At 41.9% G+C, this 115,343-nt stretch carries 111 protein-coding genes, 1 tRNA gene, 1 other RNA gene, 3 pseudogenes and 1 riboswitch (1 of these 117 running past the window's edge); of the genes and pseudogenes, 9 read left to right on the top strand and 107 right to left on the bottom strand.

The features are described 5' to 3' along the window. Positions 1 to 23: 23 nt before the first annotated feature. The 44 genes and pseudogenes from ACYQ5K_RS09110 to ACYQ5K_RS08895 all read right to left on the bottom strand — a co-directional run. Positions 24 to 248: pseudogene (locus ACYQ5K_RS09110) on the bottom strand (flavodoxin); the annotation flags it as partial. Positions 249 to 329: 81 nt separating this feature from the next. Next, a complete protein-coding gene (locus ACYQ5K_RS09105) occupies positions 330 to 1,073 on the bottom strand; it encodes a hypothetical protein (protein ID WP_215721249.1) in 744 nt (247 codons plus the stop codon). A gap of 140 nt (positions 1,074 to 1,213) precedes the next feature. Beyond that, positions 1,214 to 1,597 carry a DUF6262 family protein gene (locus ACYQ5K_RS09100; protein WP_015513361.1) on the bottom strand — a complete coding sequence of 128 codons (384 nt, stop codon included), beginning with the start codon at positions 1,595 to 1,597 and terminating at the stop codon, positions 1,214 to 1,216. Next, positions 1,572 to 2,939 (bottom strand): tyrosine-type recombinase/integrase, encoded by a 1,368-nt coding sequence (locus tag ACYQ5K_RS09095; protein WP_226853055.1) that lies wholly within the window; start codon positions 2,937 to 2,939, stop codon positions 1,572 to 1,574. The genes ACYQ5K_RS09100 and ACYQ5K_RS09095 overlap by 26 nt, the downstream gene beginning before the upstream one ends. Positions 2,940 to 3,060: 121 nt before the next feature. Continuing rightward, a complete protein-coding gene (locus tag ACYQ5K_RS09090; protein ID WP_007886448.1) occupies positions 3,061 to 4,791 on the bottom strand; it encodes a tyrosine-type recombinase/integrase in 1,731 nt (576 codons plus the stop codon). A gap of 28 nt (positions 4,792 to 4,819) precedes the next feature. Then, entirely contained in the window at positions 4,820 to 5,944 is a 1,125-nt protein-coding gene (locus ACYQ5K_RS09085; protein WP_459777471.1) for a tyrosine-type recombinase/integrase, read from the bottom strand. A gap of 155 nt (positions 5,945 to 6,099) precedes the next feature. After that, on the bottom strand, positions 6,100 to 8,067 hold the full coding sequence (locus tag ACYQ5K_RS09080) for an ATP-dependent DNA helicase (RefSeq protein WP_215721250.1): 1,968 nt from the start codon (positions 8,065 to 8,067) through the stop codon (positions 6,100 to 6,102). Positions 8,068 to 8,601: 534 nt separating this feature from the next. Next, positions 8,602 to 9,036 carry a helix-turn-helix transcriptional regulator gene (locus ACYQ5K_RS09075; protein ID WP_007886453.1) on the bottom strand — a complete coding sequence of 145 codons (435 nt, stop codon included), beginning with the start codon at positions 9,034 to 9,036 and terminating at the stop codon, positions 8,602 to 8,604. A gap of 327 nt (positions 9,037 to 9,363) precedes the next feature. After that, the gene (locus ACYQ5K_RS09070) at positions 9,364 to 9,990 is read right to left on the bottom strand and encodes a hypothetical protein (RefSeq protein WP_007884654.1); all 627 of its coding nucleotides are present in this window, start codon (positions 9,988 to 9,990) and stop codon (positions 9,364 to 9,366) included. A 17-nt stretch (positions 9,991 to 10,007) separates the two neighbouring features. Beyond that, a complete protein-coding gene (locus ACYQ5K_RS09065) occupies positions 10,008 to 10,868 on the bottom strand; it encodes a contact-dependent growth inhibition system immunity protein (protein WP_007884653.1) in 861 nt (286 codons plus the stop codon). Between the two features lie 66 nt (positions 10,869 to 10,934). Beyond that, on the bottom strand, positions 10,935 to 20,291 hold the full coding sequence (locus ACYQ5K_RS09060) for a DUF6531 domain-containing protein (RefSeq protein ID WP_459777470.1): 9,357 nt from the start codon (positions 20,289 to 20,291) through the stop codon (positions 10,935 to 10,937). A gap of 191 nt (positions 20,292 to 20,482) precedes the next feature. Beyond that, entirely contained in the window at positions 20,483 to 20,671 is a 189-nt protein-coding gene (locus ACYQ5K_RS09055) for a GHKL domain-containing protein (RefSeq protein ID WP_446821487.1), read from the bottom strand. A 12-nt stretch (positions 20,672 to 20,683) separates the two neighbouring features. Next, complete coding sequence (locus ACYQ5K_RS09050) at positions 20,684 to 21,226, bottom strand: hypothetical protein (protein WP_459777469.1); 543 nt, start codon at positions 21,224 to 21,226, stop codon at positions 20,684 to 20,686. 461 nt (positions 21,227 to 21,687) lie between these two features. Then, on the bottom strand, positions 21,688 to 22,248 hold the full coding sequence (locus ACYQ5K_RS09045) for a hypothetical protein (protein WP_006426967.1): 561 nt from the start codon (positions 22,246 to 22,248) through the stop codon (positions 21,688 to 21,690). An 80-nt stretch (positions 22,249 to 22,328) separates the two neighbouring features. Continuing rightward, a complete protein-coding gene (locus ACYQ5K_RS09040; RefSeq protein WP_007884642.1) occupies positions 22,329 to 24,590 on the bottom strand; it encodes a glycoside hydrolase domain-containing protein in 2,262 nt (753 codons plus the stop codon). A gap of 170 nt (positions 24,591 to 24,760) precedes the next feature. After that, entirely contained in the window at positions 24,761 to 26,452 is a 1,692-nt protein-coding gene (locus ACYQ5K_RS09035) for a lysozyme family protein (RefSeq protein WP_006426969.1), read from the bottom strand. A gap of 29 nt (positions 26,453 to 26,481) precedes the next feature. Beyond that, positions 26,482 to 26,832, bottom strand: a complete 351-nt coding sequence (locus ACYQ5K_RS09030; RefSeq protein WP_006426970.1) for a hypothetical protein — start codon at positions 26,830 to 26,832, stop codon at positions 26,482 to 26,484. Then, on the bottom strand, positions 26,832 to 29,162 hold the full coding sequence (locus ACYQ5K_RS09025) for a VirB4-like conjugal transfer ATPase, CD1110 family (protein ID WP_199669452.1): 2,331 nt from the start codon (positions 29,160 to 29,162) through the stop codon (positions 26,832 to 26,834). Before ACYQ5K_RS09025 ends, ACYQ5K_RS09030 begins: the two co-directional genes overlap by 1 nt. Then, positions 29,155 to 29,595, bottom strand: coding sequence for a PrgI family protein (locus ACYQ5K_RS09020; RefSeq protein ID WP_023923453.1), 441 nt, complete (start codon positions 29,593 to 29,595; stop codon positions 29,155 to 29,157). Before ACYQ5K_RS09020 ends, ACYQ5K_RS09025 begins: the two co-directional genes overlap by 8 nt. A 3-nt stretch (positions 29,596 to 29,598) precedes the next feature. Further along, on the bottom strand, positions 29,599 to 30,030 hold the full coding sequence (locus tag ACYQ5K_RS09015; RefSeq protein ID WP_459777468.1) for a DUF4313 domain-containing protein: 432 nt from the start codon (positions 30,028 to 30,030) through the stop codon (positions 29,599 to 29,601). Positions 30,031 to 30,035: 5 nt separating this feature from the next. Beyond that, positions 30,036 to 30,878 carry a hotdog family protein gene (locus ACYQ5K_RS09010; RefSeq protein WP_459777467.1) on the bottom strand — a complete coding sequence of 281 codons (843 nt, stop codon included), beginning with the start codon at positions 30,876 to 30,878 and terminating at the stop codon, positions 30,036 to 30,038. An 87-nt stretch (positions 30,879 to 30,965) separates the two neighbouring features. Beyond that, a complete protein-coding gene (locus ACYQ5K_RS09005; RefSeq protein ID WP_006426976.1) occupies positions 30,966 to 31,283 on the bottom strand; it encodes a hypothetical protein in 318 nt (105 codons plus the stop codon). A gap of 87 nt (positions 31,284 to 31,370) precedes the next feature. Then, positions 31,371 to 33,095 (bottom strand): VirD4-like conjugal transfer protein, CD1115 family, encoded by a 1,725-nt coding sequence (locus ACYQ5K_RS09000; RefSeq protein ID WP_154301185.1) that lies wholly within the window; start codon positions 33,093 to 33,095, stop codon positions 31,371 to 31,373. Positions 33,096 to 33,118: 23 nt separating this feature from the next. Next, positions 33,119 to 33,373, bottom strand: coding sequence for a DUF4314 domain-containing protein (locus ACYQ5K_RS08995; protein ID WP_080543130.1), 255 nt, complete (start codon positions 33,371 to 33,373; stop codon positions 33,119 to 33,121). 40 nt (positions 33,374 to 33,413) lie between these two features. Next, entirely contained in the window at positions 33,414 to 33,725 is a 312-nt protein-coding gene (locus ACYQ5K_RS08990; RefSeq protein WP_227408324.1) for a hypothetical protein, read from the bottom strand. 83 nt (positions 33,726 to 33,808) lie between these two features. Further along, positions 33,809 to 34,795, bottom strand: coding sequence for an ArdC family protein (locus ACYQ5K_RS08985; protein WP_227408323.1), 987 nt, complete (start codon positions 34,793 to 34,795; stop codon positions 33,809 to 33,811). Positions 34,796 to 34,800: 5 nt separating this feature from the next. Further along, entirely contained in the window at positions 34,801 to 35,607 is an 807-nt protein-coding gene (locus tag ACYQ5K_RS08980) for a PcfB family protein (protein ID WP_004614511.1), read from the bottom strand. 2 nt (positions 35,608 to 35,609) lie between these two features. Continuing rightward, the gene (locus ACYQ5K_RS08975) at positions 35,610 to 36,899 is read right to left on the bottom strand and encodes a relaxase/mobilization nuclease domain-containing protein (RefSeq protein WP_459777466.1); all 1,290 of its coding nucleotides are present in this window, start codon (positions 36,897 to 36,899) and stop codon (positions 35,610 to 35,612) included. A 6-nt stretch (positions 36,900 to 36,905) separates the two neighbouring features. Next, a complete protein-coding gene (locus tag ACYQ5K_RS08970) occupies positions 36,906 to 37,214 on the bottom strand; it encodes a plasmid mobilization protein (RefSeq protein ID WP_015513332.1) in 309 nt (102 codons plus the stop codon). After that, positions 37,193 to 37,369: a DUF3789 domain-containing protein gene (locus ACYQ5K_RS08965; protein ID WP_118463598.1), complete on the bottom strand. Its 177-nt coding sequence runs from the start codon at positions 37,367 to 37,369 to the stop codon at positions 37,193 to 37,195. The genes ACYQ5K_RS08970 and ACYQ5K_RS08965 overlap by 22 nt, the downstream gene beginning before the upstream one ends. 138 nt (positions 37,370 to 37,507) lie before the next feature. Continuing rightward, positions 37,508 to 37,831 carry a DUF7768 domain-containing protein gene (locus tag ACYQ5K_RS08960; RefSeq protein WP_015513330.1) on the bottom strand — a complete coding sequence of 108 codons (324 nt, stop codon included), beginning with the start codon at positions 37,829 to 37,831 and terminating at the stop codon, positions 37,508 to 37,510. Between the two features lie 81 nt (positions 37,832 to 37,912). After that, positions 37,913 to 38,716, bottom strand: coding sequence for a DNA-methyltransferase (locus ACYQ5K_RS08955; RefSeq protein WP_446821219.1), 804 nt, complete (start codon positions 38,714 to 38,716; stop codon positions 37,913 to 37,915). 20 nt (positions 38,717 to 38,736) lie between these two features. Beyond that, positions 38,737 to 39,483 carry a hypothetical protein gene (locus ACYQ5K_RS08950; RefSeq protein WP_128125101.1) on the bottom strand — a complete coding sequence of 249 codons (747 nt, stop codon included), beginning with the start codon at positions 39,481 to 39,483 and terminating at the stop codon, positions 38,737 to 38,739. A gap of 6 nt (positions 39,484 to 39,489) precedes the next feature. Beyond that, a complete protein-coding gene (locus ACYQ5K_RS08945) occupies positions 39,490 to 40,467 on the bottom strand; it encodes a DUF3991 domain-containing protein (protein WP_227408319.1) in 978 nt (325 codons plus the stop codon). Continuing rightward, positions 40,467 to 41,627 (bottom strand): methionine adenosyltransferase, encoded by a 1,161-nt coding sequence (metK, locus tag ACYQ5K_RS08940; protein WP_164979694.1) that lies wholly within the window; start codon positions 41,625 to 41,627, stop codon positions 40,467 to 40,469. Before metK (ACYQ5K_RS08940) ends, ACYQ5K_RS08945 begins: the two co-directional genes overlap by 1 nt. Positions 41,628 to 41,715: 88 nt before the next feature. Further along, positions 41,716 to 46,080, bottom strand: coding sequence for a SpaA isopeptide-forming pilin-related protein (locus ACYQ5K_RS08935; RefSeq protein WP_459777465.1), 4,365 nt, complete (start codon positions 46,078 to 46,080; stop codon positions 41,716 to 41,718). Positions 46,081 to 46,154: 74 nt separating this feature from the next. Next, positions 46,155 to 46,637: a gamma-glutamylcyclotransferase family protein gene (locus tag ACYQ5K_RS08930; protein WP_015513326.1), complete on the bottom strand. Its 483-nt coding sequence runs from the start codon at positions 46,635 to 46,637 to the stop codon at positions 46,155 to 46,157. 12 nt (positions 46,638 to 46,649) lie between these two features. Next, positions 46,650 to 47,606: an amidoligase family protein gene (locus tag ACYQ5K_RS08925; RefSeq protein WP_006426990.1), complete on the bottom strand. Its 957-nt coding sequence runs from the start codon at positions 47,604 to 47,606 to the stop codon at positions 46,650 to 46,652. Positions 47,607 to 47,608: 2 nt separating this feature from the next. Beyond that, the gene (gene dcm / locus ACYQ5K_RS08920) at positions 47,609 to 48,904 is read right to left on the bottom strand and encodes a DNA (cytosine-5-)-methyltransferase (protein ID WP_110102375.1); all 1,296 of its coding nucleotides are present in this window, start codon (positions 48,902 to 48,904) and stop codon (positions 47,609 to 47,611) included. A 70-nt stretch (positions 48,905 to 48,974) separates the two neighbouring features. After that, a complete protein-coding gene (locus ACYQ5K_RS08915) occupies positions 48,975 to 49,565 on the bottom strand; it encodes a hypothetical protein (protein ID WP_459777464.1) in 591 nt (196 codons plus the stop codon). Between the two features lie 154 nt (positions 49,566 to 49,719). Next, positions 49,720 to 50,010 (bottom strand): plasmid segregation centromere-binding protein ParR, encoded by a 291-nt coding sequence (locus tag ACYQ5K_RS08910; protein ID WP_110102373.1) that lies wholly within the window; start codon positions 50,008 to 50,010, stop codon positions 49,720 to 49,722. Then, a complete protein-coding gene (locus ACYQ5K_RS08905; protein ID WP_158526417.1) occupies positions 50,007 to 50,915 on the bottom strand; it encodes a ParM/StbA family protein in 909 nt (302 codons plus the stop codon). Before ACYQ5K_RS08905 ends, ACYQ5K_RS08910 begins: the two co-directional genes overlap by 4 nt. Before the next feature lie 187 nt (positions 50,916 to 51,102). Then, complete coding sequence (locus ACYQ5K_RS08900) at positions 51,103 to 51,435, bottom strand: DUF5720 family protein (protein ID WP_005341391.1); 333 nt, start codon at positions 51,433 to 51,435, stop codon at positions 51,103 to 51,105. Positions 51,436 to 51,475: 40 nt separating this feature from the next. Further along, on the bottom strand, positions 51,476 to 51,787 hold the full coding sequence (locus tag ACYQ5K_RS08895) for a hypothetical protein (protein WP_215727210.1): 312 nt from the start codon (positions 51,785 to 51,787) through the stop codon (positions 51,476 to 51,478). Positions 51,788 to 51,997: 210 nt separating this feature from the next. Between ACYQ5K_RS08895 and ACYQ5K_RS08890 the strand changes: the two genes are divergently transcribed. After that, complete coding sequence (locus ACYQ5K_RS08890) at positions 51,998 to 52,234, top strand: helix-turn-helix domain-containing protein (protein WP_005341369.1); 237 nt, start codon at positions 51,998 to 52,000, stop codon at positions 52,232 to 52,234. 328 nt (positions 52,235 to 52,562) lie between these two features. Here the strand turns inward: ACYQ5K_RS08890 and ACYQ5K_RS08885 are convergent. From ACYQ5K_RS08885 to ACYQ5K_RS08865, 5 genes and pseudogenes are all read right to left on the bottom strand, one after another. Continuing rightward, positions 52,563 to 52,814: pseudogene (locus ACYQ5K_RS08885) on the bottom strand (flavodoxin); the annotation flags it as partial. Positions 52,815 to 52,940: 126 nt separating this feature from the next. Continuing rightward, a pseudogene (locus ACYQ5K_RS08880) lies at positions 52,941 to 53,144 on the bottom strand (hypothetical protein); the annotation flags it as partial. 17 nt (positions 53,145 to 53,161) lie between these two features. Then, on the bottom strand, positions 53,162 to 53,704 hold the full coding sequence (locus ACYQ5K_RS08875; RefSeq protein ID WP_173687904.1) for a flavodoxin family protein: 543 nt from the start codon (positions 53,702 to 53,704) through the stop codon (positions 53,162 to 53,164). Between the two features lie 2 nt (positions 53,705 to 53,706). Next, positions 53,707 to 53,841: a hypothetical protein gene (locus ACYQ5K_RS08870; protein ID WP_274597642.1), complete on the bottom strand. Its 135-nt coding sequence runs from the start codon at positions 53,839 to 53,841 to the stop codon at positions 53,707 to 53,709. A gap of 20 nt (positions 53,842 to 53,861) precedes the next feature. Next, complete coding sequence (locus ACYQ5K_RS08865) at positions 53,862 to 54,860, bottom strand: alpha/beta hydrolase (RefSeq protein ID WP_173687905.1); 999 nt, start codon at positions 54,858 to 54,860, stop codon at positions 53,862 to 53,864. A 119-nt stretch (positions 54,861 to 54,979) separates the two neighbouring features. Here ACYQ5K_RS08865 and ACYQ5K_RS08860 point away from each other — a divergent pair, with 119 nt between their 5' ends. After that, entirely contained in the window at positions 54,980 to 55,417 is a 438-nt protein-coding gene (locus tag ACYQ5K_RS08860; protein WP_195230217.1) for a MerR family transcriptional regulator, read from the top strand. 30 nt (positions 55,418 to 55,447) lie between these two features. Here ACYQ5K_RS08860 and ACYQ5K_RS08855 read toward each other — a convergent pair whose 3' ends face one another. Continuing rightward, positions 55,448 to 55,978, bottom strand: coding sequence for a GNAT family N-acetyltransferase (locus tag ACYQ5K_RS08855; protein ID WP_173687907.1), 531 nt, complete (start codon positions 55,976 to 55,978; stop codon positions 55,448 to 55,450). Between the two features lie 27 nt (positions 55,979 to 56,005). Beyond that, positions 56,006 to 56,491, bottom strand: a complete 486-nt coding sequence (locus tag ACYQ5K_RS08850) for a GNAT family N-acetyltransferase (RefSeq protein ID WP_173687908.1) — start codon at positions 56,489 to 56,491, stop codon at positions 56,006 to 56,008. A 349-nt stretch (positions 56,492 to 56,840) separates the two neighbouring features. On the opposite strand from ACYQ5K_RS08850, the gene ACYQ5K_RS08845 reads away from it, so the two are divergent. Continuing rightward, positions 56,841 to 57,035, top strand: a complete 195-nt coding sequence (locus ACYQ5K_RS08845; protein WP_330585980.1) for a DUF6061 family protein — start codon at positions 56,841 to 56,843, stop codon at positions 57,033 to 57,035. Positions 57,036 to 57,105: 70 nt separating this feature from the next. On the opposite strand, the gene ACYQ5K_RS08840 is transcribed toward ACYQ5K_RS08845, so the two are convergent. The 3 genes from ACYQ5K_RS08840 to ACYQ5K_RS08830 all read right to left on the bottom strand — a co-directional run bounded on the left by ACYQ5K_RS08840 (position 57,106) and on the right by ACYQ5K_RS08830 (position 58,325). Further along, positions 57,106 to 57,273 carry a hypothetical protein gene (locus ACYQ5K_RS08840; protein ID WP_019162966.1) on the bottom strand — a complete coding sequence of 56 codons (168 nt, stop codon included), beginning with the start codon at positions 57,271 to 57,273 and terminating at the stop codon, positions 57,106 to 57,108. Then, on the bottom strand, positions 57,273 to 57,986 hold the full coding sequence (locus ACYQ5K_RS08835) for an HAD-IC family P-type ATPase (protein ID WP_330585969.1): 714 nt from the start codon (positions 57,984 to 57,986) through the stop codon (positions 57,273 to 57,275). The genes ACYQ5K_RS08840 and ACYQ5K_RS08835 overlap by 1 nt, the downstream gene beginning before the upstream one ends. A 63-nt stretch (positions 57,987 to 58,049) precedes the next feature. Next, positions 58,050 to 58,325: a metal-sensing transcriptional repressor gene (locus ACYQ5K_RS08830; protein WP_173687909.1), complete on the bottom strand. Its 276-nt coding sequence runs from the start codon at positions 58,323 to 58,325 to the stop codon at positions 58,050 to 58,052. Positions 58,326 to 58,538: 213 nt separating this feature from the next. Here ACYQ5K_RS08830 and ACYQ5K_RS08825 point away from each other — a divergent pair, with 213 nt between their 5' ends. Next, complete coding sequence (locus ACYQ5K_RS08825; RefSeq protein WP_173687910.1) at positions 58,539 to 59,642, top strand: uroporphyrinogen decarboxylase/cobalamine-independent methonine synthase family protein; 1,104 nt, start codon at positions 58,539 to 58,541, stop codon at positions 59,640 to 59,642. A 136-nt stretch (positions 59,643 to 59,778) separates the two neighbouring features. On the opposite strand, the gene ACYQ5K_RS08820 is transcribed toward ACYQ5K_RS08825, so the two are convergent. From ACYQ5K_RS08820 to acgA, 13 genes are all read right to left on the bottom strand, one after another. Beyond that, positions 59,779 to 60,195 (bottom strand): hypothetical protein, encoded by a 417-nt coding sequence (locus ACYQ5K_RS08820; RefSeq protein WP_243868758.1) that lies wholly within the window; start codon positions 60,193 to 60,195, stop codon positions 59,779 to 59,781. Between the two features lie 517 nt (positions 60,196 to 60,712). Further along, positions 60,713 to 60,783 (bottom strand) — tRNA-Ser (locus tag ACYQ5K_RS08815). Between the two features lie 100 nt (positions 60,784 to 60,883). Next, positions 60,884 to 61,546, bottom strand: coding sequence for a hypothetical protein (locus ACYQ5K_RS08810; RefSeq protein WP_173687911.1), 663 nt, complete (start codon positions 61,544 to 61,546; stop codon positions 60,884 to 60,886). 100 nt (positions 61,547 to 61,646) lie between these two features. Beyond that, positions 61,647 to 61,955 carry a helix-turn-helix domain-containing protein gene (locus tag ACYQ5K_RS08805; RefSeq protein WP_173687912.1) on the bottom strand — a complete coding sequence of 103 codons (309 nt, stop codon included), beginning with the start codon at positions 61,953 to 61,955 and terminating at the stop codon, positions 61,647 to 61,649. 39 nt (positions 61,956 to 61,994) lie between these two features. Beyond that, positions 61,995 to 62,861, bottom strand: coding sequence for a TrmH family RNA methyltransferase (locus tag ACYQ5K_RS08800; protein ID WP_173687913.1), 867 nt, complete (start codon positions 62,859 to 62,861; stop codon positions 61,995 to 61,997). Positions 62,862 to 62,905: 44 nt separating this feature from the next. Next, positions 62,906 to 63,178 (bottom strand): hypothetical protein, encoded by a 273-nt coding sequence (locus ACYQ5K_RS08795; protein WP_173687914.1) that lies wholly within the window; start codon positions 63,176 to 63,178, stop codon positions 62,906 to 62,908. A gap of 153 nt (positions 63,179 to 63,331) precedes the next feature. Further along, on the bottom strand, positions 63,332 to 63,844 hold the full coding sequence (locus tag ACYQ5K_RS08790; protein ID WP_459777463.1) for an HD domain-containing protein: 513 nt from the start codon (positions 63,842 to 63,844) through the stop codon (positions 63,332 to 63,334). A gap of 238 nt (positions 63,845 to 64,082) precedes the next feature. Then, on the bottom strand, positions 64,083 to 65,018 hold the full coding sequence (locus tag ACYQ5K_RS08785; RefSeq protein WP_195230213.1) for a DUF1848 domain-containing protein: 936 nt from the start codon (positions 65,016 to 65,018) through the stop codon (positions 64,083 to 64,085). Positions 65,019 to 65,076: 58 nt separating this feature from the next. Beyond that, positions 65,077 to 65,991 carry an SIR2 family NAD-dependent protein deacylase gene (locus ACYQ5K_RS08780; RefSeq protein ID WP_195230212.1) on the bottom strand — a complete coding sequence of 305 codons (915 nt, stop codon included), beginning with the start codon at positions 65,989 to 65,991 and terminating at the stop codon, positions 65,077 to 65,079. After that, on the bottom strand, positions 65,942 to 66,715 hold the full coding sequence (locus ACYQ5K_RS08775) for a protein-ADP-ribose hydrolase (protein WP_173687918.1): 774 nt from the start codon (positions 66,713 to 66,715) through the stop codon (positions 65,942 to 65,944). The genes ACYQ5K_RS08780 and ACYQ5K_RS08775 overlap by 50 nt, the downstream gene beginning before the upstream one ends. Then, positions 66,712 to 67,323 (bottom strand): 4Fe-4S binding protein, encoded by a 612-nt coding sequence (locus ACYQ5K_RS08770; RefSeq protein ID WP_173687919.1) that lies wholly within the window; start codon positions 67,321 to 67,323, stop codon positions 66,712 to 66,714. Before ACYQ5K_RS08770 ends, ACYQ5K_RS08775 begins: the two co-directional genes overlap by 4 nt. 1 nt (position 67,324) lies before the next feature. Beyond that, complete coding sequence (acgM, locus tag ACYQ5K_RS08765) at positions 67,325 to 68,389, bottom strand: radical SAM/SPASM domain protein, ACGX system (protein ID WP_173687920.1); 1,065 nt, start codon at positions 68,387 to 68,389, stop codon at positions 67,325 to 67,327. Positions 68,390 to 68,416: 27 nt separating this feature from the next. Continuing rightward, positions 68,417 to 68,662: an ACGX-repeat peptide gene (gene acgA / locus ACYQ5K_RS08760; RefSeq protein WP_173687921.1), complete on the bottom strand. Its 246-nt coding sequence runs from the start codon at positions 68,660 to 68,662 to the stop codon at positions 68,417 to 68,419. A gap of 212 nt (positions 68,663 to 68,874) precedes the next feature. Between acgA and ACYQ5K_RS08755 the strand changes: the two genes are divergently transcribed. After that, a complete protein-coding gene (locus ACYQ5K_RS08755; protein ID WP_173687922.1) occupies positions 68,875 to 69,195 on the top strand; it encodes a winged helix-turn-helix transcriptional regulator in 321 nt (106 codons plus the stop codon). A 243-nt stretch (positions 69,196 to 69,438) separates the two neighbouring features. On the opposite strand, the gene ACYQ5K_RS08750 is transcribed toward ACYQ5K_RS08755, so the two are convergent. From ACYQ5K_RS08750 to ACYQ5K_RS08675, 16 genes are all read right to left on the bottom strand, one after another. Further along, positions 69,439 to 69,675: a winged helix-turn-helix transcriptional regulator gene (locus ACYQ5K_RS08750; protein ID WP_173687923.1), complete on the bottom strand. Its 237-nt coding sequence runs from the start codon at positions 69,673 to 69,675 to the stop codon at positions 69,439 to 69,441. A gap of 48 nt (positions 69,676 to 69,723) precedes the next feature. After that, a complete protein-coding gene (locus ACYQ5K_RS08745) occupies positions 69,724 to 70,686 on the bottom strand; it encodes a translation initiation factor 2 (protein ID WP_173687924.1) in 963 nt (320 codons plus the stop codon). A 10-nt stretch (positions 70,687 to 70,696) separates the two neighbouring features. Beyond that, a complete protein-coding gene (locus ACYQ5K_RS08740; RefSeq protein WP_173687925.1) occupies positions 70,697 to 71,137 on the bottom strand; it encodes a DUF4869 domain-containing protein in 441 nt (146 codons plus the stop codon). Positions 71,138 to 71,243: 106 nt separating this feature from the next. Then, positions 71,244 to 73,175: a lysine--tRNA ligase gene (gene lysS / locus ACYQ5K_RS08735; RefSeq protein ID WP_173687926.1), complete on the bottom strand. Its 1,932-nt coding sequence runs from the start codon at positions 73,173 to 73,175 to the stop codon at positions 71,244 to 71,246. A gap of 33 nt (positions 73,176 to 73,208) precedes the next feature. Beyond that, positions 73,209 to 73,691 carry a transcription elongation factor GreA gene (greA, locus tag ACYQ5K_RS08730; RefSeq protein ID WP_173687927.1) on the bottom strand — a complete coding sequence of 161 codons (483 nt, stop codon included), beginning with the start codon at positions 73,689 to 73,691 and terminating at the stop codon, positions 73,209 to 73,211. A 186-nt stretch (positions 73,692 to 73,877) separates the two neighbouring features. Then, positions 73,878 to 74,846 carry a tRNA dihydrouridine synthase DusB gene (gene dusB, locus ACYQ5K_RS08725; RefSeq protein WP_173687928.1) on the bottom strand — a complete coding sequence of 323 codons (969 nt, stop codon included), beginning with the start codon at positions 74,844 to 74,846 and terminating at the stop codon, positions 73,878 to 73,880. Beyond that, positions 74,843 to 75,181, bottom strand: coding sequence for a DUF6145 family protein (locus ACYQ5K_RS08720; RefSeq protein WP_173687929.1), 339 nt, complete (start codon positions 75,179 to 75,181; stop codon positions 74,843 to 74,845). Before ACYQ5K_RS08720 ends, dusB begins: the two co-directional genes overlap by 4 nt. Before the next feature lie 11 nt (positions 75,182 to 75,192). Beyond that, positions 75,193 to 76,173 carry a biotin--[acetyl-CoA-carboxylase] ligase gene (locus ACYQ5K_RS08715; protein WP_173687930.1) on the bottom strand — a complete coding sequence of 327 codons (981 nt, stop codon included), beginning with the start codon at positions 76,171 to 76,173 and terminating at the stop codon, positions 75,193 to 75,195. A gap of 5 nt (positions 76,174 to 76,178) precedes the next feature. After that, positions 76,179 to 78,227 carry an ornithine carbamoyltransferase gene (gene argF, locus ACYQ5K_RS08710; RefSeq protein ID WP_173687931.1) on the bottom strand — a complete coding sequence of 683 codons (2,049 nt, stop codon included), beginning with the start codon at positions 78,225 to 78,227 and terminating at the stop codon, positions 76,179 to 76,181. A 39-nt stretch (positions 78,228 to 78,266) separates the two neighbouring features. After that, the gene (locus tag ACYQ5K_RS08705; protein ID WP_459777462.1) at positions 78,267 to 79,058 is read right to left on the bottom strand and encodes a TrmH family RNA methyltransferase; all 792 of its coding nucleotides are present in this window, start codon (positions 79,056 to 79,058) and stop codon (positions 78,267 to 78,269) included. A gap of 100 nt (positions 79,059 to 79,158) precedes the next feature. Continuing rightward, on the bottom strand, positions 79,159 to 79,848 hold the full coding sequence (locus ACYQ5K_RS08700) for a response regulator transcription factor (protein ID WP_008370100.1): 690 nt from the start codon (positions 79,846 to 79,848) through the stop codon (positions 79,159 to 79,161). Then, positions 79,841 to 80,998, bottom strand: a complete 1,158-nt coding sequence (locus ACYQ5K_RS08695; RefSeq protein WP_459777461.1) for a sensor histidine kinase — start codon at positions 80,996 to 80,998, stop codon at positions 79,841 to 79,843. Before ACYQ5K_RS08695 ends, ACYQ5K_RS08700 begins: the two co-directional genes overlap by 8 nt. 170 nt (positions 80,999 to 81,168) lie before the next feature. Next, positions 81,169 to 82,356, bottom strand: a complete 1,188-nt coding sequence (gene metK / locus ACYQ5K_RS08690) for a methionine adenosyltransferase (RefSeq protein WP_195230207.1) — start codon at positions 82,354 to 82,356, stop codon at positions 81,169 to 81,171. 139 nt (positions 82,357 to 82,495) lie between these two features. Continuing rightward, a riboswitch (SAM riboswitch) is annotated at positions 82,496 to 82,595 on the bottom strand. A 102-nt stretch (positions 82,596 to 82,697) separates the two neighbouring features. Then, positions 82,698 to 83,990 carry a UDP-N-acetylglucosamine 1-carboxyvinyltransferase gene (locus ACYQ5K_RS08685; protein WP_008370094.1) on the bottom strand — a complete coding sequence of 431 codons (1,293 nt, stop codon included), beginning with the start codon at positions 83,988 to 83,990 and terminating at the stop codon, positions 82,698 to 82,700. A gap of 268 nt (positions 83,991 to 84,258) precedes the next feature. After that, positions 84,259 to 84,759 (bottom strand): shikimate kinase, encoded by a 501-nt coding sequence (locus ACYQ5K_RS08680; protein ID WP_173687936.1) that lies wholly within the window; start codon positions 84,757 to 84,759, stop codon positions 84,259 to 84,261. A gap of 66 nt (positions 84,760 to 84,825) precedes the next feature. Then, positions 84,826 to 85,221, bottom strand: coding sequence for a hypothetical protein (locus tag ACYQ5K_RS08675; RefSeq protein WP_173687937.1), 396 nt, complete (start codon positions 85,219 to 85,221; stop codon positions 84,826 to 84,828). A 614-nt stretch (positions 85,222 to 85,835) separates the two neighbouring features. Between ACYQ5K_RS08675 and ACYQ5K_RS08670 the strand changes: the two genes are divergently transcribed. Next, complete coding sequence (locus ACYQ5K_RS08670) at positions 85,836 to 86,495, top strand: DUF2185 domain-containing protein (RefSeq protein ID WP_178024392.1); 660 nt, start codon at positions 85,836 to 85,838, stop codon at positions 86,493 to 86,495. 312 nt (positions 86,496 to 86,807) lie between these two features. Here the strand turns inward: ACYQ5K_RS08670 and ACYQ5K_RS08665 are convergent, their stop codons facing one another. From ACYQ5K_RS08665 to ACYQ5K_RS08590, 16 genes are all read right to left on the bottom strand, one after another. Next, positions 86,808 to 89,009, bottom strand: coding sequence for a DNA topoisomerase III (locus tag ACYQ5K_RS08665; protein WP_459777460.1), 2,202 nt, complete (start codon positions 89,007 to 89,009; stop codon positions 86,808 to 86,810). After that, on the bottom strand, positions 89,006 to 90,985 hold the full coding sequence (locus ACYQ5K_RS08660) for a diguanylate cyclase (protein ID WP_459777459.1): 1,980 nt from the start codon (positions 90,983 to 90,985) through the stop codon (positions 89,006 to 89,008). Before ACYQ5K_RS08660 ends, ACYQ5K_RS08665 begins: the two co-directional genes overlap by 4 nt. Positions 90,986 to 91,258: 273 nt before the next feature. Continuing rightward, a complete protein-coding gene (gene atpC / locus ACYQ5K_RS08655) occupies positions 91,259 to 91,660 on the bottom strand; it encodes an ATP synthase F1 subunit epsilon (RefSeq protein WP_173687941.1) in 402 nt (133 codons plus the stop codon). Positions 91,661 to 91,672: 12 nt separating this feature from the next. Next, a complete protein-coding gene (gene atpD / locus ACYQ5K_RS08650) occupies positions 91,673 to 93,064 on the bottom strand; it encodes a F0F1 ATP synthase subunit beta (RefSeq protein ID WP_173687942.1) in 1,392 nt (463 codons plus the stop codon). Positions 93,065 to 93,094: 30 nt separating this feature from the next. Then, positions 93,095 to 93,961, bottom strand: a complete 867-nt coding sequence (atpG, locus tag ACYQ5K_RS08645; protein WP_173687943.1) for an ATP synthase F1 subunit gamma — start codon at positions 93,959 to 93,961, stop codon at positions 93,095 to 93,097. 10 nt (positions 93,962 to 93,971) lie between these two features. Continuing rightward, entirely contained in the window at positions 93,972 to 95,483 is a 1,512-nt protein-coding gene (gene atpA / locus ACYQ5K_RS08640) for a F0F1 ATP synthase subunit alpha (RefSeq protein ID WP_173687944.1), read from the bottom strand. A gap of 36 nt (positions 95,484 to 95,519) precedes the next feature. Further along, entirely contained in the window at positions 95,520 to 96,065 is a 546-nt protein-coding gene (gene atpH, locus ACYQ5K_RS08635) for an ATP synthase F1 subunit delta (RefSeq protein ID WP_008370066.1), read from the bottom strand. Then, positions 96,053 to 96,568 carry a F0F1 ATP synthase subunit B gene (atpF, locus tag ACYQ5K_RS08630; protein WP_173687945.1) on the bottom strand — a complete coding sequence of 172 codons (516 nt, stop codon included), beginning with the start codon at positions 96,566 to 96,568 and terminating at the stop codon, positions 96,053 to 96,055. Before atpF ends, atpH begins: the two co-directional genes overlap by 13 nt. A 41-nt stretch (positions 96,569 to 96,609) precedes the next feature. Then, the gene (gene atpE, locus ACYQ5K_RS08625) at positions 96,610 to 96,876 is read right to left on the bottom strand and encodes an ATP synthase F0 subunit C (RefSeq protein ID WP_117557506.1); all 267 of its coding nucleotides are present in this window, start codon (positions 96,874 to 96,876) and stop codon (positions 96,610 to 96,612) included. Positions 96,877 to 96,940: 64 nt separating this feature from the next. Further along, positions 96,941 to 97,660: a F0F1 ATP synthase subunit A gene (atpB, locus tag ACYQ5K_RS08620; RefSeq protein WP_022220233.1), complete on the bottom strand. Its 720-nt coding sequence runs from the start codon at positions 97,658 to 97,660 to the stop codon at positions 96,941 to 96,943. A gap of 14 nt (positions 97,661 to 97,674) precedes the next feature. After that, positions 97,675 to 98,070 (bottom strand): ATP synthase subunit I, encoded by a 396-nt coding sequence (locus ACYQ5K_RS08615; RefSeq protein WP_173687946.1) that lies wholly within the window; start codon positions 98,068 to 98,070, stop codon positions 97,675 to 97,677. 20 nt (positions 98,071 to 98,090) lie between these two features. After that, positions 98,091 to 98,321, bottom strand: a complete 231-nt coding sequence (locus ACYQ5K_RS08610) for an AtpZ/AtpI family protein (RefSeq protein ID WP_173687947.1) — start codon at positions 98,319 to 98,321, stop codon at positions 98,091 to 98,093. A gap of 230 nt (positions 98,322 to 98,551) precedes the next feature. After that, positions 98,552 to 99,049, bottom strand: a complete 498-nt coding sequence (locus ACYQ5K_RS08605) for a tRNA (cytidine(34)-2'-O)-methyltransferase (RefSeq protein WP_117557510.1) — start codon at positions 99,047 to 99,049, stop codon at positions 98,552 to 98,554. Continuing rightward, on the bottom strand, positions 99,042 to 100,052 hold the full coding sequence (locus tag ACYQ5K_RS08600; RefSeq protein WP_173687948.1) for an AIR synthase-related protein: 1,011 nt from the start codon (positions 100,050 to 100,052) through the stop codon (positions 99,042 to 99,044). The genes ACYQ5K_RS08605 and ACYQ5K_RS08600 overlap by 8 nt, the downstream gene beginning before the upstream one ends. Positions 100,053 to 100,105: 53 nt before the next feature. Further along, positions 100,106 to 101,614 carry a VanW family protein gene (locus tag ACYQ5K_RS08595; protein WP_173687949.1) on the bottom strand — a complete coding sequence of 503 codons (1,509 nt, stop codon included), beginning with the start codon at positions 101,612 to 101,614 and terminating at the stop codon, positions 100,106 to 100,108. A gap of 226 nt (positions 101,615 to 101,840) precedes the next feature. Further along, the gene (locus ACYQ5K_RS08590) at positions 101,841 to 103,613 is read right to left on the bottom strand and encodes a B12-binding domain-containing radical SAM protein (protein ID WP_195230203.1); all 1,773 of its coding nucleotides are present in this window, start codon (positions 103,611 to 103,613) and stop codon (positions 101,841 to 101,843) included. Positions 103,614 to 103,749: 136 nt separating this feature from the next. On the opposite strand from ACYQ5K_RS08590, the gene ffs reads away from it, so the two are divergent. Next, positions 103,750 to 104,013, top strand: an RNA gene (gene ffs / locus ACYQ5K_RS08585) — signal recognition particle sRNA large type. Between the two features lie 84 nt (positions 104,014 to 104,097). Here the strand turns inward: ffs and tadA are convergent. The 3 genes from tadA to ACYQ5K_RS08570 all read right to left on the bottom strand — a co-directional run bounded on the left by tadA (position 104,098) and on the right by ACYQ5K_RS08570 (position 106,720). Then, on the bottom strand, positions 104,098 to 104,619 hold the full coding sequence (gene tadA / locus ACYQ5K_RS08580) for a tRNA adenosine(34) deaminase TadA (RefSeq protein ID WP_195230200.1): 522 nt from the start codon (positions 104,617 to 104,619) through the stop codon (positions 104,098 to 104,100). Further along, positions 104,543 to 105,445 (bottom strand): hypothetical protein, encoded by a 903-nt coding sequence (locus ACYQ5K_RS08575; RefSeq protein WP_173687952.1) that lies wholly within the window; start codon positions 105,443 to 105,445, stop codon positions 104,543 to 104,545. Before ACYQ5K_RS08575 ends, tadA begins: the two co-directional genes overlap by 77 nt. Before the next feature lie 120 nt (positions 105,446 to 105,565). Then, positions 105,566 to 106,720: a hypothetical protein gene (locus ACYQ5K_RS08570; RefSeq protein ID WP_173687953.1), complete on the bottom strand. Its 1,155-nt coding sequence runs from the start codon at positions 106,718 to 106,720 to the stop codon at positions 105,566 to 105,568. 303 nt (positions 106,721 to 107,023) lie between these two features. On the opposite strand from ACYQ5K_RS08570, the gene ACYQ5K_RS08565 reads away from it, so the two are divergent. Continuing rightward, positions 107,024 to 107,362: a P-II family nitrogen regulator gene (locus ACYQ5K_RS08565; RefSeq protein ID WP_173687954.1), complete on the top strand. Its 339-nt coding sequence runs from the start codon at positions 107,024 to 107,026 to the stop codon at positions 107,360 to 107,362. 124 nt (positions 107,363 to 107,486) lie between these two features. After that, a complete protein-coding gene (locus ACYQ5K_RS08560; RefSeq protein WP_173687955.1) occupies positions 107,487 to 108,737 on the top strand; it encodes an ammonium transporter in 1,251 nt (416 codons plus the stop codon). 284 nt (positions 108,738 to 109,021) lie between these two features. On the opposite strand, the gene ACYQ5K_RS08555 is transcribed toward ACYQ5K_RS08560, so the two are convergent. The 5 genes in view from ACYQ5K_RS08555 to ACYQ5K_RS08535 are tightly spaced (at most 19 nt apart) and all read right to left on the bottom strand, a layout consistent with a single transcriptional unit that may run on beyond the window. Further along, on the bottom strand, positions 109,022 to 111,064 hold the full coding sequence (locus tag ACYQ5K_RS08555; RefSeq protein WP_173687956.1) for a glycoside hydrolase family 13 protein: 2,043 nt from the start codon (positions 111,062 to 111,064) through the stop codon (positions 109,022 to 109,024). Positions 111,065 to 111,074: 10 nt separating this feature from the next. Then, positions 111,075 to 112,892 carry an ATP-dependent zinc metalloprotease FtsH gene (ftsH, locus tag ACYQ5K_RS08550; protein ID WP_173687957.1) on the bottom strand — a complete coding sequence of 606 codons (1,818 nt, stop codon included), beginning with the start codon at positions 112,890 to 112,892 and terminating at the stop codon, positions 111,075 to 111,077. Between the two features lie 19 nt (positions 112,893 to 112,911). Beyond that, positions 112,912 to 113,433, bottom strand: coding sequence for a hypoxanthine phosphoribosyltransferase (gene hpt / locus ACYQ5K_RS08545; RefSeq protein ID WP_117557526.1), 522 nt, complete (start codon positions 113,431 to 113,433; stop codon positions 112,912 to 112,914). Then, positions 113,378 to 114,826 (bottom strand): tRNA lysidine(34) synthetase TilS, encoded by a 1,449-nt coding sequence (gene tilS / locus ACYQ5K_RS08540; RefSeq protein WP_173687958.1) that lies wholly within the window; start codon positions 114,824 to 114,826, stop codon positions 113,378 to 113,380. Before tilS ends, hpt begins: the two co-directional genes overlap by 56 nt. Before the next feature lie 19 nt (positions 114,827 to 114,845). Beyond that, positions 114,846 to 115,343, bottom strand: partial view of a SpoIIE family protein phosphatase gene (locus tag ACYQ5K_RS08535; RefSeq protein ID WP_173687959.1) — the end only. Its footprint extends 921 nt past the window's final position; 498 of the gene's 1,419 nt are visible here — the last part of the coding sequence; its start codon lies beyond the right edge, outside the window; it ends in the stop codon at positions 114,846 to 114,848.

Genomic DNA, 115,343 nt, shown 5'->3' with positions numbered 1-115,343 from the left:
GTATACCTCCATAGCACTGTTATTTATAAAGATTTTACCCACTCACTGATTTCCTGTTTCGTTCCACGATTTAACAGGCTGCCTTCTGTGATCACTGCATCCGGTGCGGATGGCTGCAATTCCTTTACAGTGTTCCCGAATCCACTTCCACCGGACGTTGCAAAAAGCACGATCTTTTTACCACTGAAATCATAAGCTTCTAAAAATGTATTGACGATTGTCGGAGCCACATACCACCAGATAGGGAATTAAAATGTAGCCAGTTCCCCTCATGCGTTGATTTTACTGGGTTTAACTGTATACAAAACTGTGTTTACTGTTACTATCTTTCATTCTTTTCCAAAATAGCTTTGAAGCATAGGCCACATTATTTTCATATATGACACAAAGCTCAGCTCTACTTGTGCTTCATTAAACCATCCAACCATAAAGCTATTTATCTCTTCAAATAATACTTTTGAAAGTTTCTGAATAATAATTGTGTTATCCACTTCTTCAGTATAATCTTTCGTATACATTTTACATATAGAACGCACTCCAAAATAATTATATAGCACACCTACCGTTGTTTTTAATGCTTCAATATCTCTTGGAAAATCTGTTCTATTCATCATATTCACTACTAATTGATGTCTTGAGTTTAGGTAATTCCTAACTGTACTATTACCTATTTCAACATCAACTGTAAATGAAAAATCTTGAGTTTGTATACTATCTGCTCCTAACATTATCATCAATTCAACTTGTGCTGCATGATATTCTGTATAACCAGACAAAGCCATATATTTCCAAGAATCTTGCTTTGCATACATTTCCGTATCTAAAATATGCGTAAATTCATGAAACACAATATACCTTGGTATTTCCGAACTTTTGCATATCCTTAATATATGTTCATCTGTTTTCGTATTATAGTAAGCTTGGGCGGCTGAAGCGAATCCTGCTGCATCGCTTTCCTCAACATTAATTTCAAAAAAATCTATCTTATACTGTGGTAATTTCTCAATTTCCATAAACTCAATATATTCTTTTTCATATTCTTTAATTAAATTTTTAATTTGTATTTCTGTCATATTGTTTTATACCTCATATCAAAGTTAGCATTTCACTTTTAGTATACCATAAAACAATCCCATTCTCATTCTATATGTTTTATCCTCAACGATGAAAAGATGTGTCTACACACATCTCTTCCATCTCATTATTTTCAATGTTATAAGTTCTTAATAAAATTCAAATCCTGTTTCCGTAATGCCTTCTGTAACTTTTCGTTCTTTCTCTTCAGTTCCTTATTTTCTCTGCTCAGAGCTGCCACCTTCTGGTTCAACAGTTCAATCTGTTTTTCCATCGCCATGTTCAGAATTTCTCTTCTTGGATCTATCATTCCGGCCTGTTGCTCTACTGCTTGGTTCAATGTATCCCGGACGGTTGGATTTTTATAAAAGAATCCTCTCGACAATCCAGTTTTCTTCATCAGCTTTGGAACGCTGATACGTTCTTTATTTGCCAGCATATCTTGTATTGCTTGCAATGCCAGTTCAATTTTCTCTTTACTTTTTCTCTGATTTTCCTCAATCATCTTGTCGTATTTGCTCATATTCTTCACCCCATCTTGCCAGACTCATATATATGATGTCACTCATCCTCTGTCTTACTTCTCTGGTTTCGTCTGCCATTCTTTGATTGCTCATTTTCCGGTAATGCTGTACATTATTCAGTCTTTTATGCCCCAATAGTCTCGCTATCGTCCAGTCATCCAGATGCATTTCTGTAAGTTTGACGCCATAGTAGTGCCGGAACATGTGCGTTCCAAACCCGAATAATTCGCCATGATCATCTTTCAACTGCTTTTCCTGTATCATGGACATGACTTTTGTTTTTATAGCCATATACTGCATCGGGCGGTCAGGTTCTTTTTCATTAACAAATATGTATTCTGTATCACCGAACTTTTCCTGTGTATATTCAATAGAACTCTGTAACAGTTTTGCAAGTTCTTTACTGATCGGTTTTTTATATCTTTTAGTTTTAACTTGATATATTTCAATCATATCTTGGCCATTTTCTCTCGTCAGACAATCTGGTCTCAGTGTAAGGGTATCTGATATCCTAGTTCCAAGCATCTGATGTATCAGAAGACATCTTGCAATCTGTACATCCATCTGTGTAATTTCCGCATTCAGTCGTTTCATTTCATCATCAGAATACACTCTAAATTCTGCATTTACTTCCGGTGGAATATCCGTATTAATAAATAAATGCTCCAATCTTTCATAGCTGTAAATTTTTCCGATTGTCTCTAACTGTCGTCTTAATGAAATTACATAAGAACTATTCGCACTATGGGAAGTATCTTTTGTTGACAGATGTATCAAAAATTCTTCCAACACTTCTCTGTCTATTTCACTGCAGCTTTTTATTTTGGAATACTCTTTTTGGAGATATTCTGAGAATATCCTCATTATTGTCAATTCTCCCTGTACAGTTCCTATTGCTTCATACTGCAGATTCATATAAACAGCTTTCTTACATTCTTCCCTGATATCTGGCTGATATATTTTTCTGAAATCCAGTGTTTTTACATTATAAATTGGATTGGATCTGATTTTAATATCCAGATTTTTTAGTTCCCAAACATCTTTTTCTATCTCATCCCGTAAATCTTCTGGCCCTAAAAATTTCAGTACGTTTCTGAAATATAATATCGTCACTGCTTCGCCATAGCTTACTGTACCATACACACTCTTCTTTTCTTTTACAATAGTTATTCCCTGTTCTAACATCCAGCCTTTTAAAAGTGATATCCATTTTTCTGGATTTCTATCTCCAAGGCTTTTGATTCTCCGATTTATTCTGCTGTTCAAAAACTTTGCAATATGATTATAAGCTGTTCGATCCTGAATCAATGCTCTAAACGTTCCGTTTTTGCAGCGATACATAATATAACCTCGAAACTCTTCCTTTAATTCTTGCGTTGGAAGCAACGTTAAATCAAATTTTCCATTATCCTTACGTGTCCCTGTTTCTTGTAAATTGGGGAAATCGCTGAAGTATATAATATCATTTTCCATCTTTTTCCTCTTTCTTTAGCCATGATGCTAAACTACTTCCTTGCATTTCAAAGAACTCATCATTTGCTTTTGCAATCCTTTGCGGCATATAATCAATATACTGTCTTGTCATCTCTTCATAAGTATGTCCAAGATAATCCCTGATACTTTGCAGTGATACATGACTGTCATAAAACATAGTTGCTACTGTATGTCGATAATCGTGTGATTGAAATAAATATTCTCCATTTGCAATCTTATTTTCCCGGCACGCTTCTATCATCTGAGTTCGGAATGTACCATATAGACAAGCACCACCTCTGCTGTTTTTAAAAATGAATTCTTCAGGCTGAATTTCATGTTTTTTCAAGTATACTTTCATAATCTGATAAAGTGCCTGTGGGATTGGAATCCTTTTATAATTCTTCATTTTGACCTGATACACCTGAATCCAATAATCCTCGCCCTGCTGATAATAAGCATTTCCTTTCAATGTACACACTTCACTCGCCCGTAATCCTAGACACCACAGATGTAGGAACATACATCGTAATCGCTCTGGAAAAAGATATAATTTTTTCAAAATTTCCATATATACTGTTTCCTCAACGCTACGATCATGATGTACTATTACTTCTTTTTGTTGGAAATATTCAATTCGGAATGGCATTCTTGTAATATACTGTTTAACTTCCATGAATTTATAAAAATGACCGATACCGAAAATTCTTTCATTAAATCCCTTTGCCTGTATTCCCCGTTCTCGCAAGCCGTCTGCATACTTTTTTACTTCTGCGACAGTTGCATGAATCGCCAGTATCTTTTCTTGTTCCAGCAGTTCAATAAAATTTCTAATACATACAAATCTTCGTACAATCGTGCTGACTGCCTGTCCAGTAATTCCCAGTTCATATTTCATGTATGCCTGTAAAATTTCTCGATTCTGTATTTCCTTGACTTCCATAAAAGAAATGCTAATTAAGGATTTACTTTCGTCTATCCGATGTTTTCCAAGATGTAATCGTTCCAGATACCATACATTTGCTTCCCATTGGATCTGTTCCTGCTGCATAAACGCATCTCTTCTGCATTCACCTAAAATACTTCGTTGACTCGTTTCGGGAAAATTCTTTAAAATAGTTTCCACTTGTTCCATTTCCAGCAATCCAATATCCGTAATATTTAACTGAACACAAGAATCATAAAGAAGTTTTAAGGATTTTAACCTGACATTTCTATAAGCCTTAGACATTGAAGTATTGGCAATGATACGACTCAACGTATAAAAAATTTGTTTCTTTAAAACTTCTGAACAATTTTGTGTAAAATCCCACACCAATAGGTTTGTTTTATAAGAAGTTTCAAAGGTCTCAGCTATTTCCTTTTCCGGATAATACTTCAGAAAATAAATTTTATTTTGATATTTCCATTCATATATCCGCTTTCCATTTAGCGTCTGCATTTGTTGATAGATATGTTGTTGTTTTACCGTATCATATATTTTCAAATAGAAAGATACAATTTGTGATCGTATCTGTCCTCTTAAATATTGTTCATACGAATTTCGCAAAGGATAATCCATTTCTTCCAGATGCCAGATTTTTCTATCTGCCAAGAACTTTTTCAATTTGTTAATTCTTGAATCGCTTTTTATTCCAAGTGCATCAATTTCTGAATATAGTTCCTGCTTTTTCTTCTCAATATCTACTTCAGATTCTGTTATGTGTTCTGCCTGTTGCAATAAATATATAGGTATTTCTCACACCTCCCTACTCCAGCAGACGTTCCGCCCCATAAATAGCAGTGTGTTGTGCATAAAACTCATTACTTGCTTCTATCAGTTCATCATCCAGCCAGTCCAGATACTTTATAGTCGTATCCAAATGTTTATGCCCCAATGCCTGACTGATCATTTCCAGTTCCCATCCTGCCTGCTTTCGCATATTTGCAAAATAGTGACGTAACATGTGGGGTGTGATTTTAACTCCGGTTTTCTTTTCCATTCGGTCCAACATATCATATACACTGTCCACTCTTAATGGCTTTCCAATGTTCTCACCCATGATATTCACAAACAGGTAATCCTGATGTTGCAGGATTTTCCGATATTTTGCCAGATAATCCATGAGAAATTCAAACGTATCATTACTTATCTTGGCACTTCTGTATTCCGCATTTTTGGCTCTCGCTTCATTTTCATTATCTTCCCGGAAGCATACCTTTATCATGTGATTCCTATAATCAATATCTTTGACATATTTTACTCCCAGTAGTTCCCCAATTCTGTATCCGGTTTCTGCTAACATAAGTAACAGAAGCTGATCTCTTCGGTTCGTACAGGCCTGTAAAATTGTAATAATCTGATTTTCTTTTGCTGTTCTCCCACGATGTTCCTCTTCCTTCAGATAGGCTTTAAAAGAATGATTCCGCAGTACCTTTTTTACTCCCACCTGATTAACCGCTATAATCTGGTTATACGATAAGGTTTTGAGACTTCCGTACTGTTCATATTCTGCCTCTATAAATAAATAGAACCTGAACACATCTTTTAAGTATGCGTTGCAGGTTCCTTCATTCGGACACTTCTTTTCTCCAGCCGTTTGCTCTGTATGGTTTCCGGCTTTAAGCCAGTATAAAAATTCCACAAAGTGTTCTGTCTGTTTTTCATAATCTAACTGATAGACTTCTGTGAGTTCCATTTCTTTCTCTGCCATATATTTCATATAATAGCAGATTGAAAATGCTGTGCGTTTCACTGTATTTGGTGAACGTTTACATTTAATCTTATGCATTAGATATTTACTTGGCAGTTCTTCAATACTCATTGTTTCCAGATTTCTGATGAAAAAATATTTTTCTGTTCCATCTTTTATCGTTTCCACCTTGTATATCATAAGCTGCCTCCTTTCCTCTAACGCTATACACAGTATACCCACTTCATGCCGAAATAGCTATTCATCAATACCAACAATCCCACCGAAAACGCCCTTGAAATACCACCAAACTTTTCGTGCAAAATCTGCTTTTTCTGTAGCAGAACCACGAACGGTTACAGGTAGTATTCCACGCCTTTCCGGTTTCGAATAAAGTGCTGGACATCCTTGATATCTTTTGCCATCTTGCAGCTCGGAAGCGCACACATTACTTCCTCATGATACCTGCCACCTTCTCCTGCACGCTCGTCTAAAATGGACACGACACAAGTATCTGTCTCGGTGCGGAGAGCACGTCCGAATCCCTGTCTTAGTTTTTTCTGCATGTCTGGAACAATCACTGCCTGAATATAATCTTTCAGGCTGGCATATTCCTTCTTCTGTGCTTCACTGATGGGATCAGGAACAGCAAAGGGCAGTTTTACTATAATCAGCGAAGATACCATATCTCCAGGGAAGTCTACTCCTTCCCAACAGGAGCCGGCTGCAAAAAGGACAGCATTGTCCATCTGTTTAAATCTTGTGATCTCTTCCGGTGAATGTCTCCACACCTCTATCATCGGGAACGGAATTTCATCCCTTAACATCTGGTAAACGTTTCCCATCAAATGATAAGATGTAAACAGCACTAGCGTATGCCCGTAAGTCGAACAGATCAGTGAATGGATATGGTCTGCTATCATCTCTGCCTCTTCCTGACTTTCTCTTCTGCATGTCTTCAAATTCTTTGGCAGATATAACAGACAGTTCTTCTGATATTCAAACGGGGAGTCTGCCACATATTCCCGGACTCTCCGCACTCTCTGTAATCCTGTCATTTTCCGAATGTGGGAAAATCCCTGTCCGGTTTTTAAAGTTCCGCTTGTCAGAATCGCTCCCATTCCTCTGCTCCATAACATCTGGTCCAGATACTGTGGAATCCGTCTGCTGGATGCACACAATATAATCCGGTGGTCATGGTCCTGCTTCAGATGCAGCACATACTTCTTATCCTGATGGAAAAAGCATTCCAGCACACTTCTGGTTTCTTCCAGCTTGTTTCTGATCCACTTTGGAATCTTCTTTTCTAATTTTTCTATGATCTTATTCATGGTCTGTATCCCCTCATATAAATACATTGCACACTCTTCTGTCATGTGGAATTCTTCTTTTATCCCATATCTGGTTCTGTGGTTTTCTCCTATGATGTCCAGCACCATCCGGATCGTCCCGGACAGTTTTCTTATCTCCGGGCCTTGGTACTCATTCCCAAGATAAAAGCAGATTTCTCGGATATCGTCATAACAGAGGCTCTTCCCAAACATCTGCTTTGCCGCATCCGGCAGCTTATGTGCTTCATCGACAATCAATGCTCGGTAGTCTTTTAATAACGGGCGGTAATCCTGCAGCCTGTGATAACCATCAGCCAGCAGATAATTGTGATTACAGATCTGAATGAACATTTCATGATCTCTGGAACGCTCCAGATACTGCTGATACCTGCATGAGCCTCTTTTCGGGCAGTCTCCCGAACAGAACTTCGGTACACTCACCATCCTTCTGTCAAACCCACTTAAGTTGGACACTTCGTCCATATCATAATGTTCTTTCAACGACAGCAGAGCTTCTTTCTGCAACGCATTTTTGTTTTTTTCTTCGATTGCAACGATTCGGTGCTCCAACCTCTCATCGCAGACAAAATGCTCTTTCCCTTTTCGTATCACAGCTTTAATAGGGGCCTGAATCGTCCCGTTCTCCTGAAGAATCCGGGAGAGAAAAGGGATATATTCTGTAAGAATTGCTTTCTGGAGTGCAATGCTGGAAGTGGATATCACGACCGGACGCTGCTCATAAGGGGAACATCCTTCTGCAAGGAGGGAATATTTTCTCATCAGAACACAGGCCACCAGATAGGCATACGTCTTGCCGATACCGACACCCGCGTCACACAGTGCTATGTTTCTTCCCAGCAGGTTATCCAGCATTTTGTGGCATAACATAATCTGTTCTTCCCTTACTGCCATTCCATGTTCCGGGAACAGCACTCGGAAAATAGTATCAATTTCTCGATGCGCTCTATTGAGATATTCTCTTGTGTAATACATAATTTGTTACCTGATATGCGTGCTGATATCACATCAATACGGCTGTAAAGGATTTCTCCCTACAGCCGTATGTATCTGATATCAACGACACATTCTTCCTTGATTTCTTATACTTTTGATTTTTGGCGTTGTATTTGTCCTCGACTCCCCCATTGCCTTACGGGAACATTACAGGCGGATGCTTGGCATTGCACCGCTCACGGATTTTCTAAAAGTCTTGCTGATTACAACCCAAAGTCCATCCTCTGCTCACTGGCAGTTCCTATGTATCATTATCCCCTCGTAAGTGATCCTCGCAAAAGACCGCCACGGTCCTGTTTCAGTTAAAGATGATTCGCTCGAAACGAAAACGCCACAAAAGAACTCTGCCTCTCACTTTCTGGTCTAATTTCTTCCATGCCCTTTTCATCTGTCCTCGCGTCTTCCTGCCACGCTTCTACTTACGGGAACGTACCTGTAATGCTGGTATGAGGTTGTCAAAGTACACTGGCAAAATTTACCTGCCTATTAAATAGCCGACGAAAAACGCCATAATTATTCAATTTTTGATAAATTTTTTAATTTTTTTCTCAAACGGTTTCTTTTGGTATAAATCGTCTGTTCTGCCATTCCCATAATCTTAGCAACTTCTCTTCCAGAATATCCCCATGTACTGAGTAAGAGGATTTCCAGTGTCTGATGCTCCGTTTCTTTCAATAGTTCATAGATTCGCTTATCACCTATGTGATCCAGAAGCTCCTTTACATCCCTTGCAAACAGCTCGCTGTCCTTTTCTTTTATGGAATCCATATCCTGCATCGTTTCATCCAGATGTTCCCGGTATCTGCGCTCTTCCAGAAAGTCTTCCCTGTCCATCTGGCGCAGCTTTTGGATCTTCTCTTCTTCCATTCCCAGTTCACGCAATTTCTTTTCTTCCTGTTCTTTCCAATAATTCCACTTTCGTTCTTCACTTGTCTTGTTATAAGCCATTTATCTTTCCTCCGATCTGATTTTTGATATAGAAATCAAATCGGAGCATGGCGGTGACCGGATAGGTACGTTATAATGTTCGAAAAATGTCGAAGAAAAAAATGCTGCAACCTCTTCGATTACAGCACTTTTTTCCATCTTACGTGAATATTTCTTGTTGGTTCATAGGAGATTCCTTCTTTTTCTCATAATGAATAAAAGACTCTTGTCATCCATTATTTATTATAATTTTTCTACTATTACAATAGCTTTTTTAACAAGTTTTCTTGTCTTGGAGTTTAAAAGAAAGCTACCAGTTTTTTTCCTCTGATAGCTTTCCATTCATTCTTATTCTGTTGGGAACATCGCTGCTTCCAACTTATTCATCTCTGTATCCAAAAGACCATATTTTCCTGAGTTATCTTTTTCCACGGATACGTTTACAGTAACAGCTTTTCCATATCTGTTCTTTTCAAGACTCTTCTGGACACTTTCTGTTAATACAGCTGCAAAGACTTCCGGATCATTTCCATCCAATCCCTGCTTTATTTTTTCATTGCTTACCTCTGTAGAGCTTTGTTGCAATGTCTGAAATACATTGGATGGTTCAACTTGTACACTTACTGTATAGACTCCATCCTCTTCTTTCACATCTTGTACTTTGTATTTTGCCAGTTTCTTTACTTCTGTCAGTTTTTCCGCATAATCAGCAATTCCTTTATCCGTAATGTTATCGGAATCATCAAATTGCTGTTGGATACTCTCATTAAAATCCTCTTCGATTTCTTTCTTGGCATCTTTTTCCGAGATTTCTAACAGATTCGCATAGTCCTTATATTCTCCATGATAGTGTGCATCAAGAGAACTTTGGACGTAGGATTTGGCATCAAAGTCTGGTTGTCTGGAGCAAGCTGATAACAATATACATACTATAATTCCTATACTTATGCACAAAACACAATTCTTCTTTTGCATATTCTCTCCTTCACGCTTTATTTATCTTCAATTTTTATCGAAAATAACATTTTTAAATACTGTTCTATTGACTCCTTTTGAACTTTTCTTTCAATATTATATGGAATGCACATAAAAAACTCCACATAACCATTATCAATAAAACTCAGCAATACTTCTCCATTTTCTGTTAAAAAATGTACATATTTTTTATTACATTTACTTTCAAATTTAATATTCGACATTTGCTTGTATATTTTTTTGTAATGATTTTTTATGCTTACTTCATCTGTACAATCAGTTCCATCACCTATCAAAAAAGAAATATACAACTTATCATAATCTTCATTTCTATATGTCATATAAGAATCTGTATGACCATCACCAATATTTTTATAATGCTCATTTGGAATCGAATAACTAATTATTTTCCCCTCTAATGTTTCAAATCTTTCTGTTTCATCAATTCTAATTTCACATGGTTCAAACATTTTTTTTATAAACAAGCCCAATTCATAATCCGACATTTCTATAAAATTAATATAATCTTTTTCTTCCGTTTTTCGCGAATATCCCCCTCTATTATTCCGTTCCCATCTTCTAATTTCTAATTCATCTCCATTTTGTTTCAAATCAATTCTTTGATAATTCTTGGAAAATGTTGGAAAACTTTTATATTTTGTTTGTTTCCAAAAATTGTTTAATTGAGATTCGTCTACTTTTGGGGAACTTTCTGCAATTTTTATTCCTTTTCTAATTGCACAGCCTATCTTATCTATTGTTTCTTCAGCCATAATTTCAATTGTAGGTTCGATAGAAATATAACATCCCATAAACCTTTCAATGGCATTAGGCACAATTAAGAAACCATATTTTTGATTATAATATACAGAAATCATATCCGTTTTCTCCTCTCTATTACTTAAGGGGAATAAAATATTCCCCTTAAGCTATTTACTTTGCTATTATTTTCCTACTGTAATAATGAGTTTAACACCTTTATCAATACCATGTTTTGTAGCATTATTAACTGCATTTATCTGAGCTTCGCTTAATGTTACATTTGGAACAACTACTTGTAATTGTCTACCCACTATTTCTTCCGCATTAACAAATTTACCATTAAATGTTTCTCCTATAAATCCTGAAACTTTATTAATGTCCTTGACAATTACCTTTTCCAATTTATTACCATTTTGATAAGTCTTTGCACCTAAGTCTCGGCTTTTAACACTAGTCACAACACCATTTTCTACTTTATCTATGGTCGGGAAATTGTGTCCCAAGTTATTTCCCATAGCTTTGTCAATAATATCTCCTCGCTCTAATGGTGGTTTTTCCCAAGTGCCTTCTGGCAATTTTGTTTCGGTTACTTCTGCAACTAATTTTTTAAACGATTTATCAATCCCATCATTATGGGTACTTCCTGCACTCCTTACTACATTCAAAAGTTTCCCAGCCCCATAACTAAGGCCACCCATAACGCCACCTGTCACTGCTCCTGCAATACCACCGACTAACGTATCTTTTGCTACTTGTTTCAGACTATTTCCAGACAAACCTGAATTCACTGCACTATATGAAGCTCCACCAATAGCTCCAATAACTGCTCCTGAAACCATCGCCGTTCCTAAGCCACCCATTGCTGGCAATGCTGCCAGAACTGCTCCTGCAGCCAAACCGCCTGTTGCAGCAACTACAAGACCAGAAACTGTAACCGCAGTTATACCAATGGCTACTTTTTTCACCGCATTCCAGTCTACTTTTCCAAGCTTATCTGTAATACGATTTGTTGTCGTACACATATGTCGTACCACTTCTGAGCGGATTTCTGCCGTTCTTTCTGAAACATAGGATTTGAAAGATGTATAAGTTTTTCCAATTTTCTGTACCCCATTGCTTACAGAACGAATAAACTGACTTCCTCTGGATGTGATCTTTTGATATGTACTGCTACTGGTTACACGATTTTTCACAGATTGATATGTCTGTTTTGCATGTTTAGCTGCATTTTTGGCAGTTTTTGCTACCCCCTTCACTGTGTTAACAATAGTTTTTGCTGCTTTCTTAGCTGTATTTACTACTGTTTTGACTACCTTTTTCGCAGTATTAACGATTTTCTTGCCGACACTCTTGACTGCTTTCGCTGCTTTTTTAGCTGTACTCTTAATCCTGCTCCACAATGAATGTCCTGTCGGATCACTGTAATTCAGCGGATTATTGGTCGTATAATCGTAGCGGTTTCTGGTCAATGGATTTTCTGTCGTTCCAAGGTCACTATCTTCAGTTGTAAAGGTTCCGTTCTCTGCGTTATAGTATCTTGCCCGCAGATACTGAAGTCCTGTTTTTACATTTGTGGACTCCCCATTGTAACCGTAGTAATTGACACCGTCTGCTGTTCCTGATGTAAGGTTACCGTATGAATCATACTGATAACTGTTCGTCAGATTAGCTGTTTCGGTCAGGATTCCGGTCACGCTGTTTCTTCCGTCATATAAATAATAACTGCTTTCTTCCGATTTATCAACGCTTACCCGTTCTCCGATTCCACTTTCTCCATAAGTATAAGCCTGACGTACTTTCTCGTCTGCTCCATACTCTGCAAGGACTTCTGTATTCTCGCGATTGATATCGTTGATATACTCTGTCAGTGTGTATCCTTTGGCATTGGAACCGCCTTTTACCAGAGAGGCAAGCTGCTCTTTCGGGCTGTTTCCATCTTCGGTACGCTGGTTCGCCGGGATCAGGACTTCATCGCCATAGCAGTCTTCCCATTTATAGGTGTTATCAAGTTCGAATACCCGGTTGTTATCTCCATCGTACATGGCTGCCATCAGGACTGTTCCACCCTGTTTTACTACTGCCAAACGATTCTCTGCTGTGTATTCATAAGTAACCGGATCTGCACTGTTTGTCTTATCACATTCCTGGATCAGATTGCCATCTTTATCATAGCTGTAGGTTGTTCCCGGATCGCCCCAGATCTTTGCATTGGTGCGTTTGATGAGCTGGTTGGAATCGTTGTACTTATAGTTATATTTTGCTTTGCTGACACCATCCTCGATCTTCTCGTAAGAGGTCCGGTTTCCAATCTTGTCATAAGTATAATTATGGACTGTCTTTTTACCGCCCTCTGCTTTTTCTGTACAGCGTGTCAGTTCCCAGTTGTCATCGTATTCATAGGTACGTGTCGTCTGGATCTCTTTTTCCTGATGCTCACAGTCTGCTTTGTCTGTCTCTTTCTGTGTATCGCCCCAGTTGTACCAGTCTTCCCAGCTTGGCGTCTTTCTTGTTCCAGCTTCCAGTTCCGTAGCTGTTTCTCCAACTACATATCCCTGATCATTGTACTTGTACTCATAAGTACTGATTACTTTGCCGCAGGAACCACAGGTATTCACAATCTTTGTGATATGATCTTCTGCATCGTAAGATACTTCCGTCTTTGTTCCATTACTTCTAGTAACTTCTGTCACACGGTTCAGTGCATCATGCTTGTAAGTGGTTACTTTTCTATTACGGTCTGTCAGTTTTACCAGATTATCATTTAAGTCGTATTCATAGCTGATCTTTGTCCCATCCGGGTATACGATTGCCTGCAGATTATCTGCGTCATCATAAACGTAGCTGACATCCTTTTTCGAACCGCTTGTCACTTTGGTGATTCTTCCAAGTGCATCGTATTCGTAGCTGCTCTTGCCTGTCTGATCCTTCATGGATACCCGTTCCCCGGCACTGTTATATGCGTAGGTCACGTCCTTTTCGGATGTCTCGCCTTTTGCGTCCTGATAAGATTTCTCCAACAGGTCATTCAGTTTGTCGTAATCATACGTGGTTTTCTTGCCGCTTGCCTGTGTATGTCCGGTCAGTCTGCCTTTTTCATCATAGTCGAATTTCTCCGTTCTTCCTGCCGGATCTTTGATGGATGTCAGGTTGCCTTCTAAGTCATAAGTATAATTCGTTGTCTTATTTGCTGCATTGGTGAAGGTCACCAGGTTATCCATGTTGTCGTAACCATAAGTTGTTACACCGCCAAGGGCATCAGTTACTTTGGTCAGGTTGTCATTCTTGTCATATTCCAGATGGCTCTTTAATCCGGTCTTATCTGTAACAACCTGAATATTCCCATGTGCATCGTAATCAAATCCCGTTGTGAATCCACGCTTGTCTGTAATAGAAGTTACCCTGCTGTCCTTATCATAGGTATAGGATTCCTTCTGCCCCAGTGCATCGGTCTCTTCTGTTACACGGTTGTCTTTATCGTAGACTGTCTTTGCAACATAGCCCATCGGATCTGTTACAGATGTAACATTATAATTCTTATCATATCCATAGCTGGTCTTTCTTCCACCCGGTTTGGTGATCTCAGTAATATTTCCTGCCGGGTCGTAAGTGTAAGCAGTTATCTTACCAAGCGGATCAGCTGCAGAAGTCATCTGACCTGCCAGGTCATAACTGTAGGTATTGCTCCGTCCAAGCGGATCTGTCTCCTTCACCAGATTGCCATACTTATCATAAGAAAAGCTGGTTGTTCCATCCAGTGCATTGGTAGAAGACTTCATGTTATGGAGCTTATCGTAAGTATAAGTAGTGGTACTCTTTAAGCTGTCGCTTTCTTTTACCACGTTGTCCACTTTATCATAAGAGAAATTTTTAGTATAACCCAGTGGACTGGTCATACTCTTCAGACGTCCGGCTTTATCATAACCATAGGTATACTCTCCACCATTCGCCTGTGTCATCTTTGTGACATTGTCATTCAGGTCAACACTGTACTGTGTCTCATTTCCCTTTGCATCCGTTACAGAAATGACATTGCCATGCTTGTCGTAATCATATTTGGTAACTGCTCCCTTTGGAGAAATCTGTTCCGTCATGTTACTCAGGCTGTCATATTTGTATTCGGTAATGAGTCCCATCGGATCTTTTGATTTGGTAAGATTTCCAATGGCATCATAACGGTATTCATTTGTTTCTTTTAACGGAGAAGTCTCACCGATCTTGCGGTCCAGTTCATCATACTGGTAGGTTGTCGTATTTCCATTTCCGTCTGTCTGGGATACGAGATTGTCATTTTTATCGTAAGCATACTTGGTAACCGTACCGTTTTCATCGACAGATTCCGTCACATTATCATTTCCGTCATACTTAAAGGTGCTGGATGCTCCCAGTGGATTTGTCTGAGAAATAACCCGGTCTTTCTTATCGTAAGCGTATTTATATGTGGCTTCCTCTTCTTCTGTCATGGATAACTGGTTGCCGACTTTATCGTAGGTAAAGGTTGTTTTATGACCTTCCGCATCCGTTACCGCTGTAATGCGGTCCATAACATCATATTCATAAGATGTGATACTTCCGTCTGCTTCAGTAAGTTTCAGGAGTCTGCCGTACTGATCGTACTTGTATGTTGCTGTCCTGCCAAGTTCATCGGTCTGTGTCAGTACATTTCCGGCACCATCATAAGTATAATCCATACTGTTTCCACCATTGTCGGAGGAATGGATCAGGTTGCCTGCTCCGTCATATTGATAGGTAATTACGAGTCCCTGTGCATCCGTACATTTTACAAGCTGTCCGATGGCATCGTACTCCATCAGCACCTTGTCCCCTGTCGGCAGTATTATGGATGTGTTATTTCCCTCTTTATCATACACATAACTATACGCATTGCCGAGGGCATCTGTCATCTTTGTGCTGTTGCCCTGTGAATCGTATTCGTAAGTGGTCTTTCCTTTCAGGGCATCCACCGTCTGTTCCAGATTGTCGGTGGAATCATATTTCATTGCTGTAATGTTGCCCTTTGCATCGCTTACCGATGTCATGTTTCCATTACCATCGTAAGTCATGGTACTGGTATTTCCATTTTCATCGGTAGAGGATACCAGATTTCCATTTAAGTCATACTTCATGGATACGGTATATCCAAGGGCATCTTTGGATGTAGTCAGATTTCCTGCCTTGTCGTAAGCATAAGTATCTGTTCTTCCCTCTTCATCGGTAGAAGATACCAGATTTCCTGCTTTATCATAAGTATATGTGGTAGTTCCACCTTCTGGGTTGGTTTCACTTAAGCGGTTTCCTGTATTATCGTAGGTATAAGTCCAGGTTCTTCCACTGTCATCTGATTTTGATACCAGATTGTCTGCCGCATCATAAGTATAAGTGGTAACTGCACCTAATTCATCTGTCTCTTTAGCGAGTCTTCCGCAGTTATCATATTCCTTGGAATGGCTGCTTCCATCTCCATAAGTAATCTTGGTTTCATTTCCTAATGCGTCATATTCATATTTGGTTATATTACCAACTGCATCTTTGGACTGAAGCACCTGTCCAAGAGAATCAAACTTGGATACGGTTGCATTTCCATTTCCATCGGTATATTTTTTCAGATTTCCTGCTTTGTCATATTCATAGAGCTTTGTTCCAAAATCTTTATTACTCTCTTCTATGACACGTCCCATGCTGTCATACTTATAAGTAATTGTATTTCCTTTTGCATCGGTTGCTTTGACCTGCTGATAATTCTTATCATAAACGTAGCTGATCTGATTTCCTTTCGGATCTGTACCACTGGTCATGTTGTACATCTTATCATAAGTATAAGTGGTGGTATTCCCCAGTGCGTCAGTACTTGCTGTAATATTTCCCACACCATCCAGCGTATAAGCGGTCACACCGCCATCGGCTGCTGTCTTGGAAGTCAGATTGCCATTCGCATCGTAACTGTTCGAGGTTACATTTCCAAGTGGATCTGTCATGGTAACTGCACGATTCATCGCGTCATACGTGAATCCCCATGCTGCTCCATTTCCATCCACATATCCGGTCATGTTCGGTCCGTCATACGAATACGTTGTTGTGACACCTCTGCCGTCTGTCTGGGATACCATACGATGTTTGTCATCGTAAGTATAGGTAATGGCTGTTCCATCCGGTTTTGTAGATGTGACCATATTTCCATTACCGTCATAACTGTAAGTAACCGTTGCTCCGTTATATCCAGTTGCACTGGTCAGCTTATTCTGCTCATTATAAGTATAAGAGGCTGTCTTTCCATCCTCTCTTGTCTCCGTTGCTACATTGCCAAATGTATCATAAGTGTAAGTTTTTGTTCCGGCTGCTGTCGTTTCGGAAGCAAGCTGATTCTCTGCATTATAAGTCTTTTCACAGGTTGTTCCATCCGGATATTCAATGGATGTTGTGCGGTACTGATCATCATAATGATAAACGGTCTTATTTCCTTCGTTATCCGTTGTTGTAGTAGAACTCTTTCCGTACTTGAAAGTTGCCGTTCCTTTTTCTGCATCAGTCTGCTCTACAACTCTTCCTTCTTTATCGTAAGTATTCTTTACAACCGTATTGCCATTCTCATCTTTCCAGCTTGTCATACGGCTGTCATCATCATATTTGTACTCTTTTGTTGTTCCATTCGGATCTGTTACAGATATCAGATTTCCCTGCTCATCATATTTGTAAGAAACTTTTCCACCATCTGGAAGAGACAGTTCCTTGATATGCCCGAATTTATCCTGTTTTACCCCGAATGTTTTTCCGGATGGTGTTGTAATCTTACTCAGATTATAATCATCGTCATAATCTAATACTGTCTTAAATCCATTCACATCCGTTACATAACGTAAAATTCCATATTTATCAAATGACCAGACGCTCTGATCCGCATCTGTCAGTTCCCATCCGATGTAGTCATGGTCTGTATCTTTATAGCTGACTGCTTTTAAATCATATACATAACCATCCGGAGCAGTGTAGCTTCCATCTTCATTCTTATCAAAGATCAGATAACTTCCGTCCCCTCTCATATACAGAAGACTTCCGTCCTCCATTTGAGAAAGTGACTGGTCATAGTTAAAGCTCCATCCACGTCCGAACATGGAATGCTGGTCTGTTCCTTTGGAATTGTAGCTTCTTGTAATGGAGAATTCTCCATTCAGTTCATTCATCGTCGCATCGGACTGATCCATGTAGAAGTTACCAGTATTTAAGTTGACTGGTTCAAATCCAAATTCACAGTGCAGGCCTCTTCCCATCAATGCTCCGTCAATCCGCATCTTATCCTGATCGGTAAGCGGTGCAGGACTATATGGAACATTTGTCTGTGGGTTACGGATAAAGATCGTGTTATTTGCGACTACCAGTGCGTCCATAACCTGATTGTCTTTCATAATGTTCTTAAGCGGAACACCATAATATTTTGCAATCTTCGGGAATGTATCAAACTGCTTCACTTCATAGATCACAAAGCTGTCACTGGTCACTTCTTTTCCTGTTTCCAGCTTTCCATCAATCTCTTTCGATGCTTTTGCTTTGATCTTATAAAGCTTGTCCTTCGTCAGCCCTGAATACAGTGCACTCTGCCAGTTGGAATCTTTGCTGTAATACTTATTCGCCTCCGGGAACTGCTTATTGTATTCAGTACTGTCTGGATAGGAATACAATGGTTTTGCATCTGTTTCGTGATGTTCTTCATTTTCCTCATCTGGAAGCAGATAATATTCTACTGTAGATTTGCTCTTTGCAATTCCGTCTGCAAATACGGCATCAAACTTCAGCTTTCCATTTGTATTCTTTTCTGTCATCGGGCGAAGCAGGATCGTTGTTTCATCCAGTGACATATCTCGCAGATATGGATCTTCAGCCGGTGACCACTGGATGCTGAGTTTCGGTCCATAAACGGATGCCCTGTTATTCAGTACCTCACACTGCATAGAAGCTCCAAGGTTATTTGCCTCGGCAATGGCTACCAGTGCAAATCCGTTATTCGCATGAGTTCCCTGCACCCAGTCATTGACCAGATCTTTGACGTCATAATTGATATAGCTGTTCCTGCTGGTACTTGCATTCTGTACATCCTGAAACGTAAGATTTACTGGTTTTGTTTTCCATGTGATGGAGGTGTTCCACGACTGATCTACACGATAAAGTCCAAACTGGGATGCACCACCACTGTATGCAGTTTTCTGACTGACTGCAAATGTTGCACTGTCAATTTTGGAATCTTTCGGAATCTGACTAAAATTGGAATTTACTTTGATATAAGTCCGGCAGTTCTGGTGTGCAGTACCAAATCCTGCAAGGTTCCCAGACTTAATACCATCATCAAATCCGACATACGGATAATTGTTGTCACCAATCTGACTGGTAGGACTTCCCTCTTCCACACCGATCATGTTAAAGGAACTCTTCTGAATCTCTACTGGTGTCGGATCGATCCTGACCGGATACTGACGTTCTTCTGCCGAAAGCCAATCCCTATCTGGTTTTACGGTCAGGATTGTTTTTCCATCTTCTTCCCGAAGTTCCAATGTGATCAGGAAACTGATTTCCCCGGCAGCATCTTCCATTGATGGCGTCTCCAGAAGATACTTCGCATCTTTGATTGTCTTCCCTTCCGGATAGATATAGACCTGATTGTCTTTTACTTCTGCCTGATACCCCGGAATCTGCAGCTCGTATTCATAGACTTCCCTGTCTGTTGGCTGCTGAAGTACGATATCTTCCTTAATGCTGGAATCCAGTACTGTATACTGAACATCTGCGCCCTCGTAAACTTCATTATAAAGGATCGCATTGTCTTTAATAACGGAATGTGTATAATCTCCATCTACCGGAATGATCCCGATTCTGGTCTTTCCATTTTCAATCGTTACACCATTCTCTTCTGACATCTGTTCCGGAAGAAGGATAGCATAATCGTTTGCCTTGTTCTGATAAACTTCTGTTTTCTCTTCCTTTTCTTCAGTTGCCACTACACTGCTGGCTTCCTGTGCTTCTTCGGATGCCGGAGTATCTGCTTCTTCTGGTTTTACAAGTGTATTATCAACCAGCTCGGTATCTCCATCCTCATTCTTATAAGTTCCGACATAACCTCCATAAACGGTTGTATACTGCTTGTCCCCTGTCTTATAAGTCTTGGAAATGGCATCATAATCAATCAGTTCACCTTCCGGTTCTTCTGGAATCGGATAGTAATCCTGTGGTTCTTTCAACTCCACTTCTTTTTCCTGCGGATTTTCTTCTGTTTCTTCCGCTGGAGTTGTCTGTTCTTCCTGCGTCTCTGTATCTTCTGATGGCGTCGTTTCATTTTGTACGTCCGCATCAGACTGCTGACTCTTATCTTGTTCTCCAGATGTGGAATCTGTAATCCCTGCTTCCTCTTCCGTCAAAGCCTCTGGTCTGGAGAAATCTGCATTCTTCTGTACATCCTCAATGGCCTCTTTTGCCTGTACAAAAATAGGCTCTGTTCCCTGTAGTGCCATCAGGAGTGCAAGTACTAAGGCTATAGCCGACTTTCGAAATCTCTTCATAGTCTCTTTCTCCCTCTTGTAATCTTTTTCTATAATTCCTTTACAAAATAACCGCTACCCTCCTTTTTTCTGACTTTGGCACTACTATAATCTAAAAAATCACAAAATTTTCATAAATGGTAAAAATGCCCCTTGAGGTGGCAAAAATAGACGAAATCGGTCGAAAAAAATAGTAAGACACCATCGCCTTACTATTTTTCATCTAATTTCATATATAATAATATTTTCACTTGAAAGGATTTCTCCGTATGGCAGATCTCCATCTGACCATGATATTTTTCTACTACGAGTTTCACATTTTGTAATCCTATTCCATGTCCTTCTTTCCTGCTTTTCGTTGTCAGATAAATTCCATTCCGCACTTTTGGTGTATCTTTTATGCTATTCTCAATCTAGATATTCATGATTCCTTTTCCATAATACATCTGAAACGATAATCTCCTTTCATCTGAAGCTGCTGTCCCACGAATAGCATTATCCATAAGATTTCCCACTATTATACTTATATCAAATAATTCTTCCCCTATATGATTCGGTATTTCTACAGAAATCTCCGGATTTTCAATTACTGATTTCGAATCTTCCAAAATATAATTCAGCAGATTATTCATATTACGGTTTTCTGTATATAAATGATGACATAAGGCTGTTCCGGCTATATTCTCCATTTGTTTCAGATACGATAGAATCTCTTCATTTCCTCCCGTTTTTGCCATTGCCCCTATTGTTGTAAGATGGTGCTTGTAATCATGATGTATCTTATTCAGCCTGTCCTGTGATTTCATCATCATCTCCAGTTCTTTTGCATACTGGCTCATCTGAATTTTCATCTCTTCCTGTTTTGCTGTTTCAATATAACTTTTCTGAACCTCATCGTGCAGATAGAAAATAAACACATTGATAAACAGTAAGAATAATACAATCGTAGACCGCACACCTCTTCTGTCTGGCAGCAATATCCTGATACAGACTATAATGCTGATCACCGGGACAGAAAGCATACCCTCAGTCTTTCGTAACACGACAAACGGGGAAAAGAATCCCCTTCAATTCTTTTCCCGAATGGACATCACTAATTTTGTGTCATTTTTCCGATGCAACAGCACCACTTCCTTTGCTGTCTTATTTTGTCCTCTATATAATAAACACTTGAACAAGAAAAAACTGTCGCCATTTTATAATTTATTTATATTTTTTATGTTTTATTTATATTTTATCCAAATATTACAGCGATAACTAATAATGTCACCCCCTGCATTATTCTTTTTATTTTTAGCGTCATTTGATAAACCATCAACGTTTTTGATGGCAAAAAGGGAACCTGCAAAACCAGATTCCCTTTAAAATACATGCTCTTCTCTAAAAGGATGATAAATCCACCATCCTCTGCTTATTTTTAAAAACTTTTTCCTTTTTTACAATACTTATAAATATTAAATGGTTTTTCTTTTTTTTCAAATAAAATCCCTGTTGTTTTAATAATTTTTATAAGTTCATCCGACTCCATATCTGTCGTTTTAAATATAAATATTTTCTTTTCATTTGTTATGAAAAAAAAGAAGTTTTTATATAAGAACATTCTATCAATATTTTTAAATTCATAAATTTGATCTTCATCTATTTTAATTGCGTTTTCATCGATATCCACCGTTTCATATCCTGATCTACCCCAGACAAATTCATGAACATTTTTTTCAAAATTTTTACCAATCATTTGATACCAAATAATCCAAGCCACACAAGCCACACAAGTTCCAATCCCTATTCCAAACATCAAATAACTTTCCGACAGATAACAATTAATCGACAGTAAAAATTCTACAGGTGTAAAAATATAGATAATCATTCTACTTTTCTGTCTTGTTTTAAATAATTGATTAGGAATTATAAACCCAAGCGAAAGCATTCTTTCTAATTCTTCCCTATCCTCATCTGACACAATTGATTTAATATGCATTCTTCTTAATCCCCCTTTTGCCAGAGGTCCTCTTTATAAAATCGAACCTCTGGCCATTGTCTCTTTTATTCTTTTACAATTTACAGCGCTTGAATCAACAAACCAAAAACAGTACCTGCTCCAGCTGAAAATAAAGCAATAATTGACGGAATTGCATTTACAACTAATGCACCCGCAAGAACTAATATTACGGCTCCTGCCAGTATATTACTATGCTCTTTTGTGAATTCTACAACATTAAATTCAAGACCACTATTAGAATTTAATGTCATTGTAAAAATCAAAGCAACCGATATTGTCCACTCTTTTTCCTCTTCTGGCAGCAAATCTGATGTACTAAATACAATGGAAAACTCTACACTATTGGCAAAAACATTATTTATTTCAAAAGCAATATTACCAGATTTAACCGATAAAGCAATTTTTTCTATCGTATTTCCAAAGTTATCTGCTCCCTCTATACCTGTATCTGATAAATTTGATGAAATCTCCATAATTTGATTTTTGCAAGTTTGTGTCAATTCTCCATCATTTCCTATATCCACTTTTATATTATAAATTTTACCAGTTGAACTTTCAAGCGATGTGGATATTTTAGTAGAAATATCAATTGCTCCTTGAGGACTCATCATTGTTCCCAGTGAAATTTCCTTATCATACTCCACACCCACATCCATAATTTTATTCAGATAACCAAGCGGCTCCATTACATTATAGACATATTGATTTCGTGCTATTTTTACCTTTGCCCGAAGATTTTCTTGCGCTATTTCCTCATCTGTTTTTGTCGATACGGCATCGAACTTTTTAAATCCAGTATCTCTCCCTGAATATGCATCTTTATCCAGTGGGAACGAAGGTGATGAAGAAAATGAGTTCAACTCACAAAATTGATCAAATGCCCAGTTCTTCGGCATCGAATATCCCAAATTACAGCTAAATCCAGTTGACATATCTGCCACAAATGATTTACTTGCCAATCCTGCTTCATAAACTTTAGTACATACATATCTTGGTGCATAAATGCCGACTTTATAATTTTTATCATTTGTCGAACTGAAAAAGATCATGTGAATCTGTTCAAAATAAGGTATAATAAATGTATCAATCTGATATGAATAACAATCAAAATCCACTGCAAAGTATATAGTCGTTCCACTTGGTATACCGATTCTCTCGGCTGCTAAAATTGCTGTCTGTGCATCAACACTTCCCTGGGACGGATCCTTAAAATAGTTTAATTCATATCCTCCATCCTGATATATCGGGAATACCGATAATCCTGCATTTTCAATGTTTTTCACTTCTGTTGATGTCAAATATTTCGGTGTATGTTCTTTTCCAACAGAACCTGTCAGATAACGTCCTACATGAGTATACCCTGCATTTTTTATATCTAATGCCTGTTGTTTATTTAATACTGTTGCACAGTCACACGCTTTTGCTGCCCTGTTTGTATCGCCTTTACTCGTAAGCAATGATTTCATAGTAGAAACATTTACTTTTCCTTTTGTTACAAGTCCAATTCCTGTCAGACCATAAAACTCCTGAAATTCTGACACCTTTGACTCTGTAGTCGAATCAAACACGCCATCGAATCTTCCCGGATTATATCCGTTAAAATATAGTCCGTATTGAGCAATCTTATTAAATGGAACATATTTCGTCGAGTTCTGTCCGTTCTGTAATGTACCCGGAAACGCATTTGTTGTTGCATCGCCAAAATTAACTGAATTCAAATCTGTAATTAATTCAGTTGTAACTCCTTCAGCCGCCTGCAATGCACCAACTAAAGACAAAATTGTCTGTCTTGAGGCAATTCCATCACAAGGTCCAACACCAATAACATCTGACCAGTCACTATTTAATTGCTGTTGAATAAGAACAATATTGGAATCCCCACCAGAAACCTTTGTAAACCAGTTTAGGGATAACAATCCAGACCAAACTTTCCAATCAATTTTGCCCGTAACTTCCAGTCCTGCATTTTCCTGCATCTTTTTAACTGCATTTACTCCTGATGTATAATAAATTCCAGTAATTCCTCCAGCAGCATATCCTTTGCAAAACAGAGCACACTGAATCAAGCATACATTAACCTGCGGAGTATCATTCGGATCCATTTTTGTAATAATGGCTAACTTCTTCATGGTATTAATAGTAAGTGGTCCAACCGTTCCTGTAATCGTTGAGATTCCATTCTGAATCTGAAATGCACGAATGATTCCCTGCATCACGGCTGTTCCGGTCTTTCCATCTTCATCCAGTTTTACCCAATCCTTATGTCCACCAAACATCGCATTTAAATATTTTTGTGCTGCTTTTACATTCTGATCACTCATATTCACTACCTCCTAATTCAAGTCAATTATAAAGATTTCTAACTCTTTATATGTCTATCACTAAAAGTTACAATAACAATTTATCAATCAACTGTGCCTATTTTGTGACTATTTTCCAAAGAATTCATTAACTCCCTTATAAAATCCTTAACAAATTATGAAAGAAACCATCAATTTATCACCCCATATCCCATTATAGAACTGTAATCTACTGCATAATTTCTCTGCCGTACCTGATCACTGGAATTTCCCTCAATCGTGTAAACTCTTCCACCTTCACACTTTTCTACTATTCCTACATGATCCGATGTTCCATCATGATCCCAGTCAAAAAAGATGATCATTCCAGCTGTCGGAGTTGTTCCGCCACTCTGCCACTTATTCTTTCCCTGAAACCAGGACACTCCATCACTGCACAATGAGAATTTAGGAACATTCCCACTTGCAATCAGACCGCTCTGATCCGCACACCAGCTTACAAAACAGGCACACCATTCTACCCGACTGTCAAATCCGTACCAGCTCCAGAACTTCTGACCGCCACTGTTTCCAAGCTGCCCCATTGCAACCGACACAATCTGCTGATTACCAAACAAACCAGCAAACAGGCTGCCACCGGAATAATACCGCATCACATGGGGAACGTATTGGGGATCTCCGTAACTGCTCCATCCATGCGAAGCTGCCTGTTCCTGTGAAAACTGCAATGCATTGGCTTCTGTATAACCGCCTCTTTGCAATGCCCATCCTATGTAGCCATTTCCATAGTTATATCCCTGCCATGCAAGTTTCAGCTTGTCCAGATCCTGTGGACTGCTGCATCCTGCCTGTCTGATACAGTCTGCAAAGGTCTGTACTCCAACCTCTATCGAATAATCCGGATCAGTAATAGAACCAGGAGTGTGTGGGAATCTTGTATTATATGGACTTTCCGAACACTGCATCGGGTCTGTTCCCCTGCCTCCAGATTCCTGCATCATGATGGCCTGTATCGCAGACACATATTCCGGAATGCCGTATTGGGATGCATACTGCTGTATCACAGAAGTATACGCAAGCACTTCTTCACTTAGGGATTCGGAGCTTTCCGAATTACTGCTGAAAGCTGCTCCTGCAATGATTCCCACAATCAGAATAAATACCAGAAGAAATGCACTACCTCCGGCAGCAATCCATTTTCCCATTTTTTCAAGAGCTACTACCCCTTTTTGAATCGCTGCTGTAATTCCCTGTACGGATAACTTTGAACCCTTTCCAGTTACCTGAAGGACTGCTTTTCCACTTTCTGCCGATGCCTGTGCTGACTTTCTTGCCATCTGGGCTGCTCTTGCTTTCTGCATCGCCTGAAGACTTTTTTCCATCTGCTGTTTCTGCATGGATGCCTGTGTCTTTATTTTTTCTTGAGACAGACCGGATACTTTTACCACTCTCGGTGCTGCTTTCACCTGCCGTTTACCATTCTCCTTGGCAAGTGCTGCCTGCTCCGGTTTCAACTTGATTAATTTCTTTCCGCTTTCTGCCCCCTGCTCCATTGCTTCTTCGGCAGCTTTCGCTTCTTCCTGTCTGCTTTTTCTTTCCTTTATCTTCCTGTAGGTCACTCCAGCAAGTTTTTTTCCACCTTGATATGTGGTTTTCCCTATACTTTTTCCTGCCACACTCGCCGCTCTGTACTGTACGGATTCTATTTTTTCAGTTCCATACTGTGTTGGGGATTCTGACTGCCCACTGCTTTTTTCATGTAGTTCCCTTGGCTTTTCTTTTGCTTCCAGAACCGCTGAGCGAACCAGTTCTTTCGGAAGTCGGGCAGCCGGATTTCGAATCTTCGGATTCTTATCCCTTACCCGTTCCTTGATATCTTTCATCCGGTCACCCTCTTTCCGTATCTCTTATCTCATCGGGCAACATCCCGATGTTTCTTTTTTTCCTGCTGTTTCTGCAACTGCTCCACCTGTCTGATTGCCTCATTTACCAGTGGATGTTCGTTGTAATATGGCACAAGTTCCAAGTCTCCCCTGTCTTTTGATGACAACGGTAATGGATATTCCATGTCTGAATAAATTGATTCTGGATCATGAATAGAAAACTCAATAGCCGGACACATATTGGCAGATGTTCTACAATATTTCTGGTACTTTTTATATGCCTCTTCCAGCGTTCTGCATTTTGTATATTCTCCTAAATCATGGAACTCACCGCACTCTGCAGCATAAAAAGTTATCGTTACTTCTTCTTTTTTCTTCATTATGATTCTCCCGGTTTTGTTGTCATTAGTTTATAAAGGTCTGTATTCTTTGGGAACGTATTCTCAAATGGTACGATATTCCCAGAGCAACGGATTAGGCCACTGCCAACCGATACATTTGTAATATAGGACAGTTGGTTTTCGGAAATATTCAAAAGAGCTGCCAATTCTTCCCTGTCTGTACTTGCCTGATTCAAAAGAATCAAAAACTCACTGTTTGCCAACATCAGTCTTGCAGTGTCCGATTTCAGAAGTTCCTCAACATTTTGGGTTAAACCTGTCACGAATCCATTGTATTTTCTGATTCTCTTGTACAGTCGGTAGAAGAAATTTGCACTGTATTCATAGCGGAATAACAGATAGAACTCATCGGCAAATATCCATGTCGTTTTTCCTTCTTTCCAGTTCTGAATTACCCTGTTGAAAATACTGTCTAAGGTAACCAGCATTCCCAGTGGCATAAGCTGTTCCCCCAGTTCCCGGATATCATAATCCATGATCCTGTTCTTCTTATTCACATTGGTCGGCTGTGCAAAGGTGTTCAGGCTTCCATTGATAAAAAGTTCGGATGACAGTGCAAGTCCCCTTGCCTCTTCTTCCGGCTGTAACATCAACTGTCGGTACATATCTTTCAATGTCGGAACTTCTCCGGTATAACCACTTCGGATATAATCCCGGTACACATCTGCAGCACAGCGGTCCAGAATCGACTTTTCTTTTGCCGACAGATTTCCTGCTCCAACCAACTGCTCGAACACAGACAGGATAAACTCCGATTTTTCAATCAGTGGATTCTTTTCATTGCCGTAGGCTGCGTCCATATCCATTGCATTCAGATGATTGTCTGATGTCGCAGATACTTTTACAACCTGTCCGCCCAGAGCCTCTACTAATTTTGTAAATTCGGACTCCGGATCAAGAATCAGGATATCGTCATCGGTACTCAATGCCAGATGCACAATCTCTTCTTTTGCCGAAAAGCTCTTTCCTGATCCACTGACGCCCAACCGGAAACTGTTTCCATTCATCAGTTTCTTCCGGTCGGCTACCAGAAGGTTCTTGCTGACTGCATTCTGCCCATAATAGATACCTCCCGGCTGCAGGATTTCCTGTGTATGGAACGGGATTAAAACAGCCGTTGATTCCGTTGTCAATGTACGCAGGGCATTGATCTTTCGCAGTCCGTAAGGAAGCACTGTATTGAGTCCGTCCACTTGCTGCCACTTTAATGTTGCCATCTGACACAGATGCTTTCTTGCGATTGACAGAATCAGTTCCGTATCGGAATCCAGTTGCTTTTTGCTGTCTGCCAGATGTACCATTGTCAAAATCCCGAACATCATACGCTGGTCTCTGGTTGTCAGATCATCGAGCATTTCCTTGGTTTCTTTTCTCTGAAGTTCCATATCGTATGGTACGATTGCCGAGAAGTTATTATTAGCGTTCTGCCTTCTCTGCCAGTTGGTCACGTTAGTTTCCACACCAAGCAGTCGGTTCTGGATTTCCCTTACCGCTTCATCCGTAGGGACTGGCAGGATGTCAATCGACAACATCAGATTCCGGCTAAAGTCACACAATTCTGAAATCATGTCATCTTTGACATAACTTGCATAATCCTGCATATACAGGACTCTTCCGTATCTGTCACCGATTTTAAAATGGTCACGTTCAAATTCCATAGAATCCGGACACATCCAGTCCTTGAAACTTGTTCCCTTCTTGGCAAATTGTTTCAGATCAAACGGAAATGCCTGTGGGACATCTCCCTTGAAGAAATCCCTGAAAATCTGGAGCCGGCTCTCTGCGTCCAGTCCTTCTGCTGTGGACGATAACTTTGCCAGATGTGTTACGATGTCTGTTCCGATACGTGCAAAATAGGTTCTTGCATCATCAATCGATCTTTTATGTACACTGACGGTCAGATACCGTTCCTGATAGATGCTGTTGTTTGTTCCTGTAATCTTAGACAGGAGCATTTCGTTGTATTCTTCCCGATAGTGGTCCAGTCCATCTTCCTTCATTGGAAGCAGAATAGACTTTTCGAATTCTTCTTTATTGATTCTCCGATTATTGATGGTAATTTGGGCAGAAATGCCGGAATCCAGTGAATTTAAGAGTTCAGAATAATCCAGAAACATTTCTGTCTTATTGTCCTTACTCGCAATATAATAGTTGATATCTGTAAAACGATATGTTTTTGAGAATTTCGTTCCCTGTTGAAAAATTCCATCCGGCCAGATTCGCTGGATGGGAATTGCCTGTTGGACGGATTTCGGAACTTTGAAGCGTTCCTTATCCATCCGAAGTGCCTGACTTAAGGTTTTAATCAAAGGCATCACTCCTTCCCTTGCGTTTCTTTCTCTGTTTTGCTTCTGCTTTTTGCTCCCGCTCTTTTATGATTTCCGCTCCATCCTTTTGATTCTTTTCTCCCAGCGAGATGGTCTCCTGCATGCAGGAGTAGTAGATATCTTCCGACTGAAACACCAGTTTCTTCGGATACAGCAATTCGGATTTGATCACTGCCCATAAAAACTGTTCGGCTGTCATACCATGATATTTGAAAAAGCCACAGGCAGCAAATGGAGCAGCACCAAGCACACACAGCCATCCGGTTATTTCCTGTCCGGTAATATCACGCATTCCAAAGTAAATTCCGATTGCTGTAAGAATCGCAAGAACAGAACACACACATTGTCTCAGGTCCAGTCCCATAAACATGGATTCTTGATAGTCCCTGATTTCTTTGTTCATCTTTACTTCCATAAATTATCGTTCCTCTCCCCTGTTTTGTTTCTTCGTTTTCTGTGGTTTTTCTTTCGGTACTTCTATCCCGGCAAATCTACAGTGTTCCGCAACGCCTTCCGGATCAAATTCCGCAAGTCTTGCAAGGTCAAACGCTACCTTCTGATAGGTTGCATATCCTGATCTTCCTGTTTCATTCAACACTTTTCCAAGTTTATGTTCCTTGATAAAATGAAGCATATCCTTGGTAAAATCTCCTGTTATAAAAGCCTCATTTGGCTCTAAGAACTGATAGAGCAGATTAATGGTTACATCTCCAAAATCTTCCCAGTCTCTCCCTTCCTTATGGCAGAGTCCTACATATAAATTCCCATTGTTCCGATAAGAGCTCACTCGTATCGCTACTGTCTCACGTCCGAATTCCCAGTTATATCTTAATGTTTTCTTTGTATCCATATTTTTTAACCTCCAAGTCCCATCATTTCTCTGACAATACGGTCAGATGCCTTAATTGCTCCAACAAGTACCAATAAATTGAATACCAGTTCTCCTACATAGTTCCACACGATTGTAACTGCACTCAGCTCCGTATCTCCCACTGCCGGTGGACTTGCCGCATAAGCAGAAAAGATAATACACGCCAGTGCAATAATTGCCCCTTCCAGACACACGCCTATATAAGAACGGATAAAGTTCTTTCCAATAGACTGCGTGGGTTCTCCTGCAAACGAGGAAATCGGAATCGGGGCGATTGCCGTATACATATAGATTTTGAACATTCTGCCATACACTGTCAGGATCATCACAAATGACAATACGGTGATCAGCAGACTGCCAAGCAGTGTGACAATCCACAATGGAATGGATTCCAGCATTCCCACACTCTCGATCTTATCTACAATCTCCGTTGGCAGTTCCGTCACGCTTCCTGCCATACTGGAGCCACTCATTACGGTTGTCACGATTCCTTGCACAATGGAAAACAGTGCCTGCATAAGTTCCATTCCATACGTGATTGCTCCCTGAGCAAGTGCAAACCGGATAAATGCTTTTAGCACATGTTCCGGCTTTTTCAGATCTGTAAAACTGCCACACGTTTTAATGATTCCGGCTGCAAAAAACAACACCAGTAATCCATAGGCAATAGCTGTCAGTGCATCATTGATATTGGTCATAATCCGCCAGATGCCGCCGCCTTTAAAAGTTGCCGGATTTTCAGTAAGCAGTGTCCACAGTTCTGCCATCTTTTCACTCCATGTAGACAACGCAGAGTTCAGATTCTGTGCAATCCAGTTATCGCTCAAAAACTTTCACCTCCCTGAACATACTTTTGAATGCAGGAGTACCTTCCGGCACTCCTGCTGTTTCCTGATATACTTTTTCAAAGAGGCTTACGCCATAATCAGATCCAGGATTTCTTTGGCGAACGTAATAATTACTCCTCCGGCCAGTGTCAGAAATCCATTTGCCCTCTGGCTTGGATCATGGCTTTTTAAAGACAGACCAACCTGCACAACACCAAATCCAAGCAAAATCAAACCGATTGCACGAATCAGGGAAAAAATAAAAGTAGACAGGTTATTGATAACGGACAACGGATCACCGGCTGCGAATGCGGTCGTTGCTCCAACCGTTACGGTCAGTACCAGTGCCATGTAAAGGCTCATCCACTTTTTCTGTTTTCTCCCCATCGGCATCGGGGTTGTCATTTTTTCAGTTGTATTCTTTTTTGTTCTATTCTTTTCTCCTGTGAGAAATTTCTTCAATACACATCACTCCAATCCATCAAAAAACTGCTATTCACCAAGGATGTCTTCGGTAGACAGCAGTTCGTAGTCGTCTAATCTGTTAATGTCAATCTTTAGGTCGTCGTGAGCCAGTGGTGTTTTCGCATAATCATAAGGCGATGCACCACCGTCCTCTGTGTATCTGAAATTCACATGCTTTTTTAAATCATATTTATCGTCCATGATCGGACGCTCCCCACGAATAAACAAAATCGCTTTGCGGTTATCTAAAAGCCGTATTTCATCCGGTGTTAAAAGTTCCCTTCCAGTCTGCTGATAATTCACCGAATAGCTGCCGCTACGCCCTTTTGTCTGTCCGTAGGTATTGGTATCCAATGTTTCTTTTCCCAATAATTCCGAGACATACTTATGTCCTTCTTTTTCATTTCCACCCAGATATAAAAATTCATCGCAGTTGCCGATCAGACTCTCATACGAGTCTTTAAATAAGGCTTTCATCTGTGCGATATTCTGGATGATGATACTGCAGGAAATCCCTCTGGAACGCATGGTTGCCAGAATCTTGTCAAAATCATCCGGCAAGGCTACGTTTGGCCATTCATCCATAATGCAGTGTACCGGAATTGGAAGCCTTCCTCCGTACTTCCGGTCTGCTACATAATACAGTGTCTGAAACAGATTGCTGTAAATCATGCCGACCAGATAATTCATACTGGTGTCCGCATCTGGAATACAGCAAAACAGTGCCACTTTTTTCTCCCCGATGCTGTATAAGTCCAGCTCGTCTGTACAGGTCAGATTGGCAATCTGTTTCAGATTGAACGCTGCCAGACGGACACCAACAGAAATCAAAATAGATTTCGCAGTCTTGCCGGCCGCCTGCTTATAAATGGCATACTGCTTGACCGCAATACTCTCTGGGTCTCGCATTTCCAGTCTTTCAAACAAAATGTCCAATGGTGACTGGTAATCCTCATCATCTTCTTTGACCTGTGCGCTTCCAAGCATTTCCATGATCATCGGGAAGTTCTGTTCTTCTGGTGGAGCTTCATGCAACAAATACAGCATAAGTGCCTGTAAAAGTGCAGTCTCAGACTTCTCCCAAAACGGGTCTGAGCTCTGCGCTCCCTTCGGTGTTGTATTGCGGATCAGGTTATTAATCAGCTTCAGTACATCCTTATCATCCCGGACATACGCAAACGGGTTATAACACCAGGAAGTCTCCGGATTGATCAAATCAAAAACCCGGACTTCATATCCATTCCGTTCCAGAACACCTCCTGTTTTGCGCAGAAGTTCCGCTTTCGGATCTGTGATCACCATCGAGCAGTTGCACTGCATGATGTTCGGAATCGCATAGGTCCGGCTCTTTCCTGCCCCGGAACCTCCGACTACCAGCACATTTAAATTTCGTTTATGCTTATATCCATCCAGTCCCATGCGGAAATGCTGTGTCAGAAGCAGATTATTCGTGTACTGCTTTTCACAGTAACGTCTGCAGATTTCGGACACGTTGCCCCATTTTGCGGAACCATGTTCCACGCCTCTTCTATAATTTCTTTTTTGGGATTCATAAATACCAATGCCTAAGAAATAGGCTGCTGTGAATATCAGAATACATTTGAACGTATACGGTGTATACGTGATAAAAAACGGCTGTTCGAGTTTTTCGCTCAGCGTTTCTAAGATTTGAATAAAATTCTTATCTGGTGTAATGGCACAAGCGGTAATCGCTGCCGCCCACCAGACAAATGGCAGAAAGACAAGATACAGAACCCAGTCCTGCTTTTTTGTACTTATCTCTGCAAGTCAGATTCTCTTTTCTTGCGTGGCTTTTCTTCTGGATGTCCCTGTCCTTCTTTCTTATGAAAGGAATCCACTCCCGGTATCAGTGAGAGACTTCTGCCGTTGTCCCACTTAACACCGAGCTGGCCTGCATCATCCACATACTGCACAGTTCCTTCCAGTCCCTGCGGCATACCCGCTTCTCCGTCCATCGAATTCAGACAGATTCTTGTTCCTGCCGGATACTGTTCTCTAAGTCTTGCCACTTTTTCTCTTGAATAAATGACCAATCAACCACTCCTTTCTCTACCAGAACATGTGTCTGGTGGTATTCAGTTTTGCAACCTGAATAATGATTTTATCTATTCCATCACTATATCTTCCGGCTGCAAGATATTTACTTCTAAGCCTGTTCAGTGCCTTACGGATCTGCCTTTGTTCCCCGGCTGTAATCTGCAGCCGTTTCTGGGCGAGGTCGTATTCACTTACTTTTTTCAGAAGAGCTTTCGTTTCTTCCAAACATTCATCCTGCTCACTCTGTGCCTGCAGCTCATCATTCAGTGCCACCACGAACATATTTTTCATAATGTTATCCATCTTCAAATAGTATTTTGTCATCTGGCTGACCTCCTTTTTTTGTTACACCAACCATATCACAAGACCTCCGTAATAGCTACTCCAACCGTCCAACTTTTTCACTTTTATCGTTCCTGCTGGCTCTTTGCTTTTTTCTCTTTTCCGGATGCTTTTTCAGATGGTTTTTCATCCTTGGTTTCCGGTATTTTTACAGGGTCTCCGATTGCGAACTCATCGGTTATATACTCCTGTTCCTTTGCACCAAAATTGCGTTCGATATGGTTTCGTATACTGTAGGAAGCCTGACGGACATCATTTAAAAAGTCTCTCAGTTCCTGCGGATCTTTCTTTCCGCATTCATTCCTCTGTGCAATATACTCCAGATTGAATCCGGTAACATCCACACCATAACGTTTTGCAATCACATAGGCCGCACAATATGCCTGTGCGCTGACTTTCTGTCGGCTGTAGGTTCCGGTATGCTGATCCATCGCTGCACACGCCAGTTCTCTGTTCAGTGCATGGAATGTCGTTACTTCACTCATTCCGTTGCGGATATAAATGGTACGGTATCTCGGATTGTACTGGGCCTGCACTTTGTCTGGCAGATCATCCTCAATCTGCACACGTACCGACTGGTCTTTTAAGACAGTTCCTATCAGTTCTGTCAGACTTCGCTGAGGGCGTTCTTCCAATGGCTTTCCTGACATCTGACTGATGTCAAATCCTTTTCCGATCGTATACCCTCTCCGCATTTCACCGTCTTTTTCGTATTCAGTGGAAATCATATAAGTAATGCCATGCTCCCCTGCTTTTACTGAACGATGTTCTTCTCTCCAGCGTTCATAAGACCTTACCACCTTAAAATCTGGATGCTGTCCGTAGATCAAAAGCAGATTCGGTGTTCTCTGTGTATTACACTCTGCCATAAAGTCCAGAAAACCTTTCAGTTTTTCTCCATCCTGAAAAACTCCCTGTGCCTGTGAATCTACTTCAGCCCATACCTCTTCTCTTTCCTGCTGCTTCTTGGCTGCATATTCTTCCTTGGTCAATTTCTGTTCAGGAATCTGCTGTTCTTCCGTTCCACCTGAAATCATATCTGTTAAATCCATATACATTACCTTCCTTTCGTTTTCATATTCTTACGTTTCTTCCTGCTCTCTCTGGCATTTTTCCGTCTGTCCGGCCGTTTACGTTTCTCTTCCTGCTCCTTGCGGATATCTCCGAGTTCTTTCCGCACAGATGGTTTTTCATTCTTTTCTTCCCAGCTAGTTTCCCGACCGGAAGAAATATTTTTGTTGCGCGAGAAAGGTTCGGACGGATTCTTTGCTTTCCCCTCCTGCGCATGTGTAAAATTTCCCTCCGGGAAAGCCTCATCCCCGATCTGGAACATTTCTTCCGCATCATCCAGTTCAAATTCTATCTTGCCTTCCGGCAGGACAACGGTCTCTGTCCGTACATTCTCCCCGGTTTCTTTTTCCATCTGGTTCTCTGCCTTTTCCGGTGCATTCTCTTTTTCCACTGCTTCTGTAACCATAGAGCCTGATTCTGCTTTTACAAAATCCAGGTTCATGCGGTCTAATACCCGGTTCATCTTCGCTGCATCATCTGCAAATACCATGACCTCTGTCTGATCCGGATTCACCTTATCTTTGATGACAACATATAAGATACCTCTCGCTTTGGCTTCTTTCGCAAATTCTTTTAAGCGGTCACCCGGAACAGTAAAAAATTTCATCGGGCGCTGTTCCTTTAACATTCTGGTAAGTCTTGTTTTCCCTCTTGTCTTTTTCTGATCTTTCAAGGCGGCTGCAATAAAGATTGCCACATGCTTTGCCACATTTCCGGTAATCTTCAAAGAGTATTCCATTCCTTCCAAACTGTACCGCACCACCTGATCAGCCGGTTCTGCTCCATAATTCATACTTATCTCACCTCCTGACTCTTCTGCATTCTTTCTTTATCTTCCACACGTTTTTCATTCTGGCTCTGTTCTTCTGCTTCCTGAAGTCTCGCTTCGATTTCCAATGAATGCTTTTCAATCTGAACGGTCATACGGACTTCCTTGCGGAGTCGCTTCAGTTCCTCATTGACTTCGGACAATCGTTCTTCTCCTGTCTTGCTGCCCCCATTCCGATACAATCCTCTGCGTTCTTTCATAAGTTCCGCAATCTGCTTTTGCAATGGTTCTCGGTATGCGGCAAGCTGCTCTCTGGTTGTAATGTCATGTTTCATTAGAAATTCAATCTGTTCAATCCTGCGGTCCAGTTTCCGGATATCCTCTCTGACAGCGTATGGACTCCGTTTTGGTCTTTTTGGCAATACTCCCATCTGATATAGATAGGAATAATATAATGCCTGTATCCCGGTCATTTTCCTCTTTGGAGGAATCTGCACCGTCTTTTGATAGATGCGTTTTACTTTTGGCTGCAAGATCTGCCCACGTATTTCCTCTTCGGAATAGTTTTTTCCAAGAGAACGCAGACGGATATACCGTTCCATCCCCGGAGCTTTTAAAGAAATGTATTTCCGGTTCAGTTTCCATGTATATCCCCGCTTTTCCATCTCTTTTAGAAATTGTGACCAGGAGTAGCTTTCCTGTACCGATTCCCTGATATCCAAACGAATCGCCGTTCTCCATGTCGGCTTTCCTTCCTGTTCTGCTTTCCACTGTACATAAGGGATTGATTTTTTCTGATTGGATTCAATGATAGACAGACCATATTTTCTGCACAGGTCATCGGAAATCTTGCGAATTTCCGTATAATAACTCTTGGCATTACTATGGTACTTATGTCCGTCCACCATGCTTACAGAATTCCAGACAATATGATTATGATAATGTCTGGTATTAAGATGTGTTGTTATGACGGCTTCAAACTGTCCTTTTAAGAGCCGGTCTGCCAATTCCTGCCCGATGAGATGTGCCAGTTCCGGTGTCACCTCACCTTCTGCAAAACTCTGTACCAGATGATATCCTTCTACACCGCCCATCTTATGGAATCTCCTTTTCGTTGCCACCATATCTTCATACGCATTTTCATTGGTACATCCGATGGTATCTTCAAAAACCTCCTGTTCCGTTTTGGTCCGGTTCATGGCATAATCGATGGCAGCCTCCAGAGAGTCTGCTTTCTGTGTGGTTTTTTCTTTGTCTTTCACATATTCGATAGAACGGTCCAGGCGGTGGACGGGGATAACACTTGTATAAGCCATCCGGCATTACCACTCTTCCTTTACCAGATGCCATGTTTCTTTGGTAAGACGCAGCATTTCCTGAATGCTCTGCTCACTTGCCATTCCAGAAGCATTGGCAACATGAGCGAGCTGATTGGCATTGTTGCATAAGCCTGCAATCTTTCGGAGCAATTCGGGGTGATGCTCACAGGGCTTTGCATGCACCTGTGCTCCCAAAATCAACGAACGCATAAACTCTTCCCGGCTCAGACCGCTTCTTTCGACCTGCTCATTCAGTTCCCTGACTTCCCTTGCGTTAAGCCGTACAGGGATCACATGGTTTCGTTTTCGCATTGCATCACCGTCCCTTCTTTTTTCTCTTCCTCTTTCATCATACCGCCAAGATCCTCATCGGATTTTTTCGCTGCAACCATGCAACAGGTTACTACCACTCCTATAAATCCTCCGCTCATCAATGCGATTACAATCATTACTCCGTTTCTTAACATGACTTGATCCTTCCTTTCCATTTCCGTCTGTGTCTGGGGGATTGGGGTTCTCCCCAAAGTGCGTTTGGATATCCAAACGCTATGCTTGCAAAACGAGTACCGCCAGTCTCTGTATCACCCGGCATACCCGCCTCTGATTTATTTCGATTCTTTGATCTGTACCAGTCCATCAAGTGTCGTACAAATGATATGGAGTCTGTCTGCCATACTGATTTCTGTGTTCATCGTTCCTGTCACTTCTTTTCCGCATACAACGACCATCCGGCATCTCCGCAAAAGGATATGTGACATTCTTCCATATCCCTGCATATCTTCTGCATCGGACTCTTCCAAGAATGGTGAGAATACAAATCTCGGACAGATTGGTACATACCCAAGTTCATAGATTTTTCTGCAATATTTCTGCACTTTTACCCGGCTTTCTTCTGCTGAACAGCACACATAAGCCAGCGCCTGTTCCATACGCTCCATCTCCTTCCTGCATCCAGTTGGATGCCATGCATTTTCTCTATAAAAAACAAGATGTCCAATTGGACATCCCGGCTACTTTTCATCCTCTTTCTGCTCTGCTTCTAATGCAATTCTCACTCTGTCACTTCCCAGTTTGTAGTAGGCATCTGTTACCTCAATTCCCACTGCACGATAACCTGTCATAACCGCTGCAAGGACAGTCGTTCCTGCTCCGGCAAACGGGTCCAGGATCAGACCTCCCGGTTCGCAAATCTGAATGACATCTTTCATAAGCTGCAATGGTTTCTCTGTCACATGAATCCGGTTCTGCGGATTTCCATATCGGAAAACACCCGGCAGACAAGATACCGGACGGTTGATCGGCATCGGTCCGTTACTGCCCCACACAATGTATTCAGCCTGCTGGCGGAAACGGCCTTTCTGTGGACGGGAGTTTCCCTTATCCCACACCGCTGTTCCTCTCCAGATCCATCCTGCCCACTGCAATGCATCGGTAATCGATGGATACTGACGCCAGTCAATGAACAGGCAGATCGGAGCACCTTTCTTACAGGCTTTCCGCACATCATAAAGCCACTCAGCCATCCAGTGTGTCCAAGATCTCTGGTCTTTATTATCTCCATCGAAATCCGGAAGTGCATTCGCAGCACTCATACTGCTGTATTTCTGGTTTGTAGTACGATTTCTTTCATTCTGCTTTGTTCCACCGGACGCATACGGTGGATCGGTAATGACTGCATCAAAGATTCCCGGCTGGAATGCTTTGACCAGTTTTAATGTATCTCCATGTAATATTCTCCAGTTTTCCCCTTCGGCATATTCCTCTGGGTATATTCCCTCTTTCATAAGTTCTTCCAAACTCAGGTCATTTGTCATAGGCATCATCCTTTCTTTTCTCAGCGTTCCGGCTGATTTTTCTTCTTTGTCTTTTTATTTTCTTTTGGTGGTGGACTCAACTCGGTTTCCACATATTCACTGATAATCAAAAGTGCTTTGTAATAGTCCCCACTTTCCAATACCCTTTTACACATTTCTTTTGCTTCTGCTGTCTGTTTATTCTTTTTCAAAAGAGTTGAGGCATCGCCCATAATGGAAAAAATATTCCCATTATGTCCAAGGAGCTGTAACTTGGGACGTTGTTTCTCAGGCTTTGTCGGAATCTGCTCTGTTTTCTTCTCATACATTTTCGGCTGTTCTATATCAGGATGCCAAAAATGCACATTCAGCGTTCCTCCATCTACCTTGATATCCCTCTGCTCAAATCCTTCACCCCAACCGTCACTGTACTGTCCTGTAATGTATTCAGTGAATTCCTGTAGTTCTTCCTGACTTAAAAGTTCATTTAATTCCAGTTTGGTACATCCGTACAGGATTCCGTCTTTGTTTTCTATCGTAACAACTGCACTTTGTATCTTTCCCTGAATGGACTCACTTCCATCAAAATACTGCATGAGATCATCTTCCCCATAGCGTTTCAGTTCTTCTCTGATGACTTCTTCATAATCGGCAAGTTCTGTTCCATCTAACGGCATTCCATATTCATCACTCTCCGACCAATCTTCTTCCCATTCGGATTCTTCTGAATAAAGATTTCCAGTCAGCTCTGTCAACAGATGTATGTGTATCGTTCCTTTTTCTTCCATTCTCTATCACCTTCTTTCTAATGGTCTGTCCCTGCATTTATTTGCCTGCTTTTTTTCTTTCGCAAGGTCTGCATAATCTGCCCCTTCTTTTTCCGGCAGATTGCAAATAATCTGATACGTTCCCTCGTAATGCTTTTTCATCTGTTCTTTCGCCCATCTCCCTGCAAAGTCATTATCGGTACAGATTTCAATTTCTTTGATTTCCGGATGATTCTTCAGAAATTCTTCCAGTGCGTCCGGCGGCTTTTTAAAACGTTCACTCTGTATCTGTGCGTTTTCTTTCGGAGCAGCGATTCCCCCAAGGGAAAGACGATATTTATCCCTATTTCCCTCTTCCAGTGTCATGTGTGCCAATGCATCAATACATGCTTCATATACGACAACTCGCTTTGTTTCTCTTTCAGGTGGAATGCAAAAGCTGTACTTTTTTTCACTCCCGGTCTGCTCCATCTTGAATCCCTTCCCGTTTTTTTCATAGATTCCTCGCAGGAATGCATATCTTGCTTTTCTGGATTCATCTTTCCCAACAAAAACAGCGTTATGGTACGGGACACTTTCATAAAGGATTTCATGTGAAATACAATATGTGATCACTTCATCGCTGATTCCTCTGTGGTTTAAATAAGCCCTGATTCGTCTGCAATTACAATATCTCTCCGGCAGTTTAAATAGTGGTTTTTCCTTTTCGGCAGACTGTGTCGGAATAAAAGACGGACTCTCTTCGCACAGCAGTTTTACAGCATCTGTAAATTTCATTCCATCCACTTCAATCAGGAACCGCAGTGCAGACACTCCCCCGATATCTCTGGATTTCCAATGCCATTTACTCGACAATTCATTGATTTTAAAACTGTCATGGTCCGTCAACTGCCATTCATTTCTGGTTCTTGTCTTTTGCAGTCTCTGTGCCTGATGTGTTCGCAAATACTCATACGCAGTCATATTTTTTGCTGCCTGAATCTCTTCTTCTGTTACCCAAGGCATTACAGAATCGTATCCTGAAGAGCCAGTACCTTATCTGTCCGCTCCCAAGGAAACTCCTTTCTTCCAAAATGACCAAAAACTGCCGTCTGCCGGAAAATCGGACGATTCAATCGAAGGGATTCCATGATCTGAACGGGTGTCACTCCAAACACCAGTGGGATTGCTGCCGCCAGACAATCATCTGCACACACTTTTCCTGTACCAAAGGTATCTACCTCAATCATAACCGGTTCTGCTACTCCGATTGCATAAGCCAGAGACACCTGACACTTGCTTGCAAACTCAGCAGCTACTATATTTTTGGCGATATACCTTGCCATATAAGCCGCCGAACGGTCTACTTTCGAACAGTCCTTTCCCGAAAATGCACCGCCGCCATGCGGAATCATACTGCCATAAGTATCCACCATCAGCTTTCTCCCCGTCAGTCCGGTATCTGCATCAAACCCTCCACACACAAATTTTCCTGACGGATTAATCAGAATCTTCGTATCCTCATCCGGCGGCAGTAATCTGAGTGCTGAGCGAAGCACTTTCTCTCTAATCTCGGCATCTAACTTCTTCAGGCTCTTTTCTGCACCATGCTGGCAGGAAACAACAACACTTTCCAGTCTCACTGGTTTTCCATCTTCATATTCTACGGTTACCTGTGCTTTTCCATCAGAAAAGATATCTTTGATATATCCGCTTCTTCTGCAAGCCGAAAGTTCACGTGTGATCCGGTGTGCCAGAACAGTCGGCATTGGCATAAGCTGCGGAGTCTCATCGCACGCATATCCGACCATAACACCCTGATCTCCAGCTCCCCTGCTTCTGTCTCTTATCTTTGCACCAATATTATCCCGAAATTCTTTCGACACACTCACTGCTTTCGCAATATCTGGACTCTGCTGGTGTACAAACGTATCCATTTCTATCCCATCTGTACAATACCCACACTCTTCTAAAACTTTTCGGATCACATCAAACACTGGTGGTTCATATCCGCTGGTGATTTCTCCTGCTACAAACACATTTCCTCTTGTAGCAAGGACTTCACACGCCACTCTCGAAGATGGATCGTAACGCAGACATTCATCTAAGATTGCATCTGCTATCTGATCGCATACTTTGTCTGGGTGTCCTTCTGTTACTGATTCTGCTGTATAAAAACGTCTCATCATTCTTCTCCTTATATACAGACAGGGCAGAAGCTGCTTTATGCACATCTCCTGCCCTGTCAGATTGGTTTATCCTGTAATTTTTATTTTATTTTTCTTCTGTTTCTTTTTTGTTGTCTGTCATTTTTGACTTCTTTCTGCGGTATACAGTCACTCCTGTAGCTGTTCCAGCAGATGCCAGTGCAAGCAGAACAAACGCCCATATTTTCTGGTTATCACCTGTTTTTGGTGCATTTGTTTTTTCTGTTGTTTTCTCCGGTGTTCTGGCATCTTTCATTTCTACTTTCTGGACTTCCATTGTATCTTTCAATGTAAATGTGACATCTTCCGCAATCTCGTAACCATCCGGTGCTGTGATCTCACGCAGAGTAAGTTCTTCATTGACTGGGAGTTTTTCAACGGAATGTGGTTTTCCATCTGTAATCCACTCTTCCAGAACAGTTCCGTCTTTGCGGATAATCTGAAGCTTTGCCCCTTCCAGTTCTTTTCCGGTTGTAAGGTCTGTTTTTGAAATTTCCACTTTGGAATATTCATCTTTCATCTCAACCTTTGTCACACTGCCATCTTCTTTGACTTCAAACATCACATCGCTGGCAGACACATAGCCATCTTCATAAGGAGCCAGTTCCTCATGTAAGGTATAACTTCCTTCCGGCAGTCCGTAAATGACATGTTCTTCCTTACTGCTTACCCATTCTTCCACAACATTTCCGTCTTTATCAATGACCTGCAGTTTGGCTCCTTCCAGCTCATTTCCGGTAGTTGCATCTGTTTTTGTAATGCGTGTTTCTGTCGGCTGATTCTCAACTTCTTTGTTCAGTTCAATCTTTGCAAGATTCTGATTTTCGTAAGTTGCATCTACATTCCATACTTCCTCATTTGGAAGATATCCAGCTTTTCTGACTTCCTCTTTGACATAGTATTTTCCATGTGGAAGATCACTGTCGAAAGTAAGTGTTCCCTTTGCATCCGTTGCTTTCTTTTCCAGCAAGGTATCTTTCTCTACGAGAACCTCTCCCTGATTAGAAAGAATATCTTCTGCAGCATACAGTCCAAAAATAACACCTTCCAGCTTTTCGCCTGTGACAGAATCTTTCTTTTCTACTGATACGAAAACTTTCTGTCTTTCATTTTTATAGGTAACGCCTTCATAAACAACTGCCTGTGTATCATCCTCTGCTGTCAGGGTAAATTCTTTCTGTTCTGTATTTAGGACAAAATTCTCTCCTGCTACAACTTCTTTCAGATAATACGTTCCCAGTGGCAGATTGTTGATAACTGCTGTTCCATTTTCATCTGTAGTCAGTTTGGCTACCAGATCATCTTTCTCATAACGAACAACTGGATTTCCTTCTTCGTCCTTTGCTCCGTCCGGTGAATAGATGGTATCTTTGGCATATACTTCGAATTCAGCACCTTCTACTCCGGTTTCTTCATATTTAAAGCCTTTATAAATACCTGTTTCTTCTTTACCAGATACGGTATTTCTTACTTTAGAAACCAGTGCTTTTACTTTTGCCAGAACAGAATCTCCGGTTACTTCGGTAAGCTGTTCTCCCTTTTTCGTCAGGAGCAGGCTTCCTACCTGTTCGTCATTTTTCTGTTCTACTTCTACAATCGCAGCTCCTGTATCCGGATCAATCTGATGTGCAGTGTTTGAGGATACTGTAATTACAATACCATTCTGTGGATTTTCTTTATATGTTCCTTTTGTAGTCTGCTCTAATGGTGAAATAATCGTTGTTCCATCATACAGGGACTCTTCGCTTCCCTGTCTTACAAATCCTTCCGGTGCTTTTACTTCTTCGATTCGATAGGTAGCGCACTTCAGTTCCTGCGGTGTGATCAGATATCCTTCCTCATTTGTTTTGAATACACTGATCTTTTCTTTCTTCGGATACTGAACAACCTGTTCCACATATTTCTTATTTGTCACATCGTAAATCTTATAAGAGGCTCCGGCCTTTAAAACCGTATTTCCAGTCTGTGCATCCTTCTTTACGATTTTCAACAAAAATTCAAACGGACGGTCATCAAATACTCTCCACTGCATTGGTTCTCTGCTGTCATTTTCCACATTTACAACAAATGGATCAATGGTTTTCAGATTCTCCGGGGTAGTGCTTTCCACTACAACATAACTTCCATACGGCAGTTCCGGGCTGACTGCATATCCTTTGGTATCAGTGATCAGTTCCGGTACTGGTACGGCGGTTCCATTCTCATAAGTAACTGCAACCTGCTCTTTGCTGAAGTCATAATTCTTGAAATCACTTGCTGTATAGCTTTCTCCATTGGACGGTTTCAGTTTCCCATTTTTCACCTGTGTCAGGTCGCTGATCAGATATACCTTAAATCTTGCTCCTGCAACCAGGTCCGTTTCTGTCTGCTCTCCATCTTCACTGATTTTGATTAACTGGAATGCCTGTTTCTTTACCTGCTCTTTTACCGTAAGGTCTCTTGTCACTTCGGCAACATCCTGACCTTCATAAGTTACTGATACCTCATATTTGGTAGTATCCAGTGTATATCCTTCCGGTGGAGTGATTTCTTTTAGATACATTTCTCCAAGGTATAATTCTGAAAATTCCAGTGTTCCGTCATCTCCGATGACTCCCTGTGCAATCAGGCTGTCCTGTTTATACAGAACTCCTGTTGTGCCATCCGGATGCACGATGTCCTCTTTGGCATAAAGACCATACACCGCACCACGAAGAGCACTGTCCCCCTGCGCTTTAAATGCAAGTGTTTCTTTATCGATCTTTGCGATTTTTACTTTTCCGGTGACTCTCTCATCTGTTGCTGTTACATTCAATGTCTTTCCGGCTGCAACAGCCACTTTATATACTTCTGTATTCAGTTTATATCCTGTCGGAGCAGTGATCTCTTTTACATACACAGTTTTCAGTGCAGAATCAAAATAATCGCTGACTGCTTTTCCATCTCTTCCGGTTGCTGACATTGTCATCAGCAGGTTTTCACACTTCTTATCAGTATAAATACCATAAACTGCTCCTGACAGTAGATTCTGTGTATTGACATCTTTCTTCATAAGTTCAATGCGTGTCATATTCAGCCACTGTACACTAAAACTTACCGGAGCTGCTGTTTCACTTTCAAATACACCGATATCCTGCTTGGAATTTCCGGTTGTCAGCACCAGTGTTCTCCATGTCTTTCCGACAGAACCATATAAGTTGCCGGAAGCATAACTGCCTGTCAGTAATAAATCCGCAGACAGATAGAATGTATCTCCACCATAAATCTGGATTTTTCCATTTGTAACACTTGTTCCTTTGGAAAGATTATGTGCTGTCACATTTTCCGGTACACTCAATGTCACATAGTTTCTGTGATCTCCAGACAGTGTGATATTTGGTGTTTTCTGGATGTTTCCATCCCGTACTGCATTCAGCTTTGTGCTTGAAAGGCTCAGTTCACCTTTTGGCGGTTCTTCCTGTCCAAACAGATAATTGATATATGCGATAACCCCTGCATTTACAAGGTCATTATAATTACACCCTGTAAATCCGGCTTCTCCTGCATAAGCGTAGCTGGCTGCAATGTGTGTATACACATACTTTTCATCTTCCGTTTTTCCAGACAGATAACTTCCTGTCAGATCTCCTGCCCCGCCATAACCATAATAAAGGACTTTCTGTAGATTTTTATTGCTGTCCAGTACCTGTGCTACATAACTTCCACTCGGTGGGGATGCTTTCTGGGACTGAAGGCAGTATGCAATTTTCCCATTGACTGTAAACAGGCAAGTAAGATAATTTCCAATATAACTTGGATAATAAATAGTTCTCCCCTTTGTCAATGTAACTGTGGAACCGCTGCTTGTAGCTCTTTCAGCCGCAGACAATACCATCACATTTCCCTCTTCGATGTCCTCTTTCAGTTCTTTGACTGCCTGTGCAGATGCATCTTCTTCGGATGTTTCAATTTCTACATCTGTGTAGTTCTGCACAGGCGAATCCGAATCATCTTCAGATTCTGTATCTGACTTCTGTTTCTCTCCACCATTTTCTTCAGAATGTGCCTGACCTTCTGTATCCGTCAGAGTCACTTTCCGGGTGATGGTATAGCTGTCACTCTTATCTTTTGGAACGACCATATAAGTGGCAATATATGTTCCTGCTTTGTCAGAATGATACTCTCCACCATTCTCATCTTTGATACTTACAAGCGTAACATCTTCTTTTTCTGCATCATAATGGATTCCTTCCATACAGGTTTCCACCGCAAATGTTTCATCCGAAACCGCTTTTGTGATATCATCTGCTGTAACCGATGTATCTTTCTGGCTTGTTACCGCCTGTACTTCCGTCTGCTGTTCCGAGCCTGTCTGTTCGACCGCAAACGCATTTACACTGCTCAAGGTACTGATGCCCATCAGGACAGCCAGTCCAAAAGCAGCTATTCTGGTCTTTAATTTTCTAACCTTCATGTGCTTTTCCTTCCTAATTATAAATAGATTTTTTTAATTAAATACCGCAGAAGATGTTTCCTCTGCGGTACGTTTTATCTTGTATATCGATTTTTTTCTTTTTTCACTTCCTGTCTGGTACGCTTCACCGCTTTCATGACAGAATCTGTTGGAATCTGGTTATCCTTATATCCTTCCAGAATTCCATCCAGATAAAACTTCGATGGTCTTGCCGGAACATCTTTGTGCGGAGCGTTCATCATATATACAAACACCTCTTTCTCCACTCCATCCTGATTTTTTACCTGAATCGATTCTTTCCCATAAAAACTTGGGAATCCTTCATAGAAATCCAGACTCTTCTCACACGCTTCTGTGATTTTCCATAAAACTCCTTCGACACAGCTTCCCTTTTCCGGCAGTACCGTTGCTACTCCGTTACCCGGAGCCTTTCCTCGAAATGCCAGCCGATAATCTTCAAGCCGGACATTTTCCACAACTTCCGCAGCCGGACACCTGTACTTCATCTGCTCCAGATTCATGTTGCTGCCATAAGCGAAGTAATATCTATCTTCCATTTTTTCTCACCTCTATCTGACTCCTTCTGTCCTTTGATTTTTCTTCAAACACTCATACGTGCTTTTATCATATCTCCACGCAAGATCACCATCCAGATTTGCCAGCAAATGTTTTCGGACATTTTTATATTCGTCTCCAATTAACCCAAGTCTCAATAAAAATGTACGAAATGTAAATGCTGGATTTTCTGATATCAGTGTCTTTTTCATCTGTGTCGATCTCTGATTGATCGCCTGTGCGGAAATGGCTAATGCCAGAGTAATATTTGCTCTTACCTTTCCTGCATGAAGTGTGCTTTCAAAACAGCGCCATTCCAAAGTTCCTTTTGAAAACACAGCATGAAGATTCAGAGCATAATAACGGGTATGATCATAATGGGTATGACTTCCATCCCTGCCTCCATACCAGACATTTCTTACTCGGTCCATTGTGATTGATTTATTTGGTATTTTTCGGATTTTCTCCAATACCTCCGGTCGCACCCTCTGACAATAACTATTTGCTCTTCTCTCCTGCACTTTCAGTGCTTTGAACAGAATATCTTCCTTTGCATACATAATTGTCAGTGCATTTTTCAGACTCTGCGGTGTATGATTCGATGCATCTACATGAACATGCTGACCACAGGACTCATTTACAAAACCGCCATGCTGTCGCAGACATCGTACTACTTCCTGTAACTTACCCATTTCATCATAGGATAATTTCGGAGATACCATTTCTGTTGAATATTCTCCACCTGCGTCTACAATTCGACCGTATACTTTTCGTTGTGTATAAATGCTCCCATCAGACATAAATTTCCACTTTTTTCCTTCCAAATCTATCACTGACCAGACTCCATAAGTAGTGCCGTCATAATATGCTTCTGTTCCAAACATTTCAGCAACAACTTCTGCAGCACGTTGTCTGGTAATTCCTGTCATCTCGATTTCTGTGCCAAAGTATTGGTCTTTTATACCGATCATGCCTAATGGATTCCTTTCTCAGACACTTCCTGTGTGTTGAGTTCGGAGTCTGCCTTTTGTAACAATCTGCCAATTGCCTCGATAACATTGACAGTTACTCCGTTTCCAGCCTGTTTATAAAGCTGTGCATCAGAAGTGCTGTCTATGATTTTATTTATTTGCCAATCATAATACCCCTGCAGTCGCAGACATTCCCTTGGAACTAATCTTCTTATTCTTCCGTGATACAAGATGCCATGACGATCGGTTGCAGTAATTGTAAACATCGGTTCTTCTGGTTCTTTCATGCGTCTGCCGTTCTGACGGACATTTTCTTTGGCTGGTGTAAGGACTGCTCTTGCCCCTTCTTCACTTAATACGCCGGAACATTCTCCTTTGTATTTATGGATTCCACATTGTCGGGTATTAAGGCTTCTGCATTCTTCAGTTACCAGTGGTGGCGGAGACAAATCTACAAAATGAAGTGTTCCCTGTTGGATACCTGTAGTCAGGGTGTGTGCTATCTGATGTCCGACTCTTCCTCTCCTGCTGTTGAGATTCGCATAGCCTAAATCGATGCTGTCACCCTCTCTTGCAAGTTTGTAGCCGAGCTTTGTATTTTCTTTAATTGGAACACCCACATCATATAATCCTGTCTTTCCACCCATTCCTCCGGCTTGTGATGTCAGGGTACAGCTTAATCCTTTTGGACTGTAGACTCTTTTTCCCTGACTTCCTGCCCGGATTTGAACAAGAGCTGCTCCATTTGTTTCTGGTTCAGGTAATACTTTTCCGGCACATCGGAAATCAAGATATCCGACAATATACACCCGCTTTCTTGCTTGGGGGACTCCGAAATCCTTGCTGTTAAGCACTTTCCATTCGACATGATACCCCAGTTCAGAAAGCGTACTGAGGATGGTGCAAAACGTCCGGCCTTTGTCATGCGATAACAAACCGGGAACATTTTCAAGGATAAAATACGAGGGTCTTTTAGCTTCAAGAATCCGGGCAATTTCAAAAAAGAGAGTTCCTCTTGCGTCAGCAAATCCTTCTCGCTTTCCGGCGATAGAGAATGCCTGGCAAGGAAATCCTGCACAGAGTAAATCAAAATCTGGCATTCGTTCTGGTTCAATTGTTCTTGCATCACTACAATACCACTCCCCTTCTGTGTCAAACAGCAATCGGTAGTTCTTATCCGCATAAGTATCCACCTCGCAATGTCCGACACAGACAAAGTTTCCTGCCCGTCTTAAGCCTTCACGGAATCCCCCGATTCCGCTAAAGAGATCAAAAAATTGAATGGTTGCGGCTATCAACCTCCTTTTTGCTGATAAAAACAGGCGGCATGATTTCTCATACCGCCCTTCGTTATTCTGTATCAATTGGTTACCATTCTGTTGGTTCTTCTGTTTTGGTTTCTTCTTCCAGATCAGTTTCTCTTTCTGGTTCAGTTTCCTCTTCCGGTTCGCTGTCCCCTTCTGGTTCGTTTTCCTCTTTCAGTTCACTCTCCCCTTCTGGTTCGTTTTCCTCTTTCGGTTCGCTCTCTCCATCTGGTTCGCTTTCCTCTTCTGGTTCGCTGTCCCTTTCCGGCTCAGTGCTTTCTTCCGGTTGTGTTTCTTCTGTTCCCAATTCTCCAATTGTCTGTTCGGATTCTTCAGGCTGATCTTTGCTTTGCCATTCGGCCTCTGCCTTTTCCAGTGCTTCTTCTATAATCTGAATTAAGAAGTCTTTCTGTTTCATGTGTTTCTTTCCGATGACTACTTTTAATCTCTGGAATAATTCCTCTGATACCTGTACTGCTACTGTTCTTACTGCTCCCATGCTTATTTCTCCTTTTCCTTCCAGTCTGTTGAAATGTTCTTCAATGACCTGTTGTAAAAATTTTTGTGTGCTGCTTTCTGTGAGTTCAATCTCTTCTCTTACTTTCTCATGTAAGTCCATCGGGATCTTTCCGCAGATATTTTTCATTTCTGCCATAACCTTTCTCCTTTCTCTTTCGCTACACACAACATACTCCAAAGCCGCATGGAAAGCTATTCACAATACCCACCAAAGATAACGATGCATTTTATGCCTTACCCCTAGCAGATCCAACAATGTATGTATCGTGCAATCATAGGCCTCACCCCCTTTACAAATTTTCCATTTGAGATAGAAAATCCATCATCTGATCTGGTATTTCTTCCGATGATGGGTTCGTTGTCGATTGTTCCGTAGTGCCACATATTCCTAATTCTCGAACACTTTCTTTTATCGTCTTTTGAATGACTTCTTCCAGCCATTTTCGATCCTCTTTTTCCAGAATTGCCTGAACCAGATACTGGCTTTTCTGCCCTTCTGGAACACTTTGAAATTTCTCCCATGCCCTTTGGTGTTCTGGTTTTTTCAGATTCGGGCGGAACGAATACACAGGGCGTGTCATCTCGCCCACATCTGCTGTACAATCCGTTCATACCCTGTTGCGTTGGCATGGACGTCCTCTATAAAAACGGGGCGGCAAATCGCGTCCTGTGTGGTCACGTGGCGTTTTAAAATTGCAGAGCCTCCCCCCATAAATACGGTGGGTACTGCCCGGAGATCAAACCCGGATTCTGTCACCGCAGACAGTATTCTTTCTATATATTTCCGTCCGTTTTCCTGTATGATCCGTCTGGCCTCTTCTGCCATACTGCAAGATTCTCCCCGAAGCACACGCTCAATTTGAGTTTCTGTCACAGACAGTCCGGTATTTCTACGCACTTGTTCTGCTGTCTCATCAATACATCGGATTACTCCAAGTTCCAGACTTCTGCACGTTGCTGCATTCGGAACAGCATTGTCCAGCCTCATAAGGTCAACGGTCCAGCCACCAATATCAACAAGCAGAACAGACGGTTCATTCTTCAGATACTCTGGATGCAGAGCAAGCGCAGAGTATCCCTGTGGGAACAGTTTCACATCTTTTATTGTTATCTCATATAACTCACTTTCATATAAAAATCGCACTGGCTGCTCTTTCCGCAACAGATACTCCCTGAATCCCTGTTTCTCTCTTCCAAAACTTGAAAGCGGAAGTCCAACAGCCAGAATTACCTCTGTCTTTCGTTCCGCTTTCCGATGCTTGATTTCTTCTGCAATGGCTGCCAACGTCAGCAGATAATAATTATCATTTGACGTTTTATTTTTTACCAGCGTCTGTCTTCCCGTACCGCAGACATAATACTTTCCTTGATATTGCAGAACATTCTGCATGGTATACGGCTCGTAATCATACCCAATAATTCCACTTGGGAAAGACACTTGTCTTGTTTTAATGGCATAATAGCCATGATCAATTCCTATGATTATCGCAATCACATCCTTTCATTTTTTCTGTTTAACGTAAGGTCAAAAATGTTGTCACTGCTGCAACGGATCGTTGCAAAAGTGCCATTCGTGAACACTTTTCTATGTTCCAGCGTCCCAAAACCTGCGGAAAATCTGGCTTTTTTATACCACTATCGCCAGAGGAACACTACTGTTCCTTCCCAGCCGGTTATAAAAGATCCCTCTCCCGGCGGCGGTCCAGCCTGTCCGGGGGAGGGATATATCGCAAGTTTCCTTTTTGAACAATTGCCTGTCTTTTTATTTTTATGAGATGTTTTTCCTGCTTTTGTAAAATGGGAAGATACTCCGGTTCTGTCAAAAACTTCCGTATATAATTGCCCTTTTTTCCCAGCTTGTTATCATTTTTCAGCAGTTCTATTTCTACCATGTAATGGGTATCTGGATGAAATCTCTTCTCACACAAAATGCTGTCCCCTTTTATATAATCAGATTTAGCCGATTCTCTTGCTGCCGCCAAGAGTTCATAAATACTTACTTCCACCTCTTATCACCTCCCAAAAGACCAGAAAAAAGCAGACCTCTTAATCGAAGTCTGCTCCTGTCGGATATGGTAATCCTCTTTCTTCATATTTTTTATCGATATAATTTCGAATCCATTCCCTGTATTCTTCCGTTAATGCCAGTTCCTGAAATTCTAACAACCACTTTTCCCCTTTTGCTTCGTCATCAAGCCATCGATCTTCTATGCACTCCGGCTCATCTAACATTTTCATCATCGCTTCAAATGGCTCTTTTACATCATCACCAAATTCTTTCCATAAGGCGATTCCATAGTTCTCCAGTTCAAAAAATTCTGTCAGATATGTCAATCGTTCCATATCCCCCAATGTCATTCTTTTTTCACCTGACAATAATGCTCGATCTCTTTTGCCACATAGATTTAAAAATTTTCTCTTTTCCATCTCCACATCCATTATACTTTTACCTCTTCCTGTTAAAAATAATTCCTTATTACGAAACATTATAAAATTTAAATTCTTTAGAATCAATATATATGTTTCTGTATTACGAAACTTTTTATTTTATAAGGGGAGTTCATCATTATGCAAAAGATTAGACCAGATATGGATATTGGTAAAAATATCCAAGCAATTCGATATAAAAACAATATGACTCAAGACCAAGTAGTTGCAAAATTAAATCTTATGGGTATCTCCATCACCAAAAGTACCTATGCCAAACTGGAAACAAATCGCATGAACATTAAGGCATCTGAATTAGTTGCACTTGCAAAACTCTTTCATACCGATATCAATGCTTTCTTTTCCGGCTTGCTATAGTTCGACATTCCCCGACTCCCTGTGTATATAATAGCATATTAAAAATAAGAACCAGTCTATATTCTTATCGGATATAAACCAGTTCTTTTTTCTTATCAAATAATATAAAAGTGACAGGGAATTCAGATTCTTATCTTCTGTCACTCATGTAATTATTATTCTATTTTAAATTTAATGAATTTACCCATTCTTGAATTTCTTTTTCAATGTTATTTTCTATATAAACGTCATACACATTTTTCCACATTATCTGTGTATACTGTTATTTTCAACCCCATAATTATAACTTGGTACACGCTATACACTACTATAAACTGTACTCCATTTTAGGGAATCCTAAAAGAATCTCGTCATAAGAACTCATATCCATCTCTTTTTTCATAATCTCCGGTCTGTATTTCTTATCACTCATTTCCACACTGCTGCGGGATTTTTTATCCATCCAATTCAGATCAGTTTTTGTATATGGAACTTTCGGTTCAATCTCAAATAAATCAGCTTTTACTTCCTCTGCAATCATCTCTGCTACTTTTTTTGTTGTTCCGCTTGCGCTGAAAAATGCAACTAATTTTTTACTCATAATAAAAAGCCCCTTTCTTTGCGAATTTCTCGCATAAAAATAGATGTATAAGATTTGATTTTCTCTTATACATCTATTTTATACCCAATTATTTTATTATGTCTAATGCTTATATTGAATTCTCTTCTATGCCTGAAAAGCATTTATTTCTTCTATCATTTTACTGACTGCCAGAGAATATGGAATATTTCGTCTCCAGGCAATCACAGTACTTGTCGTGATTTCAGGAGAAATTCTTCGCTGTACAAGAATATCCTCTCGCCAATATTTTGCAGCACCTTCGATGGATACCGGATACCCCAGTCCATTTGCTGCCATAACTCCGGCATTGGGTACTCTTTTCAAACTTATAATTTTTTTCCAAGTTCATATGCTTTCTTCATTACATCTACATGGCTTGCAGCTGTATTTGCATCATTAATCCCACCGCCACCGATCATGCCTTTCAAGGAAGCCTTTTCAAAACAGTCTACCCAGCCTTGCAGACCATTATAGGCTTTTTCAAATGCACTTTCATCATTTTCAGCGGCAGTTGCAATCATATAAATATCTCTGAATGAATAATCTGTCGAATATAAAGGATTCAATCTATCAAGAAGTGTTTTCATCTGACCGCACATCTCATAGTAATAAATTGGTGTTGCATAGACAATGACCTCCGCATCCTTTACCTTTGCCATAATATCAGCAACATCATCCTTCAGTACACACATCCCAGTCTTCTGGCAGGAAAGACAACCGATACAATATTTTATATCTTTTCCTTTCAAAGAAAGAAGTTCCACATCATGCCCGGCTTCTTTTGCTCCCTTTGCACACTCTTTTGCGAGTATATCAGAATTGCTTCCTCCTCGAAGACTTGTCGATATGATCAATACTTTTTTTGCCATGATTAAATTTCTCCTTTTGTATGATATTTGTTATTCAGCTCCATTGTTATTTTTAATGCTCTTTGAGACAACTCGTGCATAACCAGATGCTCTTCACTTCCACCATCTACAGTATATCCGGGCTTTATATTACTCAAATATTCCTCACATGTCATGACTAACCAACCCCATTTTCTTCAAAAAATTTCTGGATTTTATCAAATGGAATTACATCCAGATTATCGTAAAGATCTGTATGAACAGCCCCTGGAATTGTTAGCAGTTCTTTATTGGATGTGTACTTGCTGTCCTTGATCATATTCTCATAAGCATCTTTTCCAAAATAATAGCTGTGCGCTTTTTCTCCGTGAACGATAAGAACTGCATTTCTGATTTCATTACTGTACTTTAATATTGGCTGATTCATAAATGACATACATCCAATACTGTTCCAGCCATCATTGGAATTCAGGCTCCTTTTATGATAACATCTGCCTTTATAATACTCACTGTAATCTTTAACGAAGAAAGGCGCATCTTCCGGAACCGGAAGAGGAACACAACCACCGCCTCTGGAATATTCGCCTTTACGGTATTCTTGTGTTCTAAGGGTATTCAGCGACTGTTTCTTCGCATAACGTGCTTCTTCACTGTCCTCAGAATCAAAGTACCCATTCGCATTTACCCTTGTCATATCATACATAGTAGATGCAACAGTTACCTTTATTCTTGTATCCAATGCAGCTGCGTTAAGTGCCATTCCACCCCATCCACAGATTCCAATGATTCCTATTTTATCCCGATCCACATCTTCTCGAACAGAAAGGAAATCTACAGCAGCCATAAAATCTTCTGTATTAATATCCGGTGAAGCCATGTATCTTGGATTGCCTCCACTTTCCCCCGTAAAAGAAGGATCAAATGCAATGGTAAGATATCCTTTTTCAGTCATCGTCTGCGCATATAATCCGGAACACTGTTCTTTGACTGCGCCAAATGGTCCACTTACGGCAATCGCAGGATATTTCCCAGATGTATTTTTCGGCTTATACAGATCTGCAGCAAGTGTGATTCCATAACGATTTACAAATGTTACTTTCTGATGATCTACTTTTTCACTCTGTGGAAAAGTTTTATCCCATTCAGATACCAGCTTTAATTCTTCTGTTTTTAACATATTTATCATCCTTCCATATGCAAAATTTCTTGTAAATACACTAACAATAGTATATGATATAAATATCATATAACCTGAAGTTAACTTTAGGTCAAGCACTTTTTGAAAGAAGGTTTATTATGTATACAATCGGTCAGGTCTCTGCAATGTTTGGTATTCCTGTTTCTACCTTAAGATATTATGACAAGGAAGGCTTTTTCCCTAATCTGGAACGTAAGGGAAACATCCGTTATTTCAGCGATAATGAACTGGAAGCTCTTCGTATTATTGAATGTCTGAAGAAATCCGGTCTTGAGATCAAAGATATAAAGCAATTTTTCATCTGGGTATCTGAAGGCAGCTCCAGCTATGAAAAAAGGAAAGAATTATTTGAATCCAGAAAATCAGCTGTTGAAACTGAAATCCGGGAACTTCAAAAAACTCTTTCCCTCTTAAAATTTAAGTGCTGGTATTATGAAACAGCAATGAAAGATGGTAACGAAGATACTATAAATGCCATGTTGCCTAACAAACTTCCAGAAAATATACAGAAACTGTATGACAAAGGACATGAGTGATTTTTGTTTTCTTCAGCAAACTTGAATTTGTCAAAAACAAAGTTCGCAATACTTGCAGATGTGTTTTCTCCCGTGATATTCTTCTTCCTCGGTTTCGTCCGTCTGCCGCATCCCGTACTTTTCCATCACGCGAAGGCTCGCAGTATTCTCCGCAAAATAGCCTGCGGTAATCTTTCGGAATCCCATTTCACGTAACTCTGTAATCACTGCATGCACCGCTTCTGTTGCATACCCACACCCCTGGTAGCGTGGGTGGACAACATATCCGATTTCTATCTCATCATCTTCAATTCCACAGTCATTGATAAAGCCAATGATTTTTCCATTCAAATAAATGCCATATTCCAGATGTTTATCATCTTCCACCTGGCTGAAAGAGATCAACTTCTGTACCAATTCTTCCAGACAACGCCGAGATTCCATTTTCGGTACCATAAAGGTGTCTGTAACTTCCGGCATTGTAAGAATGTCCAGCAGTTCATCGGCATCCTGCGCAGAATACGGCTTTAACGTGAGCCGTTCCGTTTGAATCATTGCTTTTTTCTTGATGGGTCTTGCCATGTGCATATCCTCCACAACTTTTGATTGTTATCCATTCGTATATCTTAAATAATAGTAGTCGTTTCCTTCCATAACAGCTGTTTTTCGAAACCCATGCCGTAAATAAAAACGTTCTGCCTGAATATTATCCTTATGGCATCCTAACGCAATGGGACGTTTGCCAAAGTCACGATAAACAAGCTGTATCGTCTGTTCCAATATTTCTCCGCCAATCCCACAACCACGAAATTCTTTATCAACTACAAATCCCATCAAACGGTAAAAAGGCTCGTTACTCATTTCCGGCGGATCTGTTTTCCAGGGAATTGCCTCTCCCAAAAGAATGAGCCCTATCGGCTTTTCATGATACTTTACAACGAAGGTATGCCCAATACAATGATGATTAACACCGTAATCCGTAAGATTCATTATAGTTGAAGCCGTATCAACAAAACCCTCGGGTATATCGTCTCTATCAATATTACAAGCATCCGAAAAATTCTGGTGTGTTAATTCCTCAAATTCTATATTCATAATTACCCCCACACAAATCCCGATTGAGATTTCACCTGTTTTAAGAAATTTAAATAACTGTTATATTTTGTTATTAAATTCTCCGCAAGTCCTTGAAAACACTGGATTTATCGCAGGTGAGCTTTCCCTTATTGTTTCCCTTGTGTTATATCGTCCCACCATTGTTTACGAACTCTGATAAGGACAAATACAAGGGCAAGAAAAATCTATAAAACAGTATAACACAAAATAAAGGTGACAAGGTGAACTGATTGAAATGCTTCTGATTTTTGTAACTGATGATTGAATGATAAGGAGATTCGATACGATGAGAACGATATTTGCAGAATACAATCCATAACTCAATAGTATTGATGTTTATACCAGCGCAGGTTACATGCTTCGCATTGACTGCTGGAAAGCTGAAAAGAATTTAAAAACCACACCCGGATCAGATTATGCATTGACCTCACTTGCAGTCGATGAACCACTTGAATGTGCGAGATTATATCTTGCTGGAAATTTGCAGATGTGGGTAGATGCAGAAGATTCACTTGAATTGTAAGCAGAATAACAGCGTGGATATTCAGTTTTATGAATTCCCACGCTGTTACTATTCCTAAAAATTATCTTTTTTACAAAATCAAAAGAACCAAACATATAGTGAAAATTATTATTCCAAGTGCACTAGCAATTGAATATATCTTTTTTGATTCTGAATCATTTTTTTCTTTTACTAAATAATAAATACCAAAACATGAAATAAGAATTCCAATAATCAAACCAATAACCTTAACTGTCATTATTTTTTACTCCCCCATTTTAATAAGAATGCTGAATTTATAATCACAAATATTGAACCCGCATTATGCACGAGTGCGCCAACAACAGGATTTAAGATTCCCAAAATTGCCAATGTAATTGCTATGAAATTCAGAGTCATTGAAAAAGTCATATTCAGTTTGATCGTAACCATCATATGCTTGGACAATGCTACCAGATGTGGCAGTTCTTTCACCTCATCATCCACTAATGCTATGTCAGCAGCATCTACTGCTATATCGCTTCCAACACCACCCATAGCAATTCCAACATCAGCTTTTTTTAATGCCGGAGCATCATTGACACCATCGCCAATCATGCATACTGGCATTCCGTTTTTTTGATATTGTTCAATGTATGCAAGCTTATTCTCTGGCATACAGTTTGCTTTTACATCTTCAATATGTAGTAAAGACGCTATCGTATTTGCAGCATTTTCATGATCTCCGGTCAAAAGGACTGGACATATACCAAGTTTTAAAAGTTCATCTATCATGTTTTCACTTTCCTTGCGTACAGTGTCTGATAATGCAAGAAAACCGGCAAAAGTATTATTTACAGATACATAAATGATGGTACATCCCTGTCTGATATAGTCTTTCGTATCTTCCAGAGCCGGTATCTCCACATGATACGCTGTTAATAACTCCGTATTACCCGCAAGCACCCTTTTTCCCTCTATCTCTGCACACACGCCTCTTCCCGGGATCATCTGAAAATTTTCTGGCTCATCCACTTTTTTACTTGTATCTGACAATTATTTCATATTTGAAAATCGTTCTACCGCTTTTGTAAATTGTTCAATTGTTTTATCCGCATCACCATGCTCAATACCATCTCTGACACAATGTTTGATATGTCCCTCTAAAACAACCTTTCCACACCCATGAAGAGCTGATTTAGCAGCATTAATCTGAGAAAGAATATCTTCACATGGAACATCCTCGTCAACCATGCGATCAATTGCCTGTACCTGACCAATTATTTTTTTTAAACGACGATGTAAATTATCTGCATCCATACATTGCTTCATATTAAGTTCCTCCATACTATAAGGGGTATATGTTTATTGTACTATACTGGTTAAATAAAGTCAATTTGGCATTTGATTTTAATAGCAACCAGGTATCCATAGTTTAAAGCTATATCAAACACTACTTTTTTCGTATTATACAAACACACTATTTTTTGACATAATACAGATAAATCAAACACAACTTGTACAATATCAGGGAGGAATTTTATTATGATAAATCTCACATATGACATCGTAGGTTCATTTCTCAGACCTGCCGAAATTAAAGAAGCACGTAAAGCCTACAAAGAAGGTACTCTTTCCAGAGAAGACCTGACAAAGATCGAAGATCAGACAATTGCTGATCTGGTAGAGAAAGAAGTTTCTCACGGCTTGAAATATGTTACAGATGGAGAATTCCGCCGCAGATGGTGGCATTTGGACTGGTTAAAAGAATTTGACGGATTTGATACCATTCATTTTACAAAAGAGATCAACGGAACCCTCAATGAAATTGAACTCGGAACAGTAACCGGTAAATTCTTCTACGACAAAAACAAAGCACACCCTGAACTTCGCGCCTGGGACTATCTCCACTCACTTGCACAGAAGTATGATGGCATTACCGCAAAAAAATGTATTTCCGGACCAAATATGATCCTGATCGATCATTTTCTTCAGCTTGGTAACAAAGAAACTCCTTACTACGGAACCGATATCAATGCTTTGATCGATGATATTGCCAAAGCTTATCAGGATGCCATTCAGGATTTTTATGTCCACGGCTGTCGTTATCTGCAGATTGACGATACGTCCTGGACTTATCTCATTGATGAGAACTTCTTAAAGAAAGTAACAGCTCTCGGGTATACACAGGAACAGATTTTAAGCTGGTTCCAGCTGGTATCAACCAAAGCTCTGGAAAACAAACCAGAAGATTTCTTTATTGCAACTCATTTCTGCAAGGGTAACTTTAAAGGAAATCCTCTTTTCCACGGTTTTTATGATTCCGTTGCACCGGTGATTACTGAAATTCCGTATAATGCATTTTTTGTAGAATATGATGATGCCCGCTCCGGTTCTTTTGATCCATGGAGTGTTTTAAAAGACAAGGATGCGATCTTTGTTGCCGGTCTGATTTCTACCAAGAATCCAGTTCTGGAAGATCATGATCTTCTGAAAAAACGCTACACCGAAGCACGTCTGGTTGTCGGTGATCAGATTGCACTTTCGCCACAGTGCGGATTTGCTTCTGTCGAAGAAGGAAACTGTATTGATGAAGAAACACAGTGGAAGAAGATTGATTTGCTGGTATCTTGTCAGGATTTTTTATAAGTTTGAAACGCCGTACTACTTAGTTAGTGCGGCGGACAAACAACTCTTTTCTGCTTTAAATTCTACATTTTTTCTATAGCAATTTTTTCCCTTACTTAACCTAAAACTATCTATAACTTCCTCGATAATTCATTTTTTAGTCCCAAAGTGCAAAAAAGTGTTCCTTCAGCAAATCCATCGCTTCATTTTTGCACTGTTCTCTATACTTTTCCAATTCTTTATCTTCAGCAAAATATTTTTCCGATATTTCTTTAAATTCCGATATCTCATCCATAAAATGCATTGTTCTGCTTCCATGTTTCTGACTTTCTTTCAATTCTTCTTCTGTCTGCAATTTTTCTCCAAATAAACCGTATCTCTTCACAAATTCTTTATACGCTTTACCATACTCTTCATCATATGGGTTCTTTCTCTTGCATGTTTCTTCATTAGACTCTCGCCAAAGAAAAATCATATGATCCAGAATTTTATTCCATTCTGCATGGCAAGTATCATTTACCAGAATTCCTTCTTTGTTTGTATAATTTTCTCCAAGATATCCTGGTGATCCCATCCGGTTATCTCGCAAATCCTGTAACATTTCTGGAATAAGATTTTGCAAATGTACATACATATTCCATTTATCACATTCCGCATATCCTCTTATGACACGCTGCCAACTCCAATACATACACCTTTTAAAATGTTTTATTTTAGCTGCAAACTTACTTTTTTTACCAAGCCCACATATTTGAAAATCTTCTTTTTTCCAAATATTATTCACTGATTTTCCTTTTCTCCCATTCATAAATCTACTCTCTCTATTCATTTTCTAATAAAGCCGCAGCTTTTACGCTGCGACTTCTATCTCTACATGCCTGCATTGCAGCCATGCGGATTATCCCTGGTCAATTGGTTTAACACCTTAACCTGCTTCATGGATTTCAGCACATTGTTATGCCTAAATGAAAGTTTTCTATTTACACAAAACCATTTAAGAACAAAATAGTTAACACTTCATGATTAAACATTCAAACAAAACCTAAAATGATTAACGTTTGTAGATGTATATACCATCCAATATCAGCTCTTTAAAGGCAGGATTTGAACCCGCGACATCATGATTAGCAATCATGTACGCTACCAACTGCGCCACTTTTTACTGAGCATCCAGTTAATCAAAACCGGTATTACCTTCTTGTAACCTAACCCTGTTACAGGGAAACCAAGTTCGGGATTTTCGCAATACAGGCAATGATACATCAGGCAATTTCTATAAATGTAGTTGCATTTGACACTTTAATCTGTGTATCCAGTTCTTTCAAAAGAATATTCCGTTTTTCATCCAATGCTTCCAGCTTTTTCTTTACATCCAAAGGATCTATAAGTTCTGTTGTATTTTCCTTGACATAAGCATCAACTACACCAAGCGGCTTGTCATCTTTTACTTTCGTGTCACGCCCAAGAATACTTAAACGCATATTCTCCGCCGTTGCCTGAAGCTGACTGTTCTTCATATCACAAAACCGTACTCGCTCATTATATTCATCACTCAGCTTTTCTCGAAGTTTCCCTTCAAAATCTGCTTCTCCTTCATAGGAATCTATACCTCTAAGTCTGCTTCTGAGAGAAATAGCTCCTGCAACGGTAAATGTTCCATAAGATGTCTTGATTTTTGTCTTAGCATTCGACTCTACGATTGCTGCATCAATCTTCTGAAAACGTTCTATCAGATCTCCAATCTGCTGATATGCGGCCTCTGCTTCCTTTACATATTCTGTCTTCTCGATCCTTTTTGCAAACACTTTATCTTCATTCAGCTTAATCGTATCTACAAAGCTTGCCTTTGCAATTTTATCCGTAATTTTCTTTACTAACAGATCTCTTTCATCCAGTGCCTGTGTAACTAACATCTTCTCACTCATAAAAAAATCCTCCTGTAAAATCATTTCCAACTTCTGATAGAAATAATTTTACCGAAGGATTCCTCATTTGTCATTGAACTTGTAGTATAATAGCACTCTGTTATGCTACTTTTCTTTCACTAAGTCTGTCATAATATGCATGCAAATGTCTGCGCTGTAAGAATTTCTTATCCGATTCAATAAATTTTCTATTACCACACAGCAGCTCATCTACCGGCAGCTGAAATAATTCGCTGAGTGCATATAAATTGTCAATCGTAGGAAGACTGCTTCCATTCAACCAGTGGTAAACGCTCTGAACACTTCCGAGTCCCAAATACTGCTGCACATCTTTCACAGAAAAACCATGCATCTTCATAATTCTTTTCAATCTGATTCCTGTTGCCTTCATATCAATTGTTGGGATCATCGTTCTTCTCCTTCATTTCATCTTAAATGTACTGAATAATTACACCTTTATTTTCCCAAGCTGCCAGAATGCCACCGCACTCGCCGCTGCCACATTCAGCGAATCAACGCCATGTGTCATCGGAATTTTAACCGTATAATCACATAGCGCTATTGTCTCGTTTTCCAGTCCTTCACCTTCATTTCCAAGAATAACTGCCAACTTTTCTTCCTTCATCAGTTCCGGATCATCGATGCTGACCGAATCATCAGTCAGCGCAAGTGCTGCCGTCTTATAGCCAAGCTTTTTCAATTCTGCAATCACCTGTTTTGGCCAGATTACTTCCCGCTTGCACCGCATTTCATTGCTATCCCGGATAAATGTCCACGGAATCTGAAATACGGTTCCCATACTCACCCTGGAAGCCCGTCTGTAAAGCGGATCACTGCATCCCGGACTCAGAAGTACCGCCTCCATATTAAGAGCCGCTGCAGACCGGAAAATTGCTCCTACATTTGTCGGATTCTGCACATTTTCAAGAATCGCGATTCTGTTTATCCCATCACACAGATCCTGAAATTTTCGAAGCGGTTTCCGTCTCATTGCACAAAGCATTCCTCTGGTCAGTTTGAAGCCTGTCAATTTAGTCAGCACCTCAAAATCCGCTGTAAAAATCGATACTTTCGTATCATCAAATCTGTTCATAATCTGGCTTGTTTCTTCATTCTCTTCCATCTGCTTCTTTTCAACAAGAACAGACAATGGCTCATAACCTGCATCCAACGCTCTGCCGATCACCTTCGGACTTTCTGCAATGAACATTCCCTCTTCTGGGTGATCTTTATTCAGAAGCCGTGCTTCTGTGCACCTGGCATAAATATCCAATTCCGGCGCATTAAAGTCTTTGATTTCTATTACGTTCATCATTCCTTTTCCCCTGTTTTCATCCGTATATTTAATCTGATCACCTTTTACAGACCTTCGCGATACACCTTATTGATCGTTGTCTGCGCATGTTCCAATTCTTTTTTCTGGATAATTGCGTTCCGGTCGCTTAGAATTGCCAGCATCTCATCCACCACGTCTTCCGGTCTCGGATCCGATATCCGGTACAGATATCCAAGCATTCTTGTTGCTGTGTAATCTGTATTCATCTGTTTATATGCGATTTCCCGGCAGAGGCTGTCCGGGTAACCTTTCTGCTGCAGTGCTTTGTAAAGTTCATCTTGTTTTGATTGTGTCATAAATACTACTCCAAATTTATTTTCTTTCCATTGTTCTTTCTACATTATACTGAGAACAACTTTTGAAATCAATCCGTTTTCTATGACTACAAACCAAAAAGCAGCCAATCCTGTTTCGATCAGCCGCTTCTCCTGTTATCCGTTATTTTTTTATTATTCTTCTCTTAAAAATATGGATTCCAACAACCTACATCCCACTGCCGTCTTAAAAATACAGGATTTCGCATTTTCAATCGACGCTTTTGGAAAATTACTCTCACTTGCATTTACAAGAAAATCTGCCTCTATTAAAATCTGATAATCAATCCCATCTATATTAGTGTATGTATGATGATGTGTGACCAGCCATATAATGCGCTCGACTTTCTGTTCTGATACAGGCATTCCTTCAAAGAACTCCTTTACCAGCGATTCACTTTCAAGTTCCTGATTTTTACCATTCGTGTTCCCATATTTTTCACGACAAAGTGGACAGGATATGTCATGCACAACTGCTGCAAGTTCCAGAACTTCCTGTGTGTTTTCATCCACACTTTCCTGCTCCCCTATCGTCTTTGCATATGCCCATACTTTCAGGAAATGCTCGATATCTCTCAAATTCCCCTGATAAAAACCAATCATTTTTTCAATGGCAACTGCTATAATTTTAGATTTTTCGTCTTTCATTGCGTGGTTCCTCCTGCCTTTTCTGATTTATCTTTTATAACTATAGCATATTCTATAATTTTCTACCAAACTTATTTACATGCCACACTTCCAGAGCAGAAATTCGAATATTTTTTATGTATAACTTTTATTCCGTTTGAAAACATAATATCAATATCATTTGCCGAACCATATCTGACTATTTGTGCACTCATCCCATTTCTCATTATATTTTTCTTTCCCAAACGTCCTCTAATTACTAAAAATCCAATCGAATCTGTCTGTCAATCCAGCTTTTCTGTATTGCCTCACGAATAATATCACCCTGCATATATCCACCAATCAAAAATGGGGAATCAGGATTGTGCTTTCTCATATTTTCTTTGACCAAAACCGGATTTACATTCGCATAACAGTATTTACACAAATGTCCGCAAGTATCATAGGCACCTATATCCGTCCCCAAAAGACATGCACATTCCCCATTTCTCTGATTTTGCTTTCTCTTTGGAACTTCCAGTCTGCTATGGAGAGCTGTCTCAAATGTATGAACAGTCATACATCCGGAGCAATCTGCACCATATTTGGCAAGCTCTTCTCCTTCCGCACAAGGCTTCAGAACCATTCCGTACTTTGACGCTATGTTGACAAATACTTTTCCTATCCTAGCCCTGTCTTCTGCCCGCACTGATTTTGCTTCCGGAAAATTGCGTTCCACCTTTTTATAAATATCTATAAAGCTGATTACACATGTCTTTGTGTATCCGGCAAGAATTTCAGCCATTTTTTCAAATTCAGATATATGCCACTCCACCGAATGTTTTTTATCTATAAAAATCGGATCATATCTCCATCCCATACTGTCAACACCTACGTTATCAGACAGTTCTTTCAAACCTTCCATCACAGTTTCTTTATCCGGAACGTTTGGCTCAATATCCCTTCCATAAGGTGTAATTGTCACAAACCAGTATTGACCATACGGTTTTAACTCATCAAGAAACGGCAGCATTGGAAGAGGGTTTTTCGTGCAGAATGCAATCAGATCCACAACTTCCGGTAAAAGGCTGTATTTCGTTACCTGTTTTGGATTATAGGGATTCCTCGCGCATACATATCCTTCTTTTATCCGATTCAAAAACCATTTTGAATAAAATGCAGGTATATCTGTTCTCATTCCTGTTTGTATTATCATTTTATCACACCCTCTTTGTCACTATTCGCTCCATTCACAGCCGTTCTTTATCACAAGTCTACAGTTCTTTCAGGACTTCTCCGATATCTTCATTCACGCAAACAGATTTTCTCGTTATTTCTTCCGGTGCATAGGCTTCACCCTGGTTCAGACACACATAAAATGCTTGTGGAAATGTGTTTGTCATCTGCCAGAACGGATATTTTATAATCCCGGGAGTATTATATCCTACACCAAGTTCAAGGAACACTATTTTCTGCTTTTTATGATCCTGTATAAATTGCTCGTACCGTTCTGCTGCCTGGTGCCATCCCTCATCTTCAACAAATGTCTGATCCGATCTTAAGTTCATACTCATTGGCTTACCACAGTGCGGACAATATGGAATCAGACTCGTCGGAATCGTAAGCTTTATTTCTCCGTCTTCCGGTTTTTGCATTTCCCCGTCTTTTATCTGAAATCCCTGACTCAGCACCATTTTCTTTATGATTTCTTCATTGTCATAGGTTTCCTTATGGCAAGGCTCACTACATTGAAACAGACCATAATCTCCCTGTGTATAAAAGATTCTGTTTTTATCAAAGCCGGCTTTTTGGAAGCAATGATCCACATTTGTCGTCAGTACAAAATAATCCTTCTCTTTCACCAGATCATACAAGTTCTGATATACCGGTTTTGGCGCATACATATATCGATTAATATAGATATATCTGCACCAGTATCCCCAGTGTTTTTCCAATGTTTTGTATGGATAGAAGCCTCCTGCATACATATCGGAAAATCCATATTTCTTTCTGAAATCCGAAAAATATTTTTCAAATCTTTCACCGTTATACACAAAACCGGCTGATGTGGAAAATCCCGCACCAGCTCCGATTATAATAGCATCTGCTTCTTGAATCTTTTCTTTTATCTGTAACATCTTATCCGAGTAACTGTTTGTAGAGTCGTTCATCTTCCTCTTTAAAAACATTAAATATCACCTTTATCTTTGATTTTGTCTTTTCTTTATATTGCTTTACTGTCTGTACTGCAAGTTCAGCAGCTCTTTTATTTGGAAACATGAATACACCAGTTGAAATACAACAAAAAGCAATACTCTTTACCTCATTCTCATCTGCTATCCTAAGACACGATTCATAGCAGGATATCAGTAAACGTTCATGTCCCTTTGTCAGCCTTCCCTGTACGATCGGACCAACTGTATGAATCACATGATCACAGGGCAAATTAAACGCCGGGGTGATCTTTGCATGCCCTGTCGGTTCTTCATGTCTCTGTTTTATCATCATATCATTGCAATAATTTCGCAGCTGAATTCCTGCATAGGTATGAATGCAATTATCAATACAGTTATGACAAGGCTGATAGCAGCCTGTCATACCACTGTTGGCTGCATTTACGATTGCTCCCACCTTAAGTCTTGTAATATCGCCCTTCCAGATAGAAAGATCAGGTTGTACCTCCCTGATATCTTCCAATGTGACAATCCCTTTCTTCTCATTTTCTTCTGAAAGGTACGCATCCTGAATCTGCAAAAATGCGTGGTCCATTTTTCTCGGCATTCTTATATTCATAAGTGACCGAAGCAGCATTTTCTGCTCGCCTGCATCTGAAGGGATCTGCATATTCTCATATTCTGGTCGCTCTTTCAACAATCCTTCAATTAAATATTTTCTTCTGTCATCCTGATTCATTTCCTGATCACCGCTTTCACCGGACAGTGTTCATAACAGTTTCCACAGTGCAGACAGTGATTCTGTCGGATGACAAAAGATGTTCCCTTCTCAATACATTTCTGTGGACAATGTTTCATACATGTCCCGCAGCCGATACAGGATTCTGTTATGTAATATCCCTTTTCTTTTACACTTACATTTCCAAGAATATATGTCTCCCGGAAAATCGGATTCACTCCAAGGTTAAAATATTCCACTTCCGCCTTATCAATGCAGAAAATAATACCGATTTCTCTTGTATACCCCGGATATACATTTGCAAGATATGGCTGTTCTTCAAAAATGATATCCATCCATTTTTTCTGTTCATTCTCTGCCACTGCGTAAGCCTTTCCTGACAAACGAATCATTTCTTTGTATTTTGTATAAGCAAGAACCTGAACCCTGCCATCTTCCATTAATTCTTTACAAAAATTTTTACCTCTGGCGGTGAAAAAATAGAGTGCATCCGGCTCATAATGAATCGCACTGATATTCCGTATCTGTGGTGCTCCTTCACTGTCCACCGTTGCGAATGCAAGCACTCCCACCAGCTGCATCTTCTTTAAACATGTTTGTAAATCCATTCTATTGCTCCTCCAATAATTCCCCGGTAATCTCATTTCTTGACTTCCAGCACTGCGGATCTGCCCCATAAAAGTTACCGCTTGTTCCATTGGCAACTGCCGGACATCCACGGCACCATGCCTTAAGTTCACACTTACTGCATTTTACAAATTTATCGTAATCTCTGTATTTTTCCATCTGACAGATCCAGACGTCTGCCAGTCGGTCTTCAAAAATATTGGCCACTTTACTGTCTGTCACCCTTCTGCATGCCATAATATCTCCGTTGGAAGATATGGTAATATGACAATTTCCACAGTTACAGCCGCCATAGATCATTCCTGCCTCTGTACTCTCAGGAAGCTTAAACTCTCCTGTTTCATATTCATACAGCGTCCACAAATGATCCTTTTTATTAAAATAGGTCTCACATCCTGTCTTTTCATATGCCTTATACTTTGCATCACAAACTTCCAGAAGTTTTCTGTATTCTTCCGGTGTCATGCTTGTATCAACTTCACCACCTGTAGGCACATAGCGCGAAAATGCAAAAACCTTTACTTTCGCTTTTACAACTTCATCAATAATATCCGGTATCTCTTCCATATTTGTTTTGGATACCGTGCTCATAATTACACTTTTTATTCCTGCTCTGTTCAGACATCCGATCTTCTCAATCGTCAGATCAAAGCTTCCCGGCTTTCTGAACCAGTCATGTGTTTCTCGCATTCCATCAAGGGACATCTGATACTTCTCACAACCACAAACCTTTAACATTCTGCAAATTTCGTCGTTCAAATGAAATGGATTCCCCATTAAGGTAAAAGGTATCTTTTTCGATTTCAGTAATATCATTAATTTCCAAAAATCCGGATGAAGGATAGGATCTCCGCCAGTAATATAGAAATATGGTACTCTGCCATATACTTTGCAGAAATCCTCACAGTTTTCCACTACCTCTGTCATCTGCTTCCAGGTCATGGACTTTAATTCCTTACAGCCTTCGCCTGAGAAAATATAACAATGCTTACACCGCTGATCACATTCATCTGTAATATGCCACTGAAAAGAAAAATACTGACTCATCCTATCCAACTCCTTCCTTAAATCATTCTACTTGTCAGATGCTCCACATGCTGTTCCGCATGCTGTCGGTTTCTCTGCTGGTTTGTCTGCTGCTCCACACGCTGTTCCGCATGCTGCCGGTTTCTCTTCCGGTTTGTCTGCTGCTCCACATGCTGTTCCGCATGCTGCCGGTTTCTCCTCTGGTTTACCTGCTGCTCCACACGCTGTTCCGCATGCTGCACTGGTTTCTGTTTCTGCTTTCTTTTTCCATCCGAAAAGATTTGATAATGCCATTTTGTTACCTCCTGATATTTTTGTTTGTTGTTATCTTTGTTGCAAGATTATAATATCAAGAGTTCTTAACTGACAAAAGTACGCACTTTTTTATTACATAGGCATAAAAAGGTGACCCTGGTTACTTTTTTATAACCTATTGCTTCTTTTGGTCTGTTACATTAAAATTAAATATAACAATAAAAAAGGATGTTATACAAGGAGGCGATCATATGTTAACAAAAGAAGAATTGCCGGAATGTCCGGTTGCAACCACAGTTTCGCTCATCGGCAGTAAATGGAAACTACTGATTATCCGAAATCTGTTAGACCGCCCTTGGCGATTCAATGAATTAAAGAAAAATCTTGAGGGAATCAGTCAGAAAGTTCTCACCGATAGTTTGCGCTCCATGGAAAATGATGGTCTCATAGTTCGCACAGTTTACCCGGAGGTTCCACCAAGAGTTGAGTACAGCCTCAGCGAACTTGGACTTACTCTGAAACCTATTCTCGACTCAATGGTCGAATGGGGTAACGCCTATAAAAAAATGTAGGGGAATTTTTAATGGGTCGAATTAAAAAGAGCTGAAGAGGTCATCTGACCTTTTCGGCTCTTTTTTGAATTCATTTATAAAGTCTACTGATTGACGAATCCTCTATTGGCTTTATGTAATCCCATGCACCGTCCTTACTCACAAGAGCCGAAATTGCAAATCTGGATTGCCGATCCATTCTCCATAACCGAAAACCCATATTTTGTGTAAAATGGCACATTATTTTTATCTTCAGGCATTCCTTCAATATGCATAAAATTTTCTGTCAATAATTCCATCTTCTATCAAGTCTTTCAATGTCGCAGCCAATACAGCATCCGTGATATTGTACATTTCTTTGCGAAGTTCGCTATATCGCAATTTTTCATTAGCAGATAGCACACATATAATGCGCGACTTCCATTTGCCGCCAAATATTGCCAGTCCATATTCAAGAGGACACCGTATATCATCCTCTAATTTTTTCTTGTATCTCACCATATAAAAATTATTCCCTTCTGAGCCTGCACACTTACTTTATTAGTAAACTTATTTCCCCAATTTCACCCCTTCCATCCCATCTACTATCTGCTTTTTATTTTTCTCATGCAAATACACTGGATTCAGTCTGCTTTTCTGATATTTAAAGTATGTTCCTTCCGTCAACTGAATTAACAAATGCGTAAAATATCTTTCCCAGCTAAAATATTCTCTGCTATCTATATAATTTTCCGGTTCCTCTAAAATCTTTTCAATCTCTTTTGACGCAATCAAACCTGATTTTAGAATAATCCATTCAAATGATTCTGGTAAATATAATTTCACATTTACATTCTCCTGTGCCAGTCCATAAAGTTTCTCCATTTCAGCCCCTATTGCAGCTCCGTCCGCAATCACACAGACTTCACCCTGCTTCTCCTTTAAAACAGAATACAACTTTGTTTTTCCACCGGCACTTTCACATTCCATATCATTTTCATCTGCTACAAACTTGAAAAATTCATATCCCGAATTGGAATCCTCAACAACTATTTTCTCCGGTTGTACCGAGAGCCTGTCCATTCCGGAATAAATTCTGTACATCTGCTGATAAACACGGCGTGTATTCTGATATTTCCCAGATGAGTAAAGACCGTAAATTTCTTCAACACTGTATGGAAGATTATATAAATTTTCTCTTGTAATAATCACGAAATAATTATCCGATTTCTGAATCGCTGATGCAAATTCTTCCGAACGTATAAATGCATTTTCTTCATCTATAAAAACAATATTTCCCGAAATATTCTGCAAAATCAGTTTCCAGTCTATTCCCTCAAGCACCCTGCATGGAACATCACAGATCACATCGATCCCACTCGAATTACCCATGTTCGCAAATTGCCGGATCATATTAATCAGAGTTGTCTTTCCCGTCGCACTATCTCCTTTTATGATCGTGATATTCCTTTTAATTTCAAATTCATAATGCAGTTTATTATTTTTTACAATTACCCGGTGTCTACCCTTCATTCATTATCACCTATACATACTCTCCGGCAATCTCCACAAATTCTTTCATATTATGGACGGTCTGCCCTGTATTCAAAATTTTCGCTTCAAATGCATCTTTCCCAAAATTCATGATATGACGCAGATTGATCGTCAGTTCTTTTGCTTCTCCAATTTGTAAAATCCATTTTGAACAATTATCACCACATGCAGAAGCATTAAACACTCTCTCATTTTCATCAAACGCCATCAGCATCAGCGTCTTTACTCCCCCAGATAATTCCTTTGGTGAAATAGGACCAAGTATCGGACTCTCAATTAAATGTGTACCAATTACATCTGATTTGTCTACATCTTTTATCATTTTCACTGATAAGGAATTTGTAATCCATTCATCCTCATATGTGTTATCGAAATATGTCGGAGGATGATAAATTGCTTCCGGCATATCACCTAAATATATATTCAGCATTTTACTCCTCCCAGACTGGGCTTCTTATTTGATACTATTTGCAAAAAAGAGCCACTGCAAATCGTATGCTATGACTCTTTTTTCTATCTCATCTTCTATTTATCTCTTAGTACAGCTTTGCACCAGCCGGGATTCTGTCATTTACCATCAGAAGGTTCAGTCCTTCGTGACCGTCTTCCTCATGTACTGCTGAGATCAGCATACCTTCGGAATCAATTCCCATCATCTTTCTCGGTGGCAGGTTCACGATAGCGATTGCTGTCTTACCAACCAGTTCTTCCGGCTCGTAATACTCGTGGATACCGCTTAAAATCACGCGATCCTTGCGTTCTCCGTCATCTAATGTAAACTTCAGAAGCTTCTTTGACTTCGGTACTGCTTCACAAGCTAAAATCTTAACTGCACGGAAATCAGATTTTGCAAATGTCTCAAAATCAACCATTTCTTCAAAGATTGGCTCGATCTTTACGTTAGAGAAATCAACCTTCTCTGCAACTTTTTCTGCAGCTGCAGGAGCTGCTTCGGAAGTCTTATTCACCTTCTTGTCAGCGTCCAGGGACTTCATTGTCGGGAACAGCAACACATCTCTGATTGCCTCAGCCCCTGTCAGAAGCATACACATACGGTCGATACCAAATCCGATACCACCTGTAGGCGGCATACCGATTTCCAGTGCGTTCATAAAGTCTTCATCTGTTGTGTTGGCTTCATCATCACCCTGTGCAAGCAGTTCTTCCTGTGCTTTGAAACGTTCTCTCTGATCGATCGGGTCATTCAGCTCTGAGTAAGCATTTGCCATTTCCCATCCATTCATAAAGAACTCGAAACGTTCTACATAGTCCGGATTTTCCGGTTTCTTCTTTGTAAGTGGTGAGATCTCAACCGGATGATCCATAACGAATGTCGGCTGAAGAAGGTGCTCTTCTACATATTCTTCGAAGAACAGGTTCAGGATATCACCCTTTTTATGTCTTTCTTCAAATTCAAGATTGTGTGCTTTTGCAAGCTCTCTTGCCTGTTCCAGTGTCTCTACTTCGTTCCAGTCAACACCTGCATATTTCTTAACAGCGTCAACCATTGTGATGCGCTCGAACGGCTTTCCAAGATCCATCTCGATTCCTTTGTATACGATCTGAGTAGTTCCGAGAACTTCCTGTGCAACGAAACGGTACAGATTCTCAGTCAGATCCATCATGCCATGATAATCTGTGTATGCCTGGTAGAGTTCCATCAGAGTAAATTCCGGGTTGTGTCTTGTATCAAGACCTTCGTTACGGAATACTCGTCCGATCTCATATACTCTTTCCAGACCACCAACGATCAGTCTCTTCAGGTAAAGTTCCAGAGAGATACGGAGCTTCAGATCTTCGTTCAGGGCGTTGAAATGTGTCTCGAACGGTCTTGCAGCTGCTCCTCCGGCATTCTGTACAAGCATCGGAGTCTCTACTTCCATAAAGCCTTCATTTCCAAGATATTTACGGATTGCAGTAAGGATCTTGGAACGTTTAATAAAGGTATCCTTTACTTCCGGGTTCATGATCAGATCCACATATCTCTGACGATAACGAGTATCTGTGTTTGTCAGTCCATGGAACTTCTCCGGAAGGATCTGCAGACTCTTTGAAAGGAGCTTTACAGCAGATGCATGAATGGAGATCTCTCCTGTCTTTGTCTTAAATACTTCACCTTCAAGACCTACGATATCACCGATATCCATCTTCTTGAATGCTTTGTATTCTTCTTCCCCGATACTGTCTCTTGCTACATAAGACTGGATATTTCCCTGTAAATCCTGCACATTACAGAAAGATGCTTTTCCCATCACACGTTTGGACATCATACGTCCTGCGAGTACAACATGCTTTCCTTCCAGTTCATCAAAGTTGTCTTTGACTTCCTGGCTGTGATGTGTTACGTCATATTTTGTGATCTCAAAAGGATTCTGTCCGTTTGCCTGCAGTTCTGCAAGTTTCTCACGGCGCACCTTTCTTAAATGATTCAAATCCTGTTCCTGTCCATTGTTCTGCTGTGTTGCCACTTTTTTCACTCCTTCTCTCTGCTGTATATCGTCTTATACTGAACGGTTGATTTTCAGTACTTCGTACTCAATAACTCCTGCCTGTGTCTCAACTGATACTACGTCTCCGACTTTCTTACCGATCAGGGCTTTTCCTACCGGAGATTCATTGGAAATCTTACCTTCTAGGCTGTTTGCTTCTGTAGAACCTACCAGCTGGAATACGATTTCCTCTTCAAATTCTTTATCATATACATCTACTGTACATCCGATGTTGATGGTATCAAGATCCACGTCATCTTCTACTACAACTTCTGCATTCTTGAGGATTTTCTCAAGTTCTTCGATACGTGCTTCGATATCACGCTGCTCGTCCTTTGCTGCATCGTACTCAGCGTTCTCTGAAAGGTCTCCCTGTTCTCTGGCTTCTTTGATCTTTCCTGCCACTTCTTTTCTTTTCACAACTTTTAAATTTTCAAGCTCATCTTCCAGTTTCTTAAGTCCTGTATAGGTGAGTAATGTTTTCTTTGCTTCCATTATAATTCTCCTTACTTACTGACAAATCATTTTCTATTCAAGCCGCAGATACTGATTTTATCCGCATTTAAAGCTACTTTCACAATTTCATTATTATACATATTTCCGGCGGCTGTGTCAACAATTCTTTGCTGGTTTAATATATGCAAAAACGCATTCTCTCATGCGAAAGAACACGTTTTATGTCTATCCGATTTTTTCCATTAAAAGGTTCTCCAGTTCTTCATAACTTTCCACCTGATTGATCTCATCTCTGAGCTTCGCAGAACCCTGCATTCCCTTGGTATACCATGCCACATGCTTGCGCATTTCACGGATTCCGATATAATCTCCCTTGAACTCGATCTGCAGTCTTGCATGACGCAGCATTGTTTCCCGGATCTGCTCTGCACTCGGTCTTTCCGGCAAGAAACCGGTCTCTTCATACGCCAGCAGTTCCCGGAAAATCCATGGATTTCCCTGGCAGCCTCTTCCGATCATCACACCATCACAGCCGGTCTGCTCAAACATATCCAGTGCCTTCTGTCCGTTTGTCACATCTCCATTCCCGATTACAGGAATCTTCACTGCTTCTTTCACCTTACGGATAATCTCCCAGTCTGCATTTCCGGAGTAATACTGTTCTCTGGTCCTTCCGTGTACTGCAATCGCCGCTGCACCTGCTTCTTCTGCGATCTTCGCAACCTCCGGTGCATTGATACAGGTATCGTCAAATCCTTTGCGGATCTTTATCGTCACCGGTTTCCTGATCGCTCTCGCTGTCTTATATACAATATCATAGATCCGCTTCGGATCCTTCAGTAGCGCCGAACCTTCTCCATTGCGCACGACCTTTGGAACCGGACAGCCCATATTGATATCCAGGATCTGAAATGGAAGTTCTTCGATCCGCTTTGCCTGCTCGGAAATGATGTCCGGATCTTCCCCGAAAAGCTGAAGTGATACCGGGTATTCTCTTGGATCAATCGCAAGCAGCGCCTTGGTATTCTTATTCTTATACTGGAGTGCCTTTGCACTGATCATTTCCATACACAGCAGTCCTGCTCCCTGTTCCTTGCATAACAGACGAAATGGCAGGTCTGTTACCCCTGCCATCGGTGCCAGCACATAACGGTTCGGAAGCTCTACATTTCCTATCGTCAGTGTCTTTATCATTCGATCTCTTCCCCCAGGAAAAATACTTTGTAGTAAAGCTGAAGCTGTGTCAGAAGCTCCTGCTTTTTCTCGTCCGTCTGGATCTCTTTGATCTTCAGTCGGCTTCCGATCTCGTCAAACATCGGATCGCCTTCTGCTGCTGTGACTTCAAATTCCAGCTCTCCATTCTCTTCAAATACAAGCGTCAGGATTCCTCCCACGTCATGTACATACAGCACACACATGATCTTCAGTTCATCCTTGATGTGCTGCGGCAGATTATCAAAATCCGGATTCATATAAAATTTTTCTTCGTAAGAGTTTGCTCCGCATAATACGATCTTATCCTGATACATAAATACTCCTTCTATACATACCCATAAATTCCACGTACCGAAACTTCTCCGGCAAAAACAGACTTTCTGCTTCCGTCTTCACATTCTACCTGTAATTCCCCGGTCTTGTCAATTCCAAGTGCCAGTGCATCGTATTCGTGTTCCGGTTCCAGCACCCGTACCCGACGTCCACAGTTCACCAGCAGACGGTTATAGTCTTCCATGATCGGCTTCAGACTTCCCGCCTCGCAGACCGCTTCGTAAGCTTTTTCAAAATGCTCCATGATCGCAGCGATCAGCTCAAACCGGCGGAATTCTTTTCCGGCTTCGATCCGCAGCGAAGTCGCCGTCTTTGCGATATCTTCCGGAAAGGACTCCATATTGACATTGATTCCGATTCCGATCACCACATGATTGATGTAATCGATCTCTGCACTCATCTCTGTCAGGATTCCGCTGATCTTCTTTCCATTCACGACCAGGTCATTCGGCCATTTGATCCCGATATCCAGCCCGGTCTTTTCACGCAGGGCTATCGTCGATGCATATGCCATGACAAGCGTCAGCATCGGTGCATCTGATGGATTCATCTTTGGTCGTAACAGAATCGACATGGAAATACTACTGCCTGCCGGTGACTGCCAGCATCTGCCGCGCCTTCCTTTTCCCGCCGTCTGCGTCTCCGCAACAAAAAGAGTTCCATCCGCACCTCCGGCCTCGCCAAGTGCTTTGGCCCGGTTATTGGTCGAATCGATCTCGTCATAATACTCCAGATTTTTCGCCATCCATTTTGTCTCCAGACAACTTTTTATCGCATCTGCGGTAATCCGATCCGGAATATCCACAATGCGATAACCTTTGTTTCTCACGGCTTCGATCTCATAGCCTTCTTCTTTTAACTGATTGATTGCTTTCCACACAGCAGTCCTGGACACCTGGAAGTGGTCACAGAGCTGCTGCCCCGACAGATACCCATCGCTCTGCCGGAGCATCTTTAATATCTCTGCTTTCATGCTTATTATTCGTTCTCTCCTAAAGTTGCAACCATAACTGCCTTGATTGTATGCAGACGGTTCTCAGCTTCATCAAATACTCTTGACTGTGGTCCTTCAAATACTTCCTCGGTAACTTCTTTTTCTTTGATCGCCGGCAGGCAATGTGAGAAGATTGTAGTATCTTTTCCCGTACGTTCCATCAGAGCTGTATTTACCTGATATGGCTTTCCGAGACGCTCTCTTTCCTGTTCTTTCTTTTCTTCACCCATGGAAATCCATACATCTGTGTAAATAACATCTGCTCCCTTTACACCGTCAAGATCTTCTGTGATCTCAATCTTAGCTCCGGATTCTTTTGCATATTCTTCACATCTCTTCCACAGGGATTCCGAAGTCCAGAGCGCTTTTGGTGCAACGATCGCTACATCTACACCAACCTTTGCGCATCCTACCAGAAGGCTGTTGGCAACATTGTTACGTCCGTCTCCAAGGTATGCCACTTTCAGTCCTTTGAGATGACCGAATTCTTCTTTCATGGTAAGGAACATGGCAAGGCACTGTGTCGGATGTGTTGCATCTGTCAGACCATTCCATACCGGAACTCCGCTGTACTCTGCAAGTACATCTGCGTATCTCTGTTCAAATCCACGGAATTCGATTCCATCGAACATTCTTCCAAGCACACGTGCTGTATCTTCGATACTCTCTTTATCACCTAACTGGATCTCGTTACCTGCAAGGTATGTCGGGATTCCACCTTCATCCTGTGCACCTACGGTAAATGCACATCTGGTTCTTGTAGACGGTTTTTCAAAAATAAGGGCAATGTTCTTTCCTTCCAGGCTGTGTCCCTTAATTCCTGCTTTCTTCTTTGCCTTTAACTCACCTGCCAGGTCAACGAGATATTCAATCTCTGCCGGTGTATAATCTTCCAGTTTCAAAAAACTTCTTCCTTTTAAATTCATCTTGTAGTCCTTTCTCAGCTTTGCAATCGCATGGACGAATTTCGGCAGTTTTTCTTTTCCCTCATCTGTAAGAGTCTCGTACTTTCTGCTTGTCTCATTCCACAGTTCATCTGCTGTATAAATATTGTATTTTGGAATTCTCATGAGCTTTGCACTTGCCTCCAGCATTCCATAGAACAGTTCTCTGTCTGCGCAGCCGATCGGCAGCTTTAATTTAAAACGATATTCCGTCTTTTCAAGTTCGCTCAAAAGCTTCATTATTTCTACATAATAACACTCTTCTCGCGTTTCTTCAATATAGTAAATCGATCCAGTGAGCCCGTAGAGTGCCCTTTTTGCATCATAATAACCGATTTTAAGGTTCTGGCGGCTCCGCTTTGATGAAAATTCAAGAATACTGCCAAGTCCGACTCTCGGTTCGATCTCCAGCAGGGAACCATCCTCCGGGATCGTTGTCCTCGGCACTCTTCCCGGTCCGAAGATCCTCACCTGGATCAGATCCTTATAGCCTCTTTTTAAGAGAGACCCGGTCGGCACGTTATTGACCGCCCCGCCATCGATATAGGTCTTCCCATGCAGAGGTTCATTTTTAAAGCCAAGCAGATAAGCACTGGCAAGCAGGAAATCCTCCAGAAGTCCTTCCGGTATATCCTCAATACTCAGATCCAGCTCTTTCATATCTGATACAGAAAATGTCAGAAGACAGAATTCTTTTCCGCATTTCCTGATCTTTTCTTCGTCTACAACCTCATGGATCAATTCCTTAAGCGGTGTAATATCAATTCCACCATCTGCAAGTTTCTTCCAGAGACCTTTCAAAATCTCTCTTATGGATGCCTCTCCATCAAAGAACTGTTCCATCAACTCCTCATCCACATCCATAACACGGGAAAATGCCATCTCTTTCCAGATATGTTCTGCTTTCTCCAGATCTCCCATACAAACAAGGGCGCCATTCAGGGCGCCCACAGAAGTACCCGCTACTGCACTGATCTTCACACCAGCTTCCGAGAGAGCCCGCCACGCACCAATCTGATACGCACCTCTGGCTCCTCCTCCATCGAATACCAATCCATATTCTTTATTTAAATCGATTATTGGTTTCATCAAATCACACTCTCCTTTGCGCTTGATTTCCCCTCATCACTACCGGCGCTGTCTTGCCGCCTCGAACATCAATACCGAAGATGCCACTGCCGCATTCAGCGATTCTACCTCTCCGCACATCGGAATTTTGATATAACACTCTGCTGCATCTGCCACTTCATCCCGAAGTCCGTTACCCTCATTTCCAATTAAAAATGCTGTCCCTCTTGTGTAATCCTCCTGATCGTAGCTGTTCTTTCCTTTCAGATGTGCCGCATAGGAATGAATCCCGGCTTCTGCAAGTACTTCCAGAGTTTCCGGTAAATGCTCTACATACACAAACGGCATCCGGTAAACCGATCCCATCGTTGAACGGATCACCTTGGGATTGTAAATATCCACACAGTCGTAACTCATGATCACGCCGGTTACGCCTGCCGCTTCCCCTGCACGGAGAATGGTTCCCAGGTTTCCCGGATCCTGCAGGTTATCCAGCACCATCAGAAGCGGTTTCCTTCCCTGCGCATCCAGCTCCAGCATCTCACGTATCTCACAGCTTCTCTGCTCCATCACAAGCAGGATCCCCTGTGGTGTCTTTGTATCTGACACGTGGGAAAATACATGATCTGACAGGATTTCCATCTGTCTTCCCCATGCTGAAAGTCCCAGTTCTTCTCCATATCGGCTGTAAAACTGCTCCGATACATAAACCTCTCTCACCTGCGCACGCGGAGCTTCCCGGTACATCCGGATCCCCTCTACGATATAGATGCCTTCTTCATCACGCGCCTTCCTCTTTTTCTGCCATGTAACAAGCTGTTTTACCCTGGCATTTCCTGTACTGGTTATCATACTGTAATCTCTTTCCTTTTATTCTTCTACTCGATCATTCTGTCCCAATATCAAAGTGCCCGAACGATTGCAAGTTCAGGCGTTTGACACTGGATCCGTTTTACATCTTAAATCGATATCCCACACCCCATATTGTCTCAATATACTGTGGGTTTGAGGTATCATATTCAATTTTTTCACGGATTTTCTTGATGTGCACAGTTACCGTTGCGATATCTCCGATGGATTCCATATCCCAGATCTCGCTGAAAAGTTCATCCTTGGTGTATACATGGTTCGGATGGCTGGCAAGGAAGGTCAGAAGATCAAACTCTTTTGTTGTAAAATTCTTCTCCACTCCGTTTACCCACACCCGGCGTGCAGTGGTATCAATCTTAAGTCCGCGGATCTCGATCACCTTATTCTCTTCCACGGCACTTCCGATCAGCCGCTCATAACGTGCCAGATGTGCTTTTACCCTTGCCACCAGCTCGCTTGGACTAAACGGCTTGGTCATATAGTCATCAGCCCCAAGTCCGAGTCCTCTGATCTTGTCGATATCATCTTTTTTCGCAGATACCATGATGATCGGTGTATTCTTTTCTGCACGAACCTTACGACAAATCTCAAAGCCATCCACGCCCGGAAGCATCAGATCCAGGATCACCAGATCAAAATCACCGAAAAGCGCCTTATCAAGCCCTGTCTGTCCATCATTTGCAACCTCTACTTCAAATCCACTCAACTCCAGATAATCTTTCTCCAGATCTGCAATACTCTCTTCGTCTTCTACAATTAAAATCTTACTCATTTATCGGTACCTCCTGATATTTTCTGATTACAAAATACATCACTGTGCCAACACCTTCCCGGCTGGTCGCCCAGATTTTGCCACCGTGATCTTCAATGATCTTCTTCACGATTGAAAGACCGATTCCGCTTCCGCCCTTGGATGAATTCCTTGAAGCATCCGTCCGGTAGAACCGGTCAAATATATTCGGCAGATCCTTCGCTGCGATTCCTTTTCCATTATCCTCAAGATCTACCTGGATAAAATCACCCACGTCTTTTACCCGCAGGTTGATCAGCCCGTGCTCTCGTTCCATGTATTTCAGAGAATTGCTGACAATGTTGTTGATCACTCTCTTCAACTGCTCCGGATCTGCAATGATCTTCTGATTCCCTTCGACATAATTGAAATAACCAAACTCTACATTCTTGGAATCCAGCTCCATCTCAATATCTTCGGCACAGTCATTGAAATAATCGTTGACTGAAAGTGGTGCAAAGTTGTACGGAATCCGGTTTGTATCGATCTTCGCATATAAGGTCAGTTCATTGATCAGCGTATCCATCTCATTCGCCTTATTGTAAATGGTTCCGATATATTTATCCATCTTCTCCGGCGTATCTGCAACCCCGTCACGAATTCCTTCTACATAACCTTTAATCGCTGTGATCGGCGTCTTAAGGTCATGGGAAATATTGCTGATCAGTTCTTTACTTTCCCGGTCACTCTTCAGCTTCTCCTCTGCATTGTCTCTCAGACGAATCCGCATCTTTTCAAATGCCTGCATCAGTTCGCCGAGTTCGTCATCTTTTTCCGGTTTGATTTCAAAATTCAGGTTGCCTTCCTCTACATTCTTGGCAGCTTCCTGCAGCTTGTGGATCGGACTGATGATACTTCCGTAAATCCACACCACCATGATCATCGCGGTAAGTGCCAGGATCAGGACTACCGCAACGCATGCACTGATAATAAACTGCTGGATCTCCGGCATATCACCAAGTACTTTCATAGAATTGGCAAAATCCTTGTATTCTTCGCCGGTAATTCCGTAAGTATGCTCAATGACCCCGATCTGATAGCGCGCAATTCCAAAAATAAATGCCGCCGTCAGTATGGTCGGTATCGTGATCATCGTCACAAAGGAAATGACCAGCCTTGTCCTTAGTTTCATGCTATATTCATCCTCCATTCATCGCGGGCGCCATCTGAGGTTCGTCCGTCTGGCGCTCACGTAAATCTCTCTGATAACTAATAGCATATCATAAAAACGGGTGCTTCACATCAAAGCACCCGTAAAATTTTCTAAATTTTTTCTAAAACGATCAAATCCAGAACTTGTTATTAAAGATATTTTTTCAGAGTATCCACTTTGTCCAGCTTCTCCCATGGAAGATCCAGGTCGTTGCGTCCAAAGTGACCGTAAGCTGCTGTCTGTTTGTAGATCGGACGTCTCAGGTCAAGCATCTTGATGATTCCTGCCGGACGAAGGTCGAAGTTCTCACGGATGATCTCTACGAGCTTATCATCTGCGATCTTTCCTGTTCCGAAAGTATCTACCATGACAGAGGTCGGCTGTGCAACACCGATTGCATAAGAAAGCTGGATCTCACACTTTTTAGCGATTCCTGCTGCTACGATGTTCTTTGCAACGTATCTTGCTGCGTAAGCTGCGGAACGGTCTACCTTTGTGCAGTCCTTTCCAGAGAAAGCTCCACCACCATGACGGGCCATTCCACCGTAGGTATCTACGATGATCTTACGTCCTGTAAGTCCGCTGTCACCGTGTGGTCCACCGATCACAAAACGTCCGGTCGGATTGATGAAGAATTTTGTATTCTCATCTACCATATCTGCCGGAAGGATTTCATCAAAAATGTATTTTTTCACGTCTTCATGGATCTGTTCCTGTGTTACATCCGGATCATGCTGTGTAGAAAGTACTACTGCATCAAGGCGGGCCGGAACTCCATTTTCATCATATTCTACAGTTACCTGTGATTTTCCATCCGGACGAAGGTAAGGAAGTGTTCCGTTCTTTCTTACTTCTGTAAGACGCTTTGCAAGCTTATGTGCAAGTGAAATCGGATAAGGCATATATTCTTCTGTCTCATCAGAAGCATATCCAAACATCATTCCCTGGTCTCCTGCACCGATTGCTTCCAGTTCTTCATCTGACATCTTGTGTTCCTTTGCTTCAAGTGCTTTATCAACACCCATAGCAATATCACTTGACTGTTCGTCAATTGCTGTCAGAACGCCACATGTGTCAGCATCAAATCCGTACTTTCCTCTTGTATAACCAATTTCGCGAACAGTATCACGAACGATTTTCTGAATATCTACATATGCATTTGTAGTAATTTCTCCCATTACCATAACAATTCCTGTAGTCGCGCATGTCTCGCATGCCACACGGCTCATTGGGTCCTGCTCCATAAGTGCATCCAGGATCGCATCGGAAATCTGGTCGCACATCTTATCCGGATGTCCTTCAGTTACTGATTCAGAAGTAAATAATAATCTCTCCATCTTTTTTCCTTTCTTTTCTTCTTTGTATCTGCCTCTCTTATCTCTGGAATAATGAAAATCGACAAACAGAATTTCTCTTCTGTCTATGCAAATTTAAAGGTCAGCCCCAAAGGACTGACCTGATATCTCATCATCAATCCTCTTATTGTTCGATTGCTCGCTCAGGTTGGCACCTTCCGGCTTACCGGGGTTGCCGTGGCTTCGCAGGTCCTTTGTACCTCCACCACTCTGAATAAGAGAAAGCGTATTTAATTGTTACCGCTACACATCATAACACTGTCCATACCTTCCGTCAATATACATTTTGGGAAATATGTTCTATCAAAACAGGAATTCCTGTCTTAACCTACTTTTAACTTGAATTTCTGGATCTCACGTTCTGTAGAAACTCTCTCGATCACTGCACCGAGACTTCTGAGCTTCTCTTCAAAACGTTCGTATCCTCTCTGGATATATACGATGTCATCTACGATCGTAATGCCATCTGCGGCCATTCCTGCAATCACAAGTGCTGCTCCTGCACGAAGGTCTGGTGCACTGACTCTTGCTCCCGAGAATTTATCTACGCCTTCGATAGTCGCTGCATTGCCTTCAACCTTGACATTTGCACCCATTCTTGCAAGTTCTGAAAGATATTTGAAACGATTCTCGAAAATACTTTCTGTAATCGTGCTTGTCCCTTTACAAAGAGCAAGTGTAACACCGATCTGCGGCTGCATATCTGTCGGAAATCCCGGATAAGGAAGGGTCTTCACCTGTGTATTGTGAAGGTCTCCCTTGGATACAACACGTACTGCATCGTCAAATTCTTCTACTTCACAGCCAATCTCAACAAGCTTTGCGATCGTAGCTTCCAGATGCTTCGGGATAACGTTCATAACGGTTACATCCCCTCTGGTTGCTGCTGCTGCGAACATAAATGTTCCGGCTTCGATCTGATCCGGAATAATGGAATAATCTGTCTTATGCAGACGGGATACACCGCGGATCTTGATCACATCTGTACCTGCACCACGGATATTTGCTCCCATGCTGTTCAGGAAGTTTGCCACATCAACAACGTGTGGTTCTTTTGCCACGTTCTCAAGGATCGTAAGTCCTTCTGCCATAGAAGCTGCCATCATTACATTGATCGTAGCCCCTACACTTACTACATCAAAATAAATGTGCTTTCCGATCAGACGCTCTGCCTCTGCGATAATCTTACCATGCTCGATATCCACATAAGCACCAAGCGCACGAAAACCTTTCAGATGCTGGTCGATCGGACGGCTTCCGATATTGCATCCTCCCGGAAGAGCAACTTCTGCTCTCTTATACTTGCCAAGAAGTGCTCCGAGCAGATAATAAGATGCACGGATCTTCTTGATGTAATCATATTCTATATCAAAATTCTCAATATTGCTTCCGTTGATTCTGACTGTGTGCCGGTCAATACGGTCAACCTCGGCACCAATTCCGCTGATTGCTTCCAGCAGAACGTTGATATCGTTGACATCCGGAAGGTTATCGATAGTAACTGTCTCATCTGTCATAATCGCAGCTGCCAGAATTGCCAGTGCTGCATTCTTTGCTCCACCGATCTCGACTTCGCCGACCAGCGGATTGCCACCCTTAATAATATACTGTTCCATTTCGCACCTCAATTAACGATTTCTTTCCCTCTGAAATATATCCTGTTCTATGCTTCTGTCAAACACTCTATTTATACTCTTTATTATTTCATGAATAAAAAACCTCATACTTTCTATTCTTTCCAGATCTCTCAGGATTTGTATGAAGCTTTTCGTAATAATTCTCTATATCATTTATCAGTATAGCATAATTCTATATGCATTGCAAAATTATTTATCTTGCTTTCTTCATTTTCGTAAAACTTTTGTAATATTTTCTTTAAAAAATTTATTGATTTTCCAGAATTTCCATTACATTTTCAATGGTTTCTTCCAGCTCCAATCCATCTTCCGAAACAGTAATATCTGCATATTTTTCAAATAATACTACTCTTTCGTCATATAAATCTTTCAGTGTCTGTCCGTCCCGAAGTGCAACTCCCCTTTTCTTTGCATTCTTCAGTCTGGAATTGATGACTTCAAATGACGCGTGCAGATAGACAATGGTTCCAATCTCTTTGTAGTGCTTCATCGCTTCCTCACAGTAAACAACACTTCCTCCCGGGGAAATCACCGCATGTTCTGCTTCTACATCCCGATTGACCTGATTCTCAATACTTAAGAATCCGTCCAGACCTTCTTCTGCGATAATCTCCCGCAAAAGTCTGTTCTCCTTTTTCTGAATCAGCAGATCCGTATCAATAAATTCGTATCCAAGCCGCTTCGCGACTACAACTCCGACGGTACTTTTTCCGACTGCCGGCATTCCGATAAATATAATATTCTTCATATGTATCCTGGTTCTCTCCTTACCGAAACTCTGTTTCAGATGCTGTCATTTTTATATCGGACGATATTATAGCACAAGTCCTGTGCATGAAGCAACTGTTTTTTCTTTTTGCCTTCTGTCTTTTCCTCTTCTTTCCATCAGTTCCTGGTACATCAGGATTTCTACTATTTCCCGGATTTGCTCCGGGGTATAGGTTTCTTTTTCCCATGTTTCCTGTTTCATAACCTGGTCATATGCTCTGCGGCACATCAGACGGAGCTGGAGTTTATCCGGGTACTCATCGTAGATCATACTTCCTTCGTATTCCTGACGGTCGCATTCTTCCTGGATATATGTGTAAATCTTTTTGGCTGTTGCTGGATACATGCTTCGGAGGTATTCCCCGTCGCGCTGCTGGATTTTGTCTTCATCGAATGCGTATGGGATGGGATACATCATATAATAAGGCAATCTCAGGTCCATGTCTGGCACTTCCACTTCTTTTTTCTATGCTTTAGTGTATGCGGTATAGGGGAGTGGGGTTCCTGGGGCGGGTGTGGAAGGGGGACGATTTTCGGGCAATCCTGTTTCTGGGGCGGATTCGGAATGTAACAGGGAGATAACGGGGAAGGAAGCGGCAAGTGGCGGCACCGGACAGATTCGCCCCGAAATCTGATGATTTCGCGGCTCAGGCTGTCCTCACCAGTCGTGCGGGAGGCACGGCTGGTGTCCACCTCTTGCCGCTTTCTTCCCCTAACTTCCTGTAACGTTCCTGCATATGCCCCGGAAACAGGATTGCCCAAAAATCTGCGCGCTTCAAGACGGGAGGGACGCCCCGGAACTCTACTCGCGAAGTTGAGTGTTGTTCAGAACGGGCGCCAGGCGGACATTCGTCCTGTGGCTTGGGATATTGTGTGGGGATTTATTTTACTGGATTTTGGTTGTAAAAAGAACATATTTTATATTGAAATAATTGGGTTTATGGTATACTGAATTATAGGTGTATATTTTTCAGACTTTGCATGTGAACTGGCGGTCTGATATTTACAAAAAAGTCAATCAACATGGAATTATTATAAATAGTGAGGTGCCAAGTTATGAATAATGAAATTGCGAATGCTATGAAGGAACTTGAAAACTGGTTGGCTGATCCGGCTGAGCTAGGGCGGAAACCGGCGAAGATTGAGTATACGGCTTCTTTTGAGGATGAGGATGGGATCAAATGTATGATCTTTAAATTCAAGAAATCTTTCTTTGGGAAATGGCTTCTTGGGATCGTCAGTGAATCTGGAACCTTCAGTGAGATGAAGGAATACAATTCTGCCACAGAAACAGAAGATGCAAAAGCGTTGCTTCATATATTAAAAGAATACTGGAAAAAAATGGCAGAAAAAGAACAGGGATTTATCGAAATCCCGATTGAAAATCTGATCGAATGGGACGAGCCGAATGGGGAAGGTTGTATCGTTTCCGATAAGATAACAAAAGAAGGCTACAAAGTCGGCTACATGCTCCGCGAAGAGCCAACAGAAGGAAATCCGGACAGTGGCTGGAGATTCATGGCTGGCAATGAAGATGACGAATATATGGACAATCCGGATAATCATCATGTCTTTGCACTCAACACCATCTGCAATTACGACAGCGATATTATCCCTTATCTTCATGCCAAAATCGGATCTGCTTTCATACGTGTAGATGAATCTCATTTTGAAAAATATCATGAGTTCAAACCGATGTTCATTCAAAAACAGTAAATTTTTCCAGGGGAGTGTAAAATGACTTTTCAAATAATTGCAATCAGCTCCCTGCTTGCATCTTACGGATGCTATCTCGGTAAAATGTTGCTACAAAAAAAGCAGGGAATCCAGACCGACCAGCAGGCACCAACGGTGCCGGATCGCTGCGCCCCACCACAACGTTCTGTCTGGCAATGGGACGGCGTGTGGAAGGTTTGGCTTTCTGGTGCATTCGAATCGGCTTTGACTGGATGTTGGACAAAACGGAACCATCAAGCCGATGAGACGCACCAGAAAGCCAAACCTTCCACACGCCGTCCCAACCCAGCCCTACAACTTAATCTTCGCCAGCGCATCCGCAAACGGATTATTCACCGGCTCATCCTTCTGCTGTCTTAAATATTTCTGCACATCCTTCTTACTGACTCCCGCACCTTCCTTTTTCCTGCGCTCCTGGAAGGACGTCAGCTTCTCCTTATGCCCGCACACGCACACAAAAATCTGCCCGTCCCCTTTTCCGCGAAGCTGCATCTTCTTGTGACATACCGGACACCTCGCATTCGTTGTCCGTGATACCGTCTCACGATATCCACATTCTCTGTCCTGGCAGACCAGCATTTCACTGTTCTTGCCCTTCACAGCAAGCATCCGTTTTCCACATCGCGGGCACGTACTGTTCGTCAGATTATCATGACGGAACGTACCATCCCCTGTCTTAATCTCAGCGACCACCTGATCCGTATACTGATCAATATCCTTCATAAAGACTTTCCGCGAAAGTTTTCCCTTCGCGATCTGCGACAGACGCATTTCCCAATCCGCCGTAAGCTCCGGCTGCTTCAGTTCTTCCGGTACAAGCTCCAGAAGCTGTTTTGCTTTCGAGGTAAGATAAATATCCTTGCCTCTCTTTTCCAATAAAAAGCTCTTGAACAGCTTTTCAATAATATCCGCTCTTGTCGCAACCGTTCCAAGTCCACCGGTCTCACCAAGCGTCTTCGCCATCGCTTTATCATGGCTTTCCATATAGGCAGTCGGATTCTCCATTGCCGAAAGCAGCGTTGCTTCATTAAAATGTGCCGGCGGCTTCGTCTTACCTTCTGTCAGTGACAGCGTAAGTCCTGCAATCTCCTGCCCTTTTTCCAGTTCCGGAAGTGTCTGTCCTTTTAATCCTTTTCCAGACTCATAAGCTGCTGCCTCTTCCTCATCTTCATACGAATAGACTTCCTCTTCGTATGCTGCCCGCCACCCCTGTGCTTTCACGATCTTTCCTGATGCAAGTAAAGTCTCACTGCCGATCTTTACTGTCACCTGTGTCTGCTCATACTCGAACGGCGGATAAAGTACTGCAAGAAAACGCCGCACGACCAGATCATAAATCTTGCGTTCTTCATTTGTCATATGACTCAGATCCACATACTGTTCCGTTGGGATGATCGCATGGTGATCCGATACCTTTGCATCATTTACAAAAGCAAGCTTTCCGCTCAGATTCTTTTTCTGTGCTGTCATCGCAAGTTTGCGGTACGGTCCTGTACCACACGCCTCCAGGCGGTCCTTGATCGTCGGAACAATGTCTTTGCTCAGATATCTGGAATCCGTTCTCGGATAGGTCAGTACTTTATGGTTCTCATACAGTCTCTGCATGATGTTCAGCGTTTCTTTTGCAGAAAATCCAAATCTCTGGTTTGCTTCTCTTTGCAGCTCTGTCAGATCATATAGAAGCGGCGCATAAGTCTTTTTAGGCGTCTTTTTTACTTCTTCTACCACAGCCTTCTGACCATCCAGCTTTTTCACCAGTCCAACCATCTTTTCTTTATCAAAAGACCGGTAACTCTTTGATTTCTGATCCTGCCATGTAAGCGTGATCTGTTTTCCTTTTGCCGCAATCCCGTAATAACTTTTCGGAATGAAACTACGGATCTGTTCTTCTCTTTTTGCAATCATCGCAAGCGTTGGTGTCTGTACACGTCCACAGGAAAGTTGCGCATTATATTTACAGGTCAGTGCCCTTGTTGCATTGATTCCAACCAGCCAGTCTGCCTCGGCACGGCACATTGCAGCATCGTAAAGCGCATCATACTCATGCCCGTTCTTCAACTTTGCAAAACCTTCCCTGATTGCTTTATCCGTTACAGATGAGATCCACAGCCTCTTGATCGGCTTTTTGCTTCCTGCTTTTTCCAGAATCAGCCTTGCTACCAGTTCTCCTTCTCGTCCTGCATCCGTAGCAATGATAATCTCATTCACATCCTTGCGGTGAATCTGTGTTTTCACCGCTGCGAACTGTTTTCCGGTCTGCTTTATTACTTCAAGCTTAAATGGAGCCGGCTTCATCGGAAGCACATCCATTTTCCACTCTTTATATTTTTTATCGTAATCTTCCGGATCTGCCAGGGTAACCAGATGACCAAGTCCCCAGGTTACAATATAACGCTCTCCTTCAATTGCTCCATTTATCTTTTTCCCACATTTAAGTACGCGCGCAATATCACGCGCAACGGAAGGTTTTTCTGCAATTACAAGTGCCTTCATTCTGTCTTTTCTACTCCTTTTAATTCATTTTCTGCCACTTCCATCATTGTCTTTAATTTATCCTGTGCTTCGGTCATACACTGAAGTAACAGTGGGTTAAATGTACCGCATTCACCATTCTGGATCATTTCCAGTGCTTTTTCATGTGAAAATGCCTTCTTGTAAACCCGTTCACTCACCAGGGCGTCATACACATCCGCCAGCGATACTACTTGTGCCGAAATCGGAATTTCTTCTCCGACAAGTCCGTCCGGATATCCCTTTCCATCATATCTTTCATGATGCCAGCGGCAAATCTCATATGCAAGCTTGAGCAGCTTTTCATTCCGGTACATATCCAGATTATCCAGCATTTGTGCACCGATCAAGGTATGTGTCTTCATAATCTCAAATTCCTCTTTGGTAAGCTTTCCCGGTTTGTTCAGAATTTTCTCGTCAATTCCAACCTTTCCGATATCATGCAAAGCCGATGCTGTTGCAATCAATAATCTTTCTTCCCATGAGAGCTGATATTTTCCTGTCTTCTTCACCAGTTGTTCCAGTAAAAGCTGTGTGATCAGATTGATATGGATCACATGACGACCACTTTCTCCGTTTCTGAACTCAACAATCTGGCTCAGGATACCGATCAGCATCCGGTTATTTCTCTCTTTTTCGTAAATCTGCCTGGTCACCAGACGGATCAGTCTCCTCTGTTTTGCATATAGCTTGATCATGTTCAGGACACGTTGATATACAATTTTCGCATCAAACGGGCGGCTGATGTAATCTGAGACGCCCATCTCATATGCCCGTCTGATATAGCTATCTGAATCTTCACTGGAAATCATGATTACCGGAATATCTTCAATCCAATGATTCTGGTTCATTGCAGCAAGGACTTCAAATCCATCCATTTCCGGCATCACGATATCGAGCAGCACCAGAGAAATCCCTGTTCCATACCGTTCCAGTTGTTCCAGACATTCTTCTCCATTAGCCGCCTCCAGGATCCGGTAGTCCTCTTTCAGGATCTCTTTCAGAATCTCGCGGTTTATTTCCGAATCATCCACGATAAGGATCTGCTGTTTCAGTTTTTCTGATGCAGAATTTTCTTCCTTTTTCTTTCCATTTTCATCCCATTCTGTGACAACCATATTTTTATAATTTTTAGCTATATACATCTGTCTGTCAGCACTGGCAACAGCATCTTCAATATTGCCTTCGCGGAATATAGCTCCGCCGATGCTGACCGAAAGCTGCATTTTCTCATAATTCGGCACAACCGCATCGTGGATCTTTTCCCGGATCAGTTTCAGCTTGTCCTCAAAAATATGCTTCTTGATCGAAGGCAGGATCAGTAAAAATTCATCTCCACCATACCGGATCAGAATATCCGTCTTCCGGATATATTTTTTGATAATGTTCGCCGTCGTTATAAGTGCCGCATCTCCCGCACTATGTCCATAAGTATCGTTATGGAGCTTAAAATCATCCAGATCGATCACTGCAATTCCGGCTTCATCCTCCATGTTCTTGATCTTTTCTTCAAAAAAACGCCGATTATATATCCCGGTCAGTACATCCGTATATAACTTTTCATTATATCCTGACAGTTTACTGATCAGCCTCTCATACTCCTCCTGATCAATCTGAATACTCTCATCAAGATTCTGAATCATTTCCATAACATAAGGTCTGCCATCAATCTCAACATAACGCGAGATCACCTGAAATACCTGCAAATCCAGAAATTCAAATTTTATCTTCTGCGTCTGTTCTTTCAGTGCCAGAAGAGAGCTGCAGTTCTCGCATTCCTTGTCTTTTTTCCAGAAAGTGTAACACTGACACGTTTCAGATAAATCTCCTGCATTTATCCGTTTTTCCCGATCCATCAGCATTTTCCCGTCTACCAGTCTGACAACCTGAAACACTTCCCTCAAAGATTCCATCTTTCTTTCCGCTTCCTGCATTGTCATTTGGTCCTGTTTGTTCATCCCTTTATCCTCTCAATTTTATCCTGCCATCCATACTCTTTTTTACGTTATGTAATGATGTGATGTTGGGGTCAAAAGGTATTTTGACCCCTTTGATACCAGATTGCTACGTGCTTTGGCACTCTCGCAAGCAAGCTTGCATCGGCTTTCTGACCTTTTGACCCTGGTATCATCATATAATAAAATTATTATAGGCAAATTCCCCCTTATTGTCCAGTTTTCCTTCATTAAAAAAACCGAAAATCCAGCAAAGGATTCTCGGTTTTTAATACTTTATGACTGAGTTGCTCCAATTCGGGCAACTGCTCTTTTCAGCGCTGCCTCTGCACGGCGCATATCTGTGCCTTCCTGCTTCGCAGCAATTCTGTCCTCAGCGCGCTTCTTCGCCGCTTCGGCACGTGCCACATCAATTTCATCCGGCCACTGTGCATCTTCCGCAAGCACCGTTACCTTCTCCTGCAGGATTTCTACAAATCCTCCGAGAATTGCCGCTTTCTTAATCTCCCCGTCATTGTGGATTCGCATCACACATGGTTCAAGAATCGTCGTCAGCGGAATATGCTTTGCATAGACACCAAGTTCTCCTTCAGTACTTACAAATTCAAGGAATTCGCAGTCACCCTCCAGAAACTTCTTTTCCGGCGAAATAATGTTAAGTTTAAATTTATCTGCCATAGGACGTCCCTCCTATTTCACACGGGCAAGCACGTCATCGATATTACCTGCATTCAGGAAATATCCCTCCGGAATATCATCATGCTTTCCTTCGAGGATCTCTTTAAATCCCTGAATTGTCTCGCTGATTGGAACATAACGTCCTTCCAGACCTGTAAACTGTGTCGCAACATGGAATGGCTGGGAAAGGAATCTCTGGATCTTTCTTGCTCTGGATACGACCAGCTTATCTTCCTCGGAAAGTTCATCCATACCAAGAATTGCAATGATATCCTGCAGTTCTTTGTATTTCTGAAGAATCTCCTGTACTCCACGGGCCACTTTATAGTGTTCTTCTCCGACAATGTGTGGATCCAGAATACGTGAAGTAGATTCCAGCGGATCTACAGCCGGGTAAATACCAAGCTCTGTGATCGCACGGGAAAGTACGGTCGTTGCATCCAGATGGGCAAATGTTGTTGCCGGAGCCGGGTCAGTAAGGTCATCGGCTGGCACATATACTGCCTGCACGGATGTGATAGATCCGTTCTTCGTGGATGTGATACGCTCCTGCAGCGCACCCATTTCTGTCTGCAGTGTCGGCTGATAACCTACCGCTGAAGGCATACGTCCAAGAAGCGCTGATACTTCGGAACCTGCCTGTGTAAAACGGAAAATGTTATCAATGAAAAGAAGTACATCCTTTCCACCTTTATCACGGAAATATTCTGCAAGAGTCAGTCCTGTAAGTCCGACTCTCATACGTGCTCCAGGTGGTTCATTCATCTGACCGAATACCATCGCTGTCTTTTTGATAACTCCAGATTCTGTCATCTCATAGTAAAGGTCATTTCCTTCACGGGTACGTTCTCCTACACCGGTGAATACAGAATATCCACCATGCTCCGTTGCGATATTGGTAATCAGTTCCTGGATAAGAACGGTCTTTCCTACACCGGCTCCACCGAACAGACCGATTTTTCCACCTTTCTGATACGGGCACAGAAGGTCAACAACCTTGATACCTGTCTCCAGCATCTCTGTCTGTGTTGCCTGCTCTTCAAAGCTTGGAGCTTTTCTGTGAATCGGTGCGTATTCAACATCTTTCGGAGCCTCTTTTTCATCAATCGGCTCACCCAGTACGTTGAAGATACGTCCGAGTGTTGCTTCGCCAACCGGAACTGAAATCGGTCCCCCGGTTGCTACGGCGTCCATGCCTCGCACCAGTCCGTCTGTCGGTCCCATGGCGATACATCTTACGATATCATCACCCAGATGCTGTGCAACTTCTACCACAAGTTTTCCTCCATCCTTGCGTGTGATCTCAACTGCATCGTTGATCTCCGGCAAGTATCCTTCCGAAAACTTAAGGTCAAGAACGGCACCGATAACCTGGGTAATCTTCCCTATATTTTTATCTGCCATTTTCTCCTCCTTACATACAGAAACCTGTATTTATCCGATTGCCTCTGCTCCGGCAATGATCTCGGTAAGTTCCTGTGTGATCGCACCCTGACGTGCTCTGTTATATTTCAATTCCAAATCATCTATCATCTCTTCCGCATTGCTGGTTGCCGAATCCATCGCCTGCATACGTGCACCGTTCTCACTGGCAACTGCTTCCACAAATGCGCCATACAGAATGCTGCTGATATATTTCGGAACAAGAAGGCTGATTGCCTCTTCCGCTTCCGGTTCAAAGTTCATCGGTGTAAGCTGCGCCTTTGCATCCTCTTCTCCCGCTTCTTCCTGCACCTCTGCCGGAAGGACTTTGATCATCGTCGGAATGTGACTTACCGTATTTTTGAAAAATGTGTAGATCAGATAGATCTCACCAATCTCACCATTTTCAAAATCTGTCAGAAGTCTTTTTGTGATACTCTTCGCATCATCATAGGACGGTTCTTCGATCATCTCTGAATAATCAGCGACAATATCATATCCTTTGTGTTTCAGAAGTTCCAGTCCTTTTCCTCCAACTGCATAGATCCGGATATTCTCCTTCGTAAAGGCTTCATTTTCAGTCACCATCTTCACTACATTGGAGTTATATCCACCTGCCAGTCCACGATTAGATGTTACAACAATGACTGCTTTCTTCTTCGAATCATCTGCTTTCAGATATGGATGATTGATATTCCCTGCCTTTGCAAGCAGAGAGGTCATTGTTGCATACATACAGTCAAAATACGGCTTTGATTCTTCTGCCCGGGTTCTTGCTTTCTGCAGCTTTACGGTAGAGACAAGTTTCATGGCTTTTGTAATCTGCTGCGTGCTCTGTACACTGGTACGGCGACGCTTGATATCTCTCATAGATGCCACTTTGTATCACCTACCTTGCCTGAAATTGTTCTTTATATTCTCCGATTGCTTTTCTGAGAGCTTCTTCTACTTCTTCTTTCAGCACTTTGTCATTCTTGATAGATTCCGGAATTTCCGGATATTTTGTCTTAATATAATCAAAAAGTCCGCTTTCAAAAGTCAGAATATCTTCTACCGCAATATCAAGAAGAAGCTTCTTAACTGCTGCATAAATGATAATAATCTGGTATTCTACCGGCATCGGCTGGTACTGCGGCTGTTTCAGGATCTCTTTGATCCGGACTCCCTGTGCCAGACGTTCGGAAGTCTCTGCATCCAGTTCCGATCCGAACTGTGCAAAGGATGCCAGCTCACGATACTGTGCCAGATCGATACGGATTGTACCAGCGATCTTCTTCATCGCCTTGATCTGTGCCGATCCACCTACACGGGATACAGAAAGTCCGGCATTAACGGCCGGTCTGAAACCAGAGTTGAACATCTCTGTTTCCAGATAAATCTGTCCGTCTGTGATGGAAATAACGTTGGTAGGAATGTATGCTGATACGTCACCTGCCTGTGTCTCGATAATCGGAAGTGCAGTAAGTGAACCTCCGCCAAGTTCATCCGAAAGACGGGCTGCTCTTTCAAGAAGTCTTGAATGCAGATAGAATACATCTCCCGGATAAGCCTCACGTCCAGGTGGACGTTTCAGAAGTAAGGAAAGGGTACGGTATGCAGTTGCATGTTTGGACAGATCATCATAAACGATCAGTACGTCATCTCCGTTCTCCATCCATTCTTCTCCCATCGCACATCCTGAATACGGTGCGATGTACTGCAGTGGTGCAAGCTCACTGGCTGTTGACACAACTACAGTTGTATAATCCATTGCCCCAAAGGTCTCCAGAGTCTTAACAAGGGAAGCTACGGTCGAAGCTTTCTGACCGATTGCTACATAAATACACTTTACGCCCTGCCCTTTCTGGTTGATGATCGTATCGATTGCGATCGCTGTCTTACCGGTCTGTCTGTCACCGATGATCAGCTCTCTCTGTCCACGGCCGATCGGAACCATGGAGTCGATCGCTTTAATACCTGTCTGAAGCGGTGTATCTACTGACTTACGGGAAATAACACCCGGTGCCACACGCTCGATCTGACGATGCCTGGTTGCCTGGATCGGTCCTTTTCCATCGATTGGCTGTCCAAGTGCATTAACTACACGGCCAAGCATACAGTCGCCTACCGGAACCTCTACAACTCGTCCGGTTGTCTTTACAGTATCACCTTCATTGATATTCTTATGATCTCCAAGAAGAACAGCACCTACGTTGTCCTCTTCCAGGTTCAGAACCATTCCGTATACTTCTGAAGGGAACTCCAAAAGTTCACCCTGCATTGCATTTTCAAGGCCGTGGACACGCGCAATACCATCTGCCACCTGAATAACCGTTCCGACATCCGATACGTTCAGCTCAGAGGAATATCTTTCAATCTGTTCTTTTATTACAGAACTTATTTCTTCTGGTCTTAAATTCATGGAGCGAATCCACCTTCTTTCTACTAATTCTAACTGCTATACCTGAATTTTCTTCAGGCTCTTTGACAGTTCATACAGCTTTGTCTTAATACTTGTATCCACAACTCTGTCACCGATACGGATCACCATTCCGCCGATCAGAGAAGCATCTACCTGATAATTCATCTCAAAGGATTCATATTTTGTCGTCTGAAGAAGCCGCTGCATGACTGCTTCTTTCTGTGCCTCGCTCAGTTCTACTGCTGTAGCGATATATGCAATCCCGATTTTCTTTTCTTCTTTTACAAGTCCGATAAAATATTCAAATACAGAATCAATCTTGCTGTAGCGCCCTTTTTCGATCATCAGCTTCATCAGCTCTACAATCTCATTTGAAACACGTCCGCGGAAAATCGTCTCGATCATCTGCTCTTTGTCTTCACGCATAACTCTCGGATTTCCGAGAATCTTCTGAAGCTCTGCATTTTCTTCGAGGATCACTCCGATACTCTGTACTTCCTCGAATATCTCATCCATTTTTCCGCAGTCACGGGCAGCTTCAAACAGGGCGTCACCATATACCTTTGATACTAGCTTAGCCATGTCTGTTCTCCCATTTCTTTTAATGTCTCTTCGATCAATTCATCCTGTACACTGGTATCGATCGAAGCTGCTACTACTTTACCTGCCATTGCTGATGCAATGGAGATCATCTCCTGCTTCATATCATCAAGCGCACGCTTCCGTTCCAGTTCGATCTCATTATTGGCACGTGTGATGATCCTTGCTGCTTCTTCTTTTGCTTCTGCAACAATTTCATTTTCGGTCTTCATCGCTTTTTTCCGTGCTTCACTGAGAATAACCTGCGCCTCTTTATCGATTTCTTTTAATTTCTGTTCGTATTCTTCTTTGTAAACGGCTGCCTCTTTCCGGTCATTCTTTGCTGACTCCTGTTCATCAGCAACTCTCTGCTTTCTGTCTTCCAGAAGTTTTCTTACCGGTTTGAAAAGCAGATATGACAGAAACGTGAACATGACAAGCATACTGAGTGCCATGACACAGGCATCAAAAAGAAGCTGCGCATCCAGATTAAACAAACGTTCCAAGGCGTTGCCTCCTTTCTCTTATTTTACAGGCAAAACCCTTTTTACAGCTTTCCAAGAAGCGGGTTTGCGAACAAGAGAATAAGTGCAATAACCAAACTGTACAGACCTGTTGTCTCTGCTACTGCCTGTCCTAAAAGCATTGTAGACGTGATGTCTGATCTTGCTCCCGGGTTACGTCCTACTGCAGATGCACCATGACCTGCTGCAATACCCTGTCCTACACCAGGACCAATACCTGCGATCATCGCAAGTCCTGCGCCGATTGCTGAACACGCTAAAACTAAAGCTTCATTTGAAATATTACCCATAATAATTTTCCTCCTTAATCACTGCAAACCTGATACTGTCTGAACTTAGATCCCAGTTTGCTTTTTACTCCGCTGACGGCATCTTGTCATTGATATATACCATCGTCAGCATACAGAATACATATGCCTGAATTGCTCCCGAGAACACATCGAAATAGATGTGTAAAAATCCCGGCCATGCCCATGCGATCTTATACAGAAGACCGTAGATAAGTCCCATGATTACAGTACCGGACAACACATTTCCAAACAGACGAAGTGAGATGGAAAATGGTGCTGCGATCTCCCCGATCAGATTGATTGGGAACAAGAACGGCAGTGGTTTGAACAGGCCTGTAAATGCCTCAATTTTGTTGTATTTGATGTTATTGAACTGAATCAGCACAAATGTGATAAGTCCAAGTGGAAGTGTTACACCATAATCTGCAGTTGGTGGCCTAAGCCCCAAAAGTCCCGATAGGTTTGCCACAATCAAAAACAAAAACAAAGACCCGATATAATTCCGGAACGCCAGTCCGTTTTTCCCCATGCTTCCTTTTACCATATTGTCAAGCATCTCAACAATAAGCTCGGCAATATTCTGCAGGGTTCCGGGTTTGCCTTCGGCATCGCTCAGCTTAGCTCGGACAACCAACGCAAAAATCAGCAGTAATAACGCTACGATCAATATGCTGACATGTGTAGTGGTGAGCCATAACTCCTGCCCAAATAACTGGAATTTAACGAGACCGTGAATTTGAAAATCCGGCTCCTTAGCTGCCAGCATTCCTAAGCTGTTCCCCACGCGCTCTACCTCCTTTACTTAGTTTTTTTGAATTTAGCGAAAAGCTTATGCATAATTGGCTGCAAATATGCCGCAAGCTTTAAACTCATAATTCCTGCAAACAGTGTAAGTACATTCGCAATCCGAAGCCAGCTGACGGCTATAAATACTACAACTACAACCAGATATCTTATCGCGTAAGATTTCTGCATGTATCTCTGTGCTTCCTGTTCTCCATAAAGTACCGCCTCATCCAACGAGTTTTTCATATGGATTACCATGAAAACACCTGCAGCCACCCCGATCCAAAGCCCTGCTGTCATTCTCAGATGATCCCCTGGGATAATCAGACATACAATCTGTGCGATTATTCCATACAGAAGCATAATGATGATCATATCCTTCAGTACGGTATTGTCTGTCTTACTCATGTTGTTTCATTCCTCCCTGCTCAATTTTTGTTTTTGTCTTCCGGATCTTCATTCGCATGTCTGGCAAGTACCCATGCATTGCGCAGACCTGCCAATACACCCATTATCACCAAAGGGATAAAAACTGGAAAAGAAACCTTCTTTTCCAGCCATGTACCAAAAAAAGTGCATAGCAAAATGGGAATCAGTATACTGATGCCTAACTGACTGATGAGTGCAAAGGTTTTAAATACGCTTTGTTTATATTTCATGATACTTATCTCCATTCTCTATATCACTTTCCATTTATTATATCCTTTTTTATGAAATATGTCCACCGTTTTACATGCGATTGTATTTTTTCTTATACAATTTCCAAATATTGTCATCACTTTTACCAATAAATGTCAATAAATGCGTTGATTATTTAAAATATTTTATATAGTCATTTTTTCACAATAGTAAAAGTGCTGCAAAACGTTTTTAGCCTTGCAGCACTTTTTTATTCATCCCATTCCAGTCTGTGGAGATGTCCTTCTGTATTCATTCCGGCAAACCCATTCTGCCGGAGTGCTTCATATAACACGATCGCAACCGAATTTCCAAGATTCAGCGAACGGATATCTCCGATCATCGGAATCCGGATGCTGTCTTCCTTGTGGTGGCAGAGGATTTCTTCCGGAATCCCTGCACTTTCTTTTCCGAACATGATATAGCAGTCCGGTTCATATTTAACATCCGTATAAAGATTCGGTGATTTTGTAGTTGCCATGTAAATCTTCGCTCCCGGATTCTTTTCCATAAAATCCCGGTAATCAATATAAGTTGTCACATCCAGATGTTCCCAGTAATCCATCCCTGCCCGTTTCAGGTTCTTTTCATTTAACCGGAAACCAAGTGGCTCGATCAGATGAAGTCGGGTATTCGTCGCCACACAGGTCCTTCCGATATTTCCGGTATTTGCCGGGATTTCCGGTTCAAAAAGTACAATATTAAGCATTTGCATTCTCCTTCATTTCGTAAATTCGTGCCAATTCGTCCGGTGCCGGTCTGTCGAGAAATCTTTTTTCTCCCCCACCCCAGATGATCCGCTCGTTTCCTTCTGTCGTGTGTCCGATGATCTCTGCCGGAATACCTTCCCTTTTCAGTCTTTCCTTTAGTTCTTCACCCTTCGGTGTCACCATAAGAACCGCTCCTGTACTGGTAAGCTGATAAGGATTCAGATGAAATACTTCACAGACTTCTATCGTTTCCTGACGTACCGTCATTTTCTTCATCTCTACTGAAAGTCCAATTCCTGCACCTTCTGCCATATCCCAAAGTGCTGCAAGAATCCCTCCTTCTCCGATCGGATGCATCGCTGACACCCCGTTCCGACCGGCAATCTCCATTGCCCTGTCACTGAAAATTTCATCTCTCATATCTTCCAGCTTATTTAAGAATCCCGGCGCAAACCGCTCTGCCAGAGCCGCCCCTTCTTCCCGCATGATCCGTAAGGTTCCTTCCATACCAACCCATTTAACCAGGACTATCTCTTCTCCTGCTTTTGCCGATCTGCTCGCAAGCAGCTGTTCTTTTTTTGCCTCACCGTGTGCTGTTACATGAACAATACTCGTCTGGATCCCATTTACACTTTGCGCATCCGCAAAGAAAATCCTGAGACTTTTTTCTTTACATATCTCCGAAATCTCCATCATCATCGCTTTTAATCTGGACTCATAGGCAAACGTCGGAAGCATGATCCGTACACTGATTCCATATGCCCTCGCCCCTCTTGAAGCCAGCTGATTCACCACCTGCGCTATGGCAAATACACCAAGATCTTTTTCATTTCCGGCTAACGAAACATCTGTTGCGATCGTAAGCCGCTCTTCATTTTCATCTGCCACATAACAGGTTTCTTCCTGTGATGGTTTTAAAAGAGCTGTATCTTCTATATTATCCTGTATCTGTTTTAAAACTGAACGCCGATAGACAGTCTGTGACACTCTTCCTGCTTTCATATCTTTATCCTCTTTCTCTCCTGCCATTTTTTGTGGCAGATTCCTGCTTTTTATTACTTCAGAGTAGATGCCTTGCTGATCGCCGCATCGATCTTCTCCTGATCCTGTGTTGCAATTGCTTCTTTCACCAGTTTCGTTGCCTCTGCATTATCTGATTTTGTACCGACTTTCACAGTAACATCTGAAGTCTGATAAGTACTGTTATTGATTACTTCCCGACTGACTTCTTCTCCGTTTTCATAAGTAACTTTCCAGAGTCTTGCTGTACTTCCGTCCATTCCGGTTCCTTCTGTTTCCTGTGAGCCGACTGCGCTTTCCGTATCTTCTACATATTTTGTCGTATACTTTGTCGTTTCCAGTGTCTCACTCTCAAATTCTACAGAATGTCCCGCATCTCTGGTATCTTTTCCGTAAATATAAAAGCCAAGCTGGTTGTTACCGTCAATATAACCTTCAATCAGAATTGGTGTATCATAATTATTAACAAATTTAAAATCACTGATTCCTTCCGCTATCATTGCATCCCTTGATGGTTCTACATAGCTGACACTCATGGAATGCGGTGCGCGCTGGGTGACCTCCAGTTCCGCATAAAGAACCGCATTATAAAGCGTCGTCGATACCTGACACAGTCCGCCTCCGATACTTTCTACAATCTGTCCGTTCTCATAGGCACTTCCTGCCACATAGCCATTCTCTTCTGTGTAAGGAAGTGTGGCCTGTTCCACCGAAAATTCTTCTCCCGGCATAACAACAGTTCCGTTGATCAGTTCTGCTGCACGTCTCAGGTTCTGCACACGATCTCCCCATCCGGCGTTTGTTGTATAAGAGCCAAGCTCATCCTGCAGAGACTCCAGATCTGTCTTTTTAATCGTCGGCTTTTCCGTATCCAGCTTTAACTCGACTTCTGCGTCCTCGTAATTCCATTTTTTATTCATGAAGTTCTTAATCTTCTTCACAGATTTATCTACATCAACCGTATAACCTTCTGCTTCATCTGTCAGATTAAATCCGCTTCCATTATAGGATGCCGATGCATTGACCGCTTTCTGTTCCAGCGGAACCGCACGTTCCTGGATCAGCTCTCTGAGTTTTGCTTCATCAACTTTAAAGCTTTCATCTATAACATATTTCTTCTTATTCAAATTATGTATCTTCCGATAGCGGTTCCAGATGCTTCCATTTTTTCCGTATCCGACCGCCTTTTCTGCAAGCTTATCAATATTTTCTACTTCCGCTCCCATTTCCTCGATTGACACATCTGCGCCCTGATCTTTTACCTTCAGTACAAGCTGCTTATTCCGATAATCTCCAAGTGTATTGTTTACCGCTTTCACTGCCTCTTCCTTGGTCATCCCGGATACATCTGTCTTCCCAATAAAAACATTTTTGCAGATATGCTCCTCATCCACCTTGCTCACATACCGCCATAATGTGAACTGAATCACGGAGAAAATAATTACGATGGCTGCAATAACCGTAATCCCTACATGCAGATTTCTCTGCCGGATACGCTTTTGTGCCTTTTTACTTAACTGTCTCTTTTTCTTTTGTGCCGCCATCAAAAAATCCTCCTGATGTTATATGATATATGGAATAATTGATGTTGCTACCATTGCAACAATCACAACAAGAATAATCACTGCCGCTATCTTACGTGTCTGTTTTGGATTAAACACTTTTTTCACCTCAAATCACACATTTGTTTTCATTCTATACTTTTTCATTTCTTTTTTCAAGATATCCCTTGGTACTGTCAGTTGCCTTTGCTGCCGAATCACTGTTCCTCTACCGGGATCCCTCCTGTTTACATAATTCCCGGATTTCCTCTGTAACACGAAACACCTTTGCCTGATGATCCAGCGGGTTCCGGTTCTGGTAGTCAAACAGAAGCACACATTCTTCCTCTTTCATATCCCCCAGAACATCATAAGAAAACCTCTCGATATGCGTCATTTTTCTAAGCTGCCGCTTCTCCATATTTTCATAATTTTCCAAATAACGCCTCTCTTCATCCTCACGGTCATAGAACAGACGGAACTCTTCTTTGGAAATCCGCTCATCGCCTGCAAATAACGGACGGCTCTTTGCATTCTCTCTCAGATAAAAGTCCAGTGTCAGAAGCTGCTTATACGCCTCACATCTTTCTGCATCATAAAACCTTGCAAAATCATACAGGATCTCATATCTTGCCGTGCGTGCATGACTTAAGGTATCCAGCCCATTTTCTTCATAATACTCTGCCAGCTTTTCAAAAAGCGTAAATGGTCTTTTAAATTGTCGGATCAGATAAGGAAGCGTGTAACAGAACTGCCTGCTGTTATAGTAAGTCTCCACCATTTCCTCGATCCCTTTCAGGCGCAGGGTATCCTCATATGGAAGCCACTTTGTATACAAAACTTCATACGGTGGCATTCCTTTATAAACCAGTCCGTAGTCGTCTTTCTTCTCTTCCATATAAGAACCCTTCAGCACTTTCAGAAAACCAAGCTGCAGCTGCTCCGGTTCCAGTGCATAAACATCATCAAAGGATTTTCCAAAGCTTTCATAATCTTCATACGGCAGTCCTGCGATCAGATCCAGGTGCTGATGTACATTACCATAAGAATTGATTCTCCTTACCACTTCTGCAACCTGTTCAAATTTCATTGTCCGGTGAATCTCACGTATCGTATCCAGGTTGGTAGACTGCACACCGATTTCCAGCTGGATCAGCCCTGGCCGCATGGTTTTTATCAATTCCATTTCTTCTTCATTCAAAAGGTCTGCCGCAACCTCAAAATGGAAATTGGTAATGCCGTTATCATGCTCTTTGATATAACGCCAGACTGTCATGGCGTGACCATGTTTGCAGTTAAATGTACGGTCTACAAATTTAACCTGAGGTACTTTATGATCGATAAAAAACTGCAGTTCTTTTTTTACCAGTTCCAGATCACGGAACCGCAGACACTTATCTATAGAAGAAAGACAATAACTGCACGAAAACGGACATCCGCGGCTTGTCTCATAATAAATAATCTTATGTTCAAAAAGCTCCATATTCTCATATACAAACGGAACCTTACTCAGATCCATGGTCTTGCGCCATTCATTTTCCACAATCTGCCCGGTCTGTTCCCGGTAAACGATTCCTTTCATATTCTGAAGTCCGTCCGCTGTCTTGTTCTGGTAAAAGTGTAAAAGATCGCAGAAAGTCTGCTCCCCTTCTCCTTTCATGACGCCATCCACTTCTGGCAGACGCTCCAGCACCTTTACTCCATCATAAGACACCTCCGGTCCGCCTATCCAGATGATGATCTGCGGCATCACCTTCTTGATCTCCCTGCAGATCTCTTCAATATAAGTAAGATTCCAGATATAGCAGGACAGACAGAGCATGTCCGGCTTCCTTTTGTAGATATCCCGCAGAATTTCATCGAGCTGCTGATTGATCGTATATTCTCCAATACTGATCTCATCTGACGCATCACCATACTTTTCCGCATATGCTTTCAGACAGTAGACTGCCAGATTGGAATGTATATATTTCGCATTGACTGCACCTAAAAGTACTTTCATATCGTTTCCTTTCCGTTTCCAAAAAGTTTTATCTTTAGTATCATACTCCATTTTCAGATTGGCGTAAACTAAAATGATAAAATAAAATCTCCTCAGATACATTGACATTTTCACAAAAACACGGTAAAATAATGTTCTGTGCAGCCGGGGTGCTAGCGGTACCCTGTACCTACAATCCGCTATAGTGGGGGTGATGCTGTGCCGAGGGCTTTACTTGTCAAAGCTGCCTCTGGTTTGTGGCGTTGAGATTTGGGTCTTACGCGGCGGGACTCTGTGAACCGTGTCAGGTCGGGAACGAAGCAGCACTAAGCAGAACCTCTCGGGTGCCGTAAGGTAGCCTGGGTTGAGTTTACAGCCAGAGTAACGTTTGGTAGGCTTTAGTTCGACGCACAGCGCACAGAAAAAAGGAAATTACAAAAGCTACGGATTTTGCTTCCGTAGCTTTTTTTCATGCAATAGAACCTGCCTTTAACAGGTTCTTCGATTAATGGTTTTCTTCCGGCATATTTGCTGATTCCTGTTCTTTCTTTTTCATCTTCTGCTTCTTGCGCAGTTCCTTGAAAAAGCTCTTCATCATCTGTGAGCATTCTTCTTCCAGAACTCCTGTCGTAAGCTCTGACTGATGATTAAACGCTTCCACCTGTAGAAGATTCAGTATAGAACCGGCACATCCCGCTTTCGGATTCATACATCCAACAACCACTCGTGGAATCCTTGCCTGTACAATGGCTCCGGAGCACATCTGACATGGTTCCAGCGTCACATACAAGGTGCATTCTTCCAGACGCCAGTCGCCCATTACCTTGCTTGCCTTTTTGATCGCAGTAATTTCTGCATGTGCAAGGGGATTCTTATCTGTTGTCCGCCTGTTGTATCCTCGTCCGATAATTTTTCCCTGATATACGATCACACACCCAATCGGCACTTCCTCAATCTTCCATGCTTTTTTCGCCTGACGGATCGCTTCCTTCATGTATTTTTCGTCTTCGGTCAATATCTGCCGCATCTTCCTTCTCCTTTATTTCTTTTCGAATCACTGCCCCTACCGGTCTGCACCAGTAACCGAAATGTTCTTCATCTTCAATTTCATATTCTTCCAGATCCAGTTCACCATCAGACGGCTTCATGAACTGATTGAATCCGAATGCTCCTGCCGCCCGCTGCTCACCCGGAAAATAAAGTCCCGGAACCCCAATCCAGCATTTCCCTTCTTTTTCAAATGATACCAGATGATGGTAATTATAATATCCATGGAGAAGAAAATGATTATTCGCAAGCTTCCATTCCTTTCGCGGAAGTCCGGCAATCTCCTGTCGGGTGATCTTATAGATGATATCCTTTGTGGTTTTTGGTGGTAAATCTGAATTTGCGTTCTGAGAGTTTCTTTCTTCCGGCACATTTGGATTGCTTTTCGATTTCCTAACTGCATCTGTGTTTTTATCTTCCGTAATCATCCTGCTAACATCTACCGGTCTCGCCTCATCCCAGACTGCTCCGTAATATCCTGCATCCGCTCCGTTTCCAGTCCGAAGGATCATTCCACCAATCTTGCCAAACTGTCCATCTCCTCCCACATCGTCTGTCGTATAAATCAGCTTGTAGCCAAATGCCGCCTGTGCGCCTCTGATCTCTCCCATCCGGATTCCAATACACTTGCCATCCTCTTCATAAAAGAGATATATTTCCAGTGTACGTCCTCCTGCCACCGGAAATCCTCTCCCATAAATCTGGATTTCCGCTGTATCTGTCTGTTCAAGAACCTTCACAAATCCTGTATTTCTTGTCCTTTTTCCATTCTGATATTCATATAAGTACCGGATAAATCTTTTCATAATCTAGCACCTGCACCTTCCTTCTAACTGCCTGTTCTAAACTATTCTGACTTTCCGGTAAAAATTACCATTTTTAAAAAATCAGAGCGGAATCTTCCGCTCTGACAAATAACTCGGTGATTAATCCAGATAAATCGGTGGCTCGTAGTCTTTTCCCATCGTAGCTTTCTTTCGCTCTTCTACCCCAAGGAACGCCCACTCTGTCATATCTGTCCACTTGTGATCTTTCCGGTCATATACCTGTACATAACCGATTCTGTGTGGATGCATACGCACACTGTTTGTCCGATACTCATGTCCGGTATATGGGTTCACATCTCCATTTACCAGATCTTCATCAATATCCTCCCGACGCTTGATCGGCTGGAAATCCTGCGGCCATCCGGAAGATTTCTTTTCCTTTTTCGGAGTGATCAGCTTTGTGAGCTTTGAAAACGGAGAATGCTTCTCCTCGTGAACCTCTTCCGCTGCCGGTTCTTCTGTCTGGTCAGCTTCTGCCTGGTTCTCTTCATCAGCCGGCTGCTCCTGATATGCTGCTTCCGCATCCACTGGCTGTTCTGTACAAGCTGGCTGTTCCTCATATACAGTATCGTCTGCCTGCACTTCCGCTATATCTGCAGTTTCTTCCGTATAAACTGGTTCGGAAACCTCTTCTGGAATTACTTCTTCAGCTGCTTCAAGAACTTCTTCCGGTTCTGTGTATGGCTCTGCTTCTTCTGTCGGAACCTCCTCTTCCAAAGCTTCTGTCGCCACAGTATCTTCTGAATCTGCAGCATCTTCTGCCTCTTCAGATTCTTCATATACTTCCTGAGTCTCTGCTTCTTCTGCAACCGGCTCTGCCGCATCCAGTTCCAGTTCCATCTGTACCGCTTCTTCCTCTGGTTCCGCACCGGTCTCCTCGAGCATATCTACAAACTCGCCAACCGTAATATCACGTTCTACACTCTTCTTTGCCTCTTCTTTCGCAGCTTTTCTTTCCTTTTTCGCTGCAAGCTTCTCAAGCTCTCTTCCGGTCGCCATCTCATCTTCATCAGAATCTGCTTTCTCTGAATCCGCATTTCCCAGAATACTGAGCTGGAACGGGCATCCAAGAATGTCTGCGATCATACGCATATCCTGCTCCTGAAAATTATCTCTGCCAAGCCGCTGTGTCAGATTCTGACGGGACATCTTTTTCCCGGTTCTTGCTTCGATTTCTTCCGCAAGCTCTTTAATCGTCATATCTTTTCTGCTTAAAACAATTTTTACCTGCTCCCCGAATGTGAGACTAATCATGTATTTTTCCTCCTTTTCTCCCCGTATAAATATATCTTCTTTCTAAATACAGACTTATTGCTTTGTTAACTTAAATCTTTCTTGATAAAGGAATCTTTTTCACTTATCTTTTATTCTAGCAAATGACATTTTATCCGTCAACACCTAATAAATGCGCCATTTTTTTTGTATTTTTTCAAAAAATAATTTGACAAATCAAAATCAGTCGCTATAATAAAGCGTATCAAGAACGAAGGCGTTCCCACTTATGAAGGGAGCGCCTTTTTTGTTCTTTCTTTTAGAATGAGAAGGAGGGAATCAGTTATGAAAAAACTAGAAATCGTTATCCAGCCGGAAAAACTGGAAGCCCTGAAGGCAATCCTGGACGCTTCCAATGCCAGCGGTGTTATGATCAGTAACATTATGGGATATGGTAATCAGAAAGGACACAAGAAAATTTACCGCGGTGCTGAGTACAGCGTAAATCTTCTTCCTAAGATTAAAGTAGAAACTGTTGTTGATCCGGAGGTTGCAGAACCTCTGATCCAGAAGATTGTCGAAGAGATCAAAACCGGCGCTTACGGCGATGGTAAGATTTTCGTTTATGAAGTACAGGATGCAGTAAGAATCCGTACAGGCGAACGTGGATCTGCTGCTCTTTAGCCAAAAAATATATGTGAATCAAAATAGTGTTGAATATTGTTATCAAAGAGGATAACTGCAAATGAACTGCCTGTAGATCATTCATTGCAGCTATCCTTTTTATTTGAAATGGAGGATGTTAAATATGGGATTATCTGATTTAATTGCAGGCGGAATGGATGCAACCGCCGCCACTGAACTACTGTTAAATGTCGTCTGGACAATTGTCGGCGCAACGCTTGTTTACTTTATGCAGGCTGGTTTCGCAATGTGTGAAGCCGGTTTCACACGCGCCAAAAATACTGGAAACATTCTTATGAAAAATATGATGGACTTCGTACTTGGAAGTTTGTTCTTCTTTATCTTCGGATTTGCCATCATGCACGGAACAGACTGGAACGGAATCATCGGTGTCAAAGGATTTTTTAATCCGACAACACTTGCCGATGCCGACGGACTCTTTAACGGACTTCCGATCGGAGTCTTCCTCATTTTCCATACTGTATTCTGTGCTACAGCCGCTACCATCGTATCCGGTTCCATGGCAGAACGTACAAAGTTCCTTGCTTACTTATTATATAGTGCAGCGATCAGTATTTTCATCTACCCGGTAACAGGTCACTGGATCTGGGGCGGTGGCTGGCTCTCCCAGATGGGATTCCACGATTTTGCCGGTTCCACAGCAGTCCACATGGTTGGTGGTATCTGCGCACTTGTAGGTGCCAAAATCCTTGGACCTCGTATCGGAAAATATGATAAAGAAGGAAATGTCCGTGCAATTCCGGGACACAACCTTTCTATTGCCGCACTCGGTGTATTTATCCTCTGGTTCTGCTGGTTCGGTTTCAACTGCGGCTCTACCACAGCAGCTTCCACAAACCTTGGTGATATCGCAATGACAACCAACCTTGCCGCTGCTGCCGCAACACTTGCAACACTCGTTGTAACCTGGATCCGCTACGGAAAACCAGATGTGTCCATGACATTCAACGGTTCCCTCGCTGGACTTGTAGCAATCACCGCCGGATGCGACACCGTCAGCAACTACTCCGCAATCATCATCGGACTCATCGCCGGCGTTCTCGTCGTATTCTCCGTAGAATTCTTCGACAAAGTAGCCAAGATCGATGACCCGGTAGGTGCGATCAGTGTCCACGGCGTATGCGGTTTCACAGGAAGTATCCTCGTCGGAGTCTTCTCCCCGGAATACACCTTCAAAACCCAGGTAATCGGTGTCCTTTCAACCGTAGCCTACGTCCTCGTAATGGCAATCATCGTATTCACCATCATCGATAAAACCGTAGGTCTCCGCGTCACCAAAGAAGAAGAACTCGACGGCCTCGATATCCACGAACACGGCTGCTCAGCTTATGCAGACTTTAACTTTCGTTTATAGCCGGGCGAAGTAAGAAAAAAAGATATAGCCACTGGAATGCTCGCATTTCAGTGGCTATATCTTTTTTTCTTAGTGAGCGGCTACGCGACTGAGGAAAGTCGTCAGACTTTCCGAGGTCTCGCCCGGCGGATGTCTTGAACTACCTTCATTATTCAACAGCCACTGAAACTCTTCCATTTCAGTGGCTATATCTTTTTTTCTTAGTGAGCGGCTACGCGACTGAGGAAAGTCGCCAGACTTTCCGAGGTCTCGCCCGGCGGATGTCTTAAACTGCCTTCATCATTCTACCACTTCTTATTCTTCAACACGATTGCTGATTTCTTACCCATCATCAGTGATATATTTCCATCTTTCACAATATACTCTTCAAACTCACCAATATATCCATCTTCATAAGAATACATCACTCGCGCCATATTATGCCCTTCGGCAACTTCTGCCTGCCATACCGGAACTCTTACTTCCTTCAGATGATCTGAATTATTGATAATAACCACGATCTGCTCATTCCCCCAGAATCTTCCGTAAGCCAGAAGATCCGGCTCCGCTTTCAGCATCTTGATCGAACCCTTTCTGAGAGCCAGAGACTTTCTGTGGATCTGGATCATCTCACGGTAGAAATTGATCAGATCCCGTTTTTCTCTTCCCCACGGATAAGTTCTCCGGTTATCCGGATCCGTGAAACCACAAAGCCCTGCTTCATCTCCATAATAAAGGGTCGGTGCTCCCGGCCAGGTCATCTGCATGATGATCGCTTCCCGCATAACTGCAAGGCTTACCCCTTCTTCTGCCGCACGCGATCCAAGCTGTCCCACACGGCCAACCTTGTGGTTGGTACGCGTCAGGAAACGGGAATGGTCATGGTTTGACAACTGATTCATCGCCGTCTGAAGTGACGGTGTCATCATATTTGCCATATGATGCTTCATCGCATTCACAAAATTGTCTGCATTTCCGAGAAGATCACCGCGATATTCATCACTGTGCTTCTCCATCCCGGTCAGGAACCAGGTGACCGGCTCCATAAATGCATCGTAATTCATAACGCTGTCCCATTCATCGCCCTGCAGCCAGTCACTTGGATCTCCATAGTGCTCGGCAAGGATCAGTGCATGTGGATTTGCTTCTTTTACTGCCTTACGGAATTTCTTCCAGAATTCATGATTATACTCATTGCTTCTTCCAAGGTCTGCTGCAACATCCAGTCTCCATCCGTCTACATTATACGGCGGTGAAACCCATTTCTTTGCGATACCAAGAACATACTCTTCCAGCTCTTTTGAATCTTCATAATTCAGCTTTGGCAGCGTATCGTGTCCCCACCAGCCGTCATAGCTTCCATTGCCCGGCCATTCATTCTCCCCGGTGCGGTGGAATAGGAAATAATTCCGGTACGGACTCTTTGGTGACACAAAAGCACCTACTTCGTAACCATCGGCGCTCTCGTAGATCAGCTCTCTGTCCAACCATTTATTGAAAGAACCACAATGGTTGAATACGCCGTCAATAATGATTCGCATTCCCCTCTTATGGAGTTCTTCTACCAGCTTGATGAACAGCCGGTTACTTGCTTCCAGATTCTCTTTTCTGGTGGTTCTTGTCCGGTAACGGTCCGCATGGATATTGTTATTTTCTCCCGGAGCCAGGAGCCTTCCTTCATCGACTTTAATTTTACCGACATGCGGATCAATATAATCGTAATCCTGTGTGTCATATTTATGATTAGATGGTGATACAAATAGTGGATTACAATAGACAACTTCTACTCCAAGTCCATGCAGGTAATCCAGTTTATCAATGATCCCCTGGATATCTCCTCCGTAAAATTCCCGTACATCCATCGGCTGCGGATCCCGGTACCAGTCATCTACATGATGAACCTGCTCTCCAATATAAAAGTACTCTCCCGTCTGTACATCATTATCCGGGTCGCCGTTACAGAAGCGGTCTGTATAAATCTGATACATGACCGCTCCTTTTGCCCAATCCGGTGCCGTAAAGCCCGGCACGATTTTAAAATCATAATAATCCACAAGTTTGCTCTCTGCTCCCCACTTATTATAGTAGCAGATCTCATTTCCTGATCTGATCTTAAAATGATACCGGAATGGTTTATCTTCTAATTTGTATTTCACTTCATAAAAGTCAAACGCCTTATTTGAGATTACTTTGTTCATTGGAATGCATAGTTCGCGGTTTTCCAGATAGACTTCATCTACATCGTGAGCTGCTGTACGGAACCACAACTGAAGTTCATCTCCTGCCTCCGGTTCCGGCGGACTCACATACGCCTCTGTTCCATCACAAAACAATGCTTCTTTTTTCATAATCTAGCCTCTATTCTTCAAATAATGCTTCAAATTCTTCTCTTGTAATCTTCTCTTTTTCAAGAAGCAGATCTGCGCATTTATAAAGAACATCTTCGTGCTCTTTAATAATAGTCTTTGCACGGTCATAACATTCATCAATGATCCGCTTCACTTCACTGTCGATCGTTGTGGCAACCTGTTCACCATAACCTCTGGATGTATGACCAAAATCTCTTCCGATAAATACTTCATCATTATCATCCCCATAGCTTACAAGACCAAGTGCTTCCGACATACCGAACTTCGTTACCATGGATTTGGCGTATGCTGTTGCCTGCTTGATATCCTGGGATGCCCCGGTTGTAATATCATCAAAGATCAGCTCTTCTGCCACACGTCCACCGAGTGATACGGTAATATCCTGCAACATCTTTCCTTTAGTATTGAACATCTCATCCTTTTCAGGAAGCGGCATCGTATATCCGGCTGCCCCGACACCGGTAGGAATGATCGACACGCTGTACACCGGCCCTACATCCGGAAGTACATGGAATAAGATGGCATGTCCTGCTTCATGGAATGCAGTGATCTTCTTCTCTTTATCCGAGATCACACGGCTCTTCTTCTCTGCACCGATTCCGACTTTTACAAATGCTCTGCGGATATCATCCTGCTGCAGATACACTCTTCCATCCTTTGCTGCAAGGATCGCAGCCTCATTCAGAAGATTTTCCAGATCAGCTCCGGTAAATCCTGCCGTTGTTCTCGCAACCTGTTCCAGATCCACATCATCTCCGAGCGGTTTGCCCTTGGCATGAACCTGAAGGATTTCCAGACGTCCCTTCACATCCGGTCTGCCGACCATGACTTTACGGTCAAAACGTCCCGGTCTTAAGATCGCCGGATCAAGAATATCGACACGGTTGGTTGCTGCAAGCACGATGATTCCTTCGTTCGCGCCAAAACCATCCATCTCTACGAGGAGCTGGTTCAGCGTCTGCTCTCTCTCATCATGTCCGCCGCCCATACCGGTTCCACGACGTCTTGCCACGGCATCGATCTCATCGATAAAAATAATACAAGGTGCATTTTTCTTGGCATCCTCGAAAAGATCTCTTACACGGGATGCTCCGACACCGACAAACATCTCCACAAAATCAGAACCTGAAATGGTAAAGAACGGGACACCTGCTTCTCCCGCAATTGCTCTTGCAAGAAGTGTCTTACCTGTTCCCGGAGGTCCTTCAAGAAGGACACCTTTCGGGATTCTGGCTCCTACCTGCGTATATTTTCCAGGGCTCTTGAGGAAATCCACGATCTCTGCAAGCTCTTCCTTTTCTTCCTGCAGTCCGGCAACCTGTGCAAACGTCACATGGTTTTCTTCCTGCGTGCTCATCTTCGCTCTGCTCTTTCCGAAATTCATCGCTTTTGCATTTGATCCGCCCTGACGATTCATCATCATCACAACAAATACCATGATGCCTGCCATCAATATGATCGGAACCAGTGTTGTTGACATCCAGCTGTCCTGCGGGACATTGTCCACACTGTAGGAAATGTCATAAGATTCAAGCAGATCCTCTGCACTGTTCACATCGGATACATGAAGCTGTTCGATGTCATCATTCTTCAGCCGGATCTTCAGTGTCCCGGTCGGTGCGACTTTGTTCTGCTTGATCTCTACACTTTCTACCTTCTCTTTTTTCAGATCTTTCTGAAAATCCTGATACGTGTATGCTGTCTGCTGCACACCCGACTGGCTCATAAACCAGTACACACCTGCCAGCACTAGAACACAGAGCAGAATCGAAAGTCCACTGATTCCTCTTGTCTTATTATTATTCAAAACCTGCTCCTTCCACCTGTTACATCTCTACAATTCCGATGTACGGTAAGTTTCTATATTTTTGTGCATAGTCCAGACCGAATCCTACCACAAATTCGTCCGGAATATTAAATCCGACATAATCTACATGTACGTCGCGCACACGACGATCCGGTTTGTCAAGAAGTGTACAAAGCTTCATGCTCTTCGGTCCTCTCTTCCGAAGGATGTCAAGCAGATAATAAAGAGTACGTCCTGAATCTACGATATCCTCAACAACAATTACGTCTTTTCCTTCCAGAGACTCATCCAGATCTTTTGCGATCTTAACAATTCCACTGGACTGGGTTCCGTCACCATAGCTGCTGACACTCATAAAGTCCATTGTTACCGGCACCGTAATCCTTTTTGCCAGTTCACACATAAAAAACACTCCACCCTTTAAAACACAGATCAGATGAACCTGCTTTCCCGCATATTCTTCACTGATCTTTTTCCCAAGTTCTTCAATTCTGGCATTTACTTCTTCTTCCGGAATTAACATTTTCACTTTCTCGGCCATTTAAAGTACCTCCATTTATCGTAATTTCTAATATTTTTGTTGTCTGCTCTGTCACCTGGTATGCCTTGCTCTGCCGGCAGCCCACAATCCATAAAATCTCGTTTCCCTCTGCGATCAGAGGAATTCCGGCACGTTCTGCCGCTGGTATTTTTTTATTGATAAAATAGGATTTCAGCTTCTGCCTTCCTCCGCTTTCATCAATTACAATAAAATCGCCAGCCCTTCTGGTGCGTACAGCGACACTCTGTTTTATTATACCATAATCAAACCATTTCGTGTACGTTTTTTTCGGGATCTGGCATCTGCATTCTTCTTTTCCAAAAATACGGTAAGAAATTTCCCATTTCCCGTAAGTTATCTTTCCCGAAACCTGCTGCAGATCCAGAGTTTTCTCTTCTTCTGCCAATTCCGGACTCTTCTTTTTCCGCTTCAGTTCAATCCCTTCATAGGTTCTGCATGCGCAGACCTCATAAGGAAGATCCAGTCTTTTTCCTACCTGCTTTTCAAACAATCCCTCCAGTTTTTCTATATGAACCTGCTCCAGATCTTTTTCATGTCCTGCCACCAGTGCCAATGCTTTCCGGAGAATCATTTTCCGGATCAGCCGTTCCTGTCTGTGATATGCCTCTGCATGGATGCAGATCTTTTCTCCATTTCGGGCAGTACATATCTGATATGCACTTTCCGTCTGCCGTTCCATATAATCCCAGATCTCCCTGAGCTGATCCATAGACCGGTTCATATGCTCCACAGTTTTTTCATTGATATTTTCTTTAAAATACGGAATCACATGGTTACGGATGCGGTTTCGCATATATGCATCTTCCATATTTGTCGCATCAATGCAGTAAGGCATCTCCCGTCCCTTCAGATAATCCTCGATCTCTTTTCTCCCCACGCAAAGAAGCGGCCGTATATACATCCCGTTTACCGGATATATACCGCCGAGCCCCCGAAGTCCGCTGCCGCGGGCAAGATGCAGGAAAAATGTCTCTGCATTGTCATCCTGATGATGTGCCAGTGCGATTCTGGTTCCTCCCCATTCTTCCGCTGCCTGCTCAAATATTTTCCTTCGTGCAGTCCTTCCCGCCTCTTCTTCTGACATCCTGTATTCCACTGCCATTTTCGGAATATCCACCGATACACTTCTGCATGGGATTTCTTTTTTCTCACACAGTGTCTTTACAAATTCTTCATCAGCTTTTGCCTCTTCCCCACGGATCCCGTGATTCACGTGTACCGCAAGGATCTCAAATCCGATCTTTTTTCGCAGCTCTTCCAGTATCAGAAAAAGGCATACAGAATCTGCCCCTCCGGAAAGGCCAACAACAACTTTATCTCCTTTTTCAAGCATCTTCCACTGCCTGATATAGTTCTCTACTTTTTCTAACATGGTAAATTCCTCTCATCTTTTATCTACTGTAACACATCTTCCAGATTCCCGCTACAAGGACTGTCATATCATCTCCTGCTTTTCCGGCCGCCAGCTCCAGCACCTTATCCAGAATATAATTCGCCAGTTCCTCCGGATTCTCCAGCGGACTTCCCCCAATCATCAGATCCAGCAAATGCTCCTGCTCTCCTGCCGGAAGCGCATCCAGGATCCCGTCCGATACCATGACCACCACATCTCCGGATTCCAACTGTCTGGTTTCCTTTTCGCTTTGCTGTCTCTGGATCACACCCAGCGGAAGACTTTCCGAACGGATATGCTCCATCCCTTCTTTAGTTCGCAAAAATGTCTCTGCCGCTCCTGCTTTTACAAACTCACATTTTCCATTATAGAGATCAAAAATACTCATATCAACTGTAGAAAAGCGAACCTCTTCCCGTCCCATAACAAGAGCTGTATTGATCATGGAAAGTGCAGTTTCCACAGGAAATCCTGCTCCAAGAAGCTCTTCCAGCAT

The organism is Allocoprococcus similis (genome assembly GCF_054660775.1).
This window is presented reverse-complemented; position numbering and strand designations above follow the sequence as displayed.

Bases quoted from the DNA above. Each gene is read 5' to 3' on its own strand.
- ACYQ5K_RS09105 (WP_215721249.1), bottom strand. From the start codon at position 1,073: ATGACAGAAATACAAATTAAAAATTTAATTAAAGAATATGAAAAAGAA.
- ACYQ5K_RS09100 (WP_015513361.1), bottom strand. From the start codon at position 1,597: ATGAGCAAATACGACAAGATGATTGAGGAAAATCAGAGAAAAAGTAAA.
- ACYQ5K_RS09095 (WP_226853055.1), bottom strand. From the start codon at position 2,939: ATGTATCGCTGCAAAAACGGAACGTTTAGAGCATTGATTCAGGATCGA.
- ACYQ5K_RS09085 (WP_459777471.1), bottom strand. From the start codon at position 5,944: ATGATATACAAGGTGGAAACGATAAAAGATGGAACAGAAAAATATTTT.
- ACYQ5K_RS09080 (WP_215721250.1), bottom strand. From the start codon at position 8,067: ATGTATTACACAAGAGAATATCTCAATAGAGCGCATCGAGAAATTGAT.
- ACYQ5K_RS09075 (WP_007886453.1), bottom strand. From the start codon at position 9,036: ATGGCTTATAACAAGACAAGTGAAGAACGAAAGTGGAATTATTGGAAA.
- ACYQ5K_RS09070 (WP_007884654.1), bottom strand. From the start codon at position 9,990: ATGCAAAAGAAGAATTGTGTTTTGTGCATAAGTATAGGAATTATAGTA.
- ACYQ5K_RS09065 (WP_007884653.1), bottom strand. From the start codon at position 10,868: ATGATTTCTGTATATTATAATCAAAAATATGGTTTCTTAATTGTGCCT.
- ACYQ5K_RS09060 (WP_459777470.1), bottom strand. From the start codon at position 20,291: ATGAAGAGATTTCGAAAGTCGGCTATAGCCTTAGTACTTGCACTCCTG.
- ACYQ5K_RS09045 (WP_006426967.1), bottom strand. From the start codon at position 22,248: ATGCATATTAAATCAATTGTGTCAGATGAGGATAGGGAAGAATTAGAA.
- ACYQ5K_RS09040 (WP_007884642.1), bottom strand. From the start codon at position 24,590: ATGAGTGATCAGAATGTAAAAGCAGCACAAAAATATTTAAATGCGATG.
- ACYQ5K_RS09035 (WP_006426969.1), bottom strand. From the start codon at position 26,452: ATGAAAGATATCAAGGAACGGGTAAGGGATAAGAATCCGAAGATTCGA.
- ACYQ5K_RS09030 (WP_006426970.1), bottom strand. From the start codon at position 26,832: ATGAAGAAAAAAGAAGAAGTAACGATAACTTTTTATGCTGCAGAGTGC.
- ACYQ5K_RS09020 (WP_023923453.1), bottom strand. From the start codon at position 29,595: ATGGAAGTAAAGATGAACAAAGAAATCAGGGACTATCAAGAATCCATG.
- ACYQ5K_RS09015 (WP_459777468.1), bottom strand. From the start codon at position 30,030: ATGGATACAAAGAAAACATTAAGATATAACTGGGAATTCGGACGTGAG.
- ACYQ5K_RS09005 (WP_006426976.1), bottom strand. From the start codon at position 31,283: ATGACAACCCCGATGCCGATGGGGAGAAAACAGAAAAAGTGGATGAGC.
- ACYQ5K_RS08990 (WP_227408324.1), bottom strand. From the start codon at position 33,725: ATGACAAAATACTATTTGAAGATGGATAACATTATGAAAAATATGTTC.
- ACYQ5K_RS08985 (WP_227408323.1), bottom strand. From the start codon at position 34,795: ATGGATTTAACAGATATGATTTCAGGTGGAACGGAAGAACAGCAGATT.
- ACYQ5K_RS08980 (WP_004614511.1), bottom strand. From the start codon at position 35,607: ATGAATTATGGAGCAGAACCGGCTGATCAGGTGGTGCGGTACAGTTTG.
- ACYQ5K_RS08975 (WP_459777466.1), bottom strand. From the start codon at position 36,899: ATGGCTTATACAAGTGTTATCCCCGTCCACCGCCTGGACCGTTCTATC.
- ACYQ5K_RS08970 (WP_015513332.1), bottom strand. From the start codon at position 37,214: ATGCGAAAACGAAACCATGTGATCCCTGTACGGCTTAACGCAAGGGAA.
- ACYQ5K_RS08965 (WP_118463598.1), bottom strand. From the start codon at position 37,369: ATGTTAAGAAACGGAGTAATGATTGTAATCGCATTGATGAGCGGAGGA.
- ACYQ5K_RS08960 (WP_015513330.1), bottom strand. From the start codon at position 37,831: ATGGAACAGGCGCTGGCTTATGTGTGCTGTTCAGCAGAAGAAAGCCGG.
- ACYQ5K_RS08955 (WP_446821219.1), bottom strand. From the start codon at position 38,716: ATGACAAATGACCTGAGTTTGGAAGAACTTATGAAAGAGGGAATATAC.
- ACYQ5K_RS08950 (WP_128125101.1), bottom strand. From the start codon at position 39,483: ATGGAAGAAAAAGGAACGATACACATACATCTGTTGACAGAGCTGACT.
- ACYQ5K_RS08945 (WP_227408319.1), bottom strand. From the start codon at position 40,467: ATGCCTTGGGTAACAGAAGAAGAGATTCAGGCAGCAAAAAATATGACT.
- metK (WP_164979694.1), bottom strand. From the start codon at position 41,627: ATGAGACGTTTTTATACAGCAGAATCAGTAACAGAAGGACACCCAGAC.
- ACYQ5K_RS08935 (WP_459777465.1), bottom strand. From the start codon at position 46,080: ATGAAGGTTAGAAAATTAAAGACCAGAATAGCTGCTTTTGGACTGGCT.
- ACYQ5K_RS08930 (WP_015513326.1), bottom strand. From the start codon at position 46,637: ATGGAAGATAGATATTACTTCGCTTATGGCAGCAACATGAATCTGGAG.
- ACYQ5K_RS08925 (WP_006426990.1), bottom strand. From the start codon at position 47,606: ATGATCGGTATAAAAGACCAATACTTTGGCACAGAAATCGAGATGACA.
- ACYQ5K_RS08915 (WP_459777464.1), bottom strand. From the start codon at position 49,565: ATGGCAGAAATGAAAAATATCTGCGGAAAGATCCCGATGGACTTACAT.
- ACYQ5K_RS08910 (WP_110102373.1), bottom strand. From the start codon at position 50,010: ATGACACGCCCTGTGTATTCGTTCCGCCCGAATCTGAAAAAACCAGAA.
- ACYQ5K_RS08895 (WP_215727210.1), bottom strand. From the start codon at position 51,787: ATGACATTGGGGGATATGGAACGATTGACATATCTGACAGAATTTTTT.
- ACYQ5K_RS08890 (WP_005341369.1), top strand. From the start codon at position 51,998: ATGCAAAAGATTAGACCAGATATGGATATTGGTAAAAATATCCAAGCA.
- ACYQ5K_RS08875 (WP_173687904.1), bottom strand. From the start codon at position 53,704: ATGGCAAAAAAAGTATTGATCATATCGACAAGTCTTCGAGGAGGAAGC.
- ACYQ5K_RS08865 (WP_173687905.1), bottom strand. From the start codon at position 54,860: ATGTTAAAAACAGAAGAATTAAAGCTGGTATCTGAATGGGATAAAACT.
- ACYQ5K_RS08860 (WP_195230217.1), top strand. From the start codon at position 54,980: ATGTATACAATCGGTCAGGTCTCTGCAATGTTTGGTATTCCTGTTTCT.
- ACYQ5K_RS08855 (WP_173687907.1), bottom strand. From the start codon at position 55,978: ATGGCAAGACCCATCAAGAAAAAAGCAATGATTCAAACGGAACGGCTC.
- ACYQ5K_RS08850 (WP_173687908.1), bottom strand. From the start codon at position 56,491: ATGAATATAGAATTTGAGGAATTAACACACCAGAATTTTTCGGATGCT.
- ACYQ5K_RS08840 (WP_019162966.1), bottom strand. From the start codon at position 57,273: ATGACAGTTAAGGTTATTGGTTTGATTATTGGAATTCTTATTTCATGT.
- ACYQ5K_RS08830 (WP_173687909.1), bottom strand. From the start codon at position 58,325: ATGAAGCAATGTATGGATGCAGATAATTTACATCGTCGTTTAAAAAAA.
- ACYQ5K_RS08825 (WP_173687910.1), top strand. From the start codon at position 58,539: ATGATAAATCTCACATATGACATCGTAGGTTCATTTCTCAGACCTGCC.
- ACYQ5K_RS08820 (WP_243868758.1), bottom strand. From the start codon at position 60,195: ATGGGATCACCAGGATATCTTGGAGAAAATTATACAAACAAAGAAGGA.
- ACYQ5K_RS08810 (WP_173687911.1), bottom strand. From the start codon at position 61,546: ATGAGTGAGAAGATGTTAGTTACACAGGCACTGGATGAAAGAGATCTG.
- ACYQ5K_RS08805 (WP_173687912.1), bottom strand. From the start codon at position 61,955: ATGATCCCAACAATTGATATGAAGGCAACAGGAATCAGATTGAAAAGA.
- ACYQ5K_RS08800 (WP_173687913.1), bottom strand. From the start codon at position 62,861: ATGATGAACGTAATAGAAATCAAAGACTTTAATGCGCCGGAATTGGAT.
- ACYQ5K_RS08795 (WP_173687914.1), bottom strand. From the start codon at position 63,178: ATGACACAATCAAAACAAGATGAACTTTACAAAGCACTGCAGCAGAAA.
- ACYQ5K_RS08790 (WP_459777463.1), bottom strand. From the start codon at position 63,844: ATGAAAGACGAAAAATCTAAAATTATAGCAGTTGCCATTGAAAAAATG.
- ACYQ5K_RS08785 (WP_195230213.1), bottom strand. From the start codon at position 65,018: ATGATAATACAAACAGGAATGAGAACAGATATACCTGCATTTTATTCA.
- ACYQ5K_RS08780 (WP_195230212.1), bottom strand. From the start codon at position 65,991: ATGTTTTTAAAGAGGAAGATGAACGACTCTACAAACAGTTACTCGGAT.
- ACYQ5K_RS08775 (WP_173687918.1), bottom strand. From the start codon at position 66,715: ATGAATCAGGATGACAGAAGAAAATATTTAATTGAAGGATTGTTGAAA.
- ACYQ5K_RS08770 (WP_173687919.1), bottom strand. From the start codon at position 67,323: ATGGATTTACAAACATGTTTAAAGAAGATGCAGCTGGTGGGAGTGCTT.
- acgM (WP_173687920.1), bottom strand. From the start codon at position 68,389: ATGAGTCAGTATTTTTCTTTTCAGTGGCATATTACAGATGAATGTGAT.
- acgA (WP_173687921.1), bottom strand. From the start codon at position 68,662: ATGGCATTATCAAATCTTTTCGGATGGAAAAAGAAAGCAGAAACAGAA.
- ACYQ5K_RS08755 (WP_173687922.1), top strand. From the start codon at position 68,875: ATGTTAACAAAAGAAGAATTGCCGGAATGTCCGGTTGCAACCACAGTT.
- ACYQ5K_RS08750 (WP_173687923.1), bottom strand. From the start codon at position 69,675: ATGGTGAGATACAAGAAAAAATTAGAGGATGATATACGGTGTCCTCTT.
- ACYQ5K_RS08745 (WP_173687924.1), bottom strand. From the start codon at position 70,686: ATGAAGGGTAGACACCGGGTAATTGTAAAAAATAATAAACTGCATTAT.
- ACYQ5K_RS08740 (WP_173687925.1), bottom strand. From the start codon at position 71,137: ATGCTGAATATATATTTAGGTGATATGCCGGAAGCAATTTATCATCCT.
- greA (WP_173687927.1), bottom strand. From the start codon at position 73,691: ATGGAAGCAAAGAAAACATTACTCACCTATACAGGACTTAAGAAACTG.
- dusB (WP_173687928.1), bottom strand. From the start codon at position 74,846: ATGATAAAGACACTGACGATAGGAAATGTAGAGCTTCCGAACCGTTAT.
- ACYQ5K_RS08720 (WP_173687929.1), bottom strand. From the start codon at position 75,181: ATGTATCAGGATAAGATCGTATTATGCGGAGCAAACTCTTACGAAGAA.
- ACYQ5K_RS08715 (WP_173687930.1), bottom strand. From the start codon at position 76,173: ATGAAAGCAGAGATATTAAAGATGCTCCGGCAGAGCGATGGGTATCTG.
- argF (WP_173687931.1), bottom strand. From the start codon at position 78,227: ATGAAACCAATAATCGATTTAAATAAAGAATATGGATTGGTATTCGAT.
- ACYQ5K_RS08705 (WP_459777462.1), bottom strand. From the start codon at position 79,058: ATGATAACCAGTACAGGAAATGCCAGGGTAAAACAGCTTGTTACATGG.
- ACYQ5K_RS08700 (WP_008370100.1), bottom strand. From the start codon at position 79,848: ATGAGTAAGATTTTAATTGTAGAAGACGAAGAGAGTATTGCAGATCTG.
- ACYQ5K_RS08695 (WP_459777461.1), bottom strand. From the start codon at position 80,998: ATGAAACTAAGGACAAGGCTGGTCATTTCCTTTGTGACGATGATCACG.
- metK (WP_195230207.1), bottom strand. From the start codon at position 82,356: ATGGAGAGATTATTATTTACTTCTGAATCAGTAACTGAAGGACATCCG.
- ACYQ5K_RS08685 (WP_008370094.1), bottom strand. From the start codon at position 83,990: ATGGAACAGTATATTATTAAGGGTGGCAATCCGCTGGTCGGCGAAGTC.
- ACYQ5K_RS08680 (WP_173687936.1), bottom strand. From the start codon at position 84,759: ATGAAGAATATTATATTTATCGGAATGCCGGCAGTCGGAAAAAGTACC.
- ACYQ5K_RS08675 (WP_173687937.1), bottom strand. From the start codon at position 85,221: ATGGACCTGAGATTGCCTTATTATATGATGTATCCCATCCCATACGCA.
- ACYQ5K_RS08670 (WP_178024392.1), top strand. From the start codon at position 85,836: ATGAATAATGAAATTGCGAATGCTATGAAGGAACTTGAAAACTGGTTG.
- ACYQ5K_RS08665 (WP_459777460.1), bottom strand. From the start codon at position 89,009: ATGAAGGCACTTGTAATTGCAGAAAAACCTTCCGTTGCGCGTGATATT.
- ACYQ5K_RS08660 (WP_459777459.1), bottom strand. From the start codon at position 90,985: ATGAACAAACAGGACCAAATGACAATGCAGGAAGCGGAAAGAAAGATG.
- atpC (WP_173687941.1), bottom strand. From the start codon at position 91,660: ATGGCAGATAAATTTAAACTTAACATTATTTCGCCGGAAAAGAAGTTT.
- atpD (WP_173687942.1), bottom strand. From the start codon at position 93,064: ATGGCAGATAAAAATATAGGGAAGATTACCCAGGTTATCGGTGCCGTT.
- atpA (WP_173687944.1), bottom strand. From the start codon at position 95,483: ATGAATTTAAGACCAGAAGAAATAAGTTCTGTAATAAAAGAACAGATT.
- atpH (WP_008370066.1), bottom strand. From the start codon at position 96,065: ATGGCTAAGCTAGTATCAAAGGTATATGGTGACGCCCTGTTTGAAGCT.
- atpE (WP_117557506.1), bottom strand. From the start codon at position 96,876: ATGGGTAATATTTCAAATGAAGCTTTAGTTTTAGCGTGTTCAGCAATC.
- ACYQ5K_RS08615 (WP_173687946.1), bottom strand. From the start codon at position 98,070: ATGAGTAAGACAGACAATACCGTACTGAAGGATATGATCATCATTATG.
- ACYQ5K_RS08610 (WP_173687947.1), bottom strand. From the start codon at position 98,321: ATGAAATATAAACAAAGCGTATTTAAAACCTTTGCACTCATCAGTCAG.
- ACYQ5K_RS08605 (WP_117557510.1), bottom strand. From the start codon at position 99,049: ATGCTTAATATTGTACTTTTTGAACCGGAAATCCCGGCAAATACCGGA.
- ACYQ5K_RS08600 (WP_173687948.1), bottom strand. From the start codon at position 100,052: ATGAAAGCAGGAAGAGTGTCACAGACTGTCTATCGGCGTTCAGTTTTA.
- ACYQ5K_RS08595 (WP_173687949.1), bottom strand. From the start codon at position 101,614: ATGGCGGCACAAAAGAAAAAGAGACAGTTAAGTAAAAAGGCACAAAAG.
- ACYQ5K_RS08590 (WP_195230203.1), bottom strand. From the start codon at position 103,613: ATGAAAGTACTTTTAGGTGCAGTCAATGCGAAATATATACATTCCAAT.
- tadA (WP_195230200.1), bottom strand. From the start codon at position 104,619: ATGCGGCAGATATTGACCGAAGACGAAAAATACATGAAGGAAGCGATC.
- ACYQ5K_RS08575 (WP_173687952.1), bottom strand. From the start codon at position 105,445: ATGAAAAGATTTATCCGGTACTTATATGAATATCAGAATGGAAAAAGG.
- ACYQ5K_RS08570 (WP_173687953.1), bottom strand. From the start codon at position 106,720: ATGATTAGTCTCACATTCGGGGAGCAGGTAAAAATTGTTTTAAGCAGA.
- ACYQ5K_RS08565 (WP_173687954.1), top strand. From the start codon at position 107,024: ATGAAAAAACTAGAAATCGTTATCCAGCCGGAAAAACTGGAAGCCCTG.
- ACYQ5K_RS08560 (WP_173687955.1), top strand. From the start codon at position 107,487: ATGGGATTATCTGATTTAATTGCAGGCGGAATGGATGCAACCGCCGCC.
- ACYQ5K_RS08555 (WP_173687956.1), bottom strand. From the start codon at position 111,064: ATGAAAAAAGAAGCATTGTTTTGTGATGGAACAGAGGCGTATGTGAGT.
- hpt (WP_117557526.1), bottom strand. From the start codon at position 113,433: ATGGCCGAGAAAGTGAAAATGTTAATTCCGGAAGAAGAAGTAAATGCC.
- tilS (WP_173687958.1), bottom strand. From the start codon at position 114,826: ATGTTAGAAAAAGTAGAGAACTATATCAGGCAGTGGAAGATGCTTGAA.